Source organism: Pedobacter sp. CAN_A7 (assembly GCF_015752175.1).
Classification (GTDB): domain Bacteria; phylum Bacteroidota; class Bacteroidia; order Sphingobacteriales; family Sphingobacteriaceae; genus Pedobacter.
In genome coordinates this window covers 461,372-576,714 of record NZ_JADOUW010000003.1, presented here as the reverse complement: position 1 = coordinate 576,714, position 115,343 = coordinate 461,372, and the positions used below count along the sequence as shown (strand labels likewise).

110 protein-coding genes and 1 riboswitch (2 of these 111 running past the window's edge) are annotated in these 115,343 nt (G+C 41.3%); of the genes, 69 read left to right on the top strand and 41 right to left on the bottom strand.

The window, feature by feature from the left end; all coding sequences use genetic code 11:
* Nucleotides 1-1,874, top strand: the 3' portion of a protein-coding gene (locus tag IWX76_RS13985) for a hypothetical protein (RefSeq protein WP_196860584.1). It extends 217 nt beyond the left edge of the window; only the last 1,874 of its 2,091 coding nucleotides appear in the window; its start codon lies beyond the left edge, outside the window; its stop codon occupies nt 1,872-1,874.
* Nucleotides 1,875-2,277: 403 nt separating this feature from the next.
* On the top strand, nt 2,278-3,024 hold the full coding sequence (locus IWX76_RS13980; protein ID WP_334641948.1) for a sulfite exporter TauE/SafE family protein: 747 nt from the start codon (nt 2,278-2,280) through the stop codon (nt 3,022-3,024).
* A gap of 125 nt (nt 3,025-3,149) precedes the next feature.
* Here the strand turns inward: IWX76_RS13980 and IWX76_RS13975 are convergent, their stop codons facing one another.
* A complete protein-coding gene (locus tag IWX76_RS13975) occupies nt 3,150-3,554 on the bottom strand; it encodes a VOC family protein (protein WP_196860583.1) in 405 nt (134 codons plus the stop codon).
* Between the two features lie 295 nt (nt 3,555-3,849).
* Here IWX76_RS13975 and IWX76_RS13970 point away from each other — a divergent pair, with 295 nt between their 5' ends.
* Nucleotides 3,850-4,134, top strand: a complete 285-nt coding sequence (locus tag IWX76_RS13970) for a GNAT family N-acetyltransferase (protein ID WP_196860582.1) — start codon at nt 3,850-3,852, stop codon at nt 4,132-4,134.
* 55 nt (nt 4,135-4,189) lie between these two features.
* Nucleotides 4,190-5,143 (top strand): M20/M25/M40 family metallo-hydrolase, encoded by a 954-nt coding sequence (locus tag IWX76_RS13965; protein WP_196860581.1) that lies wholly within the window; start codon nt 4,190-4,192, stop codon nt 5,141-5,143.
* Nucleotides 5,144-5,158: 15 nt separating this feature from the next.
* Here IWX76_RS13965 and IWX76_RS13960 read toward each other — a convergent pair whose 3' ends face one another.
* On the bottom strand, nt 5,159-5,389 hold the full coding sequence (locus IWX76_RS13960) for a hypothetical protein (protein ID WP_196860580.1): 231 nt from the start codon (nt 5,387-5,389) through the stop codon (nt 5,159-5,161).
* A 200-nt stretch (nt 5,390-5,589) separates the two neighbouring features.
* Here IWX76_RS13960 and IWX76_RS13955 point away from each other — a divergent pair, with 200 nt between their 5' ends.
* The gene (locus tag IWX76_RS13955) at nt 5,590-7,473 is read left to right on the top strand and encodes an alpha-L-fucosidase (RefSeq protein ID WP_196860579.1); all 1,884 of its coding nucleotides are present in this window, start codon (nt 5,590-5,592) and stop codon (nt 7,471-7,473) included.
* 6 nt (nt 7,474-7,479) lie between these two features.
* Here the strand turns inward: IWX76_RS13955 and IWX76_RS13950 are convergent, their stop codons facing one another.
* Complete coding sequence (locus IWX76_RS13950; RefSeq protein ID WP_196860578.1) at nt 7,480-7,935, bottom strand: DoxX family membrane protein; 456 nt, start codon at nt 7,933-7,935, stop codon at nt 7,480-7,482.
* Nucleotides 7,936-8,341: 406 nt separating this feature from the next.
* Here IWX76_RS13950 and IWX76_RS13945 point away from each other — a divergent pair, with 406 nt between their 5' ends.
* From IWX76_RS13945 to IWX76_RS13935, 3 genes are all read left to right on the top strand, one after another.
* Entirely contained in the window at nt 8,342-8,872 is a 531-nt protein-coding gene (locus IWX76_RS13945; protein ID WP_196860577.1) for a hypothetical protein, read from the top strand.
* Nucleotides 8,873-8,903: 31 nt separating this feature from the next.
* Nucleotides 8,904-9,482: a Crp/Fnr family transcriptional regulator gene (locus IWX76_RS13940; protein WP_196860576.1), complete on the top strand. Its 579-nt coding sequence runs from the start codon at nt 8,904-8,906 to the stop codon at nt 9,480-9,482.
* Nucleotides 9,483-9,583: 101 nt separating this feature from the next.
* Nucleotides 9,584-10,444, top strand: coding sequence for an SDR family oxidoreductase (locus IWX76_RS13935; protein WP_196860575.1), 861 nt, complete (start codon nt 9,584-9,586; stop codon nt 10,442-10,444).
* Nucleotides 10,445-10,486: 42 nt separating this feature from the next.
* Here IWX76_RS13935 and IWX76_RS13930 read toward each other — a convergent pair whose 3' ends face one another.
* A complete protein-coding gene (locus IWX76_RS13930) occupies nt 10,487-11,137 on the bottom strand; it encodes an HD domain-containing protein (RefSeq protein WP_196860574.1) in 651 nt (216 codons plus the stop codon).
* A gap of 101 nt (nt 11,138-11,238) precedes the next feature.
* Nucleotides 11,239-12,102 carry a helix-turn-helix domain-containing protein gene (locus IWX76_RS13925; protein ID WP_196860573.1) on the bottom strand — a complete coding sequence of 288 codons (864 nt, stop codon included), beginning with the start codon at nt 12,100-12,102 and terminating at the stop codon, nt 11,239-11,241.
* Nucleotides 12,103-12,260: 158 nt separating this feature from the next.
* Here IWX76_RS13925 and IWX76_RS13920 point away from each other — a divergent pair, with 158 nt between their 5' ends.
* The 3 genes from IWX76_RS13920 (at nt 12,261) to IWX76_RS13910 (ending at nt 14,880) form a co-directional block, all read left to right on the top strand.
* Nucleotides 12,261-12,770, top strand: coding sequence for a TetR/AcrR family transcriptional regulator (locus IWX76_RS13920; RefSeq protein WP_196860572.1), 510 nt, complete (start codon nt 12,261-12,263; stop codon nt 12,768-12,770).
* A 63-nt stretch (nt 12,771-12,833) separates the two neighbouring features.
* Nucleotides 12,834-13,652 (top strand): SDR family NAD(P)-dependent oxidoreductase, encoded by an 819-nt coding sequence (locus IWX76_RS13915; RefSeq protein WP_196860571.1) that lies wholly within the window; start codon nt 12,834-12,836, stop codon nt 13,650-13,652.
* A 16-nt stretch (nt 13,653-13,668) separates the two neighbouring features.
* A complete protein-coding gene (locus tag IWX76_RS13910; protein WP_196860570.1) occupies nt 13,669-14,880 on the top strand; it encodes an MFS transporter in 1,212 nt (403 codons plus the stop codon).
* Nucleotides 14,881-14,888: 8 nt separating this feature from the next.
* On the opposite strand, the gene IWX76_RS13905 is transcribed toward IWX76_RS13910, so the two are convergent.
* Entirely contained in the window at nt 14,889-16,370 is a 1,482-nt protein-coding gene (locus IWX76_RS13905; RefSeq protein ID WP_334642016.1) for an aminotransferase-like domain-containing protein, read from the bottom strand.
* 116 nt (nt 16,371-16,486) lie between these two features.
* Here IWX76_RS13905 and IWX76_RS13900 point away from each other — a divergent pair, with 116 nt between their 5' ends.
* Nucleotides 16,487-17,128, top strand: a complete 642-nt coding sequence (locus IWX76_RS13900; protein WP_196860568.1) for an FMN-dependent NADH-azoreductase — start codon at nt 16,487-16,489, stop codon at nt 17,126-17,128.
* Nucleotides 17,129-17,156: 28 nt separating this feature from the next.
* On the top strand, nt 17,157-18,050 hold the full coding sequence (locus tag IWX76_RS13895) for an EamA family transporter (RefSeq protein WP_196860567.1): 894 nt from the start codon (nt 17,157-17,159) through the stop codon (nt 18,048-18,050).
* Between the two features lie 79 nt (nt 18,051-18,129).
* On the opposite strand, the gene IWX76_RS13890 is transcribed toward IWX76_RS13895, so the two are convergent.
* Nucleotides 18,130-18,564, bottom strand: coding sequence for a carboxymuconolactone decarboxylase family protein (locus tag IWX76_RS13890; RefSeq protein ID WP_196860566.1), 435 nt, complete (start codon nt 18,562-18,564; stop codon nt 18,130-18,132).
* 313 nt (nt 18,565-18,877) lie between these two features.
* On the opposite strand from IWX76_RS13890, the gene IWX76_RS13885 reads away from it, so the two are divergent.
* From IWX76_RS13885 to IWX76_RS13855, 7 genes are all read left to right on the top strand, one after another.
* Nucleotides 18,878-19,633, top strand: a complete 756-nt coding sequence (locus tag IWX76_RS13885) for a CHAD domain-containing protein (RefSeq protein WP_196860565.1) — start codon at nt 18,878-18,880, stop codon at nt 19,631-19,633.
* Between the two features lie 3 nt (nt 19,634-19,636).
* Nucleotides 19,637-20,104: a CYTH domain-containing protein gene (locus IWX76_RS13880; protein ID WP_196860564.1), complete on the top strand. Its 468-nt coding sequence runs from the start codon at nt 19,637-19,639 to the stop codon at nt 20,102-20,104.
* A 111-nt stretch (nt 20,105-20,215) separates the two neighbouring features.
* Nucleotides 20,216-20,779, top strand: coding sequence for an RNA polymerase sigma factor (locus IWX76_RS13875; protein WP_196860563.1), 564 nt, complete (start codon nt 20,216-20,218; stop codon nt 20,777-20,779).
* A complete protein-coding gene (locus tag IWX76_RS13870; RefSeq protein WP_196860562.1) occupies nt 20,772-21,560 on the top strand; it encodes a HEAT repeat domain-containing protein in 789 nt (262 codons plus the stop codon). The genes IWX76_RS13875 and IWX76_RS13870 overlap by 8 nt, the downstream gene beginning before the upstream one ends.
* A gap of 23 nt (nt 21,561-21,583) precedes the next feature.
* A complete protein-coding gene (locus IWX76_RS13865; RefSeq protein ID WP_196860561.1) occupies nt 21,584-22,420 on the top strand; it encodes a DUF4097 family beta strand repeat-containing protein in 837 nt (278 codons plus the stop codon).
* 36 nt (nt 22,421-22,456) lie between these two features.
* Entirely contained in the window at nt 22,457-23,188 is a 732-nt protein-coding gene (locus tag IWX76_RS13860) for a hypothetical protein (RefSeq protein WP_196860560.1), read from the top strand.
* 35 nt (nt 23,189-23,223) lie between these two features.
* Nucleotides 23,224-25,662, top strand: coding sequence for an outer membrane beta-barrel protein (locus tag IWX76_RS13855; RefSeq protein WP_196860559.1), 2,439 nt, complete (start codon nt 23,224-23,226; stop codon nt 25,660-25,662).
* Between the two features lie 122 nt (nt 25,663-25,784).
* On the opposite strand, the gene metE is transcribed toward IWX76_RS13855, so the two are convergent.
* The gene (metE, locus tag IWX76_RS13850) at nt 25,785-28,082 is read right to left on the bottom strand and encodes a 5-methyltetrahydropteroyltriglutamate--homocysteine S-methyltransferase (protein WP_196860558.1); all 2,298 of its coding nucleotides are present in this window, start codon (nt 28,080-28,082) and stop codon (nt 25,785-25,787) included.
* Nucleotides 28,083-28,218: 136 nt separating this feature from the next.
* Nucleotides 28,219-28,401, bottom strand: a riboswitch (cobalamin riboswitch).
* Between the two features lie 174 nt (nt 28,402-28,575).
* Between metE and IWX76_RS13845 the strand changes: the two genes are divergently transcribed.
* Nucleotides 28,576-29,037, top strand: coding sequence for an Lrp/AsnC family transcriptional regulator (locus IWX76_RS13845; protein ID WP_196860557.1), 462 nt, complete (start codon nt 28,576-28,578; stop codon nt 29,035-29,037).
* A 38-nt stretch (nt 29,038-29,075) separates the two neighbouring features.
* Here the strand turns inward: IWX76_RS13845 and IWX76_RS13840 are convergent, their stop codons facing one another.
* Nucleotides 29,076-31,514 carry an outer membrane beta-barrel protein gene (locus IWX76_RS13840; RefSeq protein WP_196860556.1) on the bottom strand — a complete coding sequence of 813 codons (2,439 nt, stop codon included), beginning with the start codon at nt 31,512-31,514 and terminating at the stop codon, nt 29,076-29,078.
* 91 nt (nt 31,515-31,605) lie between these two features.
* Between IWX76_RS13840 and IWX76_RS13835 the strand changes: the two genes are divergently transcribed.
* Nucleotides 31,606-33,240: an ABC-F family ATP-binding cassette domain-containing protein gene (locus IWX76_RS13835; protein ID WP_196860555.1), complete on the top strand. Its 1,635-nt coding sequence runs from the start codon at nt 31,606-31,608 to the stop codon at nt 33,238-33,240.
* A 79-nt stretch (nt 33,241-33,319) separates the two neighbouring features.
* On the opposite strand, the gene IWX76_RS13830 is transcribed toward IWX76_RS13835, so the two are convergent.
* Nucleotides 33,320-34,012 (bottom strand): formylglycine-generating enzyme family protein, encoded by a 693-nt coding sequence (locus IWX76_RS13830; RefSeq protein ID WP_196860554.1) that lies wholly within the window; start codon nt 34,010-34,012, stop codon nt 33,320-33,322.
* A 193-nt stretch (nt 34,013-34,205) separates the two neighbouring features.
* On the opposite strand from IWX76_RS13830, the gene IWX76_RS13825 reads away from it, so the two are divergent.
* From IWX76_RS13825 to IWX76_RS13765, 13 genes are all read left to right on the top strand, one after another.
* Nucleotides 34,206-34,604 (top strand): VOC family protein, encoded by a 399-nt coding sequence (locus tag IWX76_RS13825; protein WP_196860553.1) that lies wholly within the window; start codon nt 34,206-34,208, stop codon nt 34,602-34,604.
* 35 nt (nt 34,605-34,639) lie between these two features.
* A complete protein-coding gene (locus IWX76_RS13820) occupies nt 34,640-35,323 on the top strand; it encodes a potassium channel family protein (protein ID WP_196860552.1) in 684 nt (227 codons plus the stop codon).
* Between the two features lie 163 nt (nt 35,324-35,486).
* Nucleotides 35,487-35,864 (top strand): hypothetical protein, encoded by a 378-nt coding sequence (locus tag IWX76_RS13815; protein ID WP_196860551.1) that lies wholly within the window; start codon nt 35,487-35,489, stop codon nt 35,862-35,864.
* Nucleotides 35,865-36,069: 205 nt separating this feature from the next.
* Entirely contained in the window at nt 36,070-37,239 is a 1,170-nt protein-coding gene (locus tag IWX76_RS13810) for a glycosyltransferase family 4 protein (RefSeq protein ID WP_196860550.1), read from the top strand.
* On the top strand, nt 37,240-38,253 hold the full coding sequence (locus tag IWX76_RS13805; RefSeq protein WP_196860549.1) for a lysylphosphatidylglycerol synthase transmembrane domain-containing protein: 1,014 nt from the start codon (nt 37,240-37,242) through the stop codon (nt 38,251-38,253).
* Entirely contained in the window at nt 38,234-39,436 is a 1,203-nt protein-coding gene (locus IWX76_RS13800; RefSeq protein ID WP_196860548.1) for a glycosyltransferase family 4 protein, read from the top strand. Before IWX76_RS13805 ends, IWX76_RS13800 begins: the two co-directional genes overlap by 20 nt.
* A 64-nt stretch (nt 39,437-39,500) precedes the next feature.
* Nucleotides 39,501-40,481, top strand: coding sequence for an endonuclease/exonuclease/phosphatase family protein (locus tag IWX76_RS13795; protein WP_196860547.1), 981 nt, complete (start codon nt 39,501-39,503; stop codon nt 40,479-40,481).
* 48 nt (nt 40,482-40,529) lie between these two features.
* A complete protein-coding gene (locus IWX76_RS13790; RefSeq protein ID WP_196860546.1) occupies nt 40,530-40,823 on the top strand; it encodes a hypothetical protein in 294 nt (97 codons plus the stop codon).
* A gap of 171 nt (nt 40,824-40,994) precedes the next feature.
* Nucleotides 40,995-41,228: an SOS response-associated peptidase family protein gene (locus IWX76_RS13785; protein ID WP_196860545.1), complete on the top strand. Its 234-nt coding sequence runs from the start codon at nt 40,995-40,997 to the stop codon at nt 41,226-41,228.
* Between the two features lie 46 nt (nt 41,229-41,274).
* A complete protein-coding gene (locus IWX76_RS13780; protein ID WP_334642014.1) occupies nt 41,275-41,544 on the top strand; it encodes an SOS response-associated peptidase family protein in 270 nt (89 codons plus the stop codon).
* 122 nt (nt 41,545-41,666) lie between these two features.
* Nucleotides 41,667-42,239: a hypothetical protein gene (locus IWX76_RS13775; protein WP_196860544.1), complete on the top strand. Its 573-nt coding sequence runs from the start codon at nt 41,667-41,669 to the stop codon at nt 42,237-42,239.
* A 226-nt stretch (nt 42,240-42,465) separates the two neighbouring features.
* Entirely contained in the window at nt 42,466-43,623 is a 1,158-nt protein-coding gene (dinB, locus tag IWX76_RS13770) for a DNA polymerase IV (protein ID WP_196860543.1), read from the top strand.
* Nucleotides 43,624-43,628: 5 nt separating this feature from the next.
* Nucleotides 43,629-46,571 (top strand): DNA polymerase III subunit alpha, encoded by a 2,943-nt coding sequence (locus IWX76_RS13765; RefSeq protein ID WP_196860542.1) that lies wholly within the window; start codon nt 43,629-43,631, stop codon nt 46,569-46,571.
* Nucleotides 46,572-46,577: 6 nt separating this feature from the next.
* Here IWX76_RS13765 and IWX76_RS13760 read toward each other — a convergent pair whose 3' ends face one another.
* The gene (locus tag IWX76_RS13760; protein ID WP_196860541.1) at nt 46,578-47,717 is read right to left on the bottom strand and encodes a DUF3667 domain-containing protein; all 1,140 of its coding nucleotides are present in this window, start codon (nt 47,715-47,717) and stop codon (nt 46,578-46,580) included.
* 152 nt (nt 47,718-47,869) lie between these two features.
* On the opposite strand from IWX76_RS13760, the gene azu reads away from it, so the two are divergent.
* The 3 genes from azu to IWX76_RS13745 all read left to right on the top strand — a co-directional run bounded on the left by azu (nt 47,870) and on the right by IWX76_RS13745 (nt 51,221).
* Nucleotides 47,870-48,400: an azurin gene (azu, locus tag IWX76_RS13755; RefSeq protein WP_334641939.1), complete on the top strand. Its 531-nt coding sequence runs from the start codon at nt 47,870-47,872 to the stop codon at nt 48,398-48,400.
* Nucleotides 48,401-48,416: 16 nt separating this feature from the next.
* Nucleotides 48,417-50,660, top strand: a complete 2,244-nt coding sequence (locus IWX76_RS13750; protein ID WP_196860540.1) for a nitric-oxide reductase large subunit — start codon at nt 48,417-48,419, stop codon at nt 50,658-50,660.
* Nucleotides 50,661-50,726: 66 nt separating this feature from the next.
* Entirely contained in the window at nt 50,727-51,221 is a 495-nt protein-coding gene (locus IWX76_RS13745) for a hemerythrin domain-containing protein (RefSeq protein WP_196860539.1), read from the top strand.
* 5 nt (nt 51,222-51,226) lie between these two features.
* On the opposite strand, the gene IWX76_RS13740 is transcribed toward IWX76_RS13745, so the two are convergent.
* A complete protein-coding gene (locus IWX76_RS13740) occupies nt 51,227-51,880 on the bottom strand; it encodes a hypothetical protein (RefSeq protein ID WP_196860538.1) in 654 nt (217 codons plus the stop codon).
* A gap of 66 nt (nt 51,881-51,946) precedes the next feature.
* On the opposite strand from IWX76_RS13740, the gene IWX76_RS13735 reads away from it, so the two are divergent.
* From IWX76_RS13735 to IWX76_RS13725, 3 genes are read left to right on the top strand one after another with little or no spacing between them, the layout of a single operon-like run.
* Nucleotides 51,947-52,312, top strand: a complete 366-nt coding sequence (locus IWX76_RS13735) for a DUF2784 domain-containing protein (RefSeq protein WP_196860537.1) — start codon at nt 51,947-51,949, stop codon at nt 52,310-52,312.
* 35 nt (nt 52,313-52,347) lie between these two features.
* Nucleotides 52,348-53,568, top strand: coding sequence for an FG-GAP repeat domain-containing protein (locus IWX76_RS13730; protein WP_196860536.1), 1,221 nt, complete (start codon nt 52,348-52,350; stop codon nt 53,566-53,568).
* Between the two features lie 60 nt (nt 53,569-53,628).
* A complete protein-coding gene (locus tag IWX76_RS13725; protein WP_196860535.1) occupies nt 53,629-54,714 on the top strand; it encodes a sensor histidine kinase in 1,086 nt (361 codons plus the stop codon).
* Nucleotides 54,715-54,740: 26 nt separating this feature from the next.
* Here IWX76_RS13725 and IWX76_RS13720 read toward each other — a convergent pair whose 3' ends face one another.
* Nucleotides 54,741-55,715: a helix-turn-helix domain-containing protein gene (locus IWX76_RS13720; protein WP_196860534.1), complete on the bottom strand. Its 975-nt coding sequence runs from the start codon at nt 55,713-55,715 to the stop codon at nt 54,741-54,743.
* 80 nt (nt 55,716-55,795) lie between these two features.
* On the opposite strand from IWX76_RS13720, the gene IWX76_RS13715 reads away from it, so the two are divergent.
* The 3 genes from IWX76_RS13715 to IWX76_RS13705 all read left to right on the top strand — a co-directional run bounded on the left by IWX76_RS13715 (nt 55,796) and on the right by IWX76_RS13705 (nt 60,028).
* Entirely contained in the window at nt 55,796-58,222 is a 2,427-nt protein-coding gene (locus tag IWX76_RS13715) for a TonB-dependent receptor (protein ID WP_196860533.1), read from the top strand.
* Between the two features lie 25 nt (nt 58,223-58,247).
* On the top strand, nt 58,248-59,627 hold the full coding sequence (locus IWX76_RS13710; protein WP_196860532.1) for a hypothetical protein: 1,380 nt from the start codon (nt 58,248-58,250) through the stop codon (nt 59,625-59,627).
* Nucleotides 59,628-59,839: 212 nt separating this feature from the next.
* On the top strand, nt 59,840-60,028 hold the full coding sequence (locus IWX76_RS13705) for a hypothetical protein (protein ID WP_196860531.1): 189 nt from the start codon (nt 59,840-59,842) through the stop codon (nt 60,026-60,028).
* On the opposite strand, the gene IWX76_RS13700 is transcribed toward IWX76_RS13705, so the two are convergent.
* Both IWX76_RS13700 and IWX76_RS13695 read right to left on the bottom strand, forming a co-directional pair.
* On the bottom strand, nt 60,006-61,112 hold the full coding sequence (locus IWX76_RS13700) for an SgcJ/EcaC family oxidoreductase (protein WP_196860530.1): 1,107 nt from the start codon (nt 61,110-61,112) through the stop codon (nt 60,006-60,008). The genes IWX76_RS13705 and IWX76_RS13700 overlap by 23 nt on opposite strands.
* 101 nt (nt 61,113-61,213) lie before the next feature.
* Nucleotides 61,214-62,035: a DUF6597 domain-containing transcriptional factor gene (locus tag IWX76_RS13695; RefSeq protein ID WP_196860529.1), complete on the bottom strand. Its 822-nt coding sequence runs from the start codon at nt 62,033-62,035 to the stop codon at nt 61,214-61,216.
* A gap of 146 nt (nt 62,036-62,181) precedes the next feature.
* Between IWX76_RS13695 and IWX76_RS13690 the strand changes: the two genes are divergently transcribed.
* Entirely contained in the window at nt 62,182-63,339 is a 1,158-nt protein-coding gene (locus tag IWX76_RS13690) for a zinc-dependent alcohol dehydrogenase (protein WP_196860528.1), read from the top strand.
* Nucleotides 63,340-63,395: 56 nt separating this feature from the next.
* On the opposite strand, the gene IWX76_RS13685 is transcribed toward IWX76_RS13690, so the two are convergent.
* Nucleotides 63,396-65,348, bottom strand: a complete 1,953-nt coding sequence (locus IWX76_RS13685; protein ID WP_196860527.1) for an LTA synthase family protein — start codon at nt 65,346-65,348, stop codon at nt 63,396-63,398.
* A 98-nt stretch (nt 65,349-65,446) separates the two neighbouring features.
* The gene (locus IWX76_RS13680; RefSeq protein WP_196860526.1) at nt 65,447-65,650 is read right to left on the bottom strand and encodes a hypothetical protein; all 204 of its coding nucleotides are present in this window, start codon (nt 65,648-65,650) and stop codon (nt 65,447-65,449) included.
* A gap of 323 nt (nt 65,651-65,973) precedes the next feature.
* Between IWX76_RS13680 and IWX76_RS13675 the strand changes: the two genes are divergently transcribed.
* Both IWX76_RS13675 and IWX76_RS13670 read left to right on the top strand, forming a co-directional pair.
* Entirely contained in the window at nt 65,974-67,005 is a 1,032-nt protein-coding gene (locus IWX76_RS13675; RefSeq protein WP_196860525.1) for an SDR family oxidoreductase, read from the top strand.
* Nucleotides 67,006-67,122: 117 nt separating this feature from the next.
* Complete coding sequence (locus IWX76_RS13670; protein WP_196860524.1) at nt 67,123-68,859, top strand: FAD/NAD(P)-binding protein; 1,737 nt, start codon at nt 67,123-67,125, stop codon at nt 68,857-68,859.
* Here IWX76_RS13670 and IWX76_RS13665 read toward each other — a convergent pair.
* Entirely contained in the window at nt 68,834-69,439 is a 606-nt protein-coding gene (locus tag IWX76_RS13665; protein ID WP_196860523.1) for a PAS domain S-box protein, read from the bottom strand. The genes IWX76_RS13670 and IWX76_RS13665 overlap by 26 nt on opposite strands.
* A gap of 232 nt (nt 69,440-69,671) precedes the next feature.
* Here IWX76_RS13665 and IWX76_RS13660 point away from each other — a divergent pair, with 232 nt between their 5' ends.
* The 5 genes from IWX76_RS13660 to IWX76_RS13640 are packed head-to-tail and all read left to right on the top strand — an operon-like array spanning nt 69,672 to nt 75,619.
* Nucleotides 69,672-70,802, top strand: a complete 1,131-nt coding sequence (locus IWX76_RS13660; RefSeq protein WP_196860522.1) for a porin — start codon at nt 69,672-69,674, stop codon at nt 70,800-70,802.
* Nucleotides 70,803-70,820: 18 nt separating this feature from the next.
* Nucleotides 70,821-72,257: an anion permease gene (locus IWX76_RS13655; protein ID WP_196860521.1), complete on the top strand. Its 1,437-nt coding sequence runs from the start codon at nt 70,821-70,823 to the stop codon at nt 72,255-72,257.
* Between the two features lie 16 nt (nt 72,258-72,273).
* Nucleotides 72,274-72,951 carry a succinate dehydrogenase cytochrome b subunit gene (locus IWX76_RS13650; RefSeq protein ID WP_196860520.1) on the top strand — a complete coding sequence of 226 codons (678 nt, stop codon included), beginning with the start codon at nt 72,274-72,276 and terminating at the stop codon, nt 72,949-72,951.
* Nucleotides 72,948-74,864, top strand: coding sequence for a fumarate reductase/succinate dehydrogenase flavoprotein subunit (locus IWX76_RS13645; RefSeq protein WP_196860519.1), 1,917 nt, complete (start codon nt 72,948-72,950; stop codon nt 74,862-74,864). Before IWX76_RS13650 ends, IWX76_RS13645 begins: the two co-directional genes overlap by 4 nt.
* A gap of 8 nt (nt 74,865-74,872) precedes the next feature.
* Entirely contained in the window at nt 74,873-75,619 is a 747-nt protein-coding gene (locus IWX76_RS13640) for a succinate dehydrogenase/fumarate reductase iron-sulfur subunit (RefSeq protein ID WP_196860518.1), read from the top strand.
* A gap of 42 nt (nt 75,620-75,661) precedes the next feature.
* Here the strand turns inward: IWX76_RS13640 and IWX76_RS13635 are convergent, their stop codons facing one another.
* From IWX76_RS13635 to IWX76_RS13620, 4 genes are all read right to left on the bottom strand, one after another.
* Nucleotides 75,662-80,242, bottom strand: a complete 4,581-nt coding sequence (locus IWX76_RS13635) for an efflux RND transporter permease subunit (protein WP_196860517.1) — start codon at nt 80,240-80,242, stop codon at nt 75,662-75,664.
* Nucleotides 80,243-80,277: 35 nt separating this feature from the next.
* Nucleotides 80,278-81,414, bottom strand: coding sequence for an efflux RND transporter periplasmic adaptor subunit (locus tag IWX76_RS13630; RefSeq protein ID WP_196860516.1), 1,137 nt, complete (start codon nt 81,412-81,414; stop codon nt 80,278-80,280).
* Between the two features lie 145 nt (nt 81,415-81,559).
* A complete protein-coding gene (locus IWX76_RS13625) occupies nt 81,560-81,919 on the bottom strand; it encodes a hypothetical protein (RefSeq protein ID WP_196860515.1) in 360 nt (119 codons plus the stop codon).
* Nucleotides 81,920-82,166: 247 nt separating this feature from the next.
* Nucleotides 82,167-84,701: a phosphocholine-specific phospholipase C gene (locus tag IWX76_RS13620; protein WP_196860514.1), complete on the bottom strand. Its 2,535-nt coding sequence runs from the start codon at nt 84,699-84,701 to the stop codon at nt 82,167-82,169.
* Nucleotides 84,702-84,948: 247 nt separating this feature from the next.
* Here IWX76_RS13620 and IWX76_RS13615 point away from each other — a divergent pair, with 247 nt between their 5' ends.
* Both IWX76_RS13615 and IWX76_RS13610 read left to right on the top strand, forming a co-directional pair.
* Nucleotides 84,949-86,199 carry a chloride channel protein gene (locus tag IWX76_RS13615; RefSeq protein ID WP_196860513.1) on the top strand — a complete coding sequence of 417 codons (1,251 nt, stop codon included), beginning with the start codon at nt 84,949-84,951 and terminating at the stop codon, nt 86,197-86,199.
* A 75-nt stretch (nt 86,200-86,274) separates the two neighbouring features.
* Nucleotides 86,275-86,811 carry a pyridoxamine 5'-phosphate oxidase family protein gene (locus tag IWX76_RS13610; protein WP_196860512.1) on the top strand — a complete coding sequence of 179 codons (537 nt, stop codon included), beginning with the start codon at nt 86,275-86,277 and terminating at the stop codon, nt 86,809-86,811.
* An 11-nt stretch (nt 86,812-86,822) separates the two neighbouring features.
* Here the strand turns inward: IWX76_RS13610 and IWX76_RS13605 are convergent, their stop codons facing one another.
* Nucleotides 86,823-87,020, bottom strand: a complete 198-nt coding sequence (locus tag IWX76_RS13605; RefSeq protein ID WP_196860511.1) for a hypothetical protein — start codon at nt 87,018-87,020, stop codon at nt 86,823-86,825.
* Nucleotides 87,021-87,341: 321 nt separating this feature from the next.
* Between IWX76_RS13605 and IWX76_RS13600 the strand changes: the two genes are divergently transcribed.
* On the top strand, nt 87,342-87,533 hold the full coding sequence (locus IWX76_RS13600) for a hypothetical protein (protein WP_196860510.1): 192 nt from the start codon (nt 87,342-87,344) through the stop codon (nt 87,531-87,533).
* A gap of 1 nt (nt 87,534) precedes the next feature.
* Entirely contained in the window at nt 87,535-87,729 is a 195-nt protein-coding gene (locus IWX76_RS13595) for a hypothetical protein (RefSeq protein WP_196860509.1), read from the top strand.
* On the opposite strand, the gene IWX76_RS13590 is transcribed toward IWX76_RS13595, so the two are convergent.
* The 4 genes from IWX76_RS13590 to IWX76_RS13575 all read right to left on the bottom strand — a co-directional run bounded on the left by IWX76_RS13590 (nt 87,726) and on the right by IWX76_RS13575 (nt 92,852).
* Nucleotides 87,726-88,535 (bottom strand): DUF4249 domain-containing protein, encoded by an 810-nt coding sequence (locus tag IWX76_RS13590; protein WP_196860508.1) that lies wholly within the window; start codon nt 88,533-88,535, stop codon nt 87,726-87,728. The genes IWX76_RS13595 and IWX76_RS13590 overlap by 4 nt on opposite strands.
* 2 nt (nt 88,536-88,537) lie before the next feature.
* Nucleotides 88,538-90,865, bottom strand: coding sequence for a TonB-dependent receptor (locus tag IWX76_RS13585; RefSeq protein ID WP_196860507.1), 2,328 nt, complete (start codon nt 90,863-90,865; stop codon nt 88,538-88,540).
* Nucleotides 90,866-90,931: 66 nt separating this feature from the next.
* Nucleotides 90,932-91,759: an aminotransferase class IV gene (locus tag IWX76_RS13580; protein ID WP_196860506.1), complete on the bottom strand. Its 828-nt coding sequence runs from the start codon at nt 91,757-91,759 to the stop codon at nt 90,932-90,934.
* Nucleotides 91,740-92,852 (bottom strand): DmpA family aminopeptidase, encoded by a 1,113-nt coding sequence (locus IWX76_RS13575; RefSeq protein ID WP_334642012.1) that lies wholly within the window; start codon nt 92,850-92,852, stop codon nt 91,740-91,742. Before IWX76_RS13575 ends, IWX76_RS13580 begins: the two co-directional genes overlap by 20 nt.
* A gap of 257 nt (nt 92,853-93,109) precedes the next feature.
* Between IWX76_RS13575 and IWX76_RS13570 the strand changes: the two genes are divergently transcribed.
* From IWX76_RS13570 to IWX76_RS13555, 4 genes are all read left to right on the top strand, one after another.
* Complete coding sequence (locus IWX76_RS13570; RefSeq protein WP_196860504.1) at nt 93,110-93,256, top strand: hypothetical protein; 147 nt, start codon at nt 93,110-93,112, stop codon at nt 93,254-93,256.
* Between the two features lie 175 nt (nt 93,257-93,431).
* On the top strand, nt 93,432-96,101 hold the full coding sequence (locus IWX76_RS13565; protein ID WP_196860503.1) for a glycoside hydrolase family 78 protein: 2,670 nt from the start codon (nt 93,432-93,434) through the stop codon (nt 96,099-96,101).
* Between the two features lie 101 nt (nt 96,102-96,202).
* Complete coding sequence (locus IWX76_RS13560) at nt 96,203-96,646, top strand: VOC family protein (protein WP_196860502.1); 444 nt, start codon at nt 96,203-96,205, stop codon at nt 96,644-96,646.
* A gap of 32 nt (nt 96,647-96,678) precedes the next feature.
* Complete coding sequence (locus IWX76_RS13555; protein WP_196860501.1) at nt 96,679-97,830, top strand: serine hydrolase domain-containing protein; 1,152 nt, start codon at nt 96,679-96,681, stop codon at nt 97,828-97,830.
* Nucleotides 97,831-97,833: 3 nt separating this feature from the next.
* On the opposite strand, the gene IWX76_RS13550 is transcribed toward IWX76_RS13555, so the two are convergent.
* The 4 genes from IWX76_RS13550 to IWX76_RS13535 all read right to left on the bottom strand — a co-directional run bounded on the left by IWX76_RS13550 (nt 97,834) and on the right by IWX76_RS13535 (nt 99,837).
* Nucleotides 97,834-98,286, bottom strand: a complete 453-nt coding sequence (locus IWX76_RS13550) for a hypothetical protein (RefSeq protein ID WP_196860500.1) — start codon at nt 98,284-98,286, stop codon at nt 97,834-97,836.
* The gene (locus tag IWX76_RS13545) at nt 98,287-98,640 is read right to left on the bottom strand and encodes a DUF6152 family protein (RefSeq protein ID WP_196860499.1); all 354 of its coding nucleotides are present in this window, start codon (nt 98,638-98,640) and stop codon (nt 98,287-98,289) included.
* A gap of 85 nt (nt 98,641-98,725) precedes the next feature.
* Nucleotides 98,726-99,112 (bottom strand): VOC family protein, encoded by a 387-nt coding sequence (locus IWX76_RS13540; RefSeq protein ID WP_196860498.1) that lies wholly within the window; start codon nt 99,110-99,112, stop codon nt 98,726-98,728.
* 26 nt (nt 99,113-99,138) lie between these two features.
* Nucleotides 99,139-99,837 (bottom strand): zinc metallopeptidase, encoded by a 699-nt coding sequence (locus IWX76_RS13535; RefSeq protein WP_196860497.1) that lies wholly within the window; start codon nt 99,835-99,837, stop codon nt 99,139-99,141.
* Between the two features lie 224 nt (nt 99,838-100,061).
* Between IWX76_RS13535 and IWX76_RS13530 the strand changes: the two genes are divergently transcribed.
* Nucleotides 100,062-100,295: a zf-TFIIB domain-containing protein gene (locus IWX76_RS13530; RefSeq protein WP_442952258.1), complete on the top strand. Its 234-nt coding sequence runs from the start codon at nt 100,062-100,064 to the stop codon at nt 100,293-100,295.
* On the opposite strand, the gene mnhG is transcribed toward IWX76_RS13530, so the two are convergent.
* The 7 genes from mnhG to IWX76_RS13495 are packed head-to-tail and all read right to left on the bottom strand — an operon-like array spanning nt 100,292 to nt 106,049.
* Nucleotides 100,292-100,711 carry a monovalent cation/H(+) antiporter subunit G gene (gene mnhG / locus IWX76_RS13525; protein ID WP_196860495.1) on the bottom strand — a complete coding sequence of 140 codons (420 nt, stop codon included), beginning with the start codon at nt 100,709-100,711 and terminating at the stop codon, nt 100,292-100,294. The two genes, IWX76_RS13530 and mnhG, sit on opposite strands and share 4 nt — an antisense overlap.
* The gene (locus tag IWX76_RS13520) at nt 100,708-100,980 is read right to left on the bottom strand and encodes a monovalent cation/H+ antiporter complex subunit F (protein WP_196860494.1); all 273 of its coding nucleotides are present in this window, start codon (nt 100,978-100,980) and stop codon (nt 100,708-100,710) included. Before IWX76_RS13520 ends, mnhG begins: the two co-directional genes overlap by 4 nt.
* Nucleotides 100,977-101,435 (bottom strand): Na+/H+ antiporter subunit E, encoded by a 459-nt coding sequence (locus IWX76_RS13515; RefSeq protein WP_334641929.1) that lies wholly within the window; start codon nt 101,433-101,435, stop codon nt 100,977-100,979. Before IWX76_RS13515 ends, IWX76_RS13520 begins: the two co-directional genes overlap by 4 nt.
* A gap of 29 nt (nt 101,436-101,464) precedes the next feature.
* Nucleotides 101,465-102,967, bottom strand: a complete 1,503-nt coding sequence (locus IWX76_RS13510; protein ID WP_196860492.1) for a proton-conducting transporter transmembrane domain-containing protein — start codon at nt 102,965-102,967, stop codon at nt 101,465-101,467.
* Nucleotides 102,964-103,320 carry a Na+/H+ antiporter subunit C gene (locus IWX76_RS13505; protein ID WP_196860491.1) on the bottom strand — a complete coding sequence of 119 codons (357 nt, stop codon included), beginning with the start codon at nt 103,318-103,320 and terminating at the stop codon, nt 102,964-102,966. The genes IWX76_RS13510 and IWX76_RS13505 overlap by 4 nt, the downstream gene beginning before the upstream one ends.
* 3 nt (nt 103,321-103,323) lie before the next feature.
* Nucleotides 103,324-103,737: a Na+/H+ antiporter subunit B gene (locus IWX76_RS13500; protein WP_196860490.1), complete on the bottom strand. Its 414-nt coding sequence runs from the start codon at nt 103,735-103,737 to the stop codon at nt 103,324-103,326.
* Between the two features lie 2 nt (nt 103,738-103,739).
* On the bottom strand, nt 103,740-106,049 hold the full coding sequence (locus tag IWX76_RS13495) for a putative monovalent cation/H+ antiporter subunit A (RefSeq protein ID WP_196860489.1): 2,310 nt from the start codon (nt 106,047-106,049) through the stop codon (nt 103,740-103,742).
* 108 nt (nt 106,050-106,157) lie between these two features.
* Here IWX76_RS13495 and IWX76_RS13490 point away from each other — a divergent pair, with 108 nt between their 5' ends.
* From IWX76_RS13490 to IWX76_RS13475, 4 genes are read left to right on the top strand one after another with little or no spacing between them, the layout of a single operon-like run.
* Nucleotides 106,158-106,739, top strand: a complete 582-nt coding sequence (locus tag IWX76_RS13490; protein ID WP_196860488.1) for a GNAT family N-acetyltransferase — start codon at nt 106,158-106,160, stop codon at nt 106,737-106,739.
* A 60-nt stretch (nt 106,740-106,799) separates the two neighbouring features.
* A complete protein-coding gene (map, locus tag IWX76_RS13485; protein ID WP_196860487.1) occupies nt 106,800-107,609 on the top strand; it encodes a type I methionyl aminopeptidase in 810 nt (269 codons plus the stop codon).
* Nucleotides 107,610-107,659: 50 nt separating this feature from the next.
* On the top strand, nt 107,660-108,046 hold the full coding sequence (locus IWX76_RS13480; protein ID WP_196860486.1) for a hypothetical protein: 387 nt from the start codon (nt 107,660-107,662) through the stop codon (nt 108,044-108,046).
* Nucleotides 108,047-108,101: 55 nt separating this feature from the next.
* Complete coding sequence (locus tag IWX76_RS13475) at nt 108,102-109,145, top strand: TQO small subunit DoxD (RefSeq protein WP_196860485.1); 1,044 nt, start codon at nt 108,102-108,104, stop codon at nt 109,143-109,145.
* 11 nt (nt 109,146-109,156) lie between these two features.
* On the opposite strand, the gene IWX76_RS13470 is transcribed toward IWX76_RS13475, so the two are convergent.
* On the bottom strand, nt 109,157-109,768 hold the full coding sequence (locus IWX76_RS13470) for a DUF2243 domain-containing protein (RefSeq protein ID WP_196860484.1): 612 nt from the start codon (nt 109,766-109,768) through the stop codon (nt 109,157-109,159).
* 140 nt (nt 109,769-109,908) lie between these two features.
* Here IWX76_RS13470 and IWX76_RS13465 point away from each other — a divergent pair, with 140 nt between their 5' ends.
* The gene (locus IWX76_RS13465; RefSeq protein ID WP_196860483.1) at nt 109,909-111,051 is read left to right on the top strand and encodes a serine hydrolase domain-containing protein; all 1,143 of its coding nucleotides are present in this window, start codon (nt 109,909-109,911) and stop codon (nt 111,049-111,051) included.
* A 135-nt stretch (nt 111,052-111,186) separates the two neighbouring features.
* Here the strand turns inward: IWX76_RS13465 and IWX76_RS13460 are convergent, their stop codons facing one another.
* Nucleotides 111,187-112,440 (bottom strand): cystathionine gamma-synthase family protein, encoded by a 1,254-nt coding sequence (locus IWX76_RS13460; RefSeq protein ID WP_196860482.1) that lies wholly within the window; start codon nt 112,438-112,440, stop codon nt 111,187-111,189.
* 216 nt (nt 112,441-112,656) lie between these two features.
* Between IWX76_RS13460 and IWX76_RS13455 the strand changes: the two genes are divergently transcribed.
* Together IWX76_RS13455 and IWX76_RS13450 are read left to right on the top strand one after the other, a co-directional pair.
* Complete coding sequence (locus tag IWX76_RS13455; protein ID WP_196860481.1) at nt 112,657-113,490, top strand: hypothetical protein; 834 nt, start codon at nt 112,657-112,659, stop codon at nt 113,488-113,490.
* Between the two features lie 28 nt (nt 113,491-113,518).
* Entirely contained in the window at nt 113,519-114,187 is a 669-nt protein-coding gene (locus IWX76_RS13450) for a hypothetical protein (protein ID WP_196860480.1), read from the top strand.
* Nucleotides 114,188-114,201: 14 nt separating this feature from the next.
* On the opposite strand, the gene IWX76_RS13445 is transcribed toward IWX76_RS13450, so the two are convergent.
* The gene (locus IWX76_RS13445; protein ID WP_196860479.1) at nt 114,202-115,023 is read right to left on the bottom strand and encodes a 3-keto-disaccharide hydrolase; all 822 of its coding nucleotides are present in this window, start codon (nt 115,021-115,023) and stop codon (nt 114,202-114,204) included.
* A 76-nt stretch (nt 115,024-115,099) separates the two neighbouring features.
* Here IWX76_RS13445 and IWX76_RS13440 point away from each other — a divergent pair, with 76 nt between their 5' ends.
* Nucleotides 115,100-115,343, top strand: the 5' portion of a protein-coding gene (locus IWX76_RS13440) for a carboxylesterase/lipase family protein (RefSeq protein ID WP_196860477.1). 1,361 nt of this gene lie beyond the right edge of the window; 244 of the gene's 1,605 nt are visible here — the first part of the coding sequence; its start codon is at nt 115,100-115,102; its stop codon lies beyond the right edge, outside the window.

Here is a 115,343-nt window from a genome sequence, read left to right as displayed (position 1 = left end):
GCTGGCACAGTACAGCACCTCCAAAAGGTATGACAGCTGCTGATTTCGTGAAAACGTGGCAAGAAACACATGGCCGTATGGTAGCTTACGATTTACCGAACCCGAAACAACCCGAACTTACCCAATGGCTGGCCAGTAATCCACATCGTTTTAACCTGGGACGTATCGGCCTTTGGATTAAGAAAAGGAGCGGTGATATGGCCAGTAAATCAGATATTGAGCAGCCGGTTCAATATTTTGACTTATGGAGTGCAGTGGCCGAAAGCAACTTTACCATAGAGGGTATACCGGTTAAAGTAATTACAGTAGGCGATCCTTCAAAGGATATAGTGGCATTTAAGATAGAGTCAAGTCTTATCGCTGCAGGGCGTCTGGGTGTCTTCATTGAGTTTCCTTACGCCAGTCTTGAATATCACAGTACAGGATCTGACTATCAAAATCAGAATGCACATCAAACAACGATACGCAGTGAGGGGCATAATCGGGTCAAATTTAACAGAAAGCTGGATAGTACTATATACCAGGTAGAGGCTCAGTGGACAGGCAAGGGCAAAGTAGAGAAAGAAAGGGAACATTATTTTGAATTCAGCCCTGGAGGATCGAATGCCGTTGAATATGTGTTCTGTTTTTCACCTGACCGCAGTAATGACGCTTTACCAAGCTTCACACAGGTTCGTTTAAACAGTGGTGTGGCATGGCCTGAATTTTGGAAAAGTGGTGGTGCAATTGACCTTTCCAGGAGTAAAGATAGCCGGTGGATGGAGTTAGAGCGACGAATTGTGTTATCACAATACCTGATGAAAATAAATGCGTCGGGAAAATATCCACCACAGGAAACCGGCTTGGTCAGTAACAGCTGGTATGGTCGGTTTCACTATGAAATGTACTGGTGGCATTCGGCCCACTATGCGTTATGGGATCGGTGGCCTTTACTGGAAAACAGTCTGAATGTCTATGCTGATAACTTATCCTCATCGCTGGAAAGAGCAAAGTTACAGGGGTATGAAGGTGCGAGGTGGCCCAAATGTACTGGTCCTGACGGGAGGGAATGGCCGGACCAGACACATGCCTTTTTAATCTGGCAGCAACCCCATCCCATTTTTTTTGCTGAACTGGATTATCGTGCGCATCCTACCTTGAAAACGTTAAAAAAATGGGACCATATCATACAAGGAACAGCGGATTTCATGGCCTCTTATGCCTTTTTAGATAAGGCCAGAAATGAATATATATTAGGCCCGCCTATAAAAACAGTTCCTGAGAACAATAATGCGTATACTACACAAAACCCTGCCTTCGACCTGTCGTATTGGCGATTTGGCCTGCAGACAGCGTTGCAATGGAAACACAGGCTGAGGGAAAAGCCAAAACCGGAGTGGGAAAACGTATTGAATGGATTGGCTCCGTTACCGGTAAGAGATGGTCTGTATGAACAATGGGAGGGCATTGACAGCATGTGGACAAAATTTAACTTTGAACATCCCGCGATGACGGGAGTGTTTGGTGTTTTGCCCGGAAATGGCGTTGACCTGAAGATAATGGAAAAGACTTACCAAAAAGTACAGGCTGTATGGAAATATGATACAGGTTGGGGTTGGGATTTTCCAATGGTAGCAATGTGTGCAGCCAGGCTTGGACATCCAAAAGACGCGGTGGAGATGCTTTTACATCCTTCTAAAAAATTCGGATTTGATAGTCATGGCCTTGTAGGCGGCGGCAATCCTTATCCATATATTCCTTCTAACGGAGGCCTGTTGTATGCAGTAGCGATGATGACTGCCGGTTGGGATGGTGACAAAAATATTCATCAACCCGGATGGCCAAAGGACGGTTCCTGGGTAGTAAGATGGGAGAATCTTAAAAAAGCGCTATAAAGTAAAAATGATTTTGCCCATTAGTACAAAGCAATAAAGCAGCGATCTTTTTTAAATCTTCAAGAAACTGATTCGACTTTAACACCTCTGGGAGTAATAGAGCCGTGAACATGCCGTATATTCGGTTATGTAACGGCTTTATTATTGCCCAGTTCCTGGTTAATCTGGTGCATAAACTTGGGCGCCGATTGGTTACACCAGTTTGATGTTGTACACCACCATCTGTTTCAGACTGATATGGAAGATCAAAGCTTTCTTAACGGTATTAGTAGTCGTAAAAACTGCTTTGAGCGACGGCCATACTCATGTTGAGTCAATGACAGATATTACATGCTAATGAACTTCAAACCCGCTGATTTAGTCTTAAAAACGGGGTCTTACCCGTAAATAGCGTATCTTTATAATGAAGATGGAGTTTATTTATATCTATATTTTTGTGGTCAGTTTTCTTGCTACACTCGTACGTTCGACATTTGGTTTTGGAGAATCTTTAATCGCTGTTCCTTTATTTATACTTTTTGTTCCAATAGATACTGCTGTACCGTTGTCTGTTTTAATTTCAATTTTGGTTGCCTTGGTCGTAGTTATACAGGATCATAGTCAAATACACTTTAATAGTGCTAAATGGCTTATCATTTTTGCCATTTTAGGTATACCACTTGGCCTATTAATTTTAATTTACGGCAATGAATTCTGGGTAAAAATTGGATTAGGGCTGCTCATCATTTTATACGCGCTCTATGCCATTTTTGGAAAAAACAGCCTTTCTCTAAAAACAGATAGCAAGCTATGGCTTTTTGTTTGCGGTTTTGTGTCAGGTGTATTAGGTGGTGCTTATGGAGTAAATGGGCCACCACTGGTTGTTTATGGTAACATGAGAAACTGGAGCGCTAAACATTTTAGGGCAACTCTTCAAGCTTATTTCTTGCCGGCAAGTTTTATTGGTGCGATCGGATATTTTGCAAAGGGGTTGATTACATTAGAAGTTCTAAAATATTTTCTAATCTCCTTGCCAGCTGTATTTCCAGCAATATTTTTAGGTCGCTATCTTAACCATAAAATTAACGACAGTTCTTTTTTTAAGTATGTCTATGTTGGACTTATAGCGATTGGCGCCTTTTTAATTGTTAATACATTATTAATGATGTAAATTCTTGTCATGATAAAGGTAATTGCAGTGAAATTTATGGCCAAATTATCTTTTTGTCCTTAGTAAGCTGATTGGCTATTAGCCAATCTAGCTGATTCGCTCATCAAATGGATGGAGTCTAATCCTCACATCCCGTCTTCAACTAAAAGCACATTGTAACGGTGTCCGTCCGGATCGCTAAAAACAAACCAGAAAAAGCCCTGAGCGTCTTCGCTAGGTTCGCGGTGTATTGTTCCGCCGGCATCCTGAACTAGTTTATACCATTGATAAACGTCGTCTTTAGTTTCTGCGGAGAGTGAAAACATAATTTCATAACCATTGCGGAGGTCTGCTAAGGTCATTCCGGTGGCAGATTCCAATTTTGATTTCTCAAAAAAGTGAATGATAAATTGATTGTCTGCAAAAAAGAAACTAACCAATTCATTTGATTCATTTTTGCCATTTCTTTTAAATCCCAGGTCGCTATAAAACTGATCAGTTCGCCGTAAATCGCTGACGGCGAGGTTTGCCCATACTTGTTTTGTTTTCATAAATGGTATAATCAATCTGCGGCATATTTGTTTTGCTAATTTTACTAAATTCAACAACATTTTGTATGGAGAATTTACTAGCCATAGCTATTAAAAGTCATCGAATTGTAGTGTAAATGTTCTTGTTTCATTAAACAATAAAAGTTCGTTATGTGTTAACTAGAAGCTAATATTACACCTATTTTTAGAACAGTTTGTTTTTATATTTATGGGTATAACTACGCCTGCTGCTGCGGGAAGAATGCAGCAAGCCTCTTTACCTGTTGTCATAACAATTAAAATTAAATAAGAAGTAATGGAAATAGTATTAAAAGAAGATGGTGCAAAAGGCTTTGCTATCGCACAAAAGGACCATAAACGTGCAGGAATGATGAGCTATTCCAAAGCGGGGGCAGATATAATTATCATTGACCATACTGAAGTTGAGCCAGAATATAACGGTAAAGGTGTGGGCAAGCAAATGCTCTACAAAATCGTAGAAATGGCTAGAGAGAAAAATATTAAGATTATTCCGTTGTGTCCGTTTGCGGCGAACATGTTCAAAAAAATAGGAGAAATTAAGGACGTATTAAAATCATAACGATAATCTTTTTCTAATTTAGGCCTTGAATAATTATAGTTATTGTTATCAATCCATGAAGTATTTAATTACACTCCTCTTTTTAGTTTTTGGCCTAAACTCTTATGCTCAAGAAATTGAGACTAAAAATCTTGAAAAGCATGTCTATTTCTTAGCAAGCGACAAGATGAAAGGGCGGGGGACAGGGAGTAAGCAAAACCTGAAAGCTGCAAAGTATATTGAGCGGAAATTCAAAAGTTATCAGTTGAAACCTTTGGGTGACGAAAAAGGTTATTTTCAAGAATTCGACGCTAAAGTGCGAAGAGTAAAAGTTCCGGACAGCATTCGGGCTTCACGGAATGTGATTGGCTTTCTGGATAATAATGTATCAAAAACTATTGTAATTGGCGCTCATTACGACCATATAGGGGAAGGAAAACAGGGAAGTTCATTAGCTGATAACAGCTTCGGAATGATTCACAATGGAGCTGATGATAATGCTTCTGGCGTAGCAGGTTTGTTGGAGCTCGCTCGTGTGTATAGTCAGAATGAAGTGAAAGAGCCTTTCAATTTTTTATTTATCGCCTTTGGCGCTGAGGAATTAGGATTAGTTGGTTCACGCTACTTTGTACAACACCCCACTTATGATTTGAAAAATATCCATTGGATGTTAAACATGGATATGATTGGGCGATTGAATAAAGAATCAGGCGTCTCGATTATTGGTTATGGAAGTTCACCTGCTTTTGAAACGATTTTTAAGGATATTAATGCTGAGCAATTTGTGAAATTCTATACGGGTTATGAAGGGCGGGGAGGCTCAGATCAGACGTCATTTTATGAAAAGGATATTCCTGTATTGTTTTTCCACACAGGTGGGCATCCCGATTATCACAGACCTACCGATGATGCTGATAAAGTTGATTACATTTCATTACAAGGGATTCTAAAGCTTGAAAAAGCAATTATTGATGGCAGCTTCAACATAGAAGTTATGCCGTTCAGAAATACAGATAAAAAGGGAAAGTAGGCCTATATTTTAGTATCAGCGGTTATTAACCTCGAAGCCGCCATAACTGAGCATTTCCGCATTGTGGGATACAAAAAGATCCAGCTCCAGATATTCGATCAATGCTTTTGCCTGCGATACGTTCCTATGCATATCCTTGATACCCCTGATCTCAATGCCTTTAGCCATAAGTTTAAACTTATTTGGCTGAAATTTGTCTATAAATTTTTGCAAGTCTGTACTGATCTTCGCTTCCGTTTTTTCCATTTTACTAGCTGAACTTGATTTGGATGCAAAGCAAGTCTATTCGTTTTAACTTAATAGTCGATTAATGTTATGTTATGCTGCATGACTATCTTCTCTAATCGCTTATCGGCTACAACGATTCTCATCATATTAAGTCAGGCTAACAGGACAATTCTTTTATTATCATAATTCCTATCTTAGCAAGTAGCTATTAAATCACTATGTATAAAACCTTACCTAACAGAACCCTGCTTTTTATATTCTTTTTACTCCCTTTCTGCAAGTTGTCTGCGCAGACCATAAGTCAAGAAGATTCCACTGCTAAAGATAATCACGCTGCAAAGGCTAAAAAAATGGAGTGGTTTAAAGATGCTAAACTTGGTATTTTTATTCACTGGGGCATTTATTCAGTAAATGGTGTTTCGGAATCCTGGTCTTTCTTTAACAATTACCTGAGCCACAACAACTACATGAAACAGCTTGATGGTTTTAACGCTGCGAATTATAATCCGCAGGAATGGGTGAAATTGATTAAGGAAAGTGGCGCAAAGTATGCGGTAATGACCAGCAAACATCATGATGGTGTTACCTTGTGGGATACAAAAGCCGTAAACCCAGTTACCACTTTAAAACACAGTGCAGCGAAAAAAGACCTGCTTAGTCCTTTTGTGTCTGAACTAAAGAAATCTGGATTAAAAACAGGGATTTACTTCTCCTTGCCAGACTGGAGCCATCCTGATTATGACGTGTTCACCAGGGAACGAAAAAGATATCAATTAGCTGCAGAACCCGCCCGCTGGAACACCTTCATGACCTACTTCCATACGCAGCTTAATGAAATTTCAACTACGTTTAAACCCGACCTGTTATGGTTTGATGGAGACTGGGAGCATAGTGCCGAAGAGTGGCAAAGTGCTAAAGTACTGCGCAACCTGAGAAAACACAATCCCAATATCATTGTCAATTCGCGCTTAAACCACCATGGTGATTACGAAACACCTGAACAAGGAATCCCCGTGTTAAGACCAGAAAATGATTACTGGGAACTTTGTTATACGATGAACGATTCGTGGGGTTATCAACCTTTTGATAATAAGTACAAATCGCCAAATATGATCATCAGAACGCTGGTGGATTGTATCAGTATGGGTGGAAACTTATTGCTTGATATTGGCCCTAAAGCCGATGGTACCATTCCAGAGGAGCAGGTAAATATTCTTAAACAACTGGGCCGCTGGACCAACAAACATACCGAAGCCATATATGGCACAAGAGCTGGTCTAGCTGCTTCTCATTTCAGTGGGAAAACAGCCGTATCTCCAGATAAAAAGACACTTTATCTTTATGCCGACTGGGCGCCGAATAGTAATGAGGAATGGTTGTTAAGAAATATCAAATCACAACCTGTGAGTGTTCAGGTTGTAGGCAGTAAATTGGCAGCAACCTTTAGCAGAGCAGGAAATGACCTGTTATTCAAAATCCCTTCTGCTGCGGTAGATCAGGATGTAACCGTTATTGCAGTGAATTTTGACCAGCCGATTCAATTGCATGAGCCTTCGACACCAAACATCAGTTTTGCAGAGCTGAAAGATAAAGGCCTTGCAGATCAGCTTAAACTTAAAAAACTGGCTAATTCACTACATGCAGGCAATAATCCTTTCCTAAATACCTCATTGGCAGTTGATGGAATAGGACTTGAAAAAGAGAAAAACACACTTTCTGCTGGGGTGTACAACTGGATCACAAAGAATGCGGAAGCGTTATATAAAACAGGCAAGGGTTTACCTGGTGGTCATTATCAGGGAGCCAGCGCTTTATCGGCAGATAAGCAGACCTTGTATCTTTTTATGGAAGGAATACCAACAGGACCAATCGCTTTAAAAGGGATTAAAAACAAGATTAGCAGAATTAGAATTGTTGGAGAAGGTACAATGATTGAACCGCAGCTATTTAATAAGCTTTATTGGAGTGCTGTGCCGGGCATCATTTATATTCCAATACCGCAATCACGGTTGGATAAAGACCTGACCGTAATTGCGGTATTGTTGGATGGGCCGGTAGACCTGTATCGGGAGAAAGTAGGCGCTATAGAAAGTAACCTATAGCAGCCACTATCGATCCTGTTGCTTATTCTTCTTGTTAAGGTTATCAATACTCCATTTATATCTAGGAATTTGAGCAAGAAGCAAGCTGGCAGTGGTCGCGGTAAACACACCAAAATTGATCGGCTTTTGTATCCCTACAGATGTAGCCATAAACAAAATAAAGGTTAATGTTAAAAGACAGCTTCCTAAAGCAGCATGTTTTGTTTTAAAACCGATGATCAATAACACCGCGATAGTGAATTCTGAAGCAGTAGCAATGCCGCCCATAATATTGGTCAAAGGTCTGTCTAGATAAGGCATCAACAAAGAGGTGTAATCGATAAAGTTTTCCCAATTACCCCATTCTATATTTCCTGTACCCATTGGGCCAAGGATACCTAATCTGTCAAAAACGGGAGTTAGAAAAGTTATACCCAATGCACTTCTTAGCAGCAGTTGTGGGATTTTAAATGAATCTTCCATAATTAAATATTTTTATACAAATCTATCTCCCAGGTATTGCCTTGTACCATACCAGTTTAGCGAAATATCATAGCCCAGGTCATTCCGCTAGAAACAGTTAACGCCAAGATGTTTGTCTGATCTTAAATTCAGAGCTACCTGCTAAGTTAAGGTAGGAAGCTGGGTCATGTCTTATTTCAAATCTGGAATGGAAATTTTGCTAAGAGGCAAGCTAATTTGGCTTAATGAAATGGGGATTCGTAGCCGGTGGTTTAAACGCCGCGGGAAACAGGAGGATTCAAAATTTAATGCATGTATAATGAGATTGTGTATAATAAATCAATACCGAAAGGTGGCCAGTTTTAAGCCTCAAAGTAAACACCAAAATATCGGTAACAGCTGTAAAATAAGACTGCTTTGTTTGTTAATGTTTTTTTTACCAACAGTGGCTTCGGCGCAACTGGAATTATATGGCAAACTCACAGAAACTGGTTCTTTTGAACCAGTTATAAATTACTCGGGGAATAAGGTCATTACGGAGAAGTTGTCAATTTCTTTTTTTGGACTCATTCGGAAATCCTGGAGCCAGGCGCTAATCGGGTTATCCTATTCACCATATAAGTCCATTACGCTATCCTCAGGAATGGGAATTGAATATGGAAAGAATTCGCCTAGATACACAGCGAGTCTATTCTTAAAACAAAAGCGAACAAGTTTGCTGATTCTGGGTGAATTAGGAAGTGGTGAAGACAATTATTTGTATAAAATCAATTTGTTCCATCAACTTACCGAACAATTGAGCCTAGGTGGTTCGGCGTGGCGCTATCATGGACTCGGGCCGAATTTTAGATTATTTATTCCTGAACTTCAATCAACAATCTGGGCCATGCCGGCTTACGATCTAGATGCCAAACAGTCTAGGTTTATGATTGGCATCAGTTTAGAATTCCCTAAATGATTTTTACCTTTGATATTATTTCATCTGCCATATGCTTACTCCATTCATAAAATATCTGGTTGATAAAATACAGCTTTCCGCTGAAGATATACGACTTATTGAGTCTGTAGCTAAGATCAAAAAACTCAGAAAAAAGCAATTCCTTCTCCAGGAAGGGGAAATATGTAAATTTAATGTTTTTGTAAACAGGGGCTTTTTGAAAACTTTTTCTATTGATTCCAATGGTAAGGAGCATATTATGAATTTTTCACCAGAAGATTATTGGGCAGGTGATCGTGACAGTCTATTAAATCAGACGCCTTCATCTTTTAATATTGATGCCATTGAAGATTCAGAGGTCGTTTTAATTAAAAAGGAAGATCTCGAAATGTTATGCTTGGAAATGCCTCATTTCAATAATCTAATCAACAATATTTTGCAAAAAAGCTTTATTGTATCCCAAAGTCGGATTCATGCGAGTATCAGCTTGTCAGCGGAAGAAAAATATAAAAATTTTTTGAGCAAATTTCCTATGATCGTACATCGCATCCCGCAACATATGATCGCCTCTTATATTGGCATTACTCCTGAAACCCTTACACGCGTCCGTCGTAACACTGTAGGAAAATAATTTCAGTTTTTTTCTATTGACTTTTAATTTCATTTTTTTCAAGCAAATGTCAATGAAGGCTTGATATGACCTGTGGCATCTTTGTGGAAATTAATTTTTAAATGATGACAAAGACAATTTTCATTACGGGAACCAGCACAGGGTTCGGAAAACTGACCACAATTACACTTTCAAAGGCTGGATATATCGTTATTGCGGGAATGAGGGGTGTACACGGGAAAAACGAGGCTGTAGCTAAAGAGCTTTCAGCTCTTGAAAACGTAGAAGTGGTTGAAATAGATGTAACGGATGACAATTCAGTTAATAGTGCATTCGAATTGGTACTGACCAAATACGGTAAAATAGATGTGCTGGTTAACAACGCAGGTTTAGCTGGTTTTGGATTGGTAGAAGCATTTTCTATTGAACAAATTAAGAACTTCTTTGAGGTTAATTTTTACGGAATTATACGCACCTACCAGGCAGTTCTGCCTTCTATGCGGAATAATAGAAAAGGTTTAATTATTAACCTAACCTCAGGTGCAAGCGGACATTCACTGCCTTTTATGGGGCCTTATCTGGCATCCAAATTTAGTGTCGAAGCGATTACAGAGTCTTTACAGGAAGAATTGAAGCAATTCAATATTGAAAATGTAACCATCCAACCTGGTGTTTATCCAACCGAGATGAATACAGGAGTAAAAACAGGAAACAATGCGGATCGCAATGAAATAGCGGAGTACTATGATCCAATTGCGTCCGAAATGTTTAATGCCATAGGAGCTGGTTTATTTGGTAAAATGCATGAGTTTGACATGAATCCACAAACTATCGCTGACGGCATATTAAAATTGATTGATATGCAGCCGGGAACGCGTCCTTTACGTTTTCCCTTAGATGCCATTGCCCAGGGAACTGATGTTGAATTCATAAAGTCACGTGCCGAACATAAGGCAAAGTGGTTAGCAAAATATATTAACTAAGCCAAAATGTATGCTCATACAGTAGCCGTCAGCGATATGAAATTATTCCTTCCAAGGAGAATGTAAAATACAATCACAAAAATTTTTGCGATGGAAATTCGGGATCATAAAGGCACAAACATCCGCCTTAATGTTCCCGAATGTTGTTTCTGTTTTATGCTCAAACCCGCTGAAAAAGGTTGGAATAATGTTTTTCTTAAAATCATTGCGTGGGAAAACGCTTACGATTTCAGACCTGTTGTCTTCAGTGAGATACTCGTATCCTTCACCCATAACATCAAGCCCAACACCAGAGTACATGAGGGCTACTTCGGGTTCTTTATGTTCAGCAATACCGATAGTTGTATGCAAGGCTATGGTATCCCACACTAATTGTAAAGATTCCTGCGGCAATCCGTGGCTTTTTAAAAAATCCCTCGCGGCATTAGCACCATCTACTTCGAAACGAAGGTCTGGGCTGCTATAATGTTTTGTTAAACCCAGGTCGTGAAACATCGAAGCGACGTAGAGCAGCTCCTGATCATATTTGAGCTCCCTTCTTATCCCGTTTAAAGAGGAGAAAAGGAATACTCTCATGGAGTGGTTGTAGATAAATTCTGTTCCGTGTTCCAGTAAAAGTTCGGTTGCCTGAATGGCGATTGAGCTGTCTGGAATTCCTATTCCAGCAACTGTTTTTGTTTGATGAATTGACATATGCTTTTTGTTTTTCCAAAATTACATACACTCAGGACGGAGAAAATGTCAAATTCGGTCAATCACATGCGAAAAAGTATTAAGCATAAAATATAGACTGTTTAGGAACCCATGCTAATAAAATGGGTCCTGTATGCTTTGGGTGATACCTGTACATTTTTTTTGAAAAAATGGCTGAACTGGTACGCCGAATGGAAGTTTAGCTCAATAGCAATTTCTTTTATTGGTCTAGCAGAAAACTGTAGTGAGCGCTTAGCCTCAGCAATAAGATGCTCATTAATCGATTCTTTAGCTCCTCGGCCACCATAACGTTTGGATATATCCGTCAGTTTTCTTACCGATATGCCTAAATGCGTAGCGTATTCTTTAACTTCATGGGAGAGGTGGTACCATTCTTCAATTAACGCTAAAAATCGCCTGTAGATTATATTTTCGTGGGTATCTAGTGCGTTTAAAAGCGAGACGTTCACGTTAGCCGTTTTTATCATGATAATTTTAAGGTAGGCTGCCATGGCGTCCAGCTTGTTGATGTATTCACCTTTATTGGATTCAGCCAAAAGACACTGAAAAAGAAAACTAAGTTCCCGCTCATTCTCGACTGTTAAGGGAAGTGCTTGATTTATGGATACGTTATTAAACAGTACCGTTTTACAATTATTAGCACTTTGTGGTGTCTTTTCCCAAAAGCAGTCTCCAAAACTTAGTTCATATCCACTGTAGTCAGTCGCCTGTTGAAAACAAAATATTTGCCCTTTAGCGATCAGGAAAAGTGTTGATGAAGAAAGTTCGAAAATTTCTTCGTCTATTTTTATTGTTCCTACTCCAGATTGAACAAGCATCATCCGGTGAAAGGCAAGCCGCCGGGGAATGGCTTTATCGATTTTCTGGTGTTGGTGATACTGTATAGAAAAGGAATCCTTAATGTCATTTTCTATTTCAATTGTTTCATTACTGATACTTTCCATAAATACGACTGTTCAAATTTACAATACAAAGATAAAAATATTTTGTGTAATAGACCGAATGGTTTATTTTTGTCAGGTAATATTTTAATATGAGTAAAGCAGAACGTACCAGAAAATTTATTATTGAGCAGTCCGCTGGAATCGTTAATAGGAAGGGAATGGCCGGGACATCACTTAGTGACATCATGGAGGCGACCAAGCTCGCCAAAGGAGGGATATACGGTAACTTTGAAAGTAAGGATGAGATTTGTATGGAATCTTTTCTTTATTTGAGTAGAATGATGGCCGAGCGCCTGGACAGGGCTGTAGCGGATGGGAAAAACGCAAAGGATAAATTCTTCAATCTGCTGGAGGCTTATAAAGGAAAAAACATGGAAGGAGGTTGTCCAATTCTGAATTTCGGTGTCGAAGCGGATGATACACATCCCTTAATGAAAGAAAATGTGAGAAAGGCGATCCGGTCGTCCCAGAAAAGAATCCATGATATAGTTAGCCAGGGTATTTCCGATAAACAGATATTAAACACGGTTGATCCCAAGAACTTTAGTGTCAAAGCATTCGCCATGATTGAGGGTGCTATACTGTGTAAAAGAGTGTTGGAAAGTGAGGAACAGATGCGGATTGTTATGGGGGCTATCTGGCTTGAATTTGAATCTTATTTACTGTAATTTTTTTTAATTATTAAAAGACCGAATGGTCTATTTTTTGTCTAATAATTAATTTATATACAAATGTCAAAAGTGATTTTAATAACCGGTGCCTCAAGGGGATTTGGTAGAATTTGGGCTGAAGCCTTTTTAAAGCGTGGTGACCGTGTAGTGGCAACAGCCAGGAACCTGGATGTGCTCAAAGAACTCGTAAATGAATTCGGGGATCGGGTATTGCCGATCCAATTGGACGTGACTGATCGGGAGGCATGTATTCAAGCCGTAAATGCTGCTAAAGCGCATTTTGGACGGATTGATGTCTTAATTAATAATGCCGGTATTGGTCTTTTCGGGGCGGTGGAGGAGAACTCTGAACAGGAAGCCAGAGCACAGATGGAAACTAATTTCTTTGGGGTGTTGTGGTTAACACAAGCCATTTTGCCCGTGATGCGCGAACAGGGTTTTGGACACATTATACAAGTGTCTAGTGTTCTTGGATTAGTTACCGTTCCGGTTTTAGGGGTATATAACGCAACCAAATTTGCCGTGGAAGGTCTGACCGCCTCGCTTGCCGCGGAGGTGAAATCCATGGGGATTAATGTTTCTATTGTTGAGCCGAATGCTTATACGACAGATTGGTCAACATCGGCATTCAAGAGCCAGCCTATAGAAGCTTACCAAGCGGTGAAGGATGCTATGTTGGAATCTTTTACGACCCCCGGATATTTTGGAGAGCCTTCAGCAACAACTCCAGCAATTATAAAATTGGTTGACGCCATTGAGCCCCCATTGAGATTGCTATTGGGAAAAATTGGCTATCCCATTGTAAAACAGGAGTATGAAGCACGGCTGACTGATTTCGAAGCTTGGTTGGAGGTTTCTGAAGCTGCGCACGGAGATTAACCCCAATAGAATAACAATGAAAACTTTAAAAGAAAATCATCAGGGTTTCAGTACTATACTGGCCCTGGTGCTTATCCCTTTATCGGGGTTCGCTACAGATATATATTTACCCTCTATGCCTGCAATGGCTAAAGACCTAAACGTTTCTGCTGCTGCTATCCAGTTGTCACTAATACTTTTTATGTTCAGCACGGGTATTAGCCAAATTTTTATCGGAAGTATTTTGGATAGTTTCGGGCGGTTTAAAATCAGTCTAATATCACTGGCATTATTCTCTGTCACCAGTTTTGTTGTGGCAGTTGCATCGGATATTTATGTGATCTATGCTATGCGTATTATCCAGGGGATTACAATTGCCTTAATCGTTGTGGGAAAGCGGGCTTATTTTGTGGACCTTTATTCAGGTGAAAAATTAAAAGGCTATATCAGCTTGTTCGCTATTATATGGGCGTGCGCGCCTATTATGGCCCCGTTTGTGGGCGGGTATTTGCAAAGTATCTTCGGATGGCGTTCCAATTTTTATTTCCTGGGAGGCTTTTCACTGATTTTGCTTATCCTGGAGCTGGTATACAGCGGAGAAACTTTGAAATATTTTCAACCATTCAAAATAAAGTCGATTTTACAGACCTATAGCGGGATGTTAAAAGCCGCTGATTTTACATTGGGTTTAACTATAATAGGAATTTGTTTTGGCCTGGTGGTTATTTATAGTTTATCAAGCCCATTTATTATTGAGCGTGTACTAGGTTATTCTTCGGTAACTACCGGATACAGTTCCCTATTGTCAGGCTTGTCGATCATGAGCGGGGGGATCATTGCGAAGTCACTGCTTAAAAAGTCGTTGGTTAAAAAGGTGACTGTAGCCCTGCTGATCCAGGCCGCCCTTGTGCTTCTGATGATCTTAACAGTACCATTAGGATCCAATATCTATACCCTGATTGGATTTACAATAGGTATCCATATCAGCGGCGGATTTATCTTCAATATCATTTATGGTTATTGTTTGAGCCGTTTTTCAAGAAATGCAGGTGTAGCGAGCGGACTAACCGGAGGCGCAATGTACATGGTCAGTTCTTTGTTCAGTTACGGACTCGCGACTCTATATACAGTTAAAAGCCAACTATTACTGGGTGCAGCAAATATTTCTTTAATATTGCTCATGGGTCTGGTCTTCATTGTTTTTAACCGATACCGTAAAAGTCATCTATCCGCACAACAAATAGTTTAATGAACTAGTTATAGGCAGGTTTTCAAAATTCCTAATGCGGTTATGATTTCACCTTCGTCTAAAGATGCAAAACCGAGTCTCATTCCGTTGGTGTTAAATGATTCATTTTTATAAAATATTCCATTGTCAATATATAACCCTTTTTTAGCTGCATTGGATGACATTTTAACCAAATCGATTCTTGGATCATAATTTGACCAAACCGCCAGACCGCCTTCCGGAGTTTTGAATTCTATAATGTCATTAAAGTTTGTCTTCAGTATTTCGCAAAATAGATCTCTTCTTTGCTGGTATATTTTTAATGATTTTCGGAAATGTCTATCCATTTCACCAGTTTCATACATCATTGCGAAGGCGTCTTCAAGCAAGGTGTCACCTTGCTTGTCAATTAGTTCTCTTAGGGAAGCCGCCGCATCGATAAAGGCCGGAGGTCCAGCCATAAACCCGATCCGCAAAGCTGGTGCGAAAGTCTTTGAAATAGAGCCGATATAAATTACATTATGATGATGGTCGATGCTCGCCAGTGGAAGGAAGGGCTTATTATCATAATGAAAATCAAAGTCATAATCGTCCTCGATAATTGCGAAGCGGTATTCTTTGGCTAGTTTTAATAGTTTTAACCTTCGCTCCATACTTGTGGTTACTGTAGTAGGAAAGTGATGGTGAGGGATGATATATAAAGCTCTTATTTTCTGGGTTTTTAATACTTGTTCAAGATAATCTATATCCATCCCTGCACCATCGATGGGAATCCTCAGAAGTTTCGCCCCCGAGTGAATGAAAGTTTCATCTGCGTATCCGTAGTTTGAAACACCCAGTGCGATGTAATCTGAGGGTTCAATTAATAAACGAGCGGCTAAATATATCCCCATCTGGCTGCCTTTGGTGATTATTAATTGGTTCGAGGGTAGAGACAGCCCCCTCGTGTTGGATAGATATTCGCATATCATTTCCCGGAGGTGCTCTGATCCTTTTGAACTGCCATACTTTAAAAAGTTTTTCCCGTAAAATTTTCTTGAAATACTTCTGTATTCCCGCATTAGCTGGTCTACAGGGGCCAATCGTACATCTGGAAAACCGTCGTCGATAGCCAGTTTTGTGTGCTGCAGATTTTTATTAGGTATCGCATTTTTAAAATTGTTGGTCCAGATAAACGCTTGGTCAGGTTGATTAAGGAGGCTAGTTTTGTTTTGTGATGGAAATGGCTCAGCAACATTTCTTTTCGAAATCACTGGTAACTTAGAAAGTACAAAAACACCTTTTCGTTCAATGGCTTCTGCCCAACCCTGACTAATCAGTTCCTCATAAGCCAGCTTAACTGTATTTCTGTTGATGCCTATCATTTCTGCCAGTATACGCGAGCTGGGTAATACATCACAAGGTTGTAGTGTCCCACTTGTAATTAGGGAAATAAAGGTGTTGCACACTTGAATATGTAATGATAACGTAGCGTTCCGGTCGACTTGGATGATTGTTTTATATGGCAACATCTGGGCTGTATCTATTGTGAAATGTGGTATGTAAATATAATCCAATATCCCGATAATTTTGATGTATATCTCTATAGAAAAAGAGCGGTTAAAAAGTAAAAAAAAATTATAAGCAGATGAAAAGAGTATTGTTAATTAATGCCAGCGCTAGAATGCTGAATTCCAAAAGCAGAAGGCTTACCGAGGTTTTCGCGGAACAATGGACCACAAAAAATAGTGATCCTAATATCATTTATCGTGAACTTGGAAATGCAAATGTGCCTCACATTACTGAAAATTGGATTATAGCCGCATTTAAGCCTGAATCTGAAAGAACCCCCGACGATGTTGATATTCTGAAGTTAAGCGACAGCTATATTTCAGAATTGCACCAGGCAGATGTTATTGTGCTGGGCTCGCCAATGTACAACTGGTCAATTCCAAGTCCACTTAAGGCCTATGTAGACCAGGTGCTCAGGTTCTCCAAAACTTTTAGTATAGACCGCGAGAATACCCAAAGCCCCTATGTCGGACTTCTCAAAAATAAAACGCTTGTGCTATTGCTTTCAAGAGGGTTAGGAGAATATGAACAAGGGGAAGCTAATGAACATATGAATTTTCAAAGCAATTATTTGAAAACTGTATTTAATATGATGGGTGTAAAAAATATTCATACGGTGGCCATTGACGGGGCAGCTCAGGAAGGTGAAAAATTAACCGAAAAGATGGAGCGCTCACAACAGAGAATAAAGGATCTGATTGAGAAAGGTCTAGTTTAATTAATATTTATGGTTTAAAAATTCAGCGATGAGAAACCGCATATTGACAGGAAGTATATTAATAGCCATGGGTGCATCTAGTTATGGTATGCTAGGTACATTTGTGAAGCTTGCTTATTTGGATGGCTTTAGTACAGCGGAAGTTACTGTTTCACAGTTTATACTTGGGTTTTTTGCTTTGTTAATGATCAGTTTATTCGGTAATCAGAAGGAGGCAAAAGCGCCGGATGTTAAGAGCACGATTAAATTAATTACTGCTGGAAGTTCACTTGGGCTCACTAGCATTTTTTATTACATGGCCGTACAGTACATTTCAGTAGGTATAGCAATTGTGTTACTGATGCAAACAGTATGGATGGGAGTGGTTTTAGAAATGTTTTTGCATAAAAAGGTGCCCGGTAAGGCTAAAATAGGTGCAGTATTTATCATTCTTGCTGGAACTGTACTGGCCACGCGTGTGCTGAATGATTCCGTGAATATCAACTGGACGGGATTTGGCTGGGGATTGTTAGCTGCGTGTACTTATACAGCAACAATGTATACAGCTAATAACCTCGAAATCCAACTTCCTCCATTGAAACGAAGTCTTTTTATGATCTTGGGCGGATTGATTATTGTTTTATTTATATTTCATTCCTCGCTAAATCAGCACTTCTCTGTAGGTATTTTTACAAATTGGGGTTTGCTGGTCTCCTTATTCGGGACAGTCCTTCCACCATTACTGTTTACCCGAGGAATGCCCCTTACGGGAATAGGCCTTGGTGCAATTATCTCTTCAATTGAAATTCCTGTAGCCATATTGACTGCAAACATTTTGCTGGATGAACCTGTCAGCCTATTTCAATGGATTGGAATTGTGCTAATACTCTTCGCCATGGTTTTAATGAATATCGGGGTCATGACACCGAATCATAAAAACTAATATTTGGATTTTTTCGCAATAAACGTTAAAACAAACCTCTTCATTTGAAGGGGTTTGTTTTAATTACTTCATTGATGAATTAGCCTGGCAAAAGCGCAGTTGCAATACCAATCCTGTTCCAGACATTAATAGTGATAATTGATAGGATCACCTGAGCCAAATAAGTTTCATCCAAGAGGTTGGCGGCTAGTTCATAAGTTTCATCGCTTACATGATTACTGATGAGCGTAATTTCTTCAGTCAAAGCTAAAATCGCACGTTCTTCTTCTGAGAAGAACAGCGTGTCACGCCAAGCGTTAAGGGCATAAATACGTTGTTCTGTTTCTCCTGCTTTACGTGCTTCTTTGGTATGCATGTCAATGCAAAAAGCACAGCCGTTGATTTGGGAAGCTCTGATTTTGATCAGGTCTTTATGGGTTCTTTTTAACGGTGTGCTTTCTATAAATTTTTCCAATCCTAGCACAGCTTTATAACCCGCTAGTTCTACCTGATCAATTTTAATCCTTGTTTTCATTTTATTAAAATTTTATATTGAATTGTTAATATCAAAGGTAGTGTTCGCATAGCGTTGCAAAATATACCACTTTCGAAATAACCTATAGCCCAGATCTTATACTAAGAAGAGCGGATTTATATTCCTTCATGAAAAATGACTTATACATTAAATAATATTTCTATGAAATTAAGAACACAAACCATTTAACTGATGATGTGTTTATTTTAAGATAAGCCCGGTTTTAAATCAATTGATGTAATGACTAATTCACATGAATTTACTTCTGTATGTTGTGTTAATAAATCCTTTGGGCAATTATTAAAAAGAGGTTATGCGAAAGAAGAAAATTAAAAATCAGGTCAAAAAGGAAGGCATACAGGCTAAGCGCTCATTGCGAGGCTTTATGAAAAATGGCGATCAGGATAAGCTCCATAAGTTTAGGGTCGGTATTAAGAAATTGCGTGCAGTGGCTACGCTGGTTGAGCAAACCACTTCATTGAATCATATTCGAAATGGTCTAAAACCGATAAAAGAAACCTATCAGATCAGCGGTAAAGTGAGAGATAGTTACCTGCATATGAAATTAGCTACAACAGTGTCGGCAGATAAGAAATATATATCTTCTGAAAAGCGGGTGATGAAAAAGGGTGCAAAAAAATTGCGCAGAGAACGAGCCCATCATTTTAACATGTTACACCGTGCTACAGGTAGGTTGCTTAAACGCGTGCCAAAGGTTAAAAATAAAAATGCCAGCCTATTTTATGATATGGAGCTTCGAAGTGTGGAGAGATGTTTGACCTCGAGTAAGGGGGTTGAGGAGATGCATGACTGTAGGAAGCGGATAAAGGTATTATTATATAATCTGCCGTTGTTGGGCAGCGTACTTAATGTGCCAGTCAATGAAGACTATTTACAGCAGGTACAAACTGCTATTGGCGACTGGCATGACCATGTTTTAGCAGCAAAACAATTTGCCGCGTTGGGAGATAAATCTGAGCTGTTGATGCAAGAGGTGAATAAGCTTACCGAAAATTTCTACGAACGTACGACTACAATTGCTGAAACATTGACCGATAAAAAAGGCTAAACGATGGGAATAGAGATAGAACGTAAATTTTTAGTAAAAAAGGAACTTTGGCTGGCGCTGGAAAAACCTGAGGGGACTCACTATCGCCAGGGATATTTTATGAATATGCACGATCGTGTGCTACGCATTAGGATAGCAGGCGACCAGGGTTTTATAACGATCAAGGGTGCCGCAGAAGGAATTAGCCGGTTAGAGTATGAATATCAGATTCCTAAAGCTGACGCAGAGGAGATGCTGAACAAGTTTCAGCCTGAAGGGACTGAAAAGATTAGGTACCGCATCCCGGAGGGAAACGGCGCTGTCTGGGAGGTCGACGAATTTCTTGGGGCAAACAAAGGCCTCATCGTCGCTGAAATAGAGCTAAATAGTGAAGATCAGCAGTTTTTACGGCCGGAGTGGCTGGACAAGGAAGTCACCAGTGATGAGCGCTATGCTAATTCCAACCTGGCCTTGCGGCCAATTCAATCTTAACTGCATATTTTTACCTGGATAAATTAAAAAAGTTTTATGATCGGTGCAACATTCAACGTTCACCTGCGACTAGATTATAGAAACCCAGTAAAAACAATAATACGCCTCTAATTGCAGCCAAAAGTAAAAAAGATAACTGATCAGGAATTGATTGAAATGTGCCTTAAGGGTAAGGATTTCGGGTATACTGAACTGTACAATAGGTATGCCAGAGGGATCTATAATTCCATTCATCGTATCGTTTCCCATACGGCAGAAGCGGAGGACATCCTTCAGGATACCTTTTGCCTAATCTTTGGCGACATGAAGAAGTTGCAAGAGGTAGTTAGTGTGGAGGGCTGGGTAAAACGTATAGCGATCAACCGCTCAATATCGCACTTGCGAAGAAAAAAAATAGCCTTCACTGATCTGGAGGATATGGAGATTGCGGATGAAGAGCCGCACACTGAGGATGATGAAGACATCTTCAATTGCAGGGTAGAGGACGTGAGAAAAAGCATTGAAGCACTACCCACAGGGTATAGAACGGTGGTAAACCTGTACCTTTTTGAGCAGATGTCGCAAGTGGAAATTGCAGCATTATTGGGCCTTTCTCATAGTACGGTAAGGACGCAATACCACAGGGCAAAAAATAGAATATTGTTATCATTAAAAGACAAGAGTTATTATGAATGATCCGATAAAAGATTTCGTGGAAGGGCATAGGGAGGAATTTGATCATCTGGAAGCCCCTGTTTTTAAACTTGATCAGCTGAAACCTAAGTTCCAACAGATCCCGGAAGTGCGAAAAAGAAGTTTTTCCATCTTAAATGGAAACAAATGGCTGGTTGCTGCTTCTATTCTGATCACGCTGACTTGTGCCTGGTTTTTCTTCTATCCTAAGCATGAAAAAAAGCCCGAAGTTCAGCTGGCGGGGCAAAACCCAAAGAGCATCCCAAAAACGTTGGTGGAGGCTGATAGCGCAAGAATAGAAGTTGCGCCTTTAGCTGAAGACCGTATGGAGCAACAGGTTAAACAGCGCGAACCTAAAACAAAGCAGAAAGCTAAGGAAAACATCATTCCGGTGCCAAGCCGCTATGCAAAGCTTAAAGATAGCACTTCCGCCAGCATGAGGCTCCTTGCCATTCTCGAAATAGAAGAAGCCGGCAAGATTGACAAGAGTGTAATAGACATGCTCGCTTTAACGCTTAACCATGACGGAAATACCAACGTAAGGCTTGCCGCACTTAGCCTGATGCAAAAATACAGCGATAACGAACATGTCTCTGCATTGCTGGTCAGCTCATTATATGAGCAGGGCGATCCAATTGTACAACTAGGCCTGGTTACTACCCTTGGAAAAATGAAAAACATTGAAATCAACGACAAGCTTGAATCACTTGTCAATAGTCCGGAAACCTTTGCTGCAGTCAGAGATGAGGCCTATCGTATTTTACTTAACCAAAACAAATTGTAAACACATTTTAAACACACATACCAATGAAAAAGCACTATATATTATTATTCTCGATCATAACAATGGCCACAGCTGTATTTGCACAGAAAGAATACAAGCTGGCAGCAACTTCCGGGCAGCTCAGTTTAAATATTCCTGGGGTGATTATCGAGGGCTACAATGGAAATGAAATTATATTTTCTGTTCCTAAAACTGAAAATGAGGTTGTTGATGAGCGTGCAGCAGGTTTGAACGTGATCAATGGATCTGGATTTATGGACAATACCGGGCTTGGGTTGGATGTTACGCAGAAAGGTGATGAAATTACAGTGAATGCAGTAGGGATGGAGAGGAACGGCATATTGACGATCAGGGTGCCACAAAACATAAAAATATCTTTTAAAAATACCAGCCCTATCAACCAGGGTGAAGTATTTCTGAAAAACCTAAGAAACGAAATCGAAGTGTCTACCAGTTACAACAAAGTGAAATTAGAAAACAATACCGGCCCAATGAATGTCAAAACACTTTATGGATCTGTAGACGCAGTTTTTGCTAATGACATGAAAGGTCCTGTATCGATTGTCTCCGTATATGGGTATGTTGACGTTTCCCTTCCAAGAGCCGCTAAAGCCAACGTAAAGTTGTCAACAAACTACGGAAAGGTATATGCTGCAGATGGCCTAAAGATTGCATTAGATAACCAAACTGAAAACACCAATAACGATGCTTTTAATTTCTCCAGTGGTGATTTAAATCTCACGATCAATGGCGTTCGTTCCAACCGCACATCAGGTAGTATCAATGGAAAAATCAATGGTGGCGGTGCCGATGTTATTCTGAAATCTAGCTACAAGAATGTTTACCTAAGAGACAAATAGTTCAATAGCCATACGGCAGCTTCCTCACCAATTCATATGAAATCATTATTTTTATGGCTTTTTATAGCCATCGGGCCATGCTTTGCCCTTGCTCAAACGAAAGTAAAGAAGTCTTATCCGGTTGGTAAAAACCAAACCATTGACTTCCGTTTTGACTACCCGAAAAACATTTACATCAGCACCTGGATTGGCAATGAAATTAATATCGAAGCTCAGGTAAACATCAATAATGGGAAAACTGATCAGGCTTTTTCTTTGGTGGAAACTTCAACGGCAGGCAGAATTTCCATAGCTAATAAACTTGATCTGGATCTGATCCCTGATAGCTATTACATCATGCAAAAAGGTGTTAAAACGCAATTCAGTTCAAAGAAGGATCTTGAAGCACACTTGAAGACCTTAAGTGGCCCCAGGCCATCAATTTATCAAAATAAAGATATCAATATCGATATTCACATAAAAGTGCCAGTAAACGTAAACACGAAAATCACATCGGTTTACGGTCTGGTAGAAGTAAGCAATTTCAATGGTCCCATTCATGTCGATGCAACATATGGTGGAATAGACGCTAGTCTTACAGAAAAAGCGATAGGGAGGCTCCAGTTAATTACCCGATACGGGAAGATTTTCTCCAACTTAAGCTTGAAGCCCATAGAAAAGATCGAAAAAGATTTCTTCACCTCCATTACGGCGGTACCTGGAAAAGGCCCGGGCTACCACCTTAATTCCTCCTACGGTAATATCTACTTACGCAGCACCAATAAATAAAAACTAAACTTTCTTTTTCTTAATCCTCTCCAGTTATGAACAATATCTGCAAGCTTCTTTGTGTTTTTTTTAGTCTATGTTCCTTAGCTTTTACTTCCTTCGCACAAGATCAAACGGGGCTTATCAGAGGCGCTGTATCTGATTCGCTAAGCAATAAACCTGCTGAGTTTATCACCCTTGCCTTAAAAAAGGATGGGCAAGTGTTGAAGACTGCGGTGACCAAGCAAAACGGTTCATTTGAGATCGAAGAAGTGCCTTTTGGGAATTATACCTTAACTGCCACCGCCATTGGTTACACCCCTAAGACATTTCCAGTTGCACTTAACGCTGAAAACAAAACTTTTGAGGCAGGACATATCCAGCTGGCAGGTCAGGTGAACACCCTTGCAGATGTTTCTGTAACTGCCATGCGCCCGATGATCAAACAGGAGGTGGATAGAATTACTTACGATATCCAGGCTGATCCGGAAAGTAAGGTATTGACAGCATTGGATATGATGCGCAAAGTTCCACTGCTTTCCCTGGATGCCGATGATAACATTAAACTAAAAGGTGGCGATAAGTATAGGATTTTAATCAATGGCAAACCATCCAGCATGATTGATCAAAGCCCAAAAGATGTATTGCGTGGTATGCCCGCTTCATCCATACAAAAGATTGAAGTGATTACCACACCGCCTGCTAAATATGATAGTGAAGGGCTTTCTGGCCTTATTAATATCATTACCAATAAAAAGATAGATAACGGTTATAATGGGAGTTTTAATCTCCGCCATCAAGTTCCGGTTGGTGGTCCTTCTGCCAGTGCATCTTTATCATTTAAGCAGGGGAAATTTGGTGTAAACGCTTACGGTGGTACCGGATTGTATGGCGCTCCGCAAACCCAGATTCTGAATACCAGAACCACAACGGGAGTTAATCCATCGGTATTAATAAATGATGGAAGACGAGAGTTCGATAATAACTTTCGCTATGGCGGTGCCGACTTCAGCTTTGAAATAGATAGCTTAAATTTAATTACCGCCGGTTTTAATCCATATAGTGGCTACAATAACACTAGTAATAACCAGCAATTTAGTTTGAGCAGCCCTGACCAGGTTATTGCTTATGACCTGTTAGGGAAAAATAGGTTTGAATGGAGTGGACTGGAACTCGCCTTTAATTACCAGCATGGGTTCAAAAGTAATAAAGACCGGCTGCTGACGCTCTCTTATCAGTCAAACAATGGCAGCAACCCTCAACGAAATGCATTGTCCTTTTTAAACCGGCAGAATTATCAGGACCCAGACTATGTACAGCGAAATGAGAGCACATCAAAAGAACAAACCATACAGGTAGATTATGTGCATCCACTTAAAAAGCTAAATATTGAACTAGGTGTCAAAGGTATTCTGCGAGATAACAGTAGCAATTTTGAATATAGCACGCTAGATGATGTGACTGGTCTGTATACCATTGACCCCAATAGAACCAATAGGTTCAATAATACTCAAAATATCATTAGCGCTTATAATTCCTATACCTATAGCTTAACCAGTCTCGTGTTTAAGGCAGGGCTGCGTGTAGAAGAAACTTTTGTGAAGGCAGATTTTATCAGCAACGCATCCAGGGTTAATACCGACTATTTCAACATCATTCCTTCATTTTCTGTGAACCGTAAATTCAACAATCAAAGCAACCTGAATTTTGGCTTTACCCAGCGCATTCAAAGGCCGGGAATTTATAATATGAATCCTTTTGTTGACCGGTCTATACCGAATTATGAATCAACCGGAAACCCTAATCTGGAGGCCGTATTAGCCAATAATTTTGAGCTGACGTATAGCAAATTTAAGAAAGGCTCTGTAAATATTGGTCTGAGTTATAATTATGCCAATAATACCATCCAGAATGTGTCTGTTTATAATCCCGCTGATCAGATAACCCGAACTACATTTGCTAACATTGGAAAGGATCAATCACTCACCACAAACCTGAACATTAATTATCCTTTGACCCCTAAATGGAATGTTACGGTGAGTGGCAATATTGGCTATACCTGGCTGGAAGGGGTTATAGATGGAGTGTTAATAGAAAACAGTGGTTTAAAAGGCTACGCTTATATAAACACAGGTTACAAGTTTGAGAAACACTGGCGGGCAAATGCGAGTTTCAGCTACAATGCGGCCTCGGTGAACCTGCAAGGTAAATATGGTGAATATTATTTCATGTCTTTTAGTGGCAGCAAAGAAGTAGTGAAAGATAAACTGACGTTAACAGCGGGAATTAACAATCCATTTACCAAATACAGGTATTACGAAACCTTTCTGGAAGGTCCCGATTTTTCGCAGCGGTACAGAGGACAGAATTATAACAGGTCTTTTAGCTTGAGTTTAAATTGGAAGTTCGGTAGCCTGAAAGAAGCCGTGAAGAAAAGTCAGCGCAGCATTAAAAATGATGATGTAAAAAGCGGGGGAGCTACATCTGGGCAATAGTGATAAGCTAGTTTTAGTGGTTACAAACTTCTATCAATACCGCAATTCCGGTTGGTTAAAGACCTGGCCGTAATTGCGGTATTGTTGATGGGGCCCTTAGACCTGTTTTGGGAAAAAGTACGCTAATCTACGCTGATCTGTTCGCGTGCTTGTTTGGCAGCAGCGACCATGTTTTCTAGTGCAGCTTTCGTCTCCGGCCATTTACGTGTTTTCAATCCGCAGTCCGGGTTTACCCACAGGTGACGCGCCGGCAGTAGTTCTGCAGCTTTTGCCAGTAGGGAGGCCATCTCTGCTGTGGTTGGTACGCGGGGGGAGTGGATATCGTATACACCTGGACCAATTTCATTAGGATACTCAAAATGCGCAAAAGCCTGTAACAGTTCCATCTGCGAACGTGACGTTTCAATTGTGATTACATCAGCATCCATCGCGGCAATGTGCTCAATGATGTTATTGAACTCGCTGTAGCACATGTGGGTATGAATTTGGGTTTTATCCTGTACGCCGCTCGCAGTGATGCGGAAGGCCTTTACTGCCCAGTTCAGGTAATGCGGGTGTTTGGCTTTTCGTAATGGCAAGCCTTCGCGGATAGCGGCCTCATCGATCTGAACGATACCAATACCTGAGTGCTCTAAAGCCAACACTTCATCGCGGATTGCTAAAGCAATCTGGTTAGTAGTCACTTCGCGAGGCTGATCGTCACGAACGAATGACCACTGTAATATGGTTACCGGGCCGGTTAGCATACCTTTCATTGGCTTGTCAGTTTGTGCAGCGGCAAATTTGCTCCATCGTACGGTCATGTCATTCGGGCGGCTAACATCACCATAAATTACCGGAGGCTTCACGCATCGGCTACCATAACTCTGCACCCATCCATATTTGGTAAACAGAAATCCTTCAAGCTGTTCGCCAAAGTACTCAACCATGTCATTGCGCTCAAATTCGCCGTGTACCAACACATCTAAGCCAATCTCCTCCTGCCAGCGGATGGCTTCAATTGTTGCCTGCTCAATTGCCCGATCATATTGTTCAAGGCTCAGCTCGCCTTTTTTCAATAGCGCTCGCAGTTGACGTATGTCATCAGTTTGCGGGAATGAACCGATGGTTGTTGTCGGAAATGCAGGGAAATTGTATCGTTCGCGGTGTAATTTCTGACGAACAGGGAATGCACTCTCCCTGGTTGCATCAGCTTCGGTAATGGCCGCGAGACGGTTTTTAACGGCTTGCTTGTGTGCTTTCTGTGATGATCTTCTGCTTGCAATAGCTGCCTTGTTGGTGTCCAGCAGTGCTGTATTTCCTTCTGCAACCTGACGGAGTTCAGTCACTTCAGTTAATTTCTGTTTGGCAAAGGCCATCCAGTTTTTGATCTCCGGATCAATCGCCGTTTCCAGTTCCAGGTCAATCGGACTGTGCAATAGGGAGCAGGAAGGGGCAATGATCACCCTGCCTGCACCAAGCTTTTCAACAGCTTTGTTGATTAATTTTAATGATTTTTCATAGTCGTTCTTCCAAACGTTACGCCCGTCTACAACGCCTAAAGAAAGTTGAAGATGAACTGGAATCAGTGCAAGGACTTCATCCAGTTGTTCTGGTGCACGTACCAGGTCAATATGTAATGCAGTGACAGGAAGGTTTACGGCCAGCTCGACATTGTCTAACAAAGCTTCAAAGTAAGTAGCTACGAGTATTTTAACGCCACTTACACCGTGCGAAATAACGCGATAGGCATAGTCAAATGCTTCCTTCTCCTTTTTAGAAAGGTCAAGTGCAAGGCATGGCTCATCAAGCTGGATCCATGTAGCGCCTTGTTTTCTTAAGCGGTTGATGATCTCCACATAAACTGGTACCAGTTTTTTGATCAGTTCGATACGCTCAAATCCTGGTTCTTTTTCCTTACCAAGCAATAAATAACTTACCGGCCCAAGTAAAACTGGCTTCGCTTTTTCGCCAAGCTGTTGTTTTGCAAGGTTATATTCACAAAATATCTTTTCGTTAAAGATCCTGAATTCCTGTGTTGCCGTAAATTCAGGTACAATATAGTGGTAATTGGTATCCAGCCATTTGGTCATCTCCATGGCGGTAATATCCAGGCCGTTTTTCTGGTAACCACGCGCCATTGCGAAATAAAGGTCGATTTCATTATTGGTTTTTACCTGGGATAGCACTGGGGAATAGCGCTGCGGAATAACGCCCAATAGCAAACTTGTATCCAGTACCTGGTCATAGTAACTGAAATCATTGCAAGGAATTAAATCGACACCTGCGTCAAGCTGGGTCTGCCAGTTTTGTTCTTTGATGGTGCGTGCTACCTTATTCAGTTCTGTAAGGTCGATTTTACCTGCCCAATAGTGTTCACAGGCTTTTTTTAGTTGTCTTTGGCCACCAATTCGCGGGTAACCTAAATTTTGTGTTAACATTTCTTTTAACTTTTTAAATGGTTAATATCATTGTAAAAAGTTCTTCAGCATCTCAGGATACGCTGCGGTTATAGCATTCAGGAAAGAAAAGTACAGATACGTACCCATCTGACATGAAGCTTCAATCGCGAAAGCATCGTCAATACGGAAATAGGCAGGTATCCTGACTTGTAACAATTTTTATCGTCCTTCCCGCTTAGGCAGTGGAGCTCGTGGATAAAAACCTTTAATGTTACTTACAGTTGCGCGACAGTTCGTGATTTACACACGATTCCCTATTAATTCACAGCTAAGTAAAACCTTTTCCGATTGTTGAAATATGTAAAGAACTCTTATCATTACAATTCAGCTTTAAACTTCAACAAAGATACATTTGAAGACTATTAAACCTTATTATACGTGATAATCAGATGATTTATCCTTATTTAATAAGTATTTAAGCATATCAAGCTTTAAATGTGCTATTTTGACTGCTTATAAAGGAAATTATTCTATGAAAGAGTTAGATGAGACTGATTTATTGCTGCTGAAATTACTGGCCAACAATTCAAAACACAGCAATAAAGAACTTGCTACATTGGTAAATCTTTCTCCTTCACCTGTTTTCGAACGGATAAAACGACTGGAGAACAGCGGATACATTAAAAAGTACATTGCCATTCTGGATGCGGAAAAATTCAACAAGGGATTCCTGGTTTTTTGCAATATCAAGCTTAAACAGCATGATAAAAAAATAGGCCATCAGTTTGTAGCCGATATTCTGAATATCGACGAAGTTGTAGAGTGTTATAACATTTCAGGTGATTATGATTTTATACTAAAGGTTTATGCAAAAGACATGAAACATTACCAGGACTTTGTTTTCAATAAACTGGGTTCAGTGGAAAGTATAGGCAGTACGCATAGTACTTTTGTGATGGCTGAAATAAAAAATACGCATAACATTAGCTTCTAACAGGACGGGCTTGTGTTTAAAGTTAAACACCTTAAATCTTATAATCGTTGAGATTCGTTTTCTAAACCTGTTTTTCGACTATCCTTCATTTTGATCTTATTGTTACCGAAGCGATAACTGAAATTTAATCGTACCTGACGAGTTTCGCCTGCATAAGTGGTATGAAGCAACAGGTTATCAAGTTGCGTATCGGTGATGGTTTTATTTGTTCTGAATATATCCGAAACAGCCAGTCGCAGCGTTGCTTTGTCCTGCATTAAATTCTTCTGCAAACCTAGGTCAACCTGGGAATTGCCTTTTATATAGGTGTTTAAACCACTTATATTTTTCGAGTTAATCATGCCTACCGCCTCAGCGGTGATATGCCCGGGAAGATTAAAAGTCTGTTGAATATTAATTCTACCCGCAAAGCGGCTGCGGTTAAATGCTCCATATTCTACTGTGCCTACTTTATTCTCCAACCGGAATCCTATACCTGTCAGGCTCATATTCCACCATGTTGCAAGGCTAAGCTGTTGTGTAATGGTCATATTCAGGTTGTTTTGAAATCCTATATTTCGTGGTACCATATGAATAATATTGTCAGCTAAAACTTCAGTAATCCTGCTGCTGATATCGCTGGTGTGTGTGTAAGCAGTAGAGACCGTTGTTTTTTTAAAACTAAACTGGAGTGCTAAAGTGTTTGCATATTGTGGCTGTAGAAAGGGGTTTCCCTTCCAATACGAAAGTTCATCTACAGGGTATGAAAATGGATTGAGGTTATTATAAGCGGGGCGGTCAACACGGCGGGCAAAACTTAAATTATAACTACCGGTTGGCGTTTTGTAAGTAATTGCCGCCGTGGGGAAAACATTCAGGTAGTTTCTGGAAACCGTAGTTGCTGACTGATTGCTGCCTTCCCTTGGTTGCAAATGTCCTTTGGAGTGCGTATGTTCTAACCTGATGCCCATATCAAGGCTAATTTTATCACTAACAGGGCGTTCATATTTCAGATAACCAGCACTGATTTGTTCCTTATAATCGAAGGTATTTGATCGGTTAATATCGATCACATGAACACTGCCATTTGCATCATATTGATTAAAAACATTATTAGCACCTACATCAGAAAATTTTGCACCTGCTAACATTTTTCCTGTTCCTACAGGAAAACCATAATCGGCTTTAAGTGCGTATAATTTGATAGCTCTGCTATTGGCGACCAGGAAATTATTGGAAGATAGAAATGTGCCATCGCCTGCATAATAGGTGTTTTCGCTAAGGTTTGTTGTGGCGGCATCAAAGATTCCATAATCGGCATCGATATCCAGGCTGGTGCGGTTATTGCCTTTATAGCGGTAATTAAAGTTGACATTATAGCGTATCGCTAGCTGGTCTGGGTAGCTGCTCTCACTTCGAAGGGTTTGAAGAAGCTCCCCGGATAATTGATCATAGATATTCGTTATTGGGAAGATGACACCGCCTCCACTCGAATAATTAGCATTGACCACCATCCCAAATGTTTTGGTACTGTCTAAAGCGTAATCTAAACCCAGGGTATATCCAATCTTATGCTTTTTATCAACATCATGATTGGCGTTTAAATAAACCTTTCCGTTTGTCGTCCGGTCAGTATCATAGTCCATGGCATAATGCCCGAAATTATGATTGTAACTGCCGAATACATTGACTTTTCCCTTCCGGAAATTAAGGTTTAGGTTGGTGTTTTGCTTCATGGTTAGTCCATAGGCGATTCCGTTAGTCATACTGCCATTGAAGCCTTCTGCAATTGATTTTTGAAGCACCAGATTGACGATACCACCGCTTCCGGCAGCATCATATTCGGCGGAAGGGTTTTTAATCACTTCAATCAGTTTCAGATCTGATGCAGGCATCGACTTCAATAGTTGTGCAAGGTCCTCTGCCTGCAGATAGGTCTGCCTGCCGTTAATCATCACCAATGCACCATTGGCTCCATTCAATGTGATCGTATTGTCTTGATTCACAATGACTCCAGGTGTTCTTTTTAGTGCTTCCAAGGCATCTGTACCTTGTGCGGTTACGCTTTTCTCGATGTTATATATCATCTTTCTGCCTTCGATTTTTATCAAAGGTTTATTCCCGGAACTTTGAATAACTACTTCCTTTAAGCTGCGGGCAGCGCTTTCAATTTTTATAATGCCTAAATCTAAATGTCCGGATAATGTGAGCTGATCACGCTGATAAGCGAGTGCTCCCTGGTAACTAATAGAAACGATATAGGTTCCAGCTGCAATGTTAAAAGAAAAGTTGCCATCGCGACTGCTAAGTGTTTGTTTAACGACCTGTCCGTCATCTGCTTGCTTTAAAAATATAGTGGCTCCTTCAATAGCTTCATTATTCGTGTTATTGATGATGCCTTTTAGGCTGAGCGTTGGGGTCGTTTGCCCGTATGCGGATGAAAATAAAGTAGTCAGGATAAATAAAATGCAGGTTCGCTTGAGGAAAAGGGCTATCATGAATTTGGTTAGGCTGTTTAAAGGATGAAATTACTAATAATTAAGTTTCAAATTCAATTATCTTTACCCCTGAATTTAAGAACCCCATTTCGTGATTAATGTAAATAACATCTCCGTTTCATTTGGCGGAACCACCCTTTTCAGCGACGTCACCTTTCCGATAAACGAGAACGATAAGATCGCCCTGATGGGTAAAAATGGCGCTGGCAAGTCGACCATTCTAAAAATTATTGCCGATGTGGCTAAACCTACATCTGGTAGCGTAACCGGTCCAAAAGATGCGGTCATTGCGTATTTGCCACAGCACTTGCTTACCCATGATAAGGTGACTGTTTTTGAAGAAACAATGAAAGCTTTTGAAGAGGTAAACCAGATGCAAAAAGAGCTGGAGGAATTGAATGAGCAGTTAACGATTCGTACGGATTATGACAGTGATGACTACATGAAGTTGATCGAACGTGTATCTGAACTGAGTGAGAAATTCTATTCCATCGAAGAGGTCAATTATGATGCAGAGGTAGAAAAGGTGTTAAAAGGTTTAGGTTTCGCGCGTAAGGATTTTACCCGCCAAACGTCTGAGTTTTCGGGTGGATGGCGCATGCGTATTGAACTGGCCAAAATTCTGTTAAAGAAGCCAGATCTCATCTTACTGGATGAGCCTACCAACCACATGGATATAGAGAGTATACAATGGTTGGAAGATTTTCTAATCAACTCGGCTAAGGCAGTTATTGTAATTTCTCACGATCGTGCCTTTGTAGATAATATTACCAATCGTACCATTGAAGTGACCATGGGTAGGATATACGATTACAAAGCCAAGTATAGCCATTACCTGCAGTTGCGTGCCGATCGCCGTGTGCACCAATTGAAAGCTTATGAAGAACAACAGCGTTTTATTGCAGATAACCAGGAGTTTATAGATCGATTTAGAGGAACTTATTCTAAAACTTTACAGGTACAATCGCGTGTAAAGATGCTTGAAAAGCTGGAAGTGATTGAGATTGATGAAGTAGATACTTCGGCATTACGATTGAAATTCCCACCATCGCCACGTTCTGGGCAATATCCGGTGGTTGTAGAAGAGCTTACCAAAACTTATGGCGATCATGTGGTCTTCGAAAAAGCTTCAATGGTGATTGAAAAGGGCGAAAAAGTGGCTTTTGTTGGTAAAAATGGAGAAGGTAAATCGACCATGATCAAAGCCATCATGAATGAGATTGATTTTGAAGGAAGCATGAAACTAGGTCACAATGCGAAGATTGGGTATTTCGCTCAAAACCAGGCGGCATTGCTTGATGAAAACTTAACGGTATTCGAAACTATTGACCAGATTCCTTTAAGTGATGGTGCTGTGAAAATTAAAGATCTTTTAGGTGCTTTTATGTTTAGCGGTGATGACACCACTAAAAAAGTGAAGGTACTGTCTGGTGGGGAGAAAACCCGTTTAGCGATGATCAAGTTGCTGTTAGAGCCTGTTAATGTGTTAATTCTGGATGAGCCAACCAATCATTTGGACATGAAGACCAAAGACATTATTAAGGATGCCCTTAGGGATTTTGATGGCACACTGATTCTGGTATCCCATGATCGGGATTTCCTTGATGGGCTTGTGCAAAAAGTATTCGAATTTGGTAATAAGCGTGTACGAGAGCACTTTGAGGATATTAAAGGGTTCCTGGCTTACAAAAAAATGAATAGCTTAAAAGAAATAGAACAAAATTAAAATAGAAGCCTGTTCTACAACAGCCTCGATAACAGTAAAAGTCTTCGGTGAAAACCGAAGGCTTTTTGTTTGATGTCTTTTAATCTCTGTTTTTTGCAATTCTAAATCCTAGATCGTCGATTTTAAATGAAACCGGGTGACTTCTTCGGCGTGTGGTGGCCATCACGCTTCGTTTTTGGTCACACCAACCCCCGCCTCTAAAAACCCTGTACGATCCATATACCGTTTCATCATAAACATCAGAACACCATTCCCACACGTTACCTAGCATATCATAAATTCCGAATGAATTCGCCTTCTTCTGTCCAACTTCATGTGTAGTATCCTCGGCATTATCCTTATACCAGGCAATTTCATCCAATTCATCGTATCTAATGTCCTTGCTACCACTTTGACATGCAAATTGCCATTCCGCTTCTGAAGGCAGCCTAAAACCATTTGCAGAGGGATTAAATGAAATATTATCATTTTCAATATGAAAAATATAACAAGGGATCAAACCAGCTTGCTGAGAAAGCTTATTGCAAAAAATGACTGCATCTTTCCAACTAACCGTTTCAACAGGTTTATTTGTGCCGGTAAATTCACTTGGTTTCTGATTTGTTATTTCATGATATAAACCTTGAGTTACTGGATATTTCCCAAGCAAAAAAGGCTTGATTTTTACTGTCCATTTTTGTTTGATTCTGTCATCCCTCAATTCAATTTCTCCGCCTGGGATCTCGACTAATAGTTTGTTGATAAAGGATATATCAAAATTGTTGTTGGTCATGACTTAGGTATCTCCATTGTAAATAACGCTATAGCTTAATGAAGATGCATCAAATTTAGTAAAAAGTGTCATATCTAATCTTGCCTTAAAGCAAAACAAGCCAGTCGCAATTACCCCCTTAACTTGTCGTTTTGCACCATATACATGTTCGCCGCATTACTGTACATTTATAGAAACTAAATCAGAAACACTCATGGCAACTCAAATTTTTGTGAACCTACCAGTTGATGACCTCAACCGATCTGTGGCGTTTTTCACTAAACTCGGTTATACTTTTAATCCGGAATTTACCGACGAAAAAGCAACCTGCATGATTATCAGCGATACTATTTTCGTAATGCTACTGACAAGAACCTTTTTCCAGACTTTTACTAAAAAGGAAATTGTGGATGCCCACAAAGCAGTGGAATGTGCTATTTGCTTATCTGCCGATAGTAAAGAGGCTGTTAACGAAATGGTAGACAAAGCAGAAGCAGCAGGCGCAACCATACCTAATCCGGCCAGTGATTACGGTTTTATGTATCAACACAGCTTTGCAGACCTAGATGGCCACCAATGGGAATTTGTTTGGATGGACCCTAACAAAAGTTAATTTTGTAAATTCAACCCATCTAAACCATAGCTCCTTTGAGACACATCATTAATAAAGTAAAAGATTATTGGCATTCTGACACCAGCTTTATCACTTTATTGGTGATGCTCATTTTTATGGTATTTATAATGCCTGTCTTAGTAGAAGGGGGTGTAGTTGATATTTTCTTTTTAAATGTGTTATTCCTGACACTCTATTTTATTGGCATTTTCTCAAGTGAAGACCGGTGGAACATGTATTTGTCGTCATTTCTATTCATTGCACATGTGGTATTGCTGATGATTAGATTTGACGATACCCCAAAAGAATATTATTTGCTGGAGCGTTTAGTAGGGCTTGTGAACATGAGTTTATTTATTTATATCAATGTGAGGTTGTTGTTCCGCGATGCGGAAAGCAATACCTATAGGGTGATCGGGGCAGTAAATGTTTATCTCTTATTTGCATTAATGGGCGCTTTTGCTTTTGAGATTTTAAAAATACAAACCGGTAAATCGATAGCCGGGAATATTGAACTGCATAATAACGATACGGATTACGCAACTTATGTTTATTATAGCCTGGTGTCCTTAACTACGGTAGGGTACGGCGATATCTACCCAGATGGCATGGCCTCGCGTATGCTTTCCGTATTACTTTCTGCTGTGGGCATTTTATATCCTGCAGTAATTATTGCCAGGTTGGTATCCAATAACATCGTAAGGAAGAAAACAATGTAACATGGAAGTTAATGTTAAATTTTACATTGTTCTGCCTTAACTTAACTCAACTATTTCGTTATTTACAGTTTATAGGTATAAGCGGATAGTTAACTGCTGTATAGTATGGCCAGGTTTGATGGCTCATTATCGTTATACCTACAATCACCTAATAAAATAATAAATGAACAAAATGTTATTAATAGGGCTAGTGGCCTTAGTGTTTTCGTCTTGCCAGTCAGAATCAGGAAAAAAAGAAACTGTAATTACACCAACGCCAACTGGAGTGAATACCACTACTACGCAAACTACATCTACGGGAGAAAAACCAGCTGTAAACCCTGCGCACGGTCAGCCATTCCATGATTGTGCACTTCCAGTTGGTGCTCCTTTAGTTGCTTCAGATTTACCAGCGCAACCAGATGCTTCGGCAGCTCCAGTAAATATGCAGCCACAAGTTCAACAACAACCTGCCCCAAGTAATCAAGAAGTGAGGCTTAATCCAGCACATGGTGCTCCAGGGCATAAATGTGAATTGCCTGTAGGTGCTCCTTTAAGCTAGTACGGTTAATCTGATCGGGACAATTCTTGCTCGATAGCAACATTTTTTAGGCAACAGGCTACACTTCACATTAATTTGTTGGGGGTGATAGCCTATTGCTTAATGTTAGGATGCTACAATTTGATTACTTCAATTTAACAAGCCCTTAAAATCAGAACTGTAGGTTAGACCATGCTAAGGTGTACTAACGATTGGTCTGAGGGTTATGAAAAAAATTAAAGTAGCGTTTTTCGCCGAGATGCTGATTGAAGACTTCGACGGGGCCGCCCGTACGATGTTTCAAATCATCAAACGTATTAATCCTAATCACTTCGAGTTCTTGTTCTTTTGCGGAACGGGACCAGAAAAGCTGTACGGCTTTGACTGCATCCGTGTTCCTACGATTGCAGTGCCACTAAACAGCGCCTACAAGATGGCAGTTCCTGCGCTGGCTGCCAGGCGGATCAAAAGTATGCTGGAGCAATTTGCTCCCGACGTCATTCATATCGCAACGCCTTCTATCCTTGGTAATTTTGCCTTGAAATTGGCGTACAGTTACCAAATTCCCGTTATCTCTGTATACCATACGCATTTTATTTCCTATGTAGATTACTATTTGAGGTACGCACCATTTCTCATTGACATGGTGAAGCCTTTGATCTCCGAAAACCAAAAGAGTTTTTATAACCAGTGCGATATTATCTATGTGCCAGCGGAAAGTATTGCTGCCGATCTCCGTTCCATGAATATTGAGGGCAAACGTTTAAAAATTTGGAAAAGAGGTCTTGACACCAGCGTGTTCTCCCCTGAAAGGAAAAATATGGAGGTTATGAAGCGGATCACTGGCAACTCAAACCCGACAATCCTTTTCGCAAGCCGGTTGGTGTGGGAGAAAAACCTGGAGACGCTCATCACGATCTATACAGCGATTAGAAAAAAGAATGTGGAGGTAAACTTTCTTATAGCCGGTGACGGGGTAGCCAGGAAAGCCTGTGAAAAAAGAATGCCGACAGCAATTTTCGTCGGAAAGTTGGAACATGCCGAACTTTCCGTATTGTATGCTTCGGCTGATATTTTCCTGTTTCCGTCAATCTCAGAAACCTATGGAAATGTAGTGTTGGAAGCCATGTCCTCCGGACTGCCATGCATTGTGGCTAATGGTGGGGGTTCTGCCGACTTCATAGAACAAGGGATGAATGGCTTTAAATGCAGTCCGCAGGACGCAGATGATTACCTGTCGAAAATACAATTGTTATTGGCCGATGAATCATTACGCAGGAAATTTGCAGAGAAAGGGCTTGCGCAAAGCAAAAACTGTAACTGGGAGCAGCTGACCCAAATCTACTTTAATGACCTGGTCAACTTGTCGAAGACCATACTTTCTCCAGCCGTTTAAATGATGAAGTACGTCAAAATCTTCCTCATCGTCTCTATTATTGTTTCACTTGCCATTTTCTTAAACACTATAGACTTTAATAAGGTGCTGGTCGCTGTGAAAGCAATCGGATCTAAATTTATCATCTTATTATTGATCACATTCCTTTCCGCCATGTTGGGCACACTCAGCTGGCGGGCATGTCTGGGTAAACAGGCGGATTCCATTTCATTAAGTCAGTTGTTTTTAATCCGGCATTTAGGAGAAATCGCAAGTATGTTTAACCCAGCAGGTATTGTGGGGGGGGAAGCGCTAAAGGTACATCTGTTGTGCAGTAGTCAGGATGTAGAGAAAAAAACAGTGCTCGCCTCGATAATGGTGTCAAGAGCGATTATGATTGTAACTCAATTCTCACTATTCAGCTTTGTGGTCCTTTGGTTATTTATTCCTGGCCTAAACCTGATGACGGCATATTTCGCGTTGTACTTGATGCTGGCTGGAATAGGCCTGGCAATGATCAGCGCCTTCTATTATTTTAGCAAGAAGATCAAAGGGCTGTTTTTGAGGACGCCATTTGGGGTAGCTCTTAAAAATTATACAGGTACACCTCGGGCGAAATTGAGCGAACTGTTGCATGGCATGGCAGGTTTGTACCGCGCGAATAAAAAGGCTACTGCATACGCTGCATTTTATGCCTTGCTTCACTGGATGGTTGGTGCTATGGAGTTTTACTTTATTTTAACGTTTTTAGGCATTGATGTGCGCATGCTGCAAGCCATTCTTGTAGATATGGGTGTAGTTTTCTTTAAGACCGCCGGCGTTTTTATTCCCGCACAGGCTGGTGTAGAGGAGTATGGAAATAAGATCATGCTCTCCATCATCGGCATAAGGGGTGCTGAAATCTGGATCACTGTTTCCATCTTACGCCGGGCCCGCCAATTGTTCTGGCTAGTTTTTGGAGTCGGAGTTTATTTGTGCATGTACAAAACATGGACGCAACGTTTACAGGAGGCCAATGGAAATATTGTTCGTTAGCCATAAATACCCACCGGCAACAGGTGGAATGGAAAAACAAAGCTTTGAGTTGATCAATGGGATGAAACACTATGCCAAGGTTCATGCCTTAGTATATGAGAGTAAGGAGAGTAGGCTGAAGTTCTTCTGGAAGCTTAATGGTAGAATCAACCGGCTATGTAAAGCGCATCCCGGCATCTCCATGATCCACTTCAACGATGCACTTATCGCTGCATGTTCTCTTACACATCACGGATACAGGCGCCTTAAACGAACGATGACGGTCCACGGCCTCGATGTCGTTTTTCCATCTTTTATCTATCAACGTTTGATATTACCCAGATTTAATAGGTTTGATCTTATTATTGCGGTGAGCCAGGCGACAAGGAATGCCTGCATCCAAAGAAATATCCAGGAAGATAAAGTGATCGTGATTCAAAATGGGGTAGATACGCTGATAAAACCAAAGGCTTCAAGGTTGGAGATAGATCACTTACTTCACGAAAGGTATCAACTACATTCGAGCGGAAAACATATTCTTGTAGCTATGGGCAGACCAGTGAAAAGAAAAGGTTTTTCCTGGTTCATTAGCAAGGTCATGCCAGCACTTCACCAAGACTTTATCTTGTTATTAATTGGGCCCGCATGTGGGGAAGCTGATCACGATAAGCGCTTTCAGCTCCTGCCTGGTTTTTTAAGAAATCGACTTGAACTATTTCTGGGCTATCCTTCTGATGCTGCCCAGATTTGTGCCTTACTAAAGGATACATCTGTTAACCAAAGGGTGAAACATCTTGGGAAGTTGCCTTTGCAGGAGCTCACCGCCATCATAAGTGCTGCTGATGCGTATGTGATGCCAAATATCCCGATAGCAGGCGATATGGAAGGATTTGGATTGGTATGTCTGGAAGCCGCCATGTGTGGTACCCGGGTGTTCGCCTCCCGATTGGAGGGAATAACTGATGCGATACATCATGGAAAAAATGGTTTCCTTGTGCCGCCTGCCAATGCTTCGGCATGGATAGAAACATTAAACCAATTACGTAACGATACGAACAGCTTTAATTGGACTGCTGAGGAGAGCATAGCTTTTACCCGGCAAACGTTTTCCTGGCAGCGGATGACTGAACGTTATCTTGAGGCATTCCGCAAACTTGTTAATGAAAAGGAAACAACAGAAGCCATTACTATAATAAAAGCTTAACACGTTGTAACCATTAAGGTGATGTAGGCGCTATACCTTGGAGGTAAATTAACAATCGGCGTATATGCAACTTATCCTCCGCAATGGTTTTCAAAAAAGAAAAGAGTGGTCTATCCTTTTACTCCTTTTCGCATCGGTTAGTATTTCTTTCAACATCGGAAAATGGCAGGAACGAAGTCTGATCGCTTCCACACCTGAAACGGCAGTCCTCCCGCCCTTAAGCATGGCAACCGAAGGGGAGTTTTCTGTAATCACTTATAATGTCGCTGGTTTACCTGAAATCATTTCAAGTGCAGTAACCAGTCGCGAAAGCAGTATAGCCGAAATTGGCCGGAGACTGAATGATTACGACATTGTGCACGTACAAGAAGATTTTAATTATAATACAGCGTTATATGAATCTGGAAATAGCCATCCGTATCGTTCTGCACCCATGGGGCCGGTGCCATTTGGCGATGGACTTAACACCTTATCAAAGTTTCCAATAAGTGAGGTAGAACGAGTGGAATGGAATGATTGTACCGGAGCGGATTGTTTTACGCCTAAGGGTTTCACCCGGAGCCGCATCCAGCTAGCTCAAGAGGTATACATCGATTTTTACAATGTGCATGCGAATGCAGCAAATCATGCATCAGCAGCTGCGGCCCGCTGCAAAAATATACATCAGCTTTCCAGCTATATTAAAACACATTCCAAGAACAATGCGGTGATTGTGATGGGTGATATGAATGCACATTACTGCTACAAAAGTGACAACATTAGAGAACTGCTGTTAGCTAATGACCTCAACGATAGTTGGGTGATGCTTAAACAGCAGGGCCAGTTTCCTCAGTCCATCGTAGATCTTCCGGGGAATGACATTTTGAGCCTTACCGATACCTGTGAATCTATTGACAAAATTCTTTTCCGCAATAGCGAGCGCATCTTGCTTGAGCCTGGCCAGTATCAGGTGCCTAAAGCATTGTTTAGTGATGAACAGGGACGGCCTTTATCTGATCACCACCCGGTAAGCCTCTCCTTTTCATGGAAATGGAGAGAAAAATAAGGATTATTTTTTTAGGGCACAATTATTGGACATAAGAAAGAAAAACTTATGATTTCTATTAACAACGTACAACCTTTAAGCCCTGATGCTTTATTTGACCTTTTAAAAACTGAATTTCCTGGATTTGTAAATGATTCATTGCGCAGTAACCTGACTGTAGAATTTGCACATGTTTCGGACATTATCAACATCAGTTTTCCTGAAGTGATTGAAGGCAATGCGTATTCGCTGACGGTAAGTGAAGATAGTATTGAAGTAACTGACCATACTACCGAAGGTACTTACAATACGGAATTGCTTGAACAACACCTGATCGAATTTCTAACGCAGAAAGCAGGTTAATATATTTTTTTCTCTCATGGTTTAAATTTACTGTTTTTCAGTAGTTTCCATTGGAGTGTCTTGGGAATCAGCTGATGCTGGTTCCCATTTTTTATATAATTTTATACCTTCACGATTAAGCATCTTAACGGTAACGTTGACAGGAGGCGATTTAATTTTAACCGGCATCTCATGTGTTATCATACTTCCAGTACAGGAACAGCAAATGGCTTAAAAAAGAAGTTTAACCTTCCAATGGTCGAGGAGTCTTTACATACGGTTTATTACCATGCAAATGGCTATACACATCCTTTGCTCCCGGTGATTGCAAATGACCAGCAATTGGCCATACATCATTTTCGCTGGGGATTAATCCCATCCTGGGTGAAAACCTTGGATGAGGGGGTGAAGTGGAGGGGTATTTAGTCATTGGCTAGATCAGCAGCATCATGAACTCCATACCACCTTTAGCATCCTAACCACCGAAGCAAATGAATTAATGGCTGATATTCATCATACTCAAAAAAGGATGCCATTGATGATTCATGAACGGAACATAAATGCATGGATCGATAAGGATTTAGCTAAGGGGTCAATTGTGGAGTTGATGAACCCTTGTGATGATACTCCTATGGCCGCTTATCCTGTTTCTAAGATACTTAGCGCTAAAAATGTGAATAGTGATATCCCGGAAATCCTGCTACCCAGCAATGACACGCCGATACAAACCACATTGTTTTAAGCACTGGTTATAGTGTTCAAATAGGGTGAAATTTACCCCGAGGAAAACCCCTGTTATAAAAATAATTCAAACCAGTTCCATATTGAGTTGTAGTTTAAGTACATCTAACTAATAAGAACATTATGAAAAAGATTTTTTTATCGACAGCAATATTAGCTTTAGCTTTTACAATTAATACGAATGCGCAGACCACCGGAACAGGTAAAACGAGCACCGGAAAAACGGGAACTACAGGTACGACTGGAACGATAGGAACCGGTACAACTGGAACGATTGGTACAGGAACAACCGGCACCACTGGTACGATAGGAACTGGAACGACAGGAACGATTGGTACAGGGACAACAGGTACAATTGGAAATGGGGCAATAGGAACGGGCACGATTGGGAACGGCGCGATTGGAACGGGTACCATTGGTACAGGGACCTCTGGAATAGGAACAACTAATGGCACGGCAGTAACGCCTCCAACAGGTACTGGTAGAATTGGAACGGCAACAGGTACCAACAGAACTGGTACGGGAACAACAAATACCCGTACAACCCGACCAAATACAAACACAACGGGAACTTCAGGTACTGGTACAAATGGAACTAAAACAGGGGCTGTTACCACGGGTACAAACAATACAGGAAATGTAACCGGTACAGGAACAACGGGCACAGGTACCGGAACTACAGGTAACAAACAATAAGAGTGCACTATAATTATTGGTGACCATTGAAACTGGCTCATTAATATAGTTAAATAAAAAGCGATGAAGTAAATCATTTTACTTCATCGCTTTTTTTTGGTCATGTATTTTGCACAGGTGTTTCGCGCTAATTAACTTAGCATACAGACTACATATGTTAGTAATATGTTTACAAAATACTAAATTATTTAGTTTAAATTTGCAGTCGAACTCTAATCTAATCGTCATGTCGACAGAAAAGCAAATTATACACATGGACCAAGATGCCTTTTTTGTTTCCGTTGAAGTAAAAAAGAAATCCTCCTTAAGGGGTCAGCCTGTAATCATTGGGGGCTCGTCCGATCGTGGCGTAGTAGCCTCCTGCAGCTATGAGGCCCGGAAATTTGGTGTTCACTCCGCCATGTCATCCCGGATGGCAAAAATGTTATGCCCCCACGCCATCTTCATTAAAGGTAACATGGATGAGTATTCAAAAGCATCGCACGAAATTACAGCGATTCTCAGGGAACGTGTTCCCATTATTGAGAAAGCAAGTATCGATGAGCATTATATCGACATGACGGGCATGGACCGTTTTCACAGCACGAACAAGTATGCACATGAGCTTAAGGAGTTGGTGTGGAAAGAAACAGGTCTGCCAATTTCATTCGGACTGTCGGTTAATAAAACAGTTTCTAAAATGGCGACCAATGAATGTAAGCCTAATGGTGAGCTAAATATAGTACAAGCAGAGGTGCGGCCTTTCCTCAATCCTTTATCCATAAGAAAGATCCCCGGTCTTGGCGAAAAGACTTTCGTGAAGCTTAGCGACATGGGTATCAAGAAAATATTTACGCTGTCGCAAATCCATCCTGACCAGATGAATTTCCTGTTAGGTAAGTCGGGTTTATCCTTACTACAAAAAGCAAAGGGTATTGACCACAGTCCGGTGATCCCTTATACAGAGCAAAAATCCATCGGTACGCAGTGTACCTTTCATTCCGACTCCATCGATATAGAAATGATCAATAACCTGCTGGTTGCTCAGGTGATGGATGTGGCCTTCCAGCTAAGAGAGAAAAAGAAACTGGCTGCTTGTGTAACGGTTACCATCCGCTACGCCAACTTTGAAACGGAGACTAAACAAACCAGCATTCCTTATACATCACTCGACAGCGTATTGATTGCTGCGGCCAAAGACCTGTTTAAAAAAATGTATAACCGCCGCATGTTGCTCCGGCTGGTGGGGGTCCGCTTATCTAATCTAGTAACAGGTTTTGAGCAAATTGACCTGTATAGCGAAAGTCAGGAGCAATATAGCCTGGTGCAGGCCATGGATAAAATCCGCAGGCGTTTTGGGCAGGATGCTGTCATCCGTGCCTCCGTCATGAACATCAAATTATAGCGCTCATGTATTTGAATGTACATTCGCAGTATAGCCTGCGTTACGGCACCATGGCCATTAAAACATTGGTAGAAGAGGCGCAAGGCCGGGGTATTACCCAGATGGTGATGACCGATATTAACAATTCTACCGGCATCATGGAGTTTATGCGCGAATGCCGGGCAAACCGCATTAAACCGATTGGCGGCATGGAGTTCCGCAGAGATAAAAAGCTGCTTTATATCGGCATCGCCCGAAATAGAGAAGGGATGAAGGAGTTGAATGATTTTCTGAGTCTGCATAACCTGGAACAAAAGGAACTCCCCGATGAACCTTTTCCTTTTAAACACGCTTACGTAGTTTATCCCTTTGGACATAAAGGGGAGCTTAAATCGAATGAGTACATCGGCGTGCGTTTCGATGAACTCCACCAGCTTTATAATAAAGACCTGCAGCACCTGGAAGCTAAACTGGTGGTTTTGCAGCCTGTGTTTGTTGCCAGTAAAATCGGCTATCGCCTGCATGAATACTTAAGGGGAATTGATTTGAATACCCTGATTACCATGGTAGAAAAGGAGGATAAATGCAAGGAAACAGATACTTTTCTACAGCCCGGAGAATTGGAGGCTAAATTTGTGAAGTATGCTTTTATCCTCGACAATACCCGCAAGTTGATGGATCATTGTACCATGGACTATCCGGAGGGCAAGGTTAATTTGAACCGGAAGACTTTTACCGGTAATCGAAAAGACGACAAAGCACTACTGGAGAAATTGGCGATGGAAGGCATGCTTTATCGCTACGGCAGTAAAAACCGGGAAGCTTTACAAAGGGTAAAGAAAGAACTGAAAGTGATCGTGGAGCTCAACTTCTGTGCTTATTTCTTGATTACCAATGACATTATCCAGTATTCCATGCGCCGTGGCTATTATCATGTGGGTAGGGGATCGGGTGCAAACAGTATCGTGGCTTTTTGCCTGCGCATTACGGATGTGGATCCCCTGGAACTGGATTTGTACTTTGAAAGGTTCCTGAATGCGGAACGTACTTCGCCCCCGGATTTTGATATTGACTATAGCTGGGATGAGCGTGAAGATGTGCAGGATTATATTTTTAAGCGTTACGGGCGCGAGCATACCGCGCTGTTGGGTACCATGTCTACTTTTAAAGACCGGAGTATTATCCGCGAGATTGGCAAAGTGATGGGCCTGCCCAAATCGGAAATCGACGGGTTTACAGATGCAAGCAAGGCCATCACAAACCGCGATAACGACACCTATAAAAAGATCATGGCCATTTATAAGCTGATGGGCAATATGCCTAACCAAAGAAGCATCCACGCAGGAGGGGTACTGATTTCTGAAGAACCGATCACCTATTATACCGCATTGGATTTGCCTCCAAAAGGAATGCCTACCGTGCAATGGGACATGTATGAGGCCGAATTGATTGGCTACGACAAGTACGACATTCTATCTCAACGGGGGCTAGGTCATATTAAAGAAGCCGTGAAATTAGTAGAACAGAACCAGCATAAAACCGTTGATATTCACCAGGTGCGTCAATTTATGAAAGATGACAACCTGAACAAACGTTTGAAAACGGGAAATACCATTGGCTGCTTCTACATTGAATCGCCTGCCATGCGGCAGCTGCTGACCAAGCTGACTTGCGATAACTACCTGACCCTGGTGGCAGCGAGTTCAATCATACGGCCGGGTGTGGCACAGTCGGGCATGATGAAAACGTATATCCAGAATTTTCATCAGCACGATACTGTAAAATACCTGCATCCGGTGATGGAAGAACTACTCAAGGACACTTTCGGGGTGATGGTCTATCAGGAGGATGTGATTAAGGTCTGCATTCATTATGGTGGCATGAGTGGTACGGATGCCGACATCCTGAGGAGAGGCATGAGTGGGAAGTGCCGTTCCCGGATAGAATTTGACCGTTTGGTAGAGAAGTTTCATGAGGGTGCTGCGGGTTTAAACCGCCCTGAAGAAATTACCAGAGAGGTGTGGCGCCAGGTGTCGAGCTTTGCGGGCTATAGTTTTTCTAAAGCCCATTCGGCAAGTTTTGCGGTAGAAAGTTACCAGAGTTTGTACCTGAAAACGTATTACCCCATCGAATTTATGGTGGGGGTATTAAACAATTACGGAGGTTTCTATACGCGCTGGCTTTACGTACACGAACTCCAAAAAGCAGGTGCTAAGGTGCATTTACCTTGCATCAATAAAAGCAGTTCGGTCGTGTCTATAACAGGTAGCGATGCTTACCTGGGTTTTGTAGGCATTCAAGGGCTGGAAAATAAGCTGATGGACCAGATTACCGACGAACGCAAACTCATGGGCCCATTTTTGGACTTAGAAAATTTTGTAAGGCGTACAGAAATCAAACTGGAGCAGGCCGTAATCCTGATCCGTTGTGGCGCTTTTCGTTTTACAGGTAAAAGCAAAAAAGCTTTGTTATGGGATGTTCATACGCTTTTAGGGCAGCAGGTAAAACCATCTAATCATGCAGAATTGTTTCATGTAGAGGCTAAACATTACGTATTGCCTAACCTGGAAAACACTAAATTGGAGGATGCCTACCATGAACTTGAATTGCTGGGTTTTCCTTTAAGTCTTTCCATGTTCGACCTCCTAAAAACATCCTACCGGGGAGATATTCGTACAAATGAGTTGAACAAACATATGGGCCAGACCGTAAGGATGGTAGGTTTGTATGTTTGTGAAAAAACGGTATACACCAAGAACAATAAAAAGATGTGGTTCGGTACCTTCCTTGATGCTGATGGAAATTTCTTTGATACCACACATTTCCCGAACAGTACGCCATTGTATCCTTTTAGGGGCATGGGCTGTTACTTAATTCTGGGAAAGGTGGTTGAAGATTTCGGCTTTCCAAGTATCGAAGTGCAAAAGTTTGCCAAACTAGATATTGTAGATAACCCCGTAATGGCTTAAGTTCATTTATACAGCCACAAAATAAATCAGGTTGATCATCACCATTTCGGTAAGCTTAAATGCAAGGGCAAATAAAAGGAGAATGGTAAATATCTTTGCATAAGTTCTTCCTTTACTGCGTTGATAAAATATTCTTAAGGCTTTATACATATACCAGAGCATAAAGATGAAAACCGCTAAACCGATGATTTTACTCATAAAAGAATCTTCCCCAAAAATATGCTTGATAAATGGTTGGGTTAAAATTTCTATAATAAAATAAGCGGTCATCCCATGGATGGTGAAAATGAGGTGATCAAGATAATAGATGTGATTCCTCCTGAAATTGATCATAATAAACCAGGCAAGTAAGGGCATCAAAAGAAAATACTGTTTTGGTCTGTTACGTTCCAGGGTATCCTGAATGACTTCAGATTTCTCTCCAAGGGTGATGGCTCTTTTATTGGTCATCCTTTCAAACCAATTGTCCTGTTCAAAAAGAGGAAGTTTTTTTTGACGTGCCAGGTATGCCGCATAAGTACTGTCATTTCTTTCCTCATGAATAACACGATAACTTGATATCACCTCGGTAAGGGAATCTGATTTGTTAATGCGATGCTGGTTATTTAAATCCGCTAATACCTGGGTTTGATTCTGGAAAGATAAATTTTCGAATTCCTGTTTGTTTAATATTTCCTGGGCAACTTGTTTTGCCTTCTTAACCACCACATTAGCAGATTCACCTTGAAAGCCTATAGATTTTGAAATATTATCTAAACTGTCAATAGTGGAATTTTGCTCTTTCTTAGTCCCCAGGTTTTCTACTTTCACCCCACTATCGTCTTTCTCTGGATGCTCGGGGGAATAAACCACTAAAAAGTAAACAATAGATACAAAAATATACATGCTCACCGGGTTGATGTACCTGGCTCTTTTACCAGAAAGGTAGTCGAGGGTTACTTGCCCTGGTTTAGTGAGGAGTGGAGCCAGCGTATGAAAAAACTTATTGTCAAAATGAAAATAATGGGCGATGCTATGACTTATAAATCCCCAGAAACTTTCTTTTAATTCTAAATTCTGTTGACCGCAATTGCTGCAAAAATGCGTTTCTACGTGTGCACCGCAGTTTAAACAATCGTGTTCTTTTCGATACTTTCCAGTTGACATACCTTATGAATGATTTGAGCGCTAATGGATTTTTGTTGATAGGATAAAGATAGAAATTTTTTTGCTTTATGATCTCACTCATAAAGCCCCGGCAATGGTGCTGATACCTTTGGTGATAATTAAAATAATAAATATCATCAAATTAACTTATAATGAAAACTACATTTAATAGTGCCTTAATTGCCATCGCCATGACTATGGTGCTTTTCTCTTGTGGAGATAGCACAAAACAAGAATCTACTGTAGTGCCAACTGCAGAAACGCCAACAGTAGCAGCCGAACCTGTAACGCCGGTAGCGGCTGAGCTCAGTAATGTGATTTCTCTGGAGGGTAATGATATGATGCAGTTCAACCAGACAGCGTTTAAAGTTGCCGCCGGACAGCTGGTTACCTTAACGCTTAAACATACGGGTAAGATGGATAAGACCGCCATGGGCCATAATTTCGTATTGTTGAAACCCGGTACTGATCTGGTTGCCTTCTCTACAAAAGCGATGGAAGCTAAAGACAACGAGTATATTCCAAAAGGCGAAAGTGCAAGCATCCTTGCACACACAAAACTTCTGGGTGGCGGCGAATCAGATACCATCACTTTTACGGTAGCTGAAAAAGGTACGTACGAATTTATTTGCTCTTTCCCAGGCCATGTCTCTATGATGAAAGGTAAACTGATTGTAGAATAAGCTAAAAGATCTTCAAGTGAATAGAGAAAAAAAACTTTGGATTGGGTTTGCACTGGTCATGGGTATATCCTTTACCATACTGGGCTATTTCGGTTATGAAATTTATCAGCAAGCTCCACCAATACCAGCAAGAATTGTTTCGGTTGATCAAAAAACGATCTTTACCGAAGCGGAAATAAAGGATGGCCAGAATGTGTGGCAAAGCATGGGCGGGCAGGAGGTTGGAACCATCTGGGGGCACGGCGCCTATGTGGCCCCAGACTGGACAGCAGATTGGCTGCACCGGGAAGCGGTTTTCATATTAGATAGCTATGCAAAGAAGGATTATAATAAGACTTTCGATACCTTAACAGAGGAACAGAAAGCGGGATTAAAAGTACGTTTACAACAAGATCTGCGGAAAAATACCTATGATGCGAAAACCAATACCATCACTATCTCCAACGATCGGATTGCAGCGATAGCCTACCTCAGCGAGTATTATAAGGGGCTGTTTATGGATGATCCTAAATTTGACCAGCTACGTCATGATTATGCGATTCCAAAAATGTCGATAAAGGACACCGAAAGAATGCATAAAATGAATGCCTTTTTCTTTTGGGCTACCTGGGCTACAGTAACAGAAAGGCCTAATGATAAAGTGTCTTATACGCATAACTGGCCGTCTGATGACTTGGTTGGGAATGTACCGACCTCCAGTTTGTTAATCTGGTCGGGCGTGAGCATCATTTTACTAATTTTCTGTATCGGAATATTGGTGTTCTATCATGTGAAATCAGGTGAAGATGAACACCTGGAAACACCAGTGTCCGATCCGCTATTGAAACAGGGGATGACGCCATCCATGTTCAGAATTAAAAAATATTTCCTCATCGTCAGTTTACTTATCGTGCTCCAGGTGATCTTAGGTGTAATTACGGCGCACTATGGCGTAGAAGGAAATGGGTTTTATGGTATTCCGCTAGATCAGTACCTGCCCTATGCGGTAACCCGGACCTGGCATACCCAGCTGGCTATTTTCTGGATTGCCACCGCATGGCTTGCTACAGGTTTATATATCGCTCCAGCCGTATCTGGCAAAGATCCTAAATTCCAGGTTTTTGGCGTTAATTTTCTGTTTATTGCTTTGATCATCATTGTATTAGGGTCAATGGCAGGACAGTGGATGGGAGTGATGCAAAAGCTTAATTTGGTGGAGAACTTTTGGTTTGGCCACCAGGGTTACGAATATGTTGATCTTGGTCGGTTTTGGCAGATGTTTTTGCTCATCGGTTTGTTTTTATGGCTTGCGTTGATGGTTAGACCCTTGTTGCCGGTACTGAGGAAAAAAACAGCGGAAAAAAACCTGATTATCATGTTCCTGATCTCCTGTACAGCAATTGCCTTGTTTTATGCTGCTGGCTTGATGTGGGGAAGGCAAACTAATTTAGCCATTGCAGAATATTGGCGTTGGTGGGTTGTACACCTTTGGGTGGAAGGATTTTTCGAAGTATTCGCCACGGTTGTTATCGCCTTTCTTTTTGTACGCCTTGGTTTACTTAAAACCAAAACAGCAACCCTCAATGTGATTTTTTCGACCATTGTTTTTATGTCGGGAGGAATATTAGGAACCTGTCACCATTTATACTTTTCTGGAACACCTGTTGGCGTAATGGCCATTGGGGCCACGTTTAGTGCGTTGGAAATTGTTCCATTGGTACTTATCGGATATGAAGCTTACCATAATTACCGACTTTCTAAATCCACCGTATGGATCAGGGATTATAAATGGCCAATTTATTTTATGATTGCAGTCGCCTTCTGGAATTTCCTTGGCGCAGGTGTATTTGGTTTTATCATTAATCCTCCAATAGCATTGTATTATGTGCAGGGGTTAAATACCACCGCATTACATGGACATACAGCCTTGTTTGGGGTATATGGGATGCTAGGAATCGGGTTGATGCTATTCGTATTGAGAAGCCTCCATAGACATGAAATATGGAACGAGAAATTGATGAAGTTCATTTTTTGGTCTACCAATATCGGTCTGCTTGCCATGGCTTTACTCAGTCTTTTACCAGTGGGAATCTGGCAGGCCGTAGCCAGCATAGAACATGGTATGTGGTACGCCCGTTCCAGTGAGTTGATGCAGCAACCCTTAATGGTGATGTTAAAATGGCTTCGCGCAATTGGAGACACCATATTTGGCTTTGGTATTTTGGCCTTGTGTTATTTTGTATTTGAAATATCATTTAGAAAGAAAACTAAAACGCTATAAATGAAAATCATAATGGCCATTCTATTTGCGAATGGCCATTCCTAATCCTAATAATATTTATTAAAGATGGAAAACCAACAACAGCCAATTAAACGCAGCGAACAATTAAAACGTTTATCCAGAGAACACCATGCCGGATTACTATTCTCCTGGAAAATTAAACAGGGAATTAGCATTGGTGTTTCTGTGGAAAGAATGAAGCATTATGTAAACTATTTTGTAAACGCACACCTGTTGGGCCATTTTGAACAGGAAGAAAAATTACTGTTTAATCAGGTAGATATCCCTGCTTGCCTTCAAGCCAGAAAAGAACATATAGAATTGAAGGGCCTTATTCAGAAAATTAACCATACTCCTGATGTCAACCCTGATGTGTTTATCACATTTATTGACTTGCTCAACGACCATATTCGGTTTGAGGAAAGGGTGGTTTTCCCATTGTTAGAGGAAATACTCGACGAACAGACCTTAAATACAATTAACGATGCGTTAGAAATGGATGATCACGCATTCAAAGATGAATATTCTGATGAGTTTTGGCTGAAGCCTAAAAAGAGCTGAGGAAATTATGATTTTCCTAAACAATCATGATCACCACTGTTTTTAAAATCAATCAGCTGATTAAAGTCCCTGATCAAAGGTTCTATAGGTTTGCAGGCAACCTGTTTGTTTTGCACCTTGGCTGGCAGGGGGTTATGATCAGCATGTGACCTTTTTGTATATTTTTTCTCCAGGCAAAGCAGTGATTTCTCATTCGCTACATAAAATCTTTGTTCTGTAATGTTGTCTTTAGTTGCGCCGTCTGCCGCTTGCCCTGACTCAAAACTCCAGTTTGATCTTCTAAAATGGGCAAAAAACAGGTGGTCATTGCTGATGAAATATTGATCTGTAGCTTCGAAATGGCTATATTCATTATAGCTATGCTTAATCATTGCCAGTTTTCCATGGTTAGAAAAATAGGTCACCGTTCCACTTCTTTCTCCGTTGCAATCATACTTGTAGGCTACAGAATCCAGGAGACCACCTTGTAGCTTGGCATTGATATCGGCGTAACGCTGTTTAATCTGTTCAACGGTTGTTGGTTGCGCCGCAACAGTTTCTGGGGCTGTTACACGAGCAGCCGAATCCTCAACAACGGAAGTAGATGGTTCTGTATTCCGGTTTTGTCCGCAAGAAAAGAATACTAAGCATAGGAATAGCGTGTACAGTTGTAATTTCATGAGATAAAATTTGTTAAAAAAATTGGCTCCATTTATGAAACGAATTTTAGATAAGATATGTTTCATATGTTGCAATTGCTCGATATATTCTACACAGTACTTCACGTGGTCATCATCGTATTTAACCTAAGCGGTTGGATCTGGTTAAGAACCCGTATCTATCATTTTTATGGTATTCTGCTCACGGCATTCTCCTGGGTTTTTCTTGGTATATGGTATGGTTTCGGCTATTGCCCCATCACAGATTGGCAATGGCAGGTAAAAGAAAAATTGGGGGAAAATAATTTACCCGACTCATTTATCAAGTACTTAGCTGATCAAATTAGTGGTGAAAATATAAACCCTAACGTTGTTGATGTGTTAACTGCGGTTTGGTTTGTTCTGGCTGCGGGTTTCACGGTGTACATGAACTTCATAAAAAAGCCAAACTGATTGGCTAATTGGTTGTTAATTATTAAACACTAGTCATGATGCAGCTTTTTATATCAGGAAAAATATGTTCAACTATTGCAGTATTAAGCTTTGCAGTAGTTCTTAATGCCTGTTCGCAAAGTGCAGAGACAACCTATTTTAAAGATGTTACCGCCACTCATGTGCCCATAGATGCGGAGGCGCATGCCTTAGATGTGGCACTGGCTGATGTAAACGGAGATGGGCATCTTGATGCCATATTGGCTTTAGAAGCGTTGCCTAACCGGTTGTATTTGAACGATGGCAATGGCAAATTTACCTGGAAGAAGGGAGTTTTTGCAGAAAAAAAACACGATACGGAGCATGTACGTGTAGCTGATTTTAATAAAGACGGAAATTTAGATGCCATCTTCGTGGCAGAAGATGACCATCAGCATGAATTCTACTTAGGTGATGGCAATGGAAATTTTAACAATGTAAGTGAGCGCCTGCTTGCAAAAAGTGAAGCAAATGGACTGGACATTGGAGATGTAAATGGTGACGGTTTGGTGGATGTGATTGTTGGAAATTCAGGTTCTACCACACAGAATTTTTTATGGCTTAATAATCCCAAAAAACCAGGTTACTTTACAGATTATACCAAATCTGGCTTGCCTGATGTTCGTACAGAAACACAATCCATAAAACTCGCTGATTTAAATGGTGATGGCTTTTTAGATTTAATTGCTGGAAACGAGGTCCCCCCTAATCGTTTGTTTTTTAACGATGGGAAAGGGACATTTACAGAACAGGCAGCAAATTTGGAATTATTGGTGCCGCTACATACTAGAGAGGTGATCACCTTCGATGCAAATGGCGACAAACACCTTGACATTCTGTTTGCGAATTTGACCAGCAATGCTGGTGCTTTTGAAAAGGATCCAAGGGCCCGCCTGCTCATCAATGATGGTAAGGGCAATTTTAAAGATGAAACGGCTAAAAAAATGCCTATGCAGGATTTTTCAACATATGCAGGAACAATTATAGACTTTAACCATGATGGTGCTCCAGACATTATCTTTAGCGCCATAAAAATACCGCCTTTCGAGGCCATGCAAGTACAAGCCCTGCAAAACGATGGTAAAGGGAATTTTAATTTGGTAACTGCCGAAGTCATTCCAGCAGCTACAGTTGGTAGAAGTTGGGGTATTGCCATTGGCGATGTAAACGGCGATGGTAAACTTGATCTTTTTATTGGCCAATGGGGAACACAAGCAAGACTGCTTTTAGGAAAATAAGGCCGTGAAATAATATAAATGGTTACCTTGCCACCCGCAAGCCTAAATAGGACAGTATCTATGCAGAACAAAAATCAACAAATTAACACGCTTATAGAACTTAATGATGAGCTTGAGAATTATTTCCGCAATACGATTATACCACAGCTATTCATAGATGCACACCTGATCCTGCGAAAGTTTACGCCTCCAGCCATGAGGCAATTTAAACTTGCCCTTACCGATGTAGGAAGGCCTATTGCTGATATTAAAGAAAACTTCCGCTTCCCCGCCATCATCGATAACATTCAACACGTAATTGATACTAATGAGATACTGGAAAAGGAGATACAGACTACCGATCTTCGCTGGTACCAAATGAATATATTGCCTTATATCGTCAAAAAACAAAATAAAAATAATGGGGTAATCATCACTTTCGTCGAGATCACTATGCGAATTAAGGACCTAAAAGAGCAGGAAAAACTGATTGCTGAGCATGAGATGTTGTTAGATACGATAGCGCATGATATAAAGACCCCCTTGACCACCCTTGGCCTCACCATTGAAATGCTTAAGAAAGTTCCTGAGAAAGGAATGGAAAGGTTTCCAATTCTATTGGAAAAGGTTGAAAATAGCCTCAATAATATGCAACTTATTATTGACGACCTTACAAAATCTCGTTTAGAGCAGCATAAATATCAGGCGGTAGAGGAGCTGCTCAATTTTGAGCATATTATTGAAGACGTAAGGCTTACCCTTGCGCCACAGATTGATGAATCTAAGGCGGTTATTAAAAGTGAAATCGGCGTATCGGAGCTAGTTTTTGTCAGACGGAAATTGCGCAGTATTGTATATAATCTGGTGAACAATGCTATAAAATATAAGTCGCCTGACCGCAAGCCGAAAATCTTGATAAAAACAGAACAAGAAGATGGTTTTATGGTCATTAGCGTTGTAGACAATGGTGTAGGGATTGCAAAAAAAGACCTTAAAAAGGTGTTTGAAAAATATCACCGGCTTACAGATGAAGTAGAGGGCTCAGGCATCGGGCTTTATTTGGTTAATGAAACGGTGAATCATGCGGGTGGAAAAATTGTTGTAGAAAGTGAAGTTGGACAGGGATCGGTGTTTAAACTGTACCTTAAGCATGATCCTCAGCACTAAAACTTAATGTGTTGATAAGTTCGCCACTACCCTAAAATCATCCAAACATTTTCAAAGGCAACAAAAATATCTTCCATGAAGATAATTAAGGAGAATTTTCCTGACCTAAGTTTATTGGGTAAATAACCAAAGTGTTTTTTAAAGGCACTGCTGAAATGTGTGGCATATTTATACCCCATTTTTGTGGCCAACTCTGCTATGGAAATATCTTTATTGATTAACATTGATCTGGCCTGCTCCATTTTATATTCGTTCAGGTATCCGTAAACCGTGGTTCCAAAAGCAATTTTAAAGTTACGCTTCAGGTTAAATTCGTTGGTCCCTACCATATGTGATAGTGTGCGGAGCGGGAACTGTTCCTGCATATTGGCAGTTAAAATTTCCCTTACTTCATACATCTTATAAAGATCATCTTTTTTAAGTAAGTGCTTAATGCCATCATCTTTTATCTGTTCAAATTGCGATAACTGCAGCACCAACAATTCCAACACTTTTGATTCCAGAAATAGTTTTTCACAGAATCCCGTATGGGTAGAGCTTTTTATGGAATTTAAAATGGCAATGATCTCTGGTGTAATGTGTAAATTACAATTGGAGAACACGGTGGCTTCATCACGTGCTACACCTCTTTTCAAATTTAATAAACCTGTATGGTCTTGAGGAAGGTACCTGGTGAGAAGGGAATAATCGATATTTATAAATACCATATCATGTGTTTCCTGTTCACAAAGTAGTATTAACTGATCATGATCAAGTAATATGTTGTGTTGCTGATCTTCTAATACCAACAGTGGTTTCTTTAAATCTGGGAGCACACAAGATAATTTGCCTTTTAAAATAAATACCATTCGTAAGCTTTGTTGAAGACTTTTTAGCGATTTATTTAGTGCCGTAAAAGAAATTGTATTTTCCGAATATGTAATAGATACTTCCCTTTTTAATTGGAACAGGTGATCTGTAATTTCTCCCTTTAGCGTTAAATGTTCTCCCTTTGGCGTCATGAGCGGCATATATCTTTGCGGCTAAGTTATGTTTATTTAGACTCTTTCTAAAGGACGTATATAAAAGTTACAAACATTACATGAAACACGCTTTACTTTTTATCATTTTTCTTTGCATACACTCCATCGTTTTGGCCCAAACCGGTAAAATCTCGGGAAAGGTAAGTGATAACACAGGTAAAGCTATTGAGGGGGCTACCGTACAAATAAAATCTTTAAATAGGGTGGTGCCCACCAATGAAAATGGCTCCTATGAACTTACAAACCTTTCATTTGGAGAATACTTGCTGGAAATCAGATCTATGGAGTCTAAACCCTATGCTGTAAAGATTAATGTCAATCAGCCAGCAGTATTTCACAACGCTGTTGTTACTCGGGTAGGTAATAAGCATTTGAATGAAGTTTCAGTTACCGGTAAAACGGAAAAGAAAACAATTGAAACATCAGGTTTTGCAGTGAATGTGATTGAAACAAAAGAAGCATCACTTCGTAACCTTCAAACCAATGAGTTATTAGACAGAACTGTTGGTGTAAGGGTTCGCCAGAACGGTGGCCTCGGTTCAGCGGTAGAATATAACCTTAATGGCATGTCTGGAAGATCGGTTGGCGTTTTTATCGATGGCATCGAGATTTCCACTTATGGATCTTCGTTCAACCTGAATAACATCCCCCCTGCTATGGTAGAAAGGATTGAGGTCTATAAAGGAGTATTGCCAGCTCATTTATCGGGCGACTATATGGGGGGTGCCATTAATGTGATATTGAAGAAAGATGTGTCAATGAACAACATTACTGCATCAGTATCTCATGGTTCATTTAATACTTACCAGGCTGATGCAAGCGGCATGTATCGCAATCCTGAAAATGGCTTTACAGCTAAAGCATCAGGCTTTTATACCTACACAGATAATAATTATGAGATGTGGGGTAAGTTTTCAAAGTTTGTAGCATCTAACGGCGCTGTAGAACGCTATTACCGGGCAAAACGTTTCAATGATTCTTACAAATCAGTAGGAGGCAGGTTTGAAGTTGGATTTACCAATGTAAAATGGGCCGATGCCTTTTTAATAGGTTACAATCAATCCACTACTGACAATGAGATTCCACATGGCCAGGTTATGGCCAGGCCTTATGTTGGCAGGACCAGCGAAGCCCAGGCCAGTGTATATAGTTTAAATTATAATAAAAAGAACCTTATCGTAAACGGTTTAGATTTAACGGTCAACGGTGTATACAGCGACAGGGATACTTATTTGCAGGATACCGTAGGTTATGTATATAACTGGGATGGCAACTACAGGTTAGATTTTAATAAAAACCCCATGTACAACTCTGGAAGGGGACAGCAGGGGGTGGATGTAATGACCAATATCAATAGAAAGATTACCACAGTTCGGGCAAACCTTGCTTATGATATTTTTTCTGGACACCGTCTTTCTATAAACCACGTGTACTATACTGTTGACAGAGATGACGACAACTTATTAGCGTCGGTTGCAAGTGGCACCCTTAAACAAGCGAGTGATGTAACCAAAAACGTAACGGCGCTGAACTATGAAGCCCAGGTGTTAAATAACAAGTTAAAGACCAATGTATTTGTTAAATACTATCAACAGGATGTGGGTAAAACTACGCACGTGGTATCAATAGCTAATGGAAACAATAATCTGGTAAGCACAAAGGAAACGGGGCATGTAGATGCGACTGGTTATGGTCTTGCTGCTTCCTATACCTTAACGCCAAGGGTGATACTTATTGGTTCTGCAGAGCTAGCAGTAAGAATGCCTGGTGAGACGGAAATCTTAGGTGATCCTAATGAAAATGTGATTTCTAATTTCGGCATCAGACCTGAGGCAAGCAGGAATTATAACCTCGGATTCAGGTTAGGCACCTTCGAGTTTGAAAAACACAAATTTACGCTATCGGGTAACGCTTTCTCCCGAAATGTGAAAGACAGAATCGTGCGCCAGACCAATACTCAAGCCTCTGATCAGGAGCAGGAAACCGCTCCATTCATGAATTTGGGCAAGTCTAAGGCCTTAGGCTTTGAAGGTGAATTGGGTTACATTTATAACAACAGGTTAAATGTGATGTTTACCTTCTCTAAGTTCAACTCCATTTTTGTACAGGGTGACCAATCTGTTACCGGTCAGCGTATGACACAATTTGAAGGTAAACAGTTACCTAACGAGCCTTTCTACACCATGAACGGAAATGTACAATACCGCCTGGATAACATCATCCAAAAGAAATCTGTACTTAACTTATTTTACAACTTTGGCTATGTGGCTCCATTCGGCACAGCCTTTTTTACCTCTGAGTGGTATACCACGCCTACACAAATTTCTCACGATCTGGGTACTAACTACAGGTTTCCTAATAAGAAGTTCGTGGTTAGCCTTGATGCTAAAAATATCTTTAATGCAGAGGTCTACGATAATTTCGGTGTGCAGAAACCAGGCAGGGCATTTTATATCAAGTTAAACTATTCCATCAATCAATTCTAATCCTCAATAATTAATAATAATAAATATGAAAAAAGAACTATTAAGAACCATAATGTTAGGTGCAGCAGTAACAGTGCTGTCATTGTCGGCTTGTAAAAAAGATTCTGTCAATGGTGGCGATGAAGTGCCAGACGCAGACCGCTGGATCACACTTTCAGGTGCTATCGACGATCCTACAAATCCAACCATTGGCGACGGGGATGCCGGAACAATGGTGTATAGCTTAACTGCAACTGATGCAAAAAACCCTAACATCACTGTAAATGTTTTTGATCAGGGCATGGCTGTTAAATCACAGCGTACCGCACGTTTACAGGCTTCTGCCGATGGGAAATTCCTTTATAACATCCAATATACCGGTGAAGATGGTGGAATTTTTAACAAATACAGTGTAAATGGTGGTAAAGATTTCAGAGCAGAGGGTGCCGAAGTTGAAACCTCTGCCTATGTAAGTGCTTCTCCACGTTGGTTAAAAGCAGTTGAAGGTGTTGGTGTAGCCGTAAAAGCAGAAGCCAATCCAACTGTTTATACAGGTACTGCGCCTAATTTTGTATTTCAGGAAAGAACTACATCAGTTGATGTCATTAGTTTAGACCTTAATAACCCACAAATCACCAAAATTGCTGATTTTCAATTAAAACTTACTGCTGAAGAAGTTGCTGCGGGTTATTATGTTAGCCGTATAGATGTTCCTGTGGTTAATAAAGCCGGAAACAAAGTATTTATTGGTGCTGCGGTATCCAAACACAATATTAAAACTTTTACTTTGGGTACAGATGGTTTGCCGGTATTTGCTGCAGACAATGCAAGTGATAAAAGCTGGGCCAAAACATTGGTGTTAGATTATCCTTCGCTTGCAAATCCTAAAGTGCTTACTTCCACAAAAACCAAGGGTAATACCAATGGTTACCGCAGTACCATGCAATATGTTGGTACAGACGGACATGTGTATCAAGCTACTTCTGGTGAGAAAGTGGGAACTGGTGGTTCTAAAATTCTAAGGTTAAGTTCTTCATCTAACGAGTATGATAACGACTATGTATTTAGTCTTGATCAGGCCTTAAGCCTTAATAATACCTATATCGAAACCTGGAAGTATGCTGGTGATGGTATTGGTTTTGTTGTTTACAGTGTGTTAAATAATGCCGGAACCCGTACGGGTGGTTATATTGCACGTATAGACCTGAACACCAAAACAGCGACTAAATATGCTATTGCTAATGAAGGTCAATTGAGTTTTAACCAGATACAATCCGTTACTATGCACGGAGACGACGTATTTATTGCCGTGGCCCCTGTTGGTCAGGATGGTAACATCCTTGTATTCAGCAAAAAGACTGGGGAGATGACTGTAGGTGCTAAATTGGTTAACAAACCAGGTAACCAATACATCGGCGTATATTAATCGTTCAACCCTTATATATATCGAAAAACAGGTGCTGATTATTTCAGCACCTGTTTTTTTTGCTTCCACACGTCGTTGCCTATGGTAATTGATATATCACTTCTTGTGACCAGGCGTAACATTAATTCCTAAGACTAATCAAGCGATTCAAACACCTTATTTAAAATCTTTTTTTTCGTAAATTTAGGGGAGACATAATTTAATTAAATGACATGAAAAAGCTAATGTTATCTGTTATGGTCATGATGGGTCTGGCTATAACGAGCGGAGTTAAAGCTCAGAACAACGCTGCGATGAAAGCCTGGCAAGCATACATGACACCGGGTGAGGTACACCAAATGATCGCTAAAAGTGATGGAAACTGGAAGGCCGAGGGATTTATTTTTTTTCCAAAAACATAATATTAATATCAGTGGTTACCCCTAATTTTTTTCTCCGCTCTACCAATTCTGGTAGGGCAAAAAAAGCTTTTGCTTTTTCAACTGATTCCCATTCACTAATGATACACACCGACTTTGGATCATCTGCGGATGTACTCACTTCGAAAGTTAATTCACCCGCATCACGGCGCACCCGCCTGAATTCGTCGAAGCTCTCCCTCCATTTTTCATAATCCGTTACTTTGATGGTCACCACAACCTTCACTAACCCGCCTATTTTTATTTCTTTCAATTTCCATTGTCCATTTTCGTTGACAAGTATATTGTGATAACTGCCATTCCCCGAAACCCTCTCGCCTTTTTCATCTGTACCGTATACGCTATACGTACCGCTAGCAACCACACTTTGATCAAATTGTGGCTGTAGGTTAGCTAATTTTAAAGTCATAGCAGCATTTGCATTTTTAAAGGCCTCTGCATACTGTTTTGCAATGTTTTCTGCTCCTTTATCAACCTTACCATCCGGCATGATCCTTGTCGCATCGGTAGTGAGAAATGCCTGGATTGCCGCAGCATCTTCTTTATTATAAGCATCCTGATAATCCTGGACCAAGGTTCTTACCTCTTTTATTACCTTCTCCATAGCGAAAACAGATTTTATTTGCGTAAACTTCCATTTTCCGCCTTCCTTCATAATCACATTTTCAAAGGTACCCACAGTTGGGTTGAGCTTTTTGTTTGATTTACGATCAAAATCATAGCCGTCAAATGCACCTGATATTTTTATTCTTCCATCAGCCAGTTGCTCAGTTTGATTAACCTTGAGCGTGAAAAAAGTGCCGGCTGTTTCGCCAAAGTCTCGGATGTAATCCTTCTCATAATAGCTTTTAGGCAATTTTTCCGACGTGCCATCACTATTAACGGAGGTAATTTCGTCAGCATACATCGTCATTAATGCTGCTAAATTGCCATTATTATAATTTTCCTGGTAGGACTTGGTGAATGCCAGGGCCTCTTTGTGTAACTTTTGCGCAGATACCTGGCCTATACCTATTGTTGCTAGCAACAGTAACAATAGCCGGCATTTTTGTGTTGACGTTTTCATTGTTTTTTAGATTTGAAGGTGTAGGTAATGTTCAAAATTACCTTGTTTACCTACATTTATCTTGTACAAATGCGACAAAATACAAGCATATTTTGTTCATGTCATGACCTGCTTAATAAGTAGTTAATCAGTTCGGTGTCAAGCGTAACCAGTTCTTTTGGTGCTACCTTAAGGTATTCTTTGAAATAACGAACCATATGCGACTGATCATAATAACCTGTTATACTCGATAGTTGAAGCCAGCTGGTATTGGGGTGTTGCTGCAAGTAATTCATCAAACATTTAAATCGGTAAATACTTGTATATATTTTCGGACTTAAACCTACTTGATATAAAAAATGGCGTTCTATACTTTTCCGATGTACATAACAATGTTCTTCGATTTCCTTTATTGAAACATTACCTTGATGAAGGTGGATGAAATCCAGCACCTTCCTAATTCCAGTGGTATCGTTCAACACAGAAATTTGGTTCTTAAAAAAGTCATTTAGTATGTAAACCAACGATAAATTATCTTCTGTTTTTTCTAACCTGTTTAGTAAATATTTACCTTTTTCTTTGCCTAACAAAACCAATAAGTTCATCGATGTGTTTGTCAGCTTGTGCATATCCAAACCAAATAACTGATGCATGCCTAAAGGGTGGAAAAATATCAACAATGTTTTTACTTTCCCTGTGTAATATCCGGTTATGGCCGAGGTGAGCTGTCCGGTAGCAATAGCTTGATTAACCTGCATGGGATGGCCCTGGACAAAGGCAACCACGGTGCCAGTTGAGCTTTGATGTTGAATGATAAAAGCACTTAAACCAATAGGAGGAGAAAAGAAGGGTGCGACCGTAGATTCGGCCACTTCTGCAATACCATAAGAAAGTATGCAACTTGCAAGCGCTGGGTCAGGATGAAAAGTAGCAGGGATTGACATTTCACTTCTATTAGCATAGGCGGTCTGTACTTCTGCACACGCTAAAACACATAAAAGTGAATATTGTTTACGGAAAATTAAATAGTTGTTTTTTAAACAATCTATACCTGATGCTGTTAAAATTACACATCTATTAAATTTCTACTATGAAAGCAGCAGTATTTCACAAACCTGGAGACATTAGCTATACTACCGTCGCCGATCCAAGGATCGAGCTGGCTACCGATATCATTCTTAAAGTGACCTCGACCGCAATATGCGGATCTGATCTTCATATTTTAAGTGGAGCAGTCCCGCAAACCACAGATATGGTGATGGGCCATGAATTTATGGGCATTGTAGAAGAAGTTGGTGCGGAGGTAAAAAATTTAAAAAAAGGTGACCGGGTGATCGTTCCCTTTCCCATTGCCTGTGGTCATTGTTTTTTCTGTAATCATGGTGCCTCACCAAGTTGTGAGAATTCGAACTATAAACATTATGGTCCCAACGGTGATATGATGGACCAGAAGGGCGCGGCCTTGTTTGGTTATACAGACCTTTACGGGGGCTATTCGGGCGGCCAGGCAGAATACGTACGGGTACCTTACGCAGATGTAAGTCCGCGTATTATTCCTGATCAGTTAACTGATGAGCAAGCATTATTTTTAACCGATATATTTCCCACGGGTTGGTCAGGTGTAGACTGGGCACAACTTAAAGGGGGAGAGGTAGTAGCTATTTTTGGCTCAGGCCCCGTTGGACTAATGGCACAGAAAGCGGCATGGTTACATGGTGCAAGTAGGGTGATTGCTATTGATCCACTGGATTACAGGCTGGAAAAAGCGAAGGCAGTAAATAATGTGGATATACTTAACCCACATAAAGTAGATGTGGTTCAGGCCATACGTGACATGACCCAGGGACGTGGTGCCGATGTTTGTATTGAGGCGGTGGGCTTTGAACCTGAGCGTAATTTCTTAGATAAAGTTAAGGCCACAATCAACTTCGAAAAAGGAAGTATGAAAGTTTTGGAGATGTGCTTTGAAGCCGTCAGACGAAGCGGTACGGTGTCAATCTTAGGTGTCTATGGTAGTCCTTTTGATAATTTCCCGTTATTCCGCATTTTTGATAAAGGCATCACCATAAAACAAGGACAGGCACCAGTATTGAATTATATTGATCACCTGATCACTCTTGTCAAGGAAGAAAAGGTGGTGCTTGATGACATCATCACGCACACCCTGCCTTTAAGTGAGGTAGCTAAAGGATATAAAATCTTTGACGAAAAGCAGGACGACTGTGTTAAAGTAGTTTTAAAACCTTAATTTCTCTTTTATCCCTGGCAGTTCTGCTCATTATAACTTAAAAACAGGTGCTGATGTTAATCGGCATCTGTTTTTTTGTGATTACTCCCCTTTGAAACTAATTGTGAATCAGGTTTAAGCTTTTTAATGTTCAGAAAACTTTGATTTTTTAACTGATACTGGTTGAAATTTGCTCGTATACGTTTCAGTTCTTCGGCATTTGAAACCGGCTCAAGATCTAAATTTGATCCCATGGTGAATAATTTTCCCCCATCTAAATAATATAAGCCACTAATGTAATTGTGTAACACCGTTTTCCCTTGCTTTAAGGGATACTCATGAATATTTCTAAAACCTGGATTTACATCCAGACCGGTTCCCACCCAAGTTACTTTTTCCGGTGTCTTCATCTGGTAACTGTTTTTGAAAAACACTGAAAATGATGGCGCAATGTCTAAATGTGAAGAGATTGCACTGATCTTTACACTTCTTTTCAACATCGGAGAAAAGATGATTAGCGGTACATGGTAACGATCAATCTTTGTAGAGAGTGGAATTTCAGGCAAACGATGATCTCCGGTGATGATAAATATCGTATTTTGATAAGCTGGTAATTTGGCGTAGGACTCGAAGTAAAACCTCAACGCCTCATCTGTATATAATATGCTTGCAAATATTTGTTTATAGGGCCTGTTTTGTTGCTTTTTAACATCCGTAAAACCGAGCTTACTCATGTGTGTTTCCACTAACTGCAAGTAATTCTCCTGATCTGGCACAGTGAATGGATTATGCATGCTCAGGGTTTGGATAAAGCTGAAAGTAGGTTGTTTTGAATTTTCTGCCGCAAGTACTTTCTCCATCAAATCACGATCGCTAAATCCCAATGGAGAAGCCATCGTAAGTTCTTTATCAAAATCTTTCATACTCACAATTTTACCTATCCCGGCTTTTTTCATGAAAAGTCCCTGGTGGTCAAAGTCCATCTCAAAACCGCCATAATACGTGCTTTGATAGCCATTTTTATTTGCAATGCTAATTAATGATTCAAATTCAGGCATTTGGTGTTCTAAGTCACTAAAACCAGTTTCTGCAAAAGGCAATGAGCCTAAAATACTGGGCAACGCTGCAAAGGTTCTTCCCTGGGCTGATAGAAAGTTCTCAAAATAGATGCTTTTTTCAGCAAGTTCATCTAAGAAAGGGGTAAAGCTACCAAGATAAGCCTTTGGGCCACTAAAGGCTCTACCTAAGCCTTCAACCTGAATGATGACAATGTTGGGTTTAACGGAGTCAGCCGTAAAAAAATCGCTGAGTACGTCTGGCGTATTTTCTATTCTCAAAAATGGGAATTTAGGATCCAGGTATTCCAACGCCACCTCACTAGCCTCAGGTATGGCATCATTAATGAAATAGTCAATCAGGCTATCTATAAAAAAAGCACCCTTATTTTGAGTGGTGTATAGGGCATATTCATTGTTTTCGGGAGCGGGGGCTGATGGCACAGAAAATCCAACAATGGGGATTATAAGTCCTCCTACAATTAATATTAATGTAAGTAGGGGATTCCATTGCCTTTTTTTAAATGCCTTTAATAAAAGCCAGAAAATAAGAATGGGTAAAATAAATACAACAAGTAAGAATAAATTGATAGTTATACTTTCATGTATGATTTTAACACCATCGCTAATGGAATAACCTAACATATCTGCTCCTAAAGGAACATGGGCGGTCACAAAATAGGTAACCAATGCACTGTAAATAAAAAGCCAGAGGCTCCCAATCAGGAAAAGTATTAGTTGAGAGCGTTTTGGTGACAGATAGTTAATTACCAGGAATAAGCAAAAAAACAATGGGAGCAGTTGCAAAAAGAAAAGCAGGTCAGCCCATATCATTCCATTAGTCGGCCAAGAATTAGATGAAACTTTGGTCAATTCCAATCCGCGCACCAGAATTAAGGTCAGAAACAGTGCTGGAACGAATGGAAAAAATCGCCTTAAACCATGGCTTAAGCCACTTTTTAATCTGGTATACATGTCGGATCTTAAATGATTAATTTCATCGACAAATAACCAGGCCGTCCTGTATTTAAAGTGTCGGCAGGTGAATTTGTTCCTGGATTAGAATGGTATCGCTATTTTGAATTGATGCCAAGTGATGGGTAAACCTTTTGCAGCTGGGCAATAGTTTCGTCGCGGAATCGTTCAATTTGTGCCTGACTTGGTTGTACAAGTTTAGCATTGTTTTTAGAAATAAAGTCTAAGCCTCTTTCTAATGTTCCAACCCTTAACTCAAGCTCAATAATCGCTTGTAATACATTGATTTCGCCTACGTGCATAGTGTTATGATATTTTAATGTTATGCTGCAATAATAAAAATTATATTCCTAAAACCTGCTATCATTCTATCTTTTCAATAAAGTGGTTTTTTAAGCTTCAGAAATGAGCTATCCGTATGATTAATCTTAGCACTTAAGCTGGGCATAGTAAAACTTCCCAAAGCATTATAGTTTTGGAAAAAAGTAAGTAATTAAGCGTTTTCGAAAAAGCAATTTTTTTTAAACATTCTTTATTTGAGGGTGTTGCAATTACATGTCTGGCTAACATGGATAAATAAATTTTGAGCTGATTAAATAATTGAAGTTGAATTAAGAATATGATCATGGAAAACACAAAGAATAATTCTATTGGTGACGATAACAAAATTAATCGACGTAAAGCTATTGGCGGTTTAGGATTGGGTATAGCAGCAGTGGCTGTGGGGCCGGTTTTCAATGCTGCAGCTGCGCCACTTAGTGCTGCTGCAACTGCCGTTGGTTTGGAAGACCCCACCACTAAATTTCCTAAACCACCTTTTAAAGAGCAGAAACAGCCTTGGCCTGGACTGGCAAGTAAAATGGATCCACGTCCCGACCATGGCGAAACCAGCTATAAGGGTAGTGGCCGATTAGTTGGAAGGAAGGCCTTAATTACTGGTGGAGACTCGGGAATGGGCAGGGCTGCAGCTATTGCTTATGCGCGTGAAGGTGCGGATGTGGCCATCAATTACCTTCCTGCTGAAGAACCGGATGCAAAAGAAGTTATTGAACTCATAAAAAAAGAAGGACGAATAGCAGTCGCCATTCCGGGTGATATACGTGAAGAGACTTTCTGTAATCGCCTGGTCGATGAAGCAGTAAAAGGTTTAGGTGGTTTAGATATTCTTGTTAACAATGCTGCGCGCCAGCAAACCCGGGAATCAATAATGGATCTCTCTCCTGAAGATTTTGATGCGACCATGAAAACTAATGTGTATGCACCATTCTGGATTACTAAAGCTGCTTTACCACACTTAAAACCAGGATCGGTTATCATTGCTACCACTTCTGTTCAAGCCACTGATCCTTCCGCCGAGTTGTTTGACTATGCACAGACTAAAGCTGCAAATACCGCTTATGTGAGGTCCTTGGCAAAGCAGTTAGCCCCTAAAGGCATTCGTGTAAACGGCGTGGCACCAGGACCAATATGGACTCCTTTACAGGTTAGTGGTGGAGCAACAATGAAAAAACTAAAAAGCTTTGGTGGGGATACGCCATTTGGCAGACCAGGTCAGCCAGCTGAATTAGGTTCTATTTATGTTCAGCTGGCAGCTAGTGATGCCAGTTATTCTACAGGGCAGATTTATGGTGCTGCAGGGGGTGGGGGTCAGCCTTAAAGCTGCTGGTCTACATACATGTAATTTCCAAGATTTTAGGTTCTAGCTGTTTTATTTTTGTTCAAACAATCACCTGTTCAGCGTGTTAATAAGGTCTTCATATTAGCTTAAATACAATTGAGAAACAAAAAACATGTAGCCATTCTTGGGGGAGGGCCAAGCGGTTTATTCATGTTCAAACGGTTAGTAGAATCTGGTAGAACAGATCTAGAAATCACTATTTTTGAACAAAAAGACTTTTTGGGTGCCGGTATGCCTTATAGTAAAGCTGGTGCCAACGACGAGCACATTACTAATGTGTCGAGTAACGAAATACCATTGTTGGTTACTTCGATCACAGACTGGATTAAATCAGTTCCAAAAGATACACTCGATAAATTCAATATTGATCCAAAACGTTTCAACAAATATAAAGTGTTGCCACGCTTGCTGTTCGGTCAATACCTGACAGCTCAGTTTCGACTGCTGGAAAAGCAAGCCAGAGAAAAAGGAATAATTTATCATGTTCAATATCATAGCCAAATCACTGATATTATTGATTATCCTGAAAAGGAAATCATCGAAGTTGAGGTCAATGGAGAGGAATTATTTAAGTTTCATCACCTGGCCATTTGTATTGGTCATCAATGGCCGCTTAAACATGAAAATAACATCCCTGGTTATTTTGATTCCCCTTACCCGCCAGAGAAATTAGCTATGGTGTGTAATTATCCGGTAGCGCTTAAAGGATCTTCTTTAACCGCAGTTGATGCCATCAGAACACTTGCCCGGCATAACGGAACGTTCGAAAAAAATCAACAAGGGAAAGTGTGTTACCAGCTATCAGCGCAAAGTGAACGCTTTAGATTAGTCATGCATACCCGCAATGGGATGTTACCTGCAGTGAGGTTCCACCTGGAAGATTCACATTTAACGAACCGTTCTGTATTGGATAGCGAGGAGATCAAAGCGCATATTGCGGGCAACAATGGGTTTCTTTCTCTGGATTATATGTTTGAACAGGATTTCAAAGCACCCATCAGGGAAAAAGAGCCTGCATTTTTTGAGCAGATCAAAGACATGAGTCTTGAGCAATTTGTTGCGGCGATGTTACAATTAAGGGAACAACTAGATCCTTTCCAATTGTTGCAAGCAGAATATGCCGAGGCCGAAAAATCTATACAACGCAAAGAGTCTGTTTATTGGAAAGAAATGCTGGGTGTGCTGAGCTTTACTTTAAATTACCCGGCCAAGTACTTGTCGGCAGAAGATATGCTTCGCCTTCAACAAACATTGATGCCACTCATCTCTATTGTGATTGCTTATATTCCGCAAAGTTCATGCGAAGAAATGCTGGCCTTACATCATGCAGGGGTGCTCCACTTGATTTCCGTGGGAGAGGAGAGTAAAGTAGAACCCCTTACCGAAGGAGGTGTCATTTACCACTATACTAATGAAAACGGTAAGGCGCAGTCTGTACAATTTGATACCTATATTGATTGTATTGGTCAGCCACAACTTGATTTCCAGGATTTCCCTTTCAAAAGCTTGTTGCGTAACAAAACAGTAAGTTCTGCCAGAATAAAGTTCTCCTCACCATTAGCAGGCGAAAAAGCGATCGCTGATGGCAAGGAGGTAGTCATGTTCAATGACGACTACTACTTAAACGTTTCGGGGCTTGCCATCAATGATAATTTTCAGGTAATTGATGACTATGGAGCATTTAATGATCGAATTTACATGATGGCCGTTCCTTACATTAGCGGCTACAATCCGGATTATTCCGGTCTAGATTTTAGTGAAGCAGCATCAGCGGCCATTGCAAACAGGATGCTTGATGAAGAAAAACTTACAACTTGCCTGCCATATCCTTAATCACCTGATCAAGGTCTTTGGCACTATCGTTAATCATCTTTACCATATTTACTAAACCGGGATCCACTTCCATGGAATCCAAAAGAAGTGTCAATCCCATGATGTTAGCAAGCGGTTTCCTAATAACGTGGGACTGCATGTAAGCCATTTGTTCCAACGTCACTTTTGTTTTTGAAAGTGATGCTTTGGCTTGTTTTAATTCCGTGCTTGTTTGCATGTGTTGGGTAATGTCATGGCCAATACAAAAAACACCTTCAGGTTGGCCATTTTCATCCCACATGGCTTTATATTCCCACTGTGTGATTACATAACCGCCTTTTCCATCAAATTTTCTGATAATAGCCGGGAATATTTTTTCCGGGTAGGTAAAAGCCTGGGTGGAAACAGCATTACAAATCTCCAGGTCATCCTGATGCATGGTTACCGAGTAATGTTTGCCGATCAGGCTGCCATGCATGGGCTCAAATATAGTTGAATAACGTTTGTTTAAATAAGAGTAGTTGCTGTTCATGTCAACCGCTATCACGTAATAGATGTTTGAATTGTCTAACAACTTTCTAGTTTCTTCGAAATTTTGCATATTAAATCTTTCCAATGTCGAGGGTGATTTCTTCAACACTTTCGTGGATACCTTTGTTTTCTTCAATAATTAACGTGTTGGCTATAAAGCCCATTAAATGTAACAAATTTTAGCGAATTAACTGTATTGCTTGATTTTTAGGTGATGAAGGTCACTTAATGTAGTGATGTCAAACAACTCTTTCTCACAGAGCGTCCTGCATCTTTGTCCCACCTCCATAACTTAATCCCCTATGATCAGATCTGCCCTGTTAACGCTTTGCCTTTTAAGTGTTTTTTGTAATGGCTATGCCCAGGAAAAGGACACGGTAAAAACAAATGCTGTCATACCTAAAATTACAATGAAGGGCTTGTTTCAAGCCAGGTATTCTTTTAGTACACATAAAGATATTGACCTGAATGGCTTACATCATGTAGATGGTAAATCGATCTATAATGATTTCGACGTTAAAAGAGCAAGGTTACAGTTTGCAGCTAAAATATCAGATCGAACGGATGTAGTCATACTGATTAATCTGGCCGATTTTAAATCCGACCCTAAGAATAAGGTCTTAGAGAATGCTTACATTACCTATAAAATGAATCCCTATCTGAACTTTAAAATGGGTCAGTTCCGTCCTGCATTCGGACTCGAAGACATGTATCCCGTTGATGTCATCAAATCCATGGATTATTCAAACCAATACGCCGCTTTTGGTCAAAACGGATGGCAAAGCTTTCAAATTGGTGCCAGCGTTTTTGGTGGAATAAGCAGTGAAAACCTGCCTGTTAAATATGAATTTACAGTAGCTAATGGCAACAATCGTAACCAGGTGATGGACAGTGATAATGGAAAACACTTTTCATCACGAATAGAATTAGGCATTCAGAAAAGCTTGCATATCAAACTCGGACTCAATGGCGGTATGGCCCTGGTTTCAGGCAATAGCGCTTATGCCTCTGGAATTGACCTGTCTGCCATTATTCCCTTCAGTAAAAAGTGGTCGCTTGAAATAGAAACCGAAGCTAAACAAGGTAATAACCATACGCTTTTTAATGGCCTCGATTCAGCTGTACGTGATCCTCGCTTAAGTCAATACCAAATGCGGGGCATTTACTTTTTACCTAACCTTCGCTATGCCATCAATTATCACCGGCTAAGTTCCATCGAATTATCATGCCGCTACGAATACTTTGATAAAGACTTCAGGAATCCGGGTAGCCGACGGGAAACCTTAACACCTATGCTGAGTGCGGAGTTTCTAAAAGCTTATAACGCGCGGATACAGCTAGGCGTTAACATCGATCGCTATAAAACCAATAAAGCCGGTAGCACACAATACAATAATTCCCTGTTTATTCTGCAAGTCCAATCCCGATTATAACCTTCACTTCCACATACCATGAATCCTAAAGAAATCCAACTCATTCCACTGTTAATTACTGTGGCTGTAGGTTTAATTATCTGGTTTATTCCAGCACCATCCGGGGTAAAACCTGAAGCCTGGCATTTGTTAGCCATCTTTCTGGCCACTATTATCGGCATAATTTTAAAAGCGGCAAGCATGGGTACATTATGTATGATGGCCATTGCACTCGTAGCTCTAACAGGCGTGCTGGCACCAGGAAACCCTGGTAAATCCATTACCCTAGCCTTGAAAGGATTTGGCGACAAAGTCATCTGGCTCATTGGAATCAGTTTTTTTATTGCAAGAGGCTTTATCAAGACAGGTCTTGGTAGTAGAATTGCTTACATTTTTATTAAACTTTTTGGTAAAAGTCCACTTGGGCTTGCTTATAGTTTAGGTGCTGCCGATTTAATCCTCGCGCCGGCTATACCAAGCAATACCGCAAGAGGGGGAGGAATTATTTATCCGATCATGAAATCCATGTCCATGAGCCTTGGCTCTATGCCAGATAAACCGGAAACCCATAGAAAGGTTGGTGCTTATCTTACACTAAATAGTTATTACATGAACCTGATTGCTTCTGCTATGTTTTTAACGGGTACAGCAAGTAACCCGATGTGTCAGAAATTTGCAGCTGACCTGGGCATTCAGATCAGCTGGATGTCGTGGTTTTGGGCAGCCATTGTCCCCGGATTAGCTTCTATGGTTGTCATTCCATTTTTACTTTATAAAATCTTTCCTCCAGAACTGAAAAAAACAACAGAAGCGCCTGCTATGGCCATCGTAAAACTTAAAGAAATGGGGGCCATTACCAAAAATGAGTTACTCATGCTGATGGCTTTTGTCATTTTGCTTGTTCTTTGGATTACTGGCGATTTGTTTAAAATTGATGCCACTACCACTGCATTTATTGGCCTAACCATACTGTTGCTTACACAGGTTTTAACCTGGGAAGATGTTAAAGCAGAGAAAGGTGCCTGGGATACGATTGTATGGTTTGCCACCCTGGTGATGATGGCCGGCGCCTTAAACGAACTGGGTTTTATTCCCTGGTTTGGAAAGCTGATTCAACAAATGCTTTTAGGTTTATCATGGACCATCGCTTTTCCAATCATTGTGATCACTTATTTCTTTAGTCACTATCTTTTTGCCAGTGCAACTGCGCACGTTGCAGCTATGTATGCGGCCCTGCTTGCTGTAGGTATCGCTATGGGAGTGCCGCCATTATTACTAGCCCTCATGCTTGGTTTTACCGGATCTTTGTTTGGAACGTTAACACACTATGCTCACGGACCGGCACCCGTATTTTTTGGTAGTGGTTATGTAGATATTAAACAATGGTGGACCATGGGTTTAGTCATTGGTGTAGCGCTACTCTTCATTTGGATGGCACTTGGTGGCATGTGGTGGAAAGTAACTGGAATTTATTAACCTTTAAACTAGCGACATGAATATATCATTTTTAAAGCGAACCTTATCCCGGAAAAACCTGATGGCCATAACCGGGCTGTTCCTCTGCTTTTTCCTCGTCATCCACTTTTTAGGTAACCTGCAATTGCTCTTGCCTGCAGATCAGGCTGCAGATAGCTTTAACCACTACTCTAAATTGTTGTCAGGAAATATTTTTATAAAAGCTGTTTCTTACATCTTATACCTGTCGATAATTGCCCATGCCATCGATGCGCTGGTCATCACTATCAAGAACAAAAAATCGGCGGGAAAATATGCTTTTGACAACCGTAAGAAAGTTAGTAAGTGGTATTCCAGAAATATGGGAATCCTGGGAACAGTACTGTTAATCTTCCTGGTTATCCATTTTAAGGACTTTTGGTATGTGTATAAATTCGGCGGCCTGCCTCTCGATGAGCATGGCAATAAAGACTTATATACCATCGTGATCAACGCATTTTCGTCCTGGTGGTATGTTGCTTTATATGTCTTCTCTATGCTGGCATTGGGTTATCATTTACTGCATGGTTTTAAAAGTGCGGTAAGGACCCTTGGCTTGTACCACCCCCGGTATGCGCGTTATGTAGAAGTTTTTGGCGTCGCCTATAGTTATGCCATCACCATCGGATTTTCTGTTATTCCAATTTTCGTTCACCTCACTCATTTCGGATTATGATATTAGACGCAAAAATACCTGAAGGACCTCTTGAAAATAAGTGGAGCTTCTATAAGGACCATGCTAAACTGGTTAATCCGGCTAACCGTAAAAAGTTAAATATCATTGTCGTTGGTACTGGTCTAGCCGGTGCGTCGGCTGCGGCTTCACTGGCCGAGCTTGGTTATAACGTGCAGTCTTTCTGTTTTCAGGATTCGGCGCGCAGGGCGCATTCGGTTGCTGCCCAGGGGGGCGTAAATGCAGCTAAAAATTATCAAAATGATGGCGACTCCGTTTACAGGATGTTTTATGACACGCTTAAAGGAGGTGATTTTCGCTCAAGAGAGGCGAATGTGTATCGCCTGGCAGAATGTTCCTTAAGTCTTATTGACCAGGCCGTTGCCCAGGGTGTACCCTTTGCCAGAGAATATGGTGGATACTTAAGCAACCGCTCTTTTGGTGGCGTTCAGGTGAGTCGTACGTTTTATGCACGCGGACAAACAGGTCAGCAACTATTATTGGGAGCCTACCAGTCCTTAATGCGTCAGGTAAACAAGGGCAAGGTTGATTTGTATACCCGGCATGAAATGCTCGACCTGGTGGTTGTGGAGGGGAAAGCTAAAGGTATTATTGTTCGTAACCTCGATACTGGCGCAATCACACGTCATGCAGCCGATGCGGTAGTTATTGCCAGCGGCGGTTTTGGTAAAATCTACTACCTGTCTACATTGGCCATGGGTTGCAACGGTTCTGCTATCTGGCGTGCACACCGTCGTGGTGCCTATATGGCATGCCCCAGCTGGACACAAATGCACCCCACTTGTCTGCCACAGGCTGGCGACTACCAGTCTAAACTGACCCTCATGTCAGAATCGCTAAGAAACGATGGCCGCATCTGGGTACCCAAACTGGAGGGCGAAAACCGGGCGCCGGGAGAGATTCCCGAAGCCGATCGTGATTATTACCTGGAACGACGCTACCCTTCTTTTGGAAACTTAGCCCCAAGAGATATTTCTTCGAGGGCTGCTAAGGAACGTATCGACGCCGGCTTTGGCGTAGGGCCCCAGAAAAATGCAGTATACCTCGATTTTTCTAAAGCCATTAAAGAACAGGGACTGGAAAAGGTACAAGAGAAATATGGTAACCTGTTTTCCATGTATAAAAAAATTACCGCCGATGATGCTTACCAAACGCCAATGAAAATATCGCCGGCAGCGCATTTTTCGATGGGTGGTTTATGGGTAGATTATGAACTGATGACCACCATTCCTGGCTTGTTTGCCATTGGCGAAGCTAACTTTGCAGATCATGGTGCCAATAGGCTTGGTGCCAATTCTTTGCTACAAGCCTGTGTAGACGGTTATTTTATACTCCCTTACACTATGGCTAATTATTTAGCCGATGAACTGCTGTCGGCAAAGATCACCACCAGTCACCCTCAGTTTGACGAAGTCGAATCAGCCATCAAAGCACGATTAGATCTATTAGTGGGCATTAAAGGAACAAAAACTGCCGACCAATTCCATAAAGAACTTGGAAAGCTGCTCTACAACAAGTGTGGCTTATCGCGTTCTGCGGCTGGATTAACAGAAGCAATTGCAGGAATAGATAGCCTGACCAAGGAATTCTATAAAGACCTCATGGTGCCTGGGCAAGCTGAAGATATGAATGCAGAACTGGAAAAAGCTGGCCGGGTAGCCGATTACCTGGAAATTGCGAGCTTAATGTGTTACGATGCATTAAACCGCGAAGAGTCTTGTGGTGCTCATTTTAGAGAAGAATACCAGACCGAATCTGGTGAAGCGATGCGAAATGACGAAAAGTTTTGTTATGTATCGGCCTGGGAATGGCCAGGGATGGATCGGGAGCCAGTGCTGCATCCTGAACCCTTGACTTTCGAGTTTATCAAGTTATCTGTTAGAAATTATAAATAGCCTTTATTATGAAATTACATCTTAAAATATGGCGTCAGATGGACGCAAAAAGTAAAGGTTCTTTGATTGATTATGACCTTGATGGAATCGATGTACAAATGTCCTTCCTCGAAATGATGGATACCTTAAATGAACAGCTGATTCTAAAAAAAGAACTACCGGTAGCGTTTGATCACGACTGTCGCGAAGGCATCTGTGGTACTTGTGCAATGACTATTAATGGCGAAGTGAATGGGCCGGTATCCGGATTAACGGTATGCCAGTTGCACATGCGCGAATTTGAAGACGGCGCTACCATTTATGTAGAACCATTTAGGGCTAAAGCTTTTCCATTGCTGCGTGATTTAAAAATTGACCGCTCTGCTTTAGACCGCATCATCCAGGCAGGGGGTTTTATATCCGCAAATACCGGTCAAACCGTAGAATCCAATACCTTGTTAATTTCACATGATACCTCCGAATCAGCTTTTGATTCTGCAGCATGTATTGGATGTGGTGCCTGTGTAGCCACCTGCAAAAATTCTAGTGCAGCATTGTTTACCTCAGCCAAGATTTCGCACCTTGCGAAACTTCCGCAAGGAAAGCAGGAAGCGGAAAACAGGGTGTTAAACATGGTTGCACAAATGGATGCCGAAGACTTCGGGCACTGCAGCAATACCGAAGCCTGCGAGGTGAAATGCCCACAGGGTATATCGGTTTTGAATATTGCGCAAATGAATTGGGAATTTAATAAGGCGCTGTTTACGAAACACTAAATCATAAACAAGGCCAGCTGTTTTCAGCTGGCCTTAAATGTTTTACTTCCAACCGCCTCCCAGCGCTTTGTATAAGGAGATCTGGTTAAGTACTTCTTGTTTCTTCGCCTGCACTTCATTAATTTCAGCGTCTAAAACATTTCTTTGGGTGGTCAGGATATCTAAATAGGTCACCCTGCCCGCCAGAAACAGGTCATTTGCAGCTTTAACGGATGCATTTAACGCGGTTACCTCATCGGTAATGTGCATGCGCTTCTGCTTAATGAAAGCATCAGATTTTACCGCATCCATCACTTCCTGGTAAGCCTTTAACACTACCTTTTCATACTCCTGAAAGGCTATGCCATAATGTGCAGCGTAACTATCATATTCTGCACGGATCCGGCCTTGGTTAAAAATAGGAGCGGTAAGTCCACCAAGTAAACCATAAGCTACCGAGCTGGAGGTGTTAAACAATTTACCCGTATCAAAAGCCTGCAAACCGATGTATGGCGACAATACGATTGATGGTAAAAATGCCGCTTTCGCTGCGCCTACATCTTTTTTAGAGGCAATAAGCGTTAAACCCGCCTCCCTGATGTCTGGTCGCGAGGCCAGTAACTGCATCGGTGTCCCACTGGCCAGTGAATCAATAGAAACGAATTGTTCTAAACCATCTTCGCTGCGTATGATCGGGGTGTTAAAACTTCCCGTCAGAAAATTCAGGTGGTTTTCAAGTACGCTGATCTGCTGCAACACCTCCTGCTGTTTTGCCTTCGAATTAGACAATACCGCTTTAAATTGCTGCACACCTAACTCAGTTGCTGCACCGGCCTTTTTCTGAATATCAATAATTCTTAAGCTTTTCTGCTGCAGGGCAATGTTCCGATTTAAAATCTCCAATGCTTCATCTAAAGTGAGCAACTCGAAATAAGCGGATGCAATATTGCTCACCAACTCCGTTTGTACCAACTTCTGTCCTTCATAAGAGGCCAGGAAGCTATTCAATGCCGCCTGTTTTTTATTTTTCAGTTTTCCCCACAGGTCAATTTCCCATGAGGTTCTGAAACCTACAAAATAGTCTGGCAATGGTGTTGGTAGTCGCTCATCTTCCTTTAAGTTGTCAGAAAAATTGGTGTCGTAATTACCAATTCCATCCATGGTGTAAAAACCATATTTCCGTAAACCTGCTTCTACCGTAAGATCGAGGTTAGGTAAGGCCGCACCCTTGCGAATCCTTAAATTGGCTTTGGCAATCTCCATCCGGTGTAGTGTTTGTTTCATATCTGGATTGCTCTGCAGGGCCGAATCGATTAGCATTACAAGCGCTTTGTCCTTGAAAAATTCCTTCCAGGTCAACCTGGCCACACTATTGGTATCCAGGTTTTCCTGAAAAGCTGCTGGCAAAGCACGCGATTTATAATTTGGCAATTCTTTTTTGCCCGAACAAGCACTTAAAAACACACTGAAACCAATTAAAGTGATTACCACCAGTTCCACCGGGGTTTTCTTTTTCTTCAATGTTGCCGGCTCCACTTTTTTCTTTTTCATAATAGAAGAGAAAAGCACATACAGGCCCGGAATCACAATCACACCCGCAATCGTACCGATCACCATTCCGCCTACAGCGGCTGTACCAATAGATCGGTTACCTAATGCGCCTGCTCCGCTGGCCAACATTAAAGGAATTAAACCAGCGGCAAAAGCAAATGAGGTCATTAAAATAGGACGTAAACGTGCAACGGAACCTTCAATAGCGGCCTGTAAAAAGCCCATGCCTTTTTGCTGTTTTAAAATGGCATACTCCACAATCAGGATGGCGTTTTTAGCCAGTAACCCGATGAGCATCACCAGTGCCACTTGCGCATAAATGTTGTTTTCCAGGCCAAAGACTTTCAAGAACAAGAAGGCACCAAATACACCAGCTGGCAGGGAAAGTAATACTGGCAACGGTAGCAGGAAACTTTCATACTGGGCAGCCAGAATCATGTAAACAAAGATTAAACACAGGGCGAAAACATAGATCGCCTGGTTTCCGGACAGGATCTGCTCCCGGGTCATACCCGACCATTCAATTTCGTAACCTTGTGGTAATTTCTCCGCTACTTTTTCTATGGCTGCAATGGCCTGTCCACTGCTATAACCTGCAGCTGCTTCGCCGTTTAACATGGCTGAGGAGTACATGTTATAGCGTGTAATTTGCTCCGGACCATAAACGCGCTCCATCGTTATGAATGAAGAAAATGGTAACATTTCTTCCTTATCGTTTTTGATGAAGAGTTTTAACACATCTTCAGGTTTCTCTCGGTAGTTTGGTCCCGCTTGTACCATCACTTTATACATCTGTCCGTAGCGGATAAAGTTGGTGGCATAATAACTTCCCATCAGGGTTTGCAGCGTATTCATGGCATTTTCTACACTGACTCCTTTTTTTGCGGCCTGGTCGTAATCTACCCTGATCAGGTACTGTGGAAAGCTGACGTCAAAGGAACTGGTCACATTCTCGATTTCAGGCGTTTCCTTTAAGTCGGCCATAAATTGTTTTAGCACGCCATCCGTTTTGTTCAGGTCATCCACGCCCGTTTTATCTAATATCCGCATTTCCACACCCGAAGAGTTACCGAATCCTGGAACGGTAGGGGGAGGGAAAAATTCAATTTCGGCATCCATGATATGTGAGGTTGCTTTTCTGAGTTTAGCAATCACGTCTGTTACTGATTCTTCCCGGTCGCCCCAGCTCACCAGGTTGATCATGCCCATTCCGTAAGAGGCACCCGAAACTTCGTTAACCAGGCTGTAACCAGCAAGGGTGGACACCGTTTCTACGGAGCTCATTTTCCTGCTGATCGCATCAATCTCACCCAACACCGTCTCCGTACGGTCTACCGTAGCGCCTGGTGGCGTATTCACATTCACATAAATCATTCCCTGGTCTTCCGTTGGAATAAAACCACCCGGTAAAATACTTCCCATGCCCCAGGTGGCCAAAAAGAAACCGATTAATAAACCAAAAGTCAATACCCTTCTTCCAGCAATGCGGCCAATCAGGTTTTTATAACCTGTAGCCGTTTTATTGTAGCCAATGTTAAAACGTTTAAAAAATTTGCCCATCAGCCCTTTTGCTGGCGGTTGGTCATGCGGCGAACGTAAAATCAGCGCACACAAAGCAGGGGTAAGGGTCAATGCATTGATCCCCGAAATTACAATGGCTGAGGCCAGTGTTAACGAGAACTGGCGATAAAAAATACCTACCGGACCAGATAAAAAGGCCACGGGTACAAACACTGCAGACATTACCAGGGTGATGGCCACCACCGGTTTACCCACTTCTTTCATCGCAGCCAATGTAGCTTCCATAGGCTGCAGGTGTTCTTCTTCCATTTTTGCATACACGGCTTCCACCACTACAATGGCGTTATCCACCACAATACCTATAGCGAGTACCAATGCAAATAGAGTCAGTAAATTGATGGAGAAACCCAGCATCTGCATAAAAAACAACGCCCCGATTAAACATACGGGAACAGCCAGTGCAGGAATCAGCGTAGAGCGGAAATCTTGTAAAAAGATATACACCACAATAAATACAAGGATAAAGGCCTCTAGTAGGGTGATTAACACACTGGAAATAGAGGCATCCAAAAACCTCGATACATCGTATCCCATGGTATATTTCATGCCCGGAGGGAAAGAACTTTCCTGCAGGGCGGCCATACGGTCTTTTACGTTTTTAATAACTTCCTGAGCATTGGAGCCCGGTAACTGCTTTAACATGATGGAAGCTGAAGGCCGTCCATCAGTTTCAGACACCATTTCATAGTCCAGCGACCCAAATTCTACATCGGCAACATCTTTAATCCTGATGATGGAACCATCTGCATTTGCCCTGATCGGGATGTTTTTGTACTCTTCTGCTTCCGTAAATTTACCAGGGTAACGCAACACATATTGTTGCATATTGATCGATTTATCAGATCCAATACCCGTTTGTCCGGGTGCAGCTTCTACATTTTGTTTCCTTAGTGCCGCCACCACATCATCGCTTGAAATCTGGTAGGCAGCAAGGCGGTCCGGTTTTAGCCAAACCCGCATGGCATAGTCCCTAAGGCCCATAATCTGCGCAAAACCAACACCTTCAATCCTTTTAAGTTCTTTAAGGATGTTGATGTCAGTAAAGTTGTAGATAAAACGTTCATCGGCAGTTTGGTCGTCACTATACACATTTAGGTACATCAACATGCTGTTTACTTCTTTTTCCGTCGTTACCCCTGCTTTGATCACTTCTTCTGGAAGTTCATCCAGTACGGTAGTCACCCGGTTTTGAACGTTCACAGCGGCGATATCGGGGTCAGTGCCCACCTTAAAAAACACCTGAATCAGCGTAGTTCCGTTATTGGTAGAAACAGAGCTCATGTAGGTCATGCCGGCCACACCGTTTATGGCTCTCTCCAAAGGGATGGCCACAGCGTTGGTACTTACTTCTGCGTTTGCGCCCGTATAATTAGCAGTGACCACCACGGATGGGGGCACGATATCTGGAAATTGGGTGATTGGCAGCGTAAACAGGGCCAATAAACCCAAAAGGGTAATAAATAGGGATATGATCAGTGATAACACTGGTCGTTTTATGAATGTTTCGAACATGATTTTTCGTAATTTTAAATGGAAACGGAAAGGGCTTAATTTTTAGCCATCATGGTGCTTTGCGGCATCTTCATGGTTTGTGGTGATACCTTTAAACCGTCGCGCAGACTTTGATTACCTTCAAAAACCACTTTATCATTTACGGTCAGGCCATTCAGCACGGTGTAAAAATGACCAACCCGTTGTCCAGCCTGGAAGGCGGTCATTTTGATCGTATTATCCTCCTGTAAAACATATACATAAGTGCGGTCCTGAATCTCAAATACAGATTTCTGGTGTACGGCAAGCAATTCACCCGTTTCTGTCGGTACACTGATCTTACCAGATGCGCCATGTTTTAACACCCCATTAGGATTGGGGAAACGGGCTTTAAGAGATAGAGAACCCGTGTTTTGAGCAAATTCACTTTCGGCAAATTCGGCATTTCCTTGATGTGGGTAAAGCTCCCCATTGGCCAGTGTTAACTTCACCTGCTTTTTGAAAGTGTTTTTACGATAAGTAGGGTTACTCACGATGTTGAGGTATTCTTTTTCAGAAATCCCGAAATAAACATTTACCGCACTTAAATCAGATACCGAGGTGAGCAATGCCCCTTCTTCCAGCAAACTGCCTGCTTTTAAGGGAATTCTGTCGATTCGCCCGGAAAATGGCGCTCGGATCAACGTGTTGGATAGCCTTGTTTTTGCATGCTGCAACACAGATCGGGCCTCCGCTACGCGGGAGTCGGCAGCGGTTAATTTGGCAGAAGCAAGGTCCATATCGGTTTTAGAAACAATATTGCTGTCTACCAACATTTTCGTTCTTGCTTTTTCCAGCTTTACTGTCTTTGCATCAGCAATGGCATTATTTAATGCCGCTTGGGCTTTAGCATATTCTGCTCTGTATTCTTCGTCATTAATTTTAAATAAGACTTGTCCTGCCTGCACAGCGGCACCTTCCTCCACATAGATCTTGTCAAGGAAACCTGATAACCTGGACCTGACTTCTACATTTTTGACTGCCTGTATGTCGGCGATGTATTCATTATAAATCACGGTATCCAGTTTGGCTACAGCGGTTACGGGTACGGATCTAACGGCTGTTTTATCAGCATTTTCTTTGCTTTCAGCGGTACAGCCCACACATGCAGCGGCAATAAAAAATAGGGAATAAGCTAAGGAATTAACTTTCATGGTAATTTTAAATTTATAAAAAATAAAGAATGTTCATTTCTGGCTTTTTGCGCAATAGTATCCTTGGCCGGATAAACAGCAAAAAGCGGCCGCTAAACGGTTTTTAGGCGCAGCGGAATAAGAATATTAGAAAAAAAAATGAGGTTTAGAATGGTTTAAACCTGAAGAGAAAGGAATAATAGCCGGGCAGGCAAAAGCTCTTCGCTTTATAAAACGGGTGTTCTATGATACTGGGAAGCAGCTGCCGGGAAAAAATAAAACATATCAGGATAACGGTTGCCGCAAGCACGTGATTGCCGGCCTTATAGAGGCGATAATCTTCATGTGGGAATTCCGGGTCATCAGCATTACTCTTCGGAATGTCGAGCAGGTCGTCCACAAAATATTCAACCAGGGAATCACCCCCTAACACCGCACTTTTATTCACTGTAGTAGAATCAGCTTCATAAACGATAATGTTGAGGTATGCAAACAACCCTAAGAAATGGAAGAATTTCATGAACATACGGCGACAAAGTTAAAAATTTGTTTAACTTGTTGTTAAGGCGTATTTCTTTGTGACAAAAATATGATGCATTTTGTAGCTGTATGGCTTGATTCAGCGCTCTGCAGGGTTGCAGATAAGAGCGAACCCGCGGCGCTTCAGACACATCTTTAGTACGGACATTGTACGGGGTTTCCCGTACGATGTCCGTACTATAGCCGTATCAGTGCCGTCGAACCCCCGGTCTAACCTGCAACCTCATGCAAGCTCAGGAGGAGGATTCAGTTCGTCCTTTCATACGATACCTGCCCATTACCGGATCAGAAATGCTGTCTTTGCCCGTCTCTATTCTGCCTGCATATTGCTGACTAAAAGACGTATTTCCTTTAATAGCGACCGTAAAATCATACCAGCCATGTGATTTAACAGGATCTAACAGGTAGCGAAAGGTATTACCCCCATGAATGGTTAGGGTTTCTAGCGCTAACCCATAAGAATTGTCGGTTAATGTTATAATTTGATCTTGCGGAGAAAGGATAATGATCTCGATGCTGCCAGAGGCCTTTTTACGGCTTAACATTTCCGCTGTTACCTTTACCGTTAAGGGTAGTGTGCTTTTTGTTCCCTTGAATGATCTAAAAAAACCATTGGCACCATAACACTGCAATTCATAGGTATCGGTCATGAAATCCTCAAGCGCCCAATGGTACTCGATCTGGTCGCCCGGCAGCACGCAGAAATTCCATTGATTCATCTCCACTTCTTCCTTTTCACCTGCTTTCTGCAGGTTAAATTTTCCTATAACATACACCTGGAAGGTGCCAGCAGCACTTTTGCTGCCGAACAGCGACTTGCCGGCGCTAAACTGTATTTCTAGACGGCCATCTTTGGAAGGGACTAGGTTAACCTCATGTTGGTAAGGTAAGGCATTAGCGAATTTAACACCAGGTTCTTGTGCAGGTATGAAAGGACTAGAATCTCCGGTTTTTTTCACTTGCTCCAGTTCTTCTGCCGAGATGGCCGTAAAGTTACCCGGCAGGGGTTTAAACTTTGCGTGATAAATACTTTCTATAAATTGATTCCTGTCGAAGTGCAAGTTTGGAATAGGTGTGTCATCGGTAGGGCGAAACACCGAGCTGAGGTCTCCACACACACTTCTTCTCCAGGAGCTGATATTGGTCTCCTTAACTTCCTTACCTGTTTTTGCTTCTATAAAATGCTCCAGGAACTGCAGGCAGGAGGTATGATCGAAAATCTGGGAGTTCACATAACCACCCCTTGTCCATGGGGATGCAACGACCATAGGGACCCGGAATCCCAGGCCAATGGGGCTATCGGCTTGAACGTTTTGTGGCTTCTCGGGATCAAGTACGGAAAATTCTGTTTCTGTATCGATCCCTGATGAGGTTTTTCCACTATAGGGTCTTTTAGGGTGTGGGGGTACAAATGGCGACTGGTGGTCAAAATATCCATCGTTTTCATCGTAGGTGAGGATGAAAATTGTCTTTTTCCACACTTCCTCATTTTTGGTCAGGATATCCAGGGCTTCTGCAATGTACCAGGCTCCATGCCATGGCGATCCCGGGTGATCAGAAAAGCGGCTGGGTGCCACCAGCCAGGAAACCATGGGCAATTTTCCGGTATTCACATCTTCGCGAAACTGGTGTAAAACATCACCTTTAGGCACCACCATCTCACGTAGGATACCATTGTCCTGATAAGTAATGTTTTCCACCTTATGGTAAGCTGGATCTGCTTCATTGGTCACAAAGGCACGCTCGTGTATGCGTTTCTGAAAGTCGCTAAGGGCATTAAAACCTTTTTTGCTCCAGGTTTCCAACCCCTCTTTTGCCAGTACTAACTTTTCCTTCATCGATTCCAGCAATTTTATATCTTCATCGCTTTTTTGCGGTATCGCTTCAACACGTTTTATTTCTGAAGGCAATGCTTCCACCTCTCTTTGTAAATAAGCGGTATGGGCAGGGTGGAACCTCACCTGGTATTGTTTAAAAAATTCAAGACTATTATCTGTAAAGTTGGCCAGCCAGTCCGTTTGATCGTCATTAAATCCAACGGGTAAGCTCAGTTCGTTCTGGTAAACCTTCCAGGGTATCTGGGCTTCCTCCAGTCGTTCAGGAAAGGTTTTCCAGCCTACGTTTTTATAATCTATTTGGCTATTGTATACATGTGGAAGCGATTTTGCATCGTGTGGGTCTTCCTTAATCGAGCCCGAAAAGAAGAACGTACGGTTGGAACTGGTGCCAGTTAGCGCAGAACAAAAATGCTGATCGCAAACTGTAAAAGCATCAGCCATGGCATAATAGAAGGGGATGTCCTTCCGATCGTAATAACCCATAGTCAAGGGGATATGGGCATATTCGCTTTCAGCTTTTTTGGCCTCCAGCCAGTTGTCCATTTTTCCTTCATTCCTTGCCCCAACCATGTCGCCCCAGGAGTGGGGTAAGGAACCTATCCAGGTTGATCTTGAGTTTTTGATGTCCAGGCGGAATGGCGTAAAGGTTTGTCCGTCTTTATTACTTTGAAACCAAATAGGATTACCGTTTCGCTGGGGCATGGCACGCGGGTCGTTAAAACCACGCACCCCTTTTAATGTGCCAAAAGCATGATCGAATGAACGGTTTTCCTGCATTAAAAAAACCACATGCGCTGCATCTTTATAAGTGCTGCCTGCGGCAGGTTCAATAGACATGGCTTTAAGTAACGATGCTGGGATCACATGGGCAACCGTACTAAGTCCGGCAAATACACTGGCTTTTTTTAAAAAATCTCTTCTTGATTCCATAATGGCTTGGGACTGAGCTTATCAAACAAACACTAATTTAAGACTTAAGTATCGTTTTTTTAAATTTTTAAAAATCATTTAGGCTAAAGTTTAAGAAATTACATAACTGGCGTTAGCTTTTGTCGGCCAAATTTTTACAAAAAACTGCTATAATTCGTAGTGATCCGCCTTATCTTTGCATTTTTATCAGTACATGTCCCCTCAATTGATTTTTTAAGCCTCGCATGTAGCTGAAAATTAATAGATCATGCGTAAAATAATCAGAAGAAAAGCTTATTCAGGCCTCCTATTTAATGTCATTTTTGTAAGCTTATTAGCCTCATTTTTAGCAGCAACGCTAAAACTAATTACAGAACACTACCAAAGCCGGATGTTTGAAAAAACAAGTGAACATTTTGGCTTAGTGCTGTTCTTTCCTTTAATCGGTTTTACGTTTATATTCCTGCTCAGGAAATTCTTTTTCAATAACAAACCCAATAAAGGGATAACTGAGATTTACAATACGCTCGAAAAAAGGAGAAACGAGCTTCCCATTTATAAAATCATATCCCATTATGTGAATGGATTCCTCACGGTTATTTTTGGTGGTTCCACAGGCGTTGAGGTATCCACAGTAGTAGCAACGGCTGCTATAGGTTCTAACGCTTATAAAACAACCGGCCTCGCTTATAAATATAAAACCGAAATTGTTGGTGCTGCTGTGGCCGCAGGTGTGGCTACTTTATTCGGTAGTCCTATTGCAGGTGTATTTTTTGCTATAGAAGCCATTTCCCGCAAATTTTCTATTACCATCCTTCTTTCGGCAATGGTGGCTGTAGTGGTAGCCTCATGTTTTTCTTATTTTACGGGTGCCGAGCCTGTCTTTGACTTGCATCCACAACCATGGTCCTTAGCTGCATTGCCTTATCTGGTGGGTTTGGGTGTTATTGCCGGTCTGGTATCCGTTTACTTTACCAAAGCCTGTTTGTTAATAAAAGGCCGTTTTGCTTTAATCAGTAATAATGTTCACCGCATTGTTCTTGGTTCTGCTATAGTGGGTACGCTGGTATTGTTAATGCCTCAGTTATATGGCGACAGCTACCATACTGTAACCGGTTATTTAGCAGATACGGCAAATATTAATTTCTCTACTTCACTTGTGTGGTTATTACTAGCGTTAATTATTTCCAAGCCACTCATCGCTTCGGTTACCCTTGGTGCAGGTGGTGATGGTGGTGTTTTTGCACCAGGCATTGTTGTAGGCGCCTTTTTAGGTCTGGTCTTCGTTTTAATATCCAATCACTATTTTGGTACACATTTAATTGCCATCAACTTTATGATTGTAGGAATGGCTGCGGTACTTAGTGGTTGTATACATGGCCCCCTCACGGCAATAGCCTTATTCACGAGCTTATCAGGTTCAACCATGGTGCTCATTCCTATTATTATCGGTTGTGTCGTTTCTAAATACATTGCCAAAACCCTTTATCAATACTCGGTATATAGCTATAAAGCATAAGCTTTTGGTCAAACATTGTTTCGGGCCTGCTGTTTATATAAAAATGTTTACAGCTATTCACTAAAAATTAGTCATATGGATTCGATTAACAAAAACCAACCAGAAGATAACTTTAAAAATTTATTTGGCCCTGAGGCTTTAGCAAAAGTAAAAGAGCTTGCCGAGAAGGCTTCTTCCTGTTTTTTCTGCACCAGGAACGATGCAGACGGATTATTTGCCACCCGACCTATGGCACCTGAAAAGATTGATGAAGAAGGAAACTTCTGGTTTCTGAGTGCTGAAGATAGCCACAAGAATAAGGAATTAGGCATGGATCCTACAGCTCAGCTGCTATTTCAGGGATCATCTTATAGTGATTATCTGTCCTTATCTGGCAAAGTGATGATCAGCACAGACAAAGCAAAAATTGCGGAATTATGGGATCCCATGATGAAAACTTGGTTTACCGAAGGTAAGGACGACCCTAGAATCACGGTGTTAAAGTTTATACCTAGTCAGGGATATTACTGGGATACTAAGCACAGCATGGCCGTAGCCCTGGTTAAAAGAGCCTATGGTGCGGTGGTAGGTGAAACTTTCGATGATTCTATTGAAGGCAACATTAAGGTGTAAACCTATTGATATTAATGTTTATCTATCGCCTGACCAATTTTCTGAGCATGTTCATCAGTGAGTAGCTCCACTGGTTTCCAGGCTCCGGCATCGAGGTCGGGCGTAACACGACCAATCGGTATGCCCGCTTCAAATACTTTGTAACTTTGATCTTTTTGTGGTTCGATGGTTAGAACCACGTCGTCTACTGTAATTTCAAAAGGTTCCATAGTCATGAGTTTAGAGATATTTGAGAAATTTTAGGCCTTTTTAGCTTATCTAATGTAAGAAAAATTATCAGATCCTTTGGTTCAAAAGGCGTACGATTTACTAAATTTCCTGTTACAATCAGCGCATTATGGTTTAGACAGCAGGAGTAAGTGGCCTCGTTATTAACTTGGTTGGGTGTATATCTGATGTATATCTGGTAGTACTTTTACCGAACCAGATATAGAGGAGATATAGAGCCCATATAAAGTAGACTACCACAAGTTATCAATCAATCTTAGTGAGAACACAGCCGCCTATTAAATTTATGTTAAATTTGCGGCATGGCTGGTAAAATCGTGCTCATTGTCATCTTTATTTTCGTTGTCCTAACCCTCATCATTAAGTTGCTTGAGGTATTGGATGAAGGTTATACCACCGACAAAATGTTGGTTTGTGTATGGAGTTTAGTTGCCCTGTATTATTGCATCAAGGCCAATAAAGTTCAGGATAACGGACCTTTTAATCACGAATAAAATGTCGGCGAAAAACCTGGAGAACGATTTCATTGAAATTAAAGCTAAATATCAATTTCTGTCCCAGGAAATTGACGATTTACTCGCACAAGATAACGACAACGTGAAGGAAGAGACCGAGTTAAATACGGCCAGGTGCAGAATGATTGTTGCCGCCATACAGGAAATGCAAGAAAAATTACGAAAACTGATTTAGGGCCGCTCGGGTTTTACTGTGGCTTCTAGTACACTCACTGTACAGGCATTAAACACCCCCAGGGCTCCGCCAGAAAAGTTGGTTAAGGGGTTGGCAGGGTTGCTTTTATTCATGGTACTTGTGTTTTCAAACGTCCTGAAATAATCATAAACACCTTTATCAACACCTTGAAGACTTACTTTAATGCGGTCGCCGACTTTAATCCTCAACCGGCCGTGGTTTTCATCAATCAAATAGGTAAGTGCCTGCAACATCCTATTGCCATCAGTAGCCTCATCTGATCTTGCCACCGACCCTGGAATAAATTGGCCGTTCACGTACTGCCTTAACAGGTAGTAATTGCCAACTCCTGCCGGATCTGTGTAAACCGGCACCACATAAATATCATTGTCGCGATAATCGGATACCTGAGTATATAATTGCTCCAGTCGCACATTAATGTTCGGTATTGTTGATGTTGCGGTAAATACACGACCACCTGCTGTAACTTCCAGTTTATAGACATGGCCACGTTTGCCTTTAGTGTGGGCGGTTTTATAAACACCGGCACTGGCCTCCTTAAGTTTTTCGGCAGCACCCTGCGTAAGGTCAAATAAGATGACCATGGCCCCGCTTTCTGCTGTAAATCCATTGATATCATTAAAGTTCCTGGAACGGCTTACGCGAACCTCATAAGGGCCTTCTGCATCGGTAATTTCCCCTTCAATAATGTACATAGCCTCCGAATCATTTAATTTCACCTCAATAATTTTTTCACAGGATAACAAACATATCGCTATCATGAATAGCAGGATGGGGATTTTCATGGTCAAAATTTAAAGTTATAGGATATGGAAGGGACGAACTTGAATAAAGAGGTTTGTACGGCCTGCGTTTTATCGGGATCCAGAGGGTCTTTCCTAAAGCTAATGGAGTAAGCGTTTTCGCGGCCATAAGCATTAAATAAACCAAATGAAAGCGCTGTGCGATAGTGTTTTCGAGGTTTAAACCTGCGTGTGGTGCTTAAATCCAGTCGGTGGTAAGCTGGCATGCGATAGCCATTACGCTCGGCATAATAAAAAGCGACCTGCCCGTCGGCATCATATTTTCCACTTGGGAAGGATACGGCGTGACCAGTGTAATACACAAAACTGGCCGATATATCCCATTGTTGGTTAACATGATACATGCCCACTAAGCTGATGTCGTGACTACGGTCCTGGCGGGCATTATACCAGCCGCCATTATTAATACCCTCTATTTGTACTTCGGTACGGGATAATGTATACCCAAGCCAGCCAGTCCATTTGCCTGCATTTTTCCGTAGTAATATTTCCAGTCCGTAAGCTCTGCCATCGCCATAAAGCAACTGCGGATCTATGGGTTCACTGCTCAATACATTCGCGCCATCCTTATAGTCGATTTGGTGTTGCATTTTTTTATAATACGCTTCCACACTAAGCTGAAAGGTGTTTTTGCGGAGGTTCCGGGCCAAACCCAGGGAAAGCATGTCGGAAATTCCTGGCTTAATATTTAGGTTCGATGACACCCATTTATCGGTTGGATTGCCGGAGCCCGTATTGCTGAGCAGGTGGAGGTATTGGCTGTTCCTGGAATATGCAGCTTTCCAGGAGGATTGGTCGTTGAGTAAATAACTTATGGCCAGTCGCGGTTCAATGTTAACATAGGTTTTAGCACTGGTATGATCATCGTAATAGCTAGTGTTTACAATTTCCTTATCGCCATTCAACGTATAATATGGCTGGTCGCCACCTAGCGCAGCAAAAGTGCTTAGCCGCAGGCCGTATTCTACATGCAATTTTTGGGTTGCTTTCCAGCTGTCAGAAGCATAAACGGCACTTTCCAAACTGTAATTCAGGGGTTTGCTAATTAGAGAGATGTCACCAGCATAGGTTCCTGGGCGCAGTTGGTGATAAATGGCATTTACACCCAGACTTATGGTGTGGCTGTTGTTAGGATAAACTTTGATTTCTTCCTTTAAATTCCAGTCTTTGATCTGCGAGGTAATCTGCCCGTTGATGGATGCCATGTCCAGATCAATATCGTAATCATAATTGCTATAAATCAGCGAGCTGTTAGAAAATACTTTCGGACTAAACTGGTGGTTCCATCGGATGGAGCCGGTTGTATTTCCCCAGGTAATGCCAAATTGTTCGCCAAAGCCAATTTTATCACGCCCCTGGTAGGCGGCAATGTAAAGTCTGTCTTTTGCACCAAGGGTATAATTGGCCTTGAGGTTCAGGTCGTAGAAATACAATTTATTTTCGTTTACCTCTGGATCTGAACTTGCTTTAAGAAACAGGTCGACGTAAGTGCGGCGGCCACTGATGAAAAAGGATCCCTTATCTTTAATAATGGGTCCTTCAAAGCTGAGGCGCGATGAGATGAGGCCGATGCCGCCTTCAGCTTGAAAGCGCTGGTTATTGCCTTCTTTCATGATCACATTCATAACGGAAGACAAACGGCCGCCATATTGGGCAGGCATATTGCCTTTATAAAGTGTTACTTCCTTTAAGGCGTAGGCATTGAAGGTGGAGAAAAAGCCAAGCAAATGGTCGGGATTATAAACAGTGGCTTCATCTAAAATGATCAGGTTCTGGTCGGCAGCACCACCCCTCACAAAGAAACCCCCGTTTCCGTCGCCGGTATTTTTAACACCGGGGAGCAGTTGCAGTGCTTTGATCACATCTTTTTCTCCAAAGATGACGGGAAGTTTATTAATGTCCTCGCGACTGAGTTTTTCTAGTCCCATGGCTGTATTTTTTACCTTGTCGTTGCTGTTTGAAGTAGTAATAAACACTTCATTCAACACATTGCCGGAGGGGCTCAAACTAATGTCCTGTTTGCGGTTGGCATTGAGGTTTACCGTGATCTCCTGTGTCTCATAACCTACATAGGCCACCCTGATGGTGGTTTTTCCTGAACCCAGGCTGAGGGAGTAAAAGCCATAATTGTTGGTGCTGGTAGCCGTATTGTTATCACTGCCTGGCAGCTGTATCGTCACGCCTATCAATGATTCACCGCTTTTGGCGTCTTTCACTTCACCACTCAGACTCCATTTTTCTTGCGAAAAACTTAAGATTGGGTAAAATAAAATAACCAGGCCAAGGACAATCACTGATAAACATTTATACATGGAAGAAATTTGCGTTCCTCAAGTATACCAATATTTTTTAGCGATAACTATAGCCTAATCATTTAGTTAGGCGATCAGTTTATTGAATGCCTCAGCCAGGGCTCGGGTCACTTCGCCAGGTTGTCCGTTGCCTATATGGCGACCGTCGATGCTTGACACTGGCATCACATTTTTCGTAGAACTGGTGACGAATGCTTCTTGAGCTTGTTGTAAGTCGTTAAGGTTAAAGTCTCTTTCTACGATGGTTAGTCCACTGATTTTTAAGTTCAGCAATTGTTTGCGAACCACACCTTTCAGAATTCCTGTGGCGCTGGTGAGCACTTCATGCTGGTGGTTAACCATGAAGAAGTTTGAACGCGGACATTCCCTAAGCATGCCCTGGTCGTGGTAAAGCACGTCGTCGGCATCATGTTGTTTCAGGAGGGGCTGCAACCTAATGGCCATCAGGTAATCGAGTGTTTTTACTTCCGCCAGTTGGCGTTGGTGCGGGTGAGTCATTAAGTGTAGTCCCTGGCTGCTGAATGTTGGGTTTGTAAAAGCTTGCTGGGTGATGATCATATTAGGCTCAGCTATCGTATATCCATCTTCAGCATAACCGCCAGTCAGGGTAATGCGAATGCCAGAATCAAGCAGTTCATTTTTTTCCATTAAGGCCTGTAAAAGCGATTTAAGTTCCTGGCGACTATGCTTAAGGGGTAGGTGCATTTGTGCAGCAGAAAAATAGAAGCGGTCCAGGTGGTCTTCTATAAATACAAACTTCCCGTTAATGGATTTAAAGAAGTCGAATATGCCATAGCCACGTTGAATGGCCAGGTCTGTAATGCCTAAGGATGCGCTTGCGGCAGGAAAGAATTCGCCGTTAACCAGACTGTATTTACTTAATTTTGATTGCATGGTGTTTTTTTAAAATAGGCAATACTTTATCTAAGGGAAGTGCTTCTACCTGGCGTCCTTGTTTTCCGGTCATCGTAACTCCGGCAAACAAGGAATTGATGATGGCTTCTTCCGTGGCTTCAATAGCTGCCATAAATAGAGGAGAGATGTGGTCGTTACTTAAATAAGCGACAGGATTTGCTACTTCTGCAGGTTGATGGGGTATACGAACCGCTGCTGCGGTAGAAAAGGCAATAACGTAATCGCCGCTGCCATTAGAAGCTATGCCACCAGTTTTAGCCAGGCCCATAAAGGCACGTTTGGTCAGTCGTTCGAGGTTCCTGCTATCTAACGGGGCATCTGTAGCTACAATGATCATGCAGGAGCCATCAGCACTGTTCATCAGTTTACTGGAAAAGTCGAACTTACCCAGGGTTTTGCCAACAGGCACCCCATCAATAGTTAACACCCCGCCAAAATTAGTTTGTACCAATACACCCACAGTATAACCACCGAGGCTTTTTGGCAATAAACGCGACGCCGTGCCTATGCCGCCTTTATAGCCGAAACATATGGTTCCTGTTCCGGCACCAACAGCACCTTCTTCAATTGTGTCTGCTTTAGCATGAGTAAGTGCTTCTAATATGTCAGCTTTGGTCACATGCCGCCCCCGGATATCATTCAGGTAGCCATCATTGGTTTCGCCAACCAGTGCATTCACTGATTGTACAGTTTCATTACCTGGTTGTTGTAAGGTATAGTCGATTAGGGCATCAATACCTGTGGCTACATTGAGCGTATTTGTTAATACAATAGGACTTTCCATATGGCCAAGTTCAGTCACCTGCGTACTGCCAGCCAGTTTACCAAAGCCATTTCCTGTAAAGATAGCTGCCGGAACCTTATGTTGGAATATATTGCCATCGTAGGGTAAGATGGCCGTTACACCGGTACGAATGGAATCGCCTTTAATTATGGTCACATGCCCCACTTTAACACCCGATACATCAGTAATGGCATTTCGCTTTCCGGGTGTTAACACGCCTATATGTAAACCAAAATCACGTGCCCTTTTTTGTTGAGCGTAGGCCGGCTGGACGGACAAAAAATGCACAGTTAATAATAGCAAAAGAAAAAAAGAAAGGTTTTTCATAGTGGTGTTTAGCAAGGGCTAAGATAACAAATACTGGAAAATATTGGCCTCCTGCATACCATATGCCATAGAATTTATAGAAGGGCTACTACTGATTTTTTATAGCTATTTTGTCTAAGCGGTTATGATTGCGTAGTTTTATTTAGCAAGTTTATTGTTATTCATAATGATAAGCACTAAAATAGGTTACCGGCTAGGCCATCAAAAGATGAATTTTTATGAGAAACAAATTATTTCAGGCTGTAAAATACATATTCGTTATGCCTTTTTTTTCTATCATTACCAGTGTGTTTGCTCAAAAAAATGCGGTAAAAACGGAGAAAAAATATCTTTCAGGAATAGATAAAGATCAGCGTATCCATTAAAATTTGATTGGCGTGAAAAGCTGATCAATTAAGTCCGCAAGGCAAAAAAAACCAGTTTAGGAACCGCAAAGATCATCAACGTATGTGGGGCGCTACCTTATATTTTGATTTGGCGCAGGATTGAAGTAAGACCAAGCGCCACTTAGGTGCGCAAATTTTTAGTTATACATTTTCTATGAAACCGAACCATTTATTTAGCCTTGTGGCGACTTTAGTCCTACAGTTTTTCCTTTCCTTTTCTGGTGCTGCTGCTTCACAGCCAGTTGACTTAAAATGTGAGCACCTCATCAAACCCATCGGTGTGGACGTTCCTAAACCAAGGCTTTCGTGGCGCATGCGCGATCCTGAGCAAGGCGCCTTACAAACTGCCTACCGTGTATATGTAGGTACAGATTCCCTGCAGGTTGCTCAAGGTAAAGGTGGAGAATGGGATTCGGAAAAGGTATATGCCGACAGCAATTTAATTACCTACAAGGGTAAAACGCTACAGCCTTTTACGCGTTATTTCTGGTCTATTACGCTTTGGAACCAGGCTAAGAAGGAGAGCCGTTCGGTGGTGTCGAGTTTTGAAACGGGCATGATGGGTATGGAGAACTGGAAAGGTAGCTGGATCAGCGACCGTAATGATGTGAATCTGCGGCCTGCTTCGTACTTCAGAAACAAGATAACCACCACTAAAAAAATCCGTTCGGCCAGGGCTTATATTGCCGTGGCCGGTTTATATGAGCTTTACCTAAATGGTGATAAGATAGGCAACCACCGCCTTGATCCCATGTATACCCGTTTCGACAGGCGTACTTTGTATGTGACCTATGACATTACTGCAAACTTGCAACAAGGCCAAAACGCCATCGGCGTGTTATTAGGAAACGGCTGGTATAACCACCAGTCGCTGGCAGTATGGAATTTTGATAAGGCACCATGGCGTGCAAGACCAACGTTTTGCCTGGACATCAGGATAACTTATGAGGATGGAAGTACAGAAGTAAAGGGATCGGGCCTGGACTGGAAGGCAAGTTTAAGTCCGGTTATTTTTAATAGCATTTATACAGCAGAACATTATGATGCCCGACTGGCGCAGCCGGGTTGGAATACGGTAGATTTTGATGATCAACATTGGAAGGGGGTTTCGTATAGGGCGGCGCCATCTCCTCAAATTGTTTCGCAATTGATGCACCCGATCCGTAATGTGGATGAAATACCCGTGAAATCCATGAAGAAGTTTAATGACACCACATACCTGTTTGACCTGGGAAGGAATATTTCGGGGGTGAGTAAAATCAAGGTGAAAGGAGAACGTGGTACGGTGATCAGGCTTCGCCATGCGGAGCGTTTATATGAGAATGGAAGAACCGATTTGAGTAATATTGATGTCTATCACAAACCTATAGACCAACAGGATCCATTCCAGACAGATATTTTTATCCTGGCGGGGAATGGTCTGGAGGAATTTATGCCCAAGTTTAATTACAAGGGTTTCCAATATGTGGAAGTGATGAGCGATAAGCCAATTTCCTTAACAAAGAACAGCCTGACGGGTTATTTTATGCACAGTGATGTGCCGGTTACCGGGAAAATCAATTCATCAAACCCACTGCTGGATAAAATATGGTGGGCCACCAATAATTCCTACCTCTCCAATCTTTTTGGCTACCCGACTGATTGTCCGCAACGCGAAAAAAACGGCTGGACAGGCGATGGTCATTTTGCAATTGAAACGGGTTTATACAACTTCGATGGCATTACGGTATATGAAAAATGGCTGGCCGATCACCGGGATGAACAGCAGCCTAATGGGGTGTTGCCTGATATTATTCCAACCGGCGGCTGGGGTTATGGCACAGCGAATGGTACCGACTGGACCAGCACCATTGCCATTATTCCCTGGGAAATTTATCAGTTTTATGGAGATAGTAAGCTATTGGCGGATAGCTATGAAAACATTAAAAGGTATGTTAACTATGTTAATGGAACGAGTGTAGGTCACTTAACCTCTTTTGGTAGGGGCGACTGGGTACCGGTGAAATCAACATCCAACTTAGAGTATACCTCCTCTGTCTATTTTTACGTGGATGCTACTATTTTGGCCAAAGCGGCAAGATTATTTCATAAAATGGAAGATGCAGCTTATTACCAGCGACTTGCTGATCGAATTAAACAAGCCATAAACGATAAATACCTGCAAAAAGAAACAGCCATATATGCGTCAGGGGTACAAACGGAATTAAGTATGGCTTTGCAATGGGGGCTGGTCCCAGAAGAATTGAGGCTGCGGGTAGCGGAAAACCTGGCCAAAAGGGTGGCTACTGATGGAATGCACCTTGATGTGGGTGTATTGGGTGCTAAAGCAATTTTAAATGCACTGAGTGATCATGGGCAAGCAGAAACCGCCTACCGGCTGGCAGCACAGGATACCTATCCTTCCTGGGGCTGGTGGATTGCTAATGGCGCCACCACTTTGTATGAAAATTGGGATATTAATGCCCCGCGTGATATTTCCATGAACCACATGATGTTTGGAGAAATAGGGGGCTGGTTGTATAAGGGCCTTGGTGGCATTAAAATCGATGAACAACATCCAGGTTTCAAAAATGTACTGTTAAAGCCTAACTTTGTTGCAGGGCTGGATCATTTTGAAGCCACGCATGAAGGGCCCTATGGAACGATCCGCTCCTACTGGAAAAGGAAGAAAAATAAGGTGACCTATGAGGTGACTGTTCCTGCAAATTCTACTGCAACCATTCATTTCCCTGTAAGTGCCGGACAAAAGGTTTTCGATAAAGGGAAGTTAGTAACGTCACCATTACAGGTGCAGAGTGGCAGCTACGTGTTTGAGATTAAATAAACATTGTCGTTTTTACCCCTTAGTTTGTCATGAATACACCACTTGAGCGTCAGTAATCGTGACTAACTTTAGGTATTCAAACCAGGATAAATCCTAATATTATGATAAAAACAGATGTATATTTAAACTTTGACGGTACAACCGAAGAAGCTTTCAATTTTTACAAATCAGTGTTTGGCGGCGAATTCACGTCATTGATGCGTTATAGTGAAATGACGGAAGAAAACATGCCTGGCTGTGATGAAATAAATGAAGCAGATAAAAATAAGTTGATGCACGTGTCTTTACCGATCGATCCAAATACCGTACTGATGGGCACAGACAGTCTGGCTTCGATGGGGCCGCCGTTAATTATGGGAAACAACTTCACCATCAGCCTTTCTTTTGATAGCCAGGAGGAGACGAACCGGTACTTTGAGGCTTTGTCTGCGGGCGGACAGGTCATTATGCCCTTGCAAAAGGTTTTTTGGAGTGAATTATTTGGAATGCTAGTTGATTCTTATGGTGTGCAATGGATGATAAGTTATTACGTTACCCCTGTGTAACCCTGCTTTTTTTAATACTACCCATAGTAAGTATGGCACAGGCTGTTACCTTAAAAAGGATTGACGGCACTGTGATCAGCAGCGATGTGCTTGAAAAGGAGGTCGACTTGTTGATGAGTCAGGCGCAGGTTAAAGGCTTGGAAATAGCCGTATTTAATGATCATCAAGTGGTTTATAAAAAGTCTTTTGGCATCGGTAACGATGCTTTAAAGCCTTTACATCCGGCCATGAATATATATGGTGCTTCTTTAAGTAAGAATTTATTTGCCGTGTTAGCTATGAAATTGGTAGAAGAAGGATTGCTTAACCTGGATAAACCTTTACAGGAATATTTGCCAAAACCCATTTACGATTATACGCCACAAAAGAAGTGGCAGGATGACTACCGTGCCTTGCGAACAGAAAGCCTTTATAAAAATATTACCGCAAGAATGTGCCTGGATCATACAACAGGTTTTCCAAACTGGCGTTGGGACAATCCTGATCAAAAGCTTAACATAGCCTTCCCTCCCGGCAGCAGGTATAGCTATTCTGGTGAGGGCATGGTGTACCTGCAAACGGTATTGGAGAAAATAACTGGTAAATCTTTGGAACAGCTGATGCAGGAAAAGATCTTTGGTCCATTACGGCTGAAGAATTCTGCCTACACCTGGTTGCCGCACTTCGAGGCTGATTATGCGTTGGGTTACAACAAAGAAGGTAAATCTTATGAAAAAGACAAGGATAATGAAGCCCGTGCGGCAAGTACGCTGGAAACGACCCTTGATGATTATGCAATTTTTCTGGAAGCTGTGCTGCAAAATAAACTGATCAGCAGAGAAAGCCGAGACCAAATGTTTAGTCCGCAGATCCGCTTGCGATCGGTCAGTCAGTTTGGGCCAATGTCACGTCAGGATACCAGCGCTAATGATGCCATTTCTTTAAGTTATGGATTAGGTTGGGGCTTGTTGAAATCTCCTCAGGGTTGGGCTGCTTTTAAAGAAGGACATGGCGATGGTTTCCAGCATTATTGTATTATTTTTCCAGATAGTGGTACTGGAATGCTGATCATGTCGAACAGTGATAACGCGGAAAGTATCTTTAAAAAACTGCTGGAATTAGGTATAGCAGATCAATATACACCATGGAAATGGCAGAACTATATTCCATACCAAGTTTCGAGGGTGTATAGCATGCTAAAATAGCGCTTAATAGGCTAATAACCTGCCGCAGGCTATGATAGCAATCCAGGCGAAAATAGACACCAGCGCTGTAAGTTTAACTGGCAGAAGCTGGAAGCGGTGGAACACCAGGGCATTTAGTGCGGCAATGACGAGAAGCAACATTTTGAGCCAGAAGGTAGGGTCTACACCAAGTGTTTCTGCATTGGTAAGAAATAACAGGATGCCAGAAGGGATAACCAGCAAAAGTCCTCTCCTGGAAAGGGGGAGCAGGTAAGCTGACAGGGATGGTAAAGGCAAGTTTTTTGCAAGTCCTAACAGGCGAAGGTCGAAAAATATTGCACCACCTACCAGCATCACAATGCCCAGGATATGGATGATTTCGAGCGCTGGGTACAGCCATAGGGACTGGCGGATGGCAAGCGCCCAAGCTGAGTTTTCGAGGAAACTGAGCAATGGGAGCAGGAACTGATTAAACATTTAGCGCAGTTCGTATTTTTCACCATTGATGAAAAGTCTTTCTGCACGCATTTCGTTTTTAACAGTTTTGTGTGGATAAGCAACAATGCGGAGTTCCGTTCCCTTTTTAATCATATCAGCAGATACTCCACGTGCGGCCATGCGACTAGCGGGGGCCAGGTAGATGGTCCACTGTGCGCCTTTATATTTTACCTTAGCCAGGGCATGGGGGTTTTCATATGTAGATTCTTCAATGACCGTTTTAAAATCATTTACTTTATCCTGGTTATAATTAGACCATCCGTGATGAAAGGGGGCAAAAGCAGCGCTAAGAATAAATAAGATTGCCAGCGATGTATTTCTGATAAAGGCCATATGCTGTGATATTTAAGGTTCACTACATTTAATAACGTCTATTAAATGTAGTGAAAATAACACAAAAAGAAAATCATATTTCTATTTACTTTTGAGTACTTACTGCCCAGTAATTGCCTGCGAAATCCATAAATGCACCGCGGGTGTCAGGGTCGCCTTCTTTGTTTATGGGAAGTTCCACCACTTCACAATTGTTTTCTATGGCTTTTTGAAAGGTGAGCTGGACATCGGGTACATAAAAATGCAGCATGGTTGTATTGGCCGGGTATGTCGATGTACTATCGGCAAGCATCAGCACACTGTCATCCAATAGCAGTTCCATATGTGCAATTTTTCCATCTCCATTTTCATATTTCCTTAATTCTTTTGCATCGAAAATCGTCTTCAGCAAATCGGCTAGTTTATTGGCGCCTTCCACCACAAGATAGGGGGAGAGGGAGTTGTATCCATTAGGTTTAAATGGGATTTTCATATTCTCAAGTGTTTAGCTACATATAATTATTCGCTGTCTCTGCCATTCATAAATAGCAGCAGATAATAAAGCAGGGTAGCCACTGAGCTAATGGCCGCTACCAGGTAGGTGCGTGCAGCCCACTTTAGCGCATCAGCGGCTTTATCATGTTCTACACCTACAGTGATGTGTTTTCTTTCCAGCCATTTCAATGCGCGGTTACTGGCGTCGTATTCTACAGGAAGGGTAATCAGCGTAAAAATGGTGGTGATTGAAAATAAGACAATGCCGATCAGGAAAACAGTTGGATTAGCCCCGCCAATTAAGAAGCCCATGCCTGCAAGGATAATCCATTGAGACAGCTGTGAGCTGATGTTAACTAGTGGAACGATGGCACTGCGGAAGGTTAACATGCTGTATGCGGTTGCATGTTGCACCGCATGGCCACATTCGTGGGCAGCAACGGCCGCTGCAGAAATGCTTCTACCTTCATAAACATCAGGACTCAGATTTACGGTTTTATCTGCAGGATTATAGTGGTCACTCAAATGGCCAGGTGTAGAGATCACCCTAACATCGTAAATGCCATTGTCTGCCAGCATCATCTCGGCAATTTCTCTTCCGCTCATGCGGTTTTGAAGTCCGATCTGGCTGTACGCTGCAAATTTACTTTTCAACTTGTTGCTCACGATAAAGCCTATCAGTAACATAATACCTGCAATCAGGTAATAGCCCATTAATCCCATTTTGTTGTATTTAAGCGTTTATACAAACAAAAATAATAAATGTGAAGAATTTTTTTATCTCTGCCGTGTAAAAGGTGTATCATCTTTAACAGGCATCCTTTGTTAGGTGGAATGTACAAAAAACTGTATCTTAAGCGTTATTAAGGCACTATCAAGTGTATTTAAACTATTGTTCACTAAAACTTTAACAAATGAAATGTCCTTCTTGCAATGAAACCTTGTTGATGACTGAAAAACAAGGTGTTGAAATAGATTATTGTCCGAGCTGTAGAGGAATCTGGCTGGACCGGGGTGAATTGGAAAAAATTATGGACAGTTCTGCCACGCATTATTCCAGTAAAGAAAATTACGACAGAGATTATAAACAATATGGTTATGATCAGCCACGTCAGGATCACGATAAACGATATCCACACAAAAAGAAGAAGTCCTTCCTAAACGACTTTTTTGATTTTTAAATCTTATCAGATGAAGACCCTTCTCCGGAAGGGTTTTTTGTTGATTTACGTTTCAGGGCACTTATCGGTATCACGTCTGCAACAGGAGGTGGCGATGGCTGATTCTTTTTAAGGTCGTCGATGATGGTGCCTTTCCAGGTAGGAATGCCAGTATGGTAAGCGGTCCGACCGATCATGTGTGCAGCTACTGGAGCGGTCAAAATTAAAAAGAAAACAATGGCAATGGCTTTTGTGGTTACCGAAACATCGGGAAAAAAAATAGCAGCACTAACTAACAATAAGCCAATTCCTAATGTGGCTGCTTTTACGGTTACAGAAAGGCGTAGGTAAAAGTCGGGCATCCTTAAAATGCCAATGGAGGCAAATAGAATGGCTAAAGCGCCAATGGTACTGAATATAGCGATCAGAATGTTCATGGTTGTTTATTTTTATCTAAATAGAAGGCAAATGCCACAGTGCCTAAAAAGGCAATCAGCGCGAGGATCATGGCCACATCCAGTAGTACCGCTTGTCCGGAACGAATGCTATAGGCAGTAATTAAACCAATACCGATGGTAATGATCAGGTCGAGGGCAATTACACGATCGGCCACCTCAGGGCCCTTAAAAAGGCGGATAAAAACCAATACAATAGAGATAGTAAGTATTGGAAATATCACATAGTCAAAATATGTATCTAATGTCATCGTAGAATTTCTAATAATCTTCTTTCAAATCCGTTTTTCGTTTGTGCAATAAAGTGTTCTTTATTTTTCAGGTACATGACATGAATAAATAACGATTTTTTATCCTCACTAATATCTATGATTAAAGTGCCCGGAGTCATGGAAATAACTGTCGATAGCAGGTTGATTTCTAAATCTGTTTTGGCATCCATAGGGTATTCGATAATGCCAGGCTTAAAAAAATACTTTGGTGTAATCACATCATAAGCTACAGCAATATTGGCCTTCATCATTTCATACAAAAAGAAAAATACAAAGCCCAAAGTTTTAGGTACCCGATAGAAATAACGTTGATCAAGTTCGTTTCTGTTCATCACCCACATGATGAAAAAACCGAGCAAAAAGCCAAACAGGAAATTTGAATAATACATAGAACCTGTTAGTGCTACCCATATAAAAGATAACAGAAGATTCATTAAAAAGTGTTTAATCATAACGTCTGTTTTTATTTTCCTAGTACTGCTTTAATGTATGGTCGGGTGTCGAGTAACTCTGTTGCAATTTTATCGGCTACCTGGATCACCATTTCTGCATTCAAACCAATAAACAAAGTTGTAAGTGTTAATAAACCTATTGGAAGCACCAATAGCGTTTTTTTATAGCCTTTTAGTGGCTTGAAGTTATCGATTACAACAGGATCAGTTGATGCGTTTTTCCAGAATACTTCTGACCATAACTTTGCAAGTACATATAAGGTTATAAAGCTACCCACGATAATGCTGATAATAAAAAAGTAATTCTGACTGGCAAATGCCGCTTCGAAAAGGTAAATCTTAGGCCAGAAACCGGAGAGTGGTGGAATACCTGCCAAAGAAAACAACACCAATGCAATCATTAACGATATTTTAGGATATTCAGCATATAGGCCACCTAGTTTGTTCATGTTCATGGTTCCGCGCAATTGCCGAAGCAGGCCAGCAATTAGAAATAAATTGGTCTTCACAATAATATCGTGAATCAGGTAGAATATGGCTCCCAGTAAGGCAATCTTGGTATATAAACCTAAACCTCCAATAATAAAACCGATATGACAAACAATAAGGTAAGAGAATAAGCGGCGTACATTATCTTTAATCAGCGCACCAAATGCACCAGTTAAAATGGTCATGATGCCCATGACAATGAATACCGTTTTTATAAAATCATTTGGAATAAACATAAGCGTAAATACCCTGAACAAGGCATACAGGCCTACTTTTGTTAATAACCCGCCAAATGTTGCGGCAACGGCTGAGGGAGGCGTATGGTAGGAGGAAGGTAACCAGAAATATAAAGGGAAAACTGCCGATTTAATACCAAAACCGATTAAGAAAAACATGGAGGTGAGGGTAACGATCGACTGATCGGCTACTTTAGGTATTTTAAGGGCCAGATCAGCCATATTTAAGGTGCCAGTAATGCCATATAAGATACCAATACCCGTTAAAAAGAAAGTAGAAGCCAGGATGTTCATGGCCATGTATTTTACGGCACCTTCCACTTGCGATTGCCGTCCGCCAAGAGTCAATAACACAAAAGAAGAAATGATGACCACTTCAAACCATACATATAAATTGAAAATATCGCCAGTTAAAAAAGCACCATTTAAACCCATAATCAGGAAATGGAAAATCGGGAAATAGCCGTAAAGCATTCTGGCCCTGCCAACTCCAATAGCAGAAAATATAGAAACAGCAAGTGCTGCTATGGAAGTCAGTAATACTAATGTGGTGCTCAGCGTATCTGCAACGAATACTATACCAAAAGGCGCTGCCCAGTTGCCCGCGTTCATGGTTAAAATGCTTCCGTTGAATACTTTAGTAAACAAGTTTAGTGCAAATAAGAAGCCTGTAAAACAACCGATAATGCTCAGTACCCTTTGCGTGACGGTCTTTCTCCAGAAACCTAGCTGTAAAATAGCTGTAAACAGGTGGATGATTACGGTGGCTATAATTTGGTTATCAATCATATATCTTCTTCTTCCGGAGTGTTTAAATCGTCTAAATCGTCTGAGTTAATTAAGGCATAAACCCTTTTGAGCAATACAATTGCAAAGGAGGTTAATCCAAAACTGATCACAATAGCCGTGAGTATAAGCGCTTGTGGAATAGGATCGGCGTAAATATCCGTGAACACTTTAAGGTTGGGTTCTATTATCGGAGGTTTGCCTTTGGTGATATTCCCCAATAAAAATATTAAAATATTGGTGGCATTACCCAGGAGAATAATTCCTAAAAGAAGGCGAACCATACTTCTCCTAAGGATTAGAAATACGCCTGCAGCATATAAAACACCAATAAGGAAGACAAGTAGTAATTCCATAATTTATGGTGTGTTTGATGATATGGTAAATAAAATGGTAAGCACTACGCCAATGACCACCAGGTAAACGCCAATGTCAAAAAATAGCGCTGAACCGATCATGCCAATAACGGGGATGGGTTCATCAAACCAAAGTCCGGTCATTACCGGATACCCAAATAACACAGGTAAAAACATGGTAAGCGTAGCAAGTCCCAGGCCTATAGGAATTAAGGTTAAGGGTTTATAGCGGAGTATTTTGAGGGTGTTGTCTGTGCCGTAGGCAAAACTATGTAACACGAAGGCAATAGACGCCACCAGGCCACCTACAAAACCACCGCCCGGGTAATAATGACCCCGGAGCAGTAGGAATACGGAGAATAAAAATAAAATCGGCAACAAATAATTCGATGCGGTTTGTAAAATGGTACTTCTCATGATTATTCTTTTTCAGAGGATTTTAACTTCAGCTTGAGTAAACTATACACCCCCAGGGCGGCTATACTTAATACTACAATTTCGAACATGGTGTCGAAACCCCTGAAGTCTACTAAAATAACGTTAACTACATTTTTACCTTTTGCCAGGGTGTAGGCATAATCGCCATAAAACTTGCTAATATCGATGTCTGTAGGTACTTGCAATACTTTAATTGCAATTAAAGATAAGATGGTACCAAAACTGATCGCCACAATGGCGTCCCGTACTTTCGTGCGGTTATTAGCAAAATTCAGGAAAGGGGGCAGATTGAACAATACAAAAACAAATAACACCACGGTCAGGGTATCAATGGTAAACTGTGTCATGGCTAGGTCTGGTGCACTGTAAAACACAAAGATCAAACATATGGCATAACCGATAACACTGGTGGCCACTACCGCTGTTAACCTTGATGAGGTACTGACCGTTAAAATGACTGCTGCGATAAGAATGCCAACACTTACACCTTCATAAACACTGATTGGCGAAAGTTGACTATAATCAATATAAATGGGGCCTCCATTCAGCAACTCATAGGCCAGTAAAGCCTGGGCAAAAATAATAATTTTAAAAATATAGGACCTCAAAAAACCATTGTGCAGGAAGTTGGTATACCACTTAGAAAAATTGAAGAATGCGCTTGAAAATTTGTTGAAAAATGTTTGTGGCGACAAACCTTCGTAACGTTCTACCAACGCTAATTTTTTGGCTTTTGGATGATGAATTACATAAATTATGGTACCGGCCAGTAGGGTGGACAGACTTAACACCAATACCGTATTAAAGCCATGCCATATCTTAAGGTGCACATTGACGGTTTCTATAGAAATAGCGTTGACCGTTGGATTAATCAGTTGATTGCCAAGGATGCCAGGGAAGATACCGAAGGCAACACCTGCCAGTGCAAGAACTAAGGGCGGAATCCACATGGCGGCGGCAGGTAAATGGAGTTTTTCAAATTCTTGTGGTAATTTACCAGTAAAGGGTTTAATACCGGCAAGAAAACCAGCAACGACTAAACACACATTGGTAGCTACAGCCGCTATGGTTAAATAAAGCGCCAGGTTTTGTTCAGCATGTAAAGTAGCTTCGTAAATCAGGTCTTTCCCAATAAAACCCACAGTGAGTGGCAAACCTGCACTCGATAAGGCAGCCAGCAGGCCTGCAACGAATACAGGCAACAATACCTTCCTTAAGCCACTAAGTTTAGTCAGGTCGCGTGTACCAGTTTCGTGGTCTATAATTCCTGTAATTAAAAAAAGTGTCGCTTTATATAAAGCATGCACCACTATGAATGTACAGGCGGCGATAAGCGCTTCTCTAGTACCCAGGCCAATTAAAAACGTAAGCATGCCCAGGGCTGCTATGGTGGAATAAGCGAGAACTCCTTTTAAGTCAATCCTGAATAAAGCATGAATGGCGGCATACAACATCGTAAGACCACCTACGATCATTAAAGTATAGTTCCATGCCGGTGTATCGCCTAATATTGGGGTAAAACGGGCCAACAGAAAAATTCCCGCTTTAACCATGGTGGCCGAGTGCAGGTAAGCCGATACAGGTGTAGGTGCTTTCATGGCACCATGGAGCCAGAAATGGAATGGGAACTGAGCCGATTTGGTGAAAGCGGCCAGGAATACGCAGGCTATTACTACTGGGTAAAGTTGATGCGCTTTAATGACTTCACTAGCAGTCATGAGTTCCTGTATGGAATAGGTACCGGCAATTTCGCTCAACAATATAAGTCCTGCTAATAGAAAAAAACCTCCTAAACCAGTCACACCCAATGCTGTTAATGCACTTTTTCTGGAATCTTGGCTCTCATTGTTAAAGCCAATTAAAAAGAAGGAACTAATGCTGGTTAGCTCCCAAAATACAAAAAGTAACAGGATGTTGTCAGATAACACCATCCCTAACATGGCCGACATGAAAAGGCATAAATAACCGAAAAACCGATCCTTATAAGGATGCCCTTTAAGGTAGGCACTGGCATAGATAAAAATAAAGGCGCCAATGCCGGTAATCAACAAACTGAATAATAAGGACAGTCCGTCTAATCGGAAATCGAAATTAATGGCCAAAGAGGGCACCCAGTTTGTATGTTCAAAAAATACTTGCCCTTTACTGATCGCGGCGATCTGACTGGCGAAATAAACAAACAGAAGAATGGGTAAAATCGCGATTAATGCACTCCACTTTGAACGGAAAAACTTTCCGAAAGGGATCAAAAGGCCCGATGTTATTAGTCCTGACAATACAGTAAATAGCATGTAGTCTTGTTATGTTTTTTTAGTGAATCAGCCCAAAATACTAAAAATCTGTTGCATTTAAGGTGTTTTTTTGCTTAAAATCTCAAAAAAAGCGCAATTTCTTTGCGAATGACGAAGCGTGTTGGCCATGGTTCCTGGTCTACAACTTTGGGTAGTAAAGTGGATTATTTACATTTGCAGAACTTGATGAAGGAAACAATGGAATTGGAAAGTAAAAAAATACTGGTGGTGGAATACCAGCCTCAATATAAACGGGCATTTATTGATTTAAATGAAGAATGGATAGCTGCCTATTTTAAATTGGAAGAAGCGGACCATAAAGTGTTAAACGATCCTGAACAGTCGATCATTGCTAAAGGGGGGCATATATTTGTTGCCTTAGACCAGGGGGAAGCGGTTGGAGTATGCGCATTGCTGCGGAATACTCATGCTGACTATGCATTTGAGTTAGCAAAAATGGCGGTGTCACCAAGGGTACAGGGCAAAGGCGCAGGCCAAATGTTAGCACAGGCGGTGATGGCGAAGGCTAAAAGCCTCGGTGCTCAAAACCTGTACCTGGAGAGCAATACGTTATTGGCACCTGCTATTAATTTGTATCGGAAATTAGGATTTCGGGAAGTCTCTGGCTGTGGGTCGGCTTATGAGCGCTGCAATATTCAGATGGTTCTCGAATTTTCAAAGCAGGCTTAATGCCTGTATTTGTATTAACATTAGTATTTTTGCAGAAAAAAGCGCTTAAAAATAGATTTAATGAGTTTATATAGAACAAATGAGGAAGTAGCCATACAAAAGGAGAGCTGTTTGATGGTGAGTGCGACTATTACGGAAGTGGCTAAAATACTTAAGCCAGGCATCACCACTTTATCTTTGGATGAAATGGCGGAGACTTTTATCCGGGATAATGGTGGCATACCTTCATGTAAAGGTTACCATGGCTTTCCCTATTCTTTATGTATATCTGTGAACGAACAAGTGGTTCATGGCTTCCCGGGAAAATATGTGCTGAAAGATGGGGATGTGATCACAATTGATACCGTGATATATAAGAACGGCTTTCACGGCGATCATGCTTATACTTTTATCATTGGAGAAACAACTCCTGAAGTCCTTCAGTTGGTTAAAGTGACAAAAGAATCGCTCTATATTGGTATCAAACAAGCCACGACGGGTAACCGTACCGGTGATATCGGTTATGCCATTGACCAATATACCAATGGCAAATACGGTTATGGTGTGGTGCGTGAAATGGTAGGACATGGTGTGGGTAGGGAAATGCACGAAGATCCACAGGTGCCAAATTATGGTCGCCGGGGTAGTGGCAAGAAATTACAGGAGAACCTGGTAATTGCTATTGAGCCGATGATTACCATGGGTAGCCGTAAAATCTACACCCTTGATGATGGCTGGACGATTGTAACCGCTGATGGTTTGCCTGCTGTACATTTTGAACACAATGTTTGTGTTAAAAAGGATGCGCCGGAAATTCTTTCAGATTTTAATATCATTGAGCAGGCAGAGAAGGCCAATGCCAACCTAAATAGTAGTTACTATAGCCTGTAAATTGAGTTTTAGTGACTTGTTATTCTTAATGTTTACCTTTAGTGGAATTGATGACTAATAAAATTGTACAGCAAAGTAAACAGTTCAGGTATTTTCTTATTCTAGGTGTGCTCTCCTTGGCTGTTATAATTTCATCATGTAGTGTTCGGAAAACTCTGTATGCGCAGCTAAACATTCCGGTTACCAAGTCCTTAAATACTTCTAAAGCAACCTTAACCAGCAATAGTGTTTGCAATGGTGTCACAGAGGTAAATAACCTGATTACGCTTAAAGAAGTTAAGAAAGATGTTGGAGTGCTTTTATTAACTTCTTTAACCGGACATCCTGTTCGGTTGATGCTAGCCTTCCACAAATTAAATTGGGGTCTTTCTGATGCGAAAGGCTCCGATCAGGTCCCTCTTTATATCTTATACCAAAATAGGAAGATTATTACTTAGTAATCTGTTTATCAGAGTGCTATAAATTTTAATTACTTCTTAATTTGGATATTTTATGCGAAAGCAACAAGCAAATACAATTTCTGCCCAGTCCTATCAATTGGCGGGCCTCTTTACTTTGTCTATTCGATTAGTAGTCGGTTGGACCTACTTCTCGGCCTTTTGGCGAAGATTGATTTTAGAAAACAAGCTGGATCCCGATGCAGCTGGATATATTGGTGAAAAGTTCAATCATTTTCTTCCAAATGCTCTGGGCATTAAGCCTATAATTGAATACCTGGTTACACACCCCGAAGCATTGTGGTGGTCTATGGCGTCATTTACCATCATAGAAGGGATTGTGGGATTATTGTTCATGTTAGGGCTGTTTACCCGCCTGATGAGTGTGGGCGTGTTCAGTCTGGCGATGGGTATTTTATTAAGCGCAGGTTGGTTAGGTACCACCTGTTTAGATGAATGGCAAATTGGTATCTTAGGATTAGCCGCCGGTTTTACTATTTTCCTTTCAGGAAGTGGAAAACATTCGCTGGATTATTGGTTTAGTTCCAGGTCCTATATCTTCACTAAGCACAAGTGGTTTACCACTATAGGCTCCGGTGTATTAGCCGTTGAGCCTGGGCGACTGCAGAAACTTGTGGTTATCGGATCGCTCAGTATCCTGTTTATGACTTTATTTACGAACCAATATTTTCATGGTGGGGTATGGGGTACACTTCATAATAAATCAATTAAGCCTGAGCTTAGCTTGTCTGACGCTCGCTTAACACAGGATAAACTATCCTTCAGCGTTTTCAGGGTGGAAGGTGCTGATGTATATGGTTCTTTTCTGATTGGGATATCGCTATTCGATGCCAATGGCGATCTCCTGCTGCATAAAGATGGAAATGATTTAGCGAAATTCCCAGCTGAACAGATTCAAAATGAATATGTAACCAAGGTGAAGCCGGGTGCACATAGCCTGGTCATTCCACTTGGTGGAAAAGCCAACTTAACTATCCATGACGAAATTCTCGTTAAGTTATCCGCGGGCGAGTATATGTTGCTGCTCACAGATATCAGTGGTAAAACCTGGCAACAAACTATTCGTAAATCGGGGTAAAAAACTTCCAATCAGACTTCTGGTCTGAAGGGGCTTCGAATAGAGGCCCCTTTTTTTTGCCAATACCAACCTAAAATGATCAACAGCAGTCCGAATATAAGGAATCCATGATTCCATAGTTCCTGACTGGTACTCCATTCCCTCACGTTATGGAGCTTCAAAAGGTGATGATCGATAATGCCTTCGACCAGGTTAAATAACCCCCAGCCCATTGACAGGCCAGCCCATAGTAAGTATTTAGAAGTATTGATGGTCTTTTTGTGTAAGAGGTTCCACAATAGAAAGACACCAACAATGGTGGTAATCAGGGTAAATAAATGGAATATGCCATCCCAGAACATGTTAATGCTTTTATTAACCAGGGTGTCTGCGGGCAATTTGTTCGTTAACATTTCATGCCATTGCAAGATTTGATGTAAGACGATGCCATCTATAAAACCACCGATCCCGATACCCAATACGGTTGCTGCAGCCATTAAAGGGATGGAATTGTTTTCCATGGAACCAGAATTTGCATTTAAACGACTATGGTAACGACGCGTGGCGAGTATGGAAAAAACCACAATGATGATAGCCAGTACAATAAAAGCGGAAAGCATAAACAGCAGATTGGGATAAAACATGCTATTATAAATGCCTTGTTGCACCGCGTTGTTACAGGTAATACATGTTGTTGAATACTGCATGGGCTGATTGATCAATTGGATGTAGAGAAATTAACAGGAATAATAGCCGATTGTTCAGGGATTTATTATCTTGAACCATGCTTAGATTTAATCGTCACAACCCCTTGTACATCGTTTTTTTACTGATCTTTTTTTCCATTGGTGCTTCCGCACAGATTGTGGAGCATGAAATACAGGCCATCATGAAAAAATACGATGCCATTGGCCTTTCTGTTGCCGTTGTAAAAGACAATAAAATAGTCTATACCCATGCTTTTGGTCTGAAAAATACAGAAAGCCAAACGCCCATGACCGAGACCGATGTTTTTAGAATTGCATCCATTTCCAAGTCTTTTTCTGCAACGGCGATGATGCAATTAGTGGAGCAAGGTAAGTTAAGTTTGAGTGACGACTTTAGTGACCTGGTTGGTTTCAAAGTGCGTAATCCGGCTTATCCAGAGACGGTGATCACCTTAAAAATGGTGCTTTCCCATACTTCCAGTATTAACGATAGTCAAGGATACTTTAACCTCGATGTGATTAATCCGGCCAAGAACCCTGACTGGGCAAAATGTTACAATAAATATCAACCAGGTAAAGGATATGAATATTGTAACCTCAATTTTAACATGGTGGGTACAATTATTGAAAAGGAGAGTGGAGAACGCTTCGATCAATATGTGAAACATCACATTCTTGATCCTTTAGGGCTGTATGGCGGCTATTGTGTCGATTCTTTAGATAGTACGCGTTTTGTCACTTTATATGAATATGATGCAGCCACAAAAAGTTTCACTGCTTCCCCAACTGCCTATGCGCCCAGAAGGGAAGAAATAAAAAACTATGTAATGGGTTATTCGACGCCGATATTTTCGCCTACCGGAGGGATGAAAATCTCTGCACCGGATCTTGCCAAATACATGACCATGCACATGAACATGGGCAAATATGATGGCGTACATGTGATCAGCAAGAAAAGTGCTAAAATTATGCAGACCCAAGTATCAACCGAGGATGGTTATGGCCTTGCCATACGTAGTGTGGATAATTTAATTCCTGGAAAATCCTTAAAAGGGCATACTGGTTCAGCTTACGGTTTGTATAGTTCCATGTTTTTCCATCCTAAAGAAAAGTTTGGTATTGTGGTAATCACCAATGGTGCTAATCCTGTCGAAAGCAATGGTTTTGTTAACCTGACTGCAGAAGTGATTAACAGTTTATACAAAAACCTGATTAAGTAATTAGGGTAAGCGTATGTTAGTTGTTCTTTAGCTACAGGTAACTGAAACCTGATGGTTAATCCTTTCACAATAAAGGAGCGGGCTATTGTTATAAGGTACAATAACCCGCTCCTTTGAATTTTGTTGGTATTCGAATCAGGCTTCGAGGGCCTGGCGGAAATCTTGTAGCAGGTCGTCAGTATCTTCAATACCTACCGACAGACGAACCATAGAATCAGGGATACCCATTTCTGCCCGGCTGGCTGCGCCCAGTTCAAAGAAAATCGTATGTGCTACCGGTATGGCAAGCGTTCTGGTATCACCCAGGTTACTAGATTTAACTACCAATTGCAAACGGTTAAGGAAGGCAAAAAGGTCAATACCATCTTTTAGCGAAAAACTCATTAAACCACCATAGTGTTTAAACAGGTTACCCGCCAATGCATGTTGTGGGTGATTACTTAAACCAGGGTAATATACCTTACTCACCATGTCGTGATTTTCCAGGTATTGGGCTAAGGTAAGTGCATTATGACATGCCCTTTCCAGTCGCAGGGCTAAAGTCTCTGCTCCAACCGAGATGGTGTGTGCTGCTTCTGGTGATAATGTTCCACCGCCATCACGTAAACCTCGTTTCCTGATCTGCGTGATGCCCAACATGTCTGGTTTGATTTGTTCACGTAATACTTGAGCAATATTAGCATAGCTGGTCCAGTCGAATAGGCCGGTATCAGTTACACTACCACCAAGGGCATCACCATGGCCGCCGATGTATTTTGTTAAGGAGTTAATGACCAGACTAGCTTTTACCTTGATTGGATTGAACAGATAAGGGGAAGTCATGGTGTTATCGACCACATATATGATTCCCTTTTCGGCACAAAAATCCCCAATCGGTGCAAGGTCTGCAATTTGAGTTGCCGGATTGGCAATGGTTTCTACAAAGACCATTTTTGTGTTTTCCTGAATGGCATTTTTGATGTTTTCTACGTTGGTCGCATCGACAAATGAAAAGGATATGCCAATATCAGCATAGGTTTGCATGATGCTGCGGGTGTTGCCAAATAAAAAGGAACTCGCAATAATATGATCACCTGCTTTCATGAGGGACTGGATAGTAGCTGTAATGGCTGCCATGCCGGTGGAAAAGCTCACAGTGGCTTTACCGCGTTCCATTTGCGTGACTTTATGTTCCAAAGCCGTCGTAGTCGGGTTACCCTGTCTGGAATAGGCGTAGCCCTTCGCTTTATTTTGAAATACATTGACAAGCCCCTGAACGTCTTCAAAACCCCAGGTTACTGAAGTATGAACGGGTTGATGTAATGCTCCGAATTCTGGTTTAAGTAGACGGTCTGAATGTAATATAGTTGTTGTAAATCCTTTTTGGTCTTCCATGGTGTCATTCATCATGCATTAAAATTGCTATTTTTTTGCAAAAGTTAGCGCTGATTGTGGTGTTAATTGAAATTTTTTGGTGAATCTATTAAAAATAACGTAAAGTATGATGGATAATTGCAAGTAAGTAAGCCTTAAAAACCGGCTTTGTAAAGCACTTAAACTTTTGTTTGTATAAGTAAAATAGTTACTCGCTTTCCTTTATATTTACTATACACAAATCAAACCGCTATGAAAAAGTTAACTTTAATTGTCTTAATCGCTATCGCTATGTCTTCCTGTAAGTCGTATATGATCAGCACCGTATCTAACAACAATGCCTCAAAAGAAGAAACCTCAGGTGCTTTTTTCATTGAAAATGATTCTGTAAAGATTACTTATGCATTTACTGGAGAAAACAGTCCGCTCACGGTAGAAGTATTTAATAAGCTAAATGAACCCGTATACGTGAACTGGGAGCAATCTGCAATAGTATTAGATAATAAAGCATATAGTTTTGTAGACAATAAACTCACCTTTAACGGTAAAACCAATACCTCAACCCCAACACACCAATCTCTAGGAAGTATCAATAGCGATGGTAGTTTTTCAGGTTCGGTTAACCTCTCTAAAAATGCTATGTTTTTACCTCCGAAGTCACAAGCTACACGAACGATTTATGCGTTAAACAACATAAATACCTTTAAATTAGTGGACGATGGTTTTGAGAAAAAACCTTTGAACTATAGCGACAGAATCGGTGTCGCATATGTTAAACAGGCCCATTATGATGCCGCAACCTCACCGATTCAATTTAGGTGTTACATTACGCTTTATACGATCACAAATAGCACACCTAAACCTTTTTCTTATGAGCAAAATTTCTGGGTTTCGAATATAGTTAAAAGCTCAACTCATCCGGCAAAATTAGCTGCCTTCCAATTGCAACCTGCCAACCTTATTGTTAATTCCAAAACAAATGGTTTTGGAGTGACAATGACTAGTATTGCGCTTGTAGGCGTTACAGGCGCTCTTATTGGAGCGGATGCAGCCTTGGCTGAAAAAAATAACACCATTGATAACTAATTATATTTGCGTACTTAAATTCAGTCTCATGAAAAATGTAATCTGTGCAATTTTTTGCTGTACAATTTTAGGGTTATCGTCTGTAAAAGCACAACAAAACGTGTACCTTTCTGCTCATCTTTCAACTCAGGGCCCTGGGTTAGAAGTTAAATATGTTCCACAGCCGGGATTTAACCTGCGTGCTGGTGCCAGCATGCTTCCTTTGGCGTTTAATACGTCCTACACGGTGCAATCGCGTCCCGCAGATGCAGCAGTAGAAGTAGATGTCGCTAATGCCCATTTTCTGGTAGACTGGCATCCATTTATCAAATCAGACTCATTTAGCAGTAAAATCTTATTAAGCACTGGTGTAGCTTATTTTTGGAAGAGTAGGGGCGACGCTGTGGTTATTTACGATGGAACATTTGAATTTAATGATGTAGAAATTCCGGCTAATGAAGTTGGTGAACTTTATGGCAGTATCCAGTGGAACAAATTTGCGCCATACGTTGGCTTAGGTTTTGAAAATCCGAGACCTAAAAAACGGGTTAATGTAGGCTTTGCCATCGGCACTTATTATATGGGCGAACCAACTGTTGAAGTAACAGGAACCAAATACTTAACGGATACAGAAAGTGATGAGCAAGAACTCAGAGAAAATGTTTCACCCTATCAATTTCTGCCCGTTGTGCAGGTTAACCTAAATTTTCGGTTGTAACGATAAGTATTCTTTTACTTGTTTTCCAGGTTTAACAATTCTATTTTCCTGAAATCAACAGGTTGTCCTTCACTTTGTAAAGCGATCATGCCGCTTTTTAAAGGGGTTTTGTCAATCTTTATGGCCTTATCATAATTAGTTACGGTACCGCCGCCAATTTGAGGTTTACTGTACTTTAACACAGTATCGCCATTAATAATATGTGTAACGAGCGAATCGCCCAGCACAATAAGTTCAGCATTTACCCATTCTTCAATTTTATATGTTTTGGAGTTTGAATCGATACAATGTCTTTTATCAATTTGGCCTTCATATACTACATCTGTTCCTGGTGAACACATATTTCCTGTTGCCCGTGGTTTTCCGTCATCCAATCCGGCAAGCAGTTGAAATTCGACAGATATTGGCCAGTCCTGGTCACGAAGCATGGTTCTCGGATCCTGGGAATGGTACATCACTCCAGAGTTTCTGATGGTATAACCTGGTGCATCCTTTTGCCATTCGCCAGTGATGCGGTACTGAAACTTCAGGTGGAATTTCGAAAAAGGCTGATTAAAATACAGGTGTCCATATTGTTCATTAAAAGTACCATATTGATCGTAACGTACCTTGATCATGCCATCTTCCACGCGAAATGTATTTCCAAAATTTTCGCCTACGTCATGATGGTTGATCTTAACCGTCCAGTCCTTAATATCTTTGCCATTAAACAGCGAAATCCATTCGTTTTTCTTATCTCCTTTATTTAAAGCGGAACATCCGATAATAAATAGTGATGAAAGTAGCAGTGAGCCGGAAGCGATAATATTTACGATTTTTTTCTGTTGTGTAATCATGTGCAAAGTTTTTGGTTAACGTAAAACTATAAAAAATTGTAATATATTAGTAAGGAAGCCATATATATATATAGTAATGAAAAGCAGACAAATTTTAACATTCTTCACGATCACTATTTTGCTTAGTATAAGTTCCTTGGTCAAGGGTCAGTTGCCACAAGTTAAAGTCAAGAATGGTATACTGGAAGGTAAAGTTGAAAAATCAGGTGTTAGAAGTTATAAAGGGATTCCCTTTGCAAAAGCACCCCTGGGAAGCTTACGCTGGGAGGAGCCACAGCCTGCTGAAAATTGGTCGGGGGTCAGACAAGCACACGAATTTG

Coding starts and splice junctions, on each gene's coding strand:
- IWX76_RS13980 (WP_334641948.1), top strand. CDS start 2,278: ATGAAGATGGAGTTTATTTATATCTATATTTTTGTGGTCAGTTTTCTT.
- IWX76_RS13975 (WP_196860583.1), bottom strand. CDS start 3,554: ATGAAAACAAAACAAGTATGGGCAAACCTCGCCGTCAGCGATTTACGG.
- IWX76_RS13970 (WP_196860582.1), top strand. CDS start 3,850: ATGGAAATAGTATTAAAAGAAGATGGTGCAAAAGGCTTTGCTATCGCA.
- IWX76_RS13965 (WP_196860581.1), top strand. CDS start 4,190: ATGAAGTATTTAATTACACTCCTCTTTTTAGTTTTTGGCCTAAACTCT.
- IWX76_RS13960 (WP_196860580.1), bottom strand. CDS start 5,389: ATGGAAAAAACGGAAGCGAAGATCAGTACAGACTTGCAAAAATTTATA.
- IWX76_RS13955 (WP_196860579.1), top strand. CDS start 5,590: ATGTATAAAACCTTACCTAACAGAACCCTGCTTTTTATATTCTTTTTA.
- IWX76_RS13950 (WP_196860578.1), bottom strand. CDS start 7,935: ATGGAAGATTCATTTAAAATCCCACAACTGCTGCTAAGAAGTGCATTG.
- IWX76_RS13945 (WP_196860577.1), top strand. CDS start 8,342: ATGTTTTTTTTACCAACAGTGGCTTCGGCGCAACTGGAATTATATGGC.
- IWX76_RS13940 (WP_196860576.1), top strand. CDS start 8,904: ATGCTTACTCCATTCATAAAATATCTGGTTGATAAAATACAGCTTTCC.
- IWX76_RS13935 (WP_196860575.1), top strand. CDS start 9,584: ATGATGACAAAGACAATTTTCATTACGGGAACCAGCACAGGGTTCGGA.
- IWX76_RS13930 (WP_196860574.1), bottom strand. CDS start 11,137: ATGTCAATTCATCAAACAAAAACAGTTGCTGGAATAGGAATTCCAGAC.
- IWX76_RS13925 (WP_196860573.1), bottom strand. CDS start 12,102: ATGGAAAGTATCAGTAATGAAACAATTGAAATAGAAAATGACATTAAG.
- IWX76_RS13920 (WP_196860572.1), top strand. CDS start 12,261: ATGGCCGGGACATCACTTAGTGACATCATGGAGGCGACCAAGCTCGCC.
- IWX76_RS13915 (WP_196860571.1), top strand. CDS start 12,834: ATGTCAAAAGTGATTTTAATAACCGGTGCCTCAAGGGGATTTGGTAGA.
- IWX76_RS13910 (WP_196860570.1), top strand. CDS start 13,669: ATGAAAACTTTAAAAGAAAATCATCAGGGTTTCAGTACTATACTGGCC.
- IWX76_RS13905 (WP_334642016.1), bottom strand. CDS start 16,370: ATGTTGCCATATAAAACAATCATCCAAGTCGACCGGAACGCTACGTTA.
- IWX76_RS13900 (WP_196860568.1), top strand. CDS start 16,487: ATGAAAAGAGTATTGTTAATTAATGCCAGCGCTAGAATGCTGAATTCC.
- IWX76_RS13895 (WP_196860567.1), top strand. CDS start 17,157: ATGAGAAACCGCATATTGACAGGAAGTATATTAATAGCCATGGGTGCA.
- IWX76_RS13890 (WP_196860566.1), bottom strand. CDS start 18,564: ATGAAAACAAGGATTAAAATTGATCAGGTAGAACTAGCGGGTTATAAA.
- IWX76_RS13885 (WP_196860565.1), top strand. CDS start 18,878: ATGCGAAAGAAGAAAATTAAAAATCAGGTCAAAAAGGAAGGCATACAG.
- IWX76_RS13880 (WP_196860564.1), top strand. CDS start 19,637: ATGGGAATAGAGATAGAACGTAAATTTTTAGTAAAAAAGGAACTTTGG.
- IWX76_RS13870 (WP_196860562.1), top strand. CDS start 20,772: ATGAATGATCCGATAAAAGATTTCGTGGAAGGGCATAGGGAGGAATTT.
- IWX76_RS13865 (WP_196860561.1), top strand. CDS start 21,584: ATGAAAAAGCACTATATATTATTATTCTCGATCATAACAATGGCCACA.
- IWX76_RS13860 (WP_196860560.1), top strand. CDS start 22,457: ATGAAATCATTATTTTTATGGCTTTTTATAGCCATCGGGCCATGCTTT.
- IWX76_RS13855 (WP_196860559.1), top strand. CDS start 23,224: ATGAACAATATCTGCAAGCTTCTTTGTGTTTTTTTTAGTCTATGTTCC.
- metE (WP_196860558.1), bottom strand. CDS start 28,082: ATGTTAACACAAAATTTAGGTTACCCGCGAATTGGTGGCCAAAGACAA.
- IWX76_RS13845 (WP_196860557.1), top strand. CDS start 28,576: ATGAAAGAGTTAGATGAGACTGATTTATTGCTGCTGAAATTACTGGCC.
- IWX76_RS13840 (WP_196860556.1), bottom strand. CDS start 31,514: ATGATAGCCCTTTTCCTCAAGCGAACCTGCATTTTATTTATCCTGACT.
- IWX76_RS13830 (WP_196860554.1), bottom strand. CDS start 34,012: ATGACCAACAACAATTTTGATATATCCTTTATCAACAAACTATTAGTC.
- IWX76_RS13825 (WP_196860553.1), top strand. CDS start 34,206: ATGGCAACTCAAATTTTTGTGAACCTACCAGTTGATGACCTCAACCGA.
- IWX76_RS13815 (WP_196860551.1), top strand. CDS start 35,487: ATGAACAAAATGTTATTAATAGGGCTAGTGGCCTTAGTGTTTTCGTCT.
- IWX76_RS13810 (WP_196860550.1), top strand. CDS start 36,070: ATGAAAAAAATTAAAGTAGCGTTTTTCGCCGAGATGCTGATTGAAGAC.
- IWX76_RS13805 (WP_196860549.1), top strand. CDS start 37,240: ATGATGAAGTACGTCAAAATCTTCCTCATCGTCTCTATTATTGTTTCA.
- IWX76_RS13800 (WP_196860548.1), top strand. CDS start 38,234: ATGGAAATATTGTTCGTTAGCCATAAATACCCACCGGCAACAGGTGGA.
- IWX76_RS13795 (WP_196860547.1), top strand. CDS start 39,501: ATGCAACTTATCCTCCGCAATGGTTTTCAAAAAAGAAAAGAGTGGTCT.
- IWX76_RS13790 (WP_196860546.1), top strand. CDS start 40,530: ATGATTTCTATTAACAACGTACAACCTTTAAGCCCTGATGCTTTATTT.
- IWX76_RS13785 (WP_196860545.1), top strand. CDS start 40,995: ATGTGTTATCATACTTCCAGTACAGGAACAGCAAATGGCTTAAAAAAG.
- IWX76_RS13775 (WP_196860544.1), top strand. CDS start 41,667: ATGAAAAAGATTTTTTTATCGACAGCAATATTAGCTTTAGCTTTTACA.
- dinB (WP_196860543.1), top strand. CDS start 42,466: ATGTCGACAGAAAAGCAAATTATACACATGGACCAAGATGCCTTTTTT.
- IWX76_RS13765 (WP_196860542.1), top strand. CDS start 43,629: ATGTATTTGAATGTACATTCGCAGTATAGCCTGCGTTACGGCACCATG.
- IWX76_RS13760 (WP_196860541.1), bottom strand. CDS start 47,717: ATGTCAACTGGAAAGTATCGAAAAGAACACGATTGTTTAAACTGCGGT.
- azu (WP_334641939.1), top strand. CDS start 47,870: ATGAAAACTACATTTAATAGTGCCTTAATTGCCATCGCCATGACTATG.
- IWX76_RS13745 (WP_196860539.1), top strand. CDS start 50,727: ATGGAAAACCAACAACAGCCAATTAAACGCAGCGAACAATTAAAACGT.
- IWX76_RS13740 (WP_196860538.1), bottom strand. CDS start 51,880: ATGAAATTACAACTGTACACGCTATTCCTATGCTTAGTATTCTTTTCT.
- IWX76_RS13735 (WP_196860537.1), top strand. CDS start 51,947: ATGTTGCAATTGCTCGATATATTCTACACAGTACTTCACGTGGTCATC.
- IWX76_RS13730 (WP_196860536.1), top strand. CDS start 52,348: ATGATGCAGCTTTTTATATCAGGAAAAATATGTTCAACTATTGCAGTA.
- IWX76_RS13725 (WP_196860535.1), top strand. CDS start 53,629: ATGCAGAACAAAAATCAACAAATTAACACGCTTATAGAACTTAATGAT.
- IWX76_RS13720 (WP_196860534.1), bottom strand. CDS start 55,715: ATGACGCCAAAGGGAGAACATTTAACGCTAAAGGGAGAAATTACAGAT.
- IWX76_RS13715 (WP_196860533.1), top strand. CDS start 55,796: ATGAAACACGCTTTACTTTTTATCATTTTTCTTTGCATACACTCCATC.
- IWX76_RS13710 (WP_196860532.1), top strand. CDS start 58,248: ATGAAAAAAGAACTATTAAGAACCATAATGTTAGGTGCAGCAGTAACA.
- IWX76_RS13705 (WP_196860531.1), top strand. CDS start 59,840: ATGAAAAAGCTAATGTTATCTGTTATGGTCATGATGGGTCTGGCTATA.
- IWX76_RS13700 (WP_196860530.1), bottom strand. CDS start 61,112: ATGAAAACGTCAACACAAAAATGCCGGCTATTGTTACTGTTGCTAGCA.
- IWX76_RS13695 (WP_196860529.1), bottom strand. CDS start 62,035: ATGTCAATCCCTGCTACTTTTCATCCTGACCCAGCGCTTGCAAGTTGC.
- IWX76_RS13690 (WP_196860528.1), top strand. CDS start 62,182: ATGAAAGCAGCAGTATTTCACAAACCTGGAGACATTAGCTATACTACC.
- IWX76_RS13685 (WP_196860527.1), bottom strand. CDS start 65,348: ATGTATACCAGATTAAAAAGTGGCTTAAGCCATGGTTTAAGGCGATTT.
- IWX76_RS13680 (WP_196860526.1), bottom strand. CDS start 65,650: ATGCACGTAGGCGAAATCAATGTATTACAAGCGATTATTGAGCTTGAG.
- IWX76_RS13675 (WP_196860525.1), top strand. CDS start 65,974: ATGGAAAACACAAAGAATAATTCTATTGGTGACGATAACAAAATTAAT.
- IWX76_RS13665 (WP_196860523.1), bottom strand. CDS start 69,439: ATGCAAAATTTCGAAGAAACTAGAAAGTTGTTAGACAATTCAAACATC.
- IWX76_RS13660 (WP_196860522.1), top strand. CDS start 69,672: ATGATCAGATCTGCCCTGTTAACGCTTTGCCTTTTAAGTGTTTTTTGT.
- IWX76_RS13655 (WP_196860521.1), top strand. CDS start 70,821: ATGAATCCTAAAGAAATCCAACTCATTCCACTGTTAATTACTGTGGCT.
- IWX76_RS13650 (WP_196860520.1), top strand. CDS start 72,274: ATGAATATATCATTTTTAAAGCGAACCTTATCCCGGAAAAACCTGATG.
- IWX76_RS13645 (WP_196860519.1), top strand. CDS start 72,948: ATGATATTAGACGCAAAAATACCTGAAGGACCTCTTGAAAATAAGTGG.
- IWX76_RS13640 (WP_196860518.1), top strand. CDS start 74,873: ATGAAATTACATCTTAAAATATGGCGTCAGATGGACGCAAAAAGTAAA.
- IWX76_RS13635 (WP_196860517.1), bottom strand. CDS start 80,242: ATGTTCGAAACATTCATAAAACGACCAGTGTTATCACTGATCATATCC.
- IWX76_RS13630 (WP_196860516.1), bottom strand. CDS start 81,414: ATGAAAGTTAATTCCTTAGCTTATTCCCTATTTTTTATTGCCGCTGCA.
- IWX76_RS13625 (WP_196860515.1), bottom strand. CDS start 81,919: ATGTTCATGAAATTCTTCCATTTCTTAGGGTTGTTTGCATACCTCAAC.
- IWX76_RS13620 (WP_196860514.1), bottom strand. CDS start 84,701: ATGGAATCAAGAAGAGATTTTTTAAAAAAAGCCAGTGTATTTGCCGGA.
- IWX76_RS13615 (WP_196860513.1), top strand. CDS start 84,949: ATGCGTAAAATAATCAGAAGAAAAGCTTATTCAGGCCTCCTATTTAAT.
- IWX76_RS13610 (WP_196860512.1), top strand. CDS start 86,275: ATGGATTCGATTAACAAAAACCAACCAGAAGATAACTTTAAAAATTTA.
- IWX76_RS13605 (WP_196860511.1), bottom strand. CDS start 87,020: ATGGAACCTTTTGAAATTACAGTAGACGACGTGGTTCTAACCATCGAA.
- IWX76_RS13600 (WP_196860510.1), top strand. CDS start 87,342: ATGGCTGGTAAAATCGTGCTCATTGTCATCTTTATTTTCGTTGTCCTA.
- IWX76_RS13595 (WP_196860509.1), top strand. CDS start 87,535: ATGTCGGCGAAAAACCTGGAGAACGATTTCATTGAAATTAAAGCTAAA.
- IWX76_RS13590 (WP_196860508.1), bottom strand. CDS start 88,535: ATGAAAATCCCCATCCTGCTATTCATGATAGCGATATGTTTGTTATCC.
- IWX76_RS13585 (WP_196860507.1), bottom strand. CDS start 90,865: ATGTATAAATGTTTATCAGTGATTGTCCTTGGCCTGGTTATTTTATTT.
- IWX76_RS13580 (WP_196860506.1), bottom strand. CDS start 91,759: ATGCAATCAAAATTAAGTAAATACAGTCTGGTTAACGGCGAATTCTTT.
- IWX76_RS13570 (WP_196860504.1), top strand. CDS start 93,110: ATGAGAAACAAATTATTTCAGGCTGTAAAATACATATTCGTTATGCCT.
- IWX76_RS13565 (WP_196860503.1), top strand. CDS start 93,432: ATGAAACCGAACCATTTATTTAGCCTTGTGGCGACTTTAGTCCTACAG.
- IWX76_RS13560 (WP_196860502.1), top strand. CDS start 96,203: ATGATAAAAACAGATGTATATTTAAACTTTGACGGTACAACCGAAGAA.
- IWX76_RS13555 (WP_196860501.1), top strand. CDS start 96,679: ATGGCACAGGCTGTTACCTTAAAAAGGATTGACGGCACTGTGATCAGC.
- IWX76_RS13550 (WP_196860500.1), bottom strand. CDS start 98,286: ATGTTTAATCAGTTCCTGCTCCCATTGCTCAGTTTCCTCGAAAACTCA.
- IWX76_RS13545 (WP_196860499.1), bottom strand. CDS start 98,640: ATGGCCTTTATCAGAAATACATCGCTGGCAATCTTATTTATTCTTAGC.
- IWX76_RS13540 (WP_196860498.1), bottom strand. CDS start 99,112: ATGAAAATCCCATTTAAACCTAATGGATACAACTCCCTCTCCCCCTAT.
- IWX76_RS13535 (WP_196860497.1), bottom strand. CDS start 99,837: ATGGGATTAATGGGCTATTACCTGATTGCAGGTATTATGTTACTGATA.
- IWX76_RS13530 (WP_442952258.1), top strand. CDS start 100,062: ATGACTGAAAAACAAGGTGTTGAAATAGATTATTGTCCGAGCTGTAGA.
- mnhG (WP_196860495.1), bottom strand. CDS start 100,711: ATGAACATTCTGATCGCTATATTCAGTACCATTGGCGCTTTAGCCATT.
- IWX76_RS13520 (WP_196860494.1), bottom strand. CDS start 100,980: ATGACATTAGATACATATTTTGACTATGTGATATTTCCAATACTTACT.
- IWX76_RS13515 (WP_334641929.1), bottom strand. CDS start 101,435: ATGAATCTTCTGTTATCTTTTATATGGGTAGCACTAACAGGTTCTATG.
- IWX76_RS13510 (WP_196860492.1), bottom strand. CDS start 102,967: ATGATTGATAACCAAATTATAGCCACCGTAATCATCCACCTGTTTACA.
- IWX76_RS13505 (WP_196860491.1), bottom strand. CDS start 103,320: ATGGAATTACTACTTGTCTTCCTTATTGGTGTTTTATATGCTGCAGGC.
- IWX76_RS13500 (WP_196860490.1), bottom strand. CDS start 103,737: ATGAGAAGTACCATTTTACAAACCGCATCGAATTATTTGTTGCCGATT.
- IWX76_RS13495 (WP_196860489.1), bottom strand. CDS start 106,049: ATGCTATTTACTGTATTGTCAGGACTAATAACATCGGGCCTTTTGATC.
- IWX76_RS13490 (WP_196860488.1), top strand. CDS start 106,158: ATGACGAAGCGTGTTGGCCATGGTTCCTGGTCTACAACTTTGGGTAGT.
- map (WP_196860487.1), top strand. CDS start 106,800: ATGAGTTTATATAGAACAAATGAGGAAGTAGCCATACAAAAGGAGAGC.
- IWX76_RS13480 (WP_196860486.1), top strand. CDS start 107,660: ATGACTAATAAAATTGTACAGCAAAGTAAACAGTTCAGGTATTTTCTT.
- IWX76_RS13475 (WP_196860485.1), top strand. CDS start 108,102: ATGCGAAAGCAACAAGCAAATACAATTTCTGCCCAGTCCTATCAATTG.
- IWX76_RS13470 (WP_196860484.1), bottom strand. CDS start 109,768: ATGTTTTATCCCAATCTGCTGTTTATGCTTTCCGCTTTTATTGTACTG.
- IWX76_RS13465 (WP_196860483.1), top strand. CDS start 109,909: ATGCTTAGATTTAATCGTCACAACCCCTTGTACATCGTTTTTTTACTG.
- IWX76_RS13460 (WP_196860482.1), bottom strand. CDS start 112,440: ATGATGAATGACACCATGGAAGACCAAAAAGGATTTACAACAACTATA.
- IWX76_RS13455 (WP_196860481.1), top strand. CDS start 112,657: ATGAAAAAGTTAACTTTAATTGTCTTAATCGCTATCGCTATGTCTTCC.
- IWX76_RS13450 (WP_196860480.1), top strand. CDS start 113,519: ATGAAAAATGTAATCTGTGCAATTTTTTGCTGTACAATTTTAGGGTTA.
- IWX76_RS13445 (WP_196860479.1), bottom strand. CDS start 115,023: ATGATTACACAACAGAAAAAAATCGTAAATATTATCGCTTCCGGCTCA.